Origin of the sequence: Lacibacter sp., assembly GCF_035299325.1 — a bacterium.
GTDB lineage: Bacteria > Bacteroidota > Bacteroidia > Chitinophagales > Chitinophagaceae > Lacibacter.
Window position 1 is genome coordinate 1 of the sequence record NZ_DATGWT010000006.1, and the last position, 115,343, is coordinate 115,343.

Sequence of the window (115,343 nt, forward strand, 5' to 3'; positions counted from 1 at the left end):
CCTTACTTAGCAAGTGGTCAGGATTTCAATGGTGATCAGAATATTTTCTATATTAAAGAAGGTGAAGTTTATGGTGCGATCTACGGTTATCGTATGGTTCGTACATTAGAAGAAATGTCTACACAACTGCCAGCAGGTAAAACTATTGCTGATTACATAGTTAACAGCGAGGGTTATGTAATTGCTGCAGGTACTGAAGGAAAGCCTAATGAATTGCCAATTAAGAAACTTAATGCAGATGGTACTTTATGGTATGGAAAAATTGGTAACGGCAACCCTGATTTTGTGGCAGGTATTACAAATACATTAACCTACAAAGGTTTCCAGCTCTACATTTTGTTAGATTGGAAACAAGGTGGTGATATTTACAATGGTAAAGAGCAACGTTTGGTGTTTAATTACATCAGCCAAAAACAGGATATGACCAATGTGCCTGCCGGTCAAAAGAAAGCCGCTGCATACTGGGGTACTGGAATGTATGATGCTAACTTTGCCAATGCGTACTGGGTTGAAGATGGTTCTTACTTGAAAGTGCGTGAACTGGCTTTAGGATATACGGTTCCAACTAAAGCTCTGAGTGGAATTTTTAATGGCTTTGTAAAAGGGATAAACGCAAAAGTGGTTGGTAGAAATCTGTTGACTTTTACCAAATATTCAGGTTATGATCCTGAAGTAGGTACAATCAGGTATCCGGTGGATGGCATTTATGCAAACCCGATTTACCGGAACTTTGCATTTTCGCTTTCACTTAATTTTTAAAACTCTAAACTTTTTTATATGAAAAAAATTAGCAGATACCTGTTTTTCATAGCCCTGCTGGCTGTGGGGCTTGCGGGTTGTAAAAAAAATCTGATGGATATCCCCAATGAAAATGACCCTGATCTTAAGAAGGTTTTAGGCAACTCTCAGGATGTTGAGAAAGTAGCTTCAAGTCTTTTTAATTCAATTTTTCATGGCGAACATGATTTTACAGGGGTACAAATGATGATGGCTGTAGCAGCCGATCATGCTACCTGTTCTTGGGGTAATGCCGGCATGCGTGATATGTCCTGGGAACCTCGTGATTTTGCCTGGAATAATTCACCGAGCTATGGTAATGGGGCCGTTTTAAAAGCGACATACGATAAAATGTATGCCGCCATTGTAAATGCCGGCCAGGTAATTACAAGGATCAATGATGGAATGCAAATTGGTACTAATGGTGCCGATAACGACAGGACACTTGCTATTGCACGCTTCGCTCAAGGTATGGCTTATGGTAATATGGCACTGTTATTTGATAAGGTGCATGTTGTAGACGAAACAAAAACTGTTGAACCTGTTCTTGCAACTGCGCTTCCTTATAAAGATGTTGCTGCAGCTGCAATTGCTTATCTTGATAAAGCGATTACATTGTCTAACTCATCATTTACTATTCCTGCAGCATGGTTAGGCACACCTGCGGATATCTCCAGTGCAGATTTTAAGAAAATCTGTAATACTGTTGCTGCACGTATACTTTCTTATACCCCAAGAAATGCAACTGATTTGGCAGCTGTTAATTGGGCTAAAGTAAAAACCTACGCTGATGCAGGTATTACTACTGATTGGAAAATATTAATGGATGGAACAAGTAAATGGTATTTTGAAGCTGGAGACTATCTGACCTATCCCGGTTGGGGCCGCACAGATATGTACGTGGTAAATTTGATGGATCCAACACAACCAAAACATTGGGACGATTCTCCAACCTTCCCTCATCCGCCGGCATCAACCAACCCGGTTGACCAACGTCTGAATACAGATTTTGAGTTTCTCGCATCAAATGATTTTCTTGCTGCAAGAGGTTACTACCATTTCTCTAACTACAGAAATAAGCGTTATGACGCTATTTATGTAGCTGCGATTGGTGAGAAAGCTGAAGTAATGAAAGCTGAAAATGATCTTCTCAGAGCTGAAGCAAGGGCTTATACCAACGATTTAGCTGGTGCAGCAGCAATCATCAATGCAGGTACCCGTGTTACAAGAGGTGGTATGGCTCCGGTAGCTCCTGTGCTTGCTGATATAGTAAAAGCTATTCACCACGAAAGACATGTAGAACTTTATACAACCGGTATGGGTATTCAGTTTTTCGAAATGCGCAAGTTGAACCTTTTACAAAAAGGTACTCCTCTGCATTTCCCTATTCCTGCCAAGATATTGGAGTTATTTAGGGCTCCCATCTATAGCTTCGGTACAACAGCAAAAGCTGACGGTACTGGCACGTCAAATGCAGGCTGGAGATAATAGAAATATTCAATCAGTTAATGAAATGCAAGGGCCACCTCTTTTGAGGTGGCCTTTTTGATTACTATTGCAACTTAATACCTTTCAGGAAATTTGTGGATGAGCCAAAGGGAATAGGCAACCTTTGAATAATGTTATTCATGTCAGTCAATGCCGTTTGCAGATAGTATTTTCACTTTATGTGATGTGCATCTTTGGCCAGCTCACGCATCACCATACCCACTACTTCCCGGTATTTTTCCCTGCATCGTTCTTCTTTTGGAACCGTCTGTCGATAAATAAGCGATGCTGTTTTCGATGCATTTCCCATCCGTTTCGAATGACGCCTCGTTTCAGCAAAAGCCGGGTCTTTCCTCACCCGTTCACCGGAAAGTGAACTTTTTTTCTTTGCGTAGTAAGCAGTACCAATGCGGTAAAAGCAAATACCGTCAACTGTTCCTGAAATGCGTAACAAACCAATTTGTGTAGCCATGAATGCAAGCTAAAAAGCCGTTATTCTTTTGGCAAATGAACCAGCCGTTTTTACCGCATTATGCCACATATGCCGTAAGTATTCAAAAATGAAGGAATCGAGGGTTTAGGATGAGGCATGTGTCATGGGACTGCTACCCAACAAAGACCACTTATATACATGTTCTTATGTTGAAATCGTTTACGAAAGCAACCAGGGATTAGACTTTATTATTTGTTACAAGAAGCTCACAAACTCCTACCTCCAAAACCACAGCAATATCAAAAAGCGTTTCTAGAGTGGGTTGCTGATCATTTGTGCACCATTTCGATACAGTTCCCTTGTCTTTATTTAGTTTCTCCGCTAACCACAGATTAGTCTTATTCTTATCTGCCAAGACGCTTTTAATGCGATTTAATATTCTTTTTTTGACCTCCATAGTAGTGTTTTACACCATTTTAATGTACAAATTAAGTAACATGCAGAAATTGGAATTACTCTATTGTTTCTGTTATAAAGAAATAAAATGTCGTAATTAAGAAATAAAATTCTGTATTTCGGAATTTTTAGTAATTTTATAAAAATAACTGTTATGAAAAAAAACATCACTCCCAAGCAACAACAAACTACCAAAAACACCCAAGCCCGAAAAAAAATGGCAAACCGGTGCTTATAGTCGCCATGCCGATTACCATTTCTGTTTACCCTATCCATTTTTACTGCTTTGCCGCCTCACCGATCAGCACCCGCAAAACATCCTTATCGATTTTATGGATAACCTTGCCTGCGCCGCCTGGAACCGGGGCGGGAGAGATGAGATCAAACAGCAACTTATCAACTATTTCATTACACATGGCTATGGCCAGCAGCATTATTCTGTCGAAGAGCTTAGACAAATGTTTAAAGAAATGGATGCCCTCGGCATGCTCTTTCCCAAACACGGCAAATCAAAAACCATCGATTCCTACGTCAGCTTTCGGGATAGATACTACAATCACTGGTTCAAAAAATGGTTCCGCACACCCCGCCGAAAACCATAGATCAGTTTTATCTGTGTCATTCTGTGTTTCTCTGTGGCCACCTTCAACACATAACCTTTAACCTTCAACCAACAAAATGCAAACCTTCAATGAAACAGAATGGTTGCGCCTCTTATTTCTTCTAAACGATACACAACAATGGTTAGAGGAAATGCAGAAAACATTACTACGCAGCCTTCCCTGCAAAACACCCGAAAAACTTTTTAAGAAAAACTGTTACCTGTCAGTGGCCGCCTTTGCGCATATACTCGAGCGGCACTACCATAAAATTCCACGCCATCCCGGCACTGGCAAATTCACCATCAGCATCCCGGAAATTTTGCAACTCATCAGGCAGGCAGCAGAACAATTACCCCTTCCGCAAAACGGCACAACAAACATACTTTATCAATACAACACTGGCATCGAGCTTGGCTACGATAAATCAGGCCAGCCATCCACTTGCATTACACTTATTGTCGATGAAAAAGGAAACAGCAAAACGGCCTTCCCAGGCTTACTTCACACCTAGATGTCTTTCCCCTCACCATTCACAATTCACGAATCGAGTACCGTGCAAAACAAATACTGGCCGGTTAAAGCCACTTTCAAGGCACTTTACGCCCTATTAAAAGCGCTCAAAATGTATCCGACAGCCAGATAGTAAGTCAGGCGGATTTATAGATAAAGCGGAAAGATGATGGCTAAAGTGGCTGCTTAATTTAGATAGTCTCTCAACTTTCCGATATGCTGATTTACTGGATATGTTGTAGGTTGTTTTTTGTTCTTCACGAAAGAGCTGTGCCCATTTTGAATATAGATAAAGATTCCACCTTGTTTTATATCGATTTGTCATTTAGTGGGAAACGTATTATTAGCTGTCTTTTTCATTAATATTGCAGCTCAATCTGTTAATTTTAGCACTCTAATATTCTTATATATTATGCCATCACTCGAAAACCGTCAGTTCATCGAAATCGAAAAGCCTATCAAGGAATTGGTGGATGAGCTAAAGGAAATTCGCCATAAGGCCGAAAAAAATACGAAGATCGACTACTCGGCAACTATCCAGCAACTTGAACAAAGCATTATTGATAAGCGAAATGAAATTACCCGGCACCTTACAAGCTGGCAAAAAGTACAGCTGAGCCGTCATCCCGACAGACCTTATACATTGAAGTACATCGATAAAATGTGTACCAATTTTGTGGAACTGTATGGCGACAGAGGTGTGAAGGATGATAAAGCCATGGTGGGCGGTTTTGCCCAGCTCGACGGAGAAACGGTGATGGTCATCGGCCAACAAAAAGGGATCAATACCAAAATGCGTCAGCTGAGGAACTTTGGTATGGCCAATCCTGAAGGTTACCGCAAAGCATTACGTTTAATGAAGCTTGCGGAGAAATTCAATAAACCTGTTATTACGTTGATTGATACACCGGGTGCGTTTCCCGGTCTTGAGGCCGAAGAACGTGGACAAGGTGAAGCCATCGCCCGGAATATTTATGAAATGATCCGCTTGAAAGTGCCGGTTATCTGTGTAATCATTGGCGAGGGAGCGAGTGGCGGTGCATTAGGAATTGGTGTGGGTGATAAAGTATTAATGCTTGAAAATACATGGTACACGGTAATCTCTCCTGAAAGTTGCAGTTCAATTTTATGGCGCAGCTGGGAAAAGAAGGAAGTTGCTGCAGAGCAATTGAAGCTTACACCTGAGCATATGTACAAATTTGGGATTGTTGATGGTATTGTACCTGAACCAGCTGGTGGTGCTCACTGGGATTATGATGCTGCTGCACAAATGCTGAAAAAGGAATTGATCCCAATCCTGCAACAATTAAAAACAATTGCTCCTGAAGATCGCATCAATCAACGGATTGAGCGTTACAGCAAGATGGGCTTCTGGGATGAGCTGTAACAAAACATTTTACTTAAACACAACTACTAATATTTCTTTTTATCAACTATGAGCTTTAGAGATCAACTGCGTGGAACCGGTGTGGCATTGGTTACTCCATTTAAAGACAATATGGAGATCGATTATCCAGCCCTAGAACGTGTTATTGATTTTGTGATCGGTAACGGTGTAGAATATGTTATTACTCTCGGAACAACCGGCGAAACGCCCACGCTGAGTAAAGACGAAAAGATCGAACTGATTCTTTTTACTTACGAAAAAGTGGCCGATCGTGTTCCTGTTGTAGTGGGCATTGGTGGTAACAACACATTGTCGTTGATCAAAGACCTCGAAACATTTCCCTTGCAAAAAGCGGCGGCGGTATTAAGTGCAAGCCCTTATTATAATAAACCATCGCAGGAAGGTATTTATCAGCATTATAAAGCATTAGCAGAGGTATCACCTAAGCCAATCATCTTGTACAATGTACCCGGTCGTACTGGTAGAAATATGACTGCTGCAACAACATTGCGGTTGGCACGTGATTTCAAAAACATCATTGGTATTAAAGAGGCGAGTGGTGATATGGCCCAGTCGATGCAAATACTCAAAGACAAGCCAGCCGATTTCCTGGTGGTAAGTGGTGATGATAATTTAGCGATGCCACAGATCGCTTGCGGAATGGATGGCGTCATCAGCGTTGCTGCCAACTGTTTGCCAAAACAATTCAGTGAAATGGTAAGACTTTCATTGAAAGGGAATTTCGCTGCTGCAAAATTGCTGAACGATCAGATGCTTGAAGCGTATGATCTTCTCTTTGCGGAGAATAATCCTGCCGGTGTTAAAGCATTCATGACTGAATTGAATTTGCTTGAAAACAACTTGCGGTTACCTGTTGTTCCATTAAGTGAAGGTTTACATACATCCGTAAAAAACTACCTGCAACGTTTGAGCTAAGAAAACCTTCTTCTCATATATGTATAGCTATTGCTGCCGCATGACTTGTTTATTGCTAACAGTTTCCTGTTGCCTGAACTTATGTTTTGCACAGTTTACTGTTAAGTTTGAAATTGTCAATCAGCCATTAGCTCATAAAGCAGACACTCTTTTTGTTGCAGGAAATTTTAACGGGTGGAATCCCGGCCTTCAATCGTTTAAGTTTTTTAAATCAGCCAACGGCAATTTGGTTTCTGAGATCAAAGCCGTATCAAAAGGCTTGCTTGAATACAAGATCACAAGAGGAAGCTGGACAAAAGTAGAATGCGCAGCAAGTGGTGCATCGATCAACAATCGTGTTGCACAGATCAATTCCGATACAACTTTACCAATTCAAATAGAAGGGTGGGCCGATGATGTGCCGGGCCGACCACCAGTTTCCACACGCACAAAGAATGTATTTGTAATGGATACGGCATTTTTCATTCCTCAACTAAACAGGAAAAGAAGAGTGTGGGTTTATTTACCGGCAGATTATGCATTCAACAAAAAGGAATACCCTGTTTTGTATATGCACGATGGTCAGAATCTTTTTGATGCATTAACTTCCTCATTTGGTGAGTGGGGAGTAGATGAAATGATGGACTCTGCAAGGCCAAGAAACCAATGTATTATTGTTGGTATTGATCACGGAGATAGTAAACGGCTTACAGAGTACAATCCTTACTCATCAAGGTTTGGAGATGGGGAAGGCGATGCCTATGTAGATTTTCTTGCACAAACATTAAAGCCTTATGTCGACAAACGTTTTCGCACAAAACCTGAATCCGCAAGCACATCAATCGCCGGAAGCTCTATGGGAGGACTGATCTCTTTTTATGCTGTATTGAAATATCCTGATGTATTTGGAAGAGCAGGTGTTTTTTCACCGGCATTCTGGATTGCACCTGACGTAATTACAAAGGTTGAAAAAACATCTTCCATCAAGTCGCCTTTTTATTTTGTATGTGGAGAATTGGAAGGGGAACAGATGACAAAAGACATGCAGCTGGTTTATCAGCAGGTGAAAAAGAAAGGATCAACTAAATCAGTATACAAAGTTGTTGCAAACGGTCAACACAACGAGCGTTTCTGGCAAAAGGAATTACCTGCCTTTTACGAATGGTTAAGTAATCAAACCAAATAAGTAACACCTTCAGTTGCCAGTTCTGTATTGGGGAAAACCTCTCTTGCTTCTGTTCCAAATTGTTCAATTACCTCAAATTTCGCTGAGAAATGACCGATTAACAATCTTCCCGCATTTGCTTTTAAAGCAATGGTAGCCGCCTGTTTGCTGGTAGAATGAAAGCGTTCAGTTGCCTTTTCAGTTAAAGCAGCAGGGTAAGTGCTTTCATGATAGATGAGATCTGCATTCTGAACAATTGGCACAAGAGCTTCATCATAGATGGTATCGGCACAAAACGCATAGCTTTTTGGTTTTACGTTTTCATCTGTCAATAGTTCATTTTTTATCATACCTCCAACATTCGTAACAAAATCCTCGCCTTCCTGCAGGCCGGGAAAAGCAGATGTTGGAATATCATAAAAAGATGTTTTTTCAACGTTGATCTTTCTTGGATGTCGTTTTTCTCTTACAAGAAAACCCCAGCACTCAATACGATGTTGAGTTGGGAAACATTCTACCCTATAACTTTTTGCATCAAGCAATAGCCCTGCTTTTTCAATTGCGTGAAAAGTAAATGAAAATGGTAATGATGTATTAGAAATGCGGAACTGTAAGTTGATCACCTCAATTAACGCTGCCGGTCCGTACACATGCAATGGTTGTATTCGACCAAGTAAGGCAAAGCTGTTGAGCAGGCCAATTAACCCGAAATAATGATCGCCATGCAAATGCGAAATGAAAATATGATTGATACGGCTGCGTTTGATACGATAGTTGAGGATCTGGATCTGGCTTCCCTCTCCACAATCAAACATCAGCAGATCGTCGGCAGTAGTAATAATTTGAGCGGTAGGGTGTCTGCCGAAAGCGGGTATAGCAGAGTTATTTCCAAGTATGGTTACAGCCAGCATGAAGGCAATTGGTTTTAGTTGTTGGTGATGTTTTGTTTAAGATAGGTTCTTTATTCATCTTCAAAAAGTTCACGTTCAATTTCTTCCATTTGCACAATATCCCATGCTTCACTTTCTGTTGCTGTATAATTGAGTAAGTCAAGAATCTCAACTTTTTCAAGGAACTCTTCCAGTTCAGGTTTCATTTCACAAATGACAAAGGATAATTCAAGATCATAGAATTCCTGTTGACTATTTAAAATAATTTTAGCCACCTGTTCGTCCATATTTGTCACATGGCTAAGGTTAAGGATCACATTTTTGACTTCCTTTTCTCGGCAGGTAAGCAACAATTGGCTGATTTCGGCTGTCATATTTTCCGAAAGTGTGGTTTCCATGGGTGTCAGCACATGAAATTTTTCCTTGGTATCAATTTTGACATTCATAGTATTATTAACAGATAGTGTGTAACTTATAGTAAACTTCAGTCAAAATTATTCGTTATAATTGTAAAAACCGAATATCCATCTATGGATCATAATTTTTCAACCCAAGTAAAAGAAATCATTTCGTTCAGCAGGGAAGAAGCGTTGAGGCTTGGAAATGATTTTATCGGAACTGAACATCTCGTATTAGGGATGATCAGGGAAGGAGAAAACACTGCCATCAAAGTATTAAAAAATCTGCATGTTGATCTTTACGAGCTGCGAAAGGAAATTGAATTGGCAGTAAAGGATAAAACCGGAAAGAATATTGCCAATATCAACAGCTTGCCTTTAACAAAACAGGCAGAAAAGGTAATACGTGTAACTGTGCTTGAAGCAAAAGCACTTAAAAGTCCGCAGGTGGAAACAGAGCACCTGATGTTATCAATATTAAAAAACAAAGAAAATATTGCTACTCAGATTTTAAACCAGTTTGAAATTGATTACGATATTTTCAGAAATGAATTAGGTATGGTAAAATCAAACGAACCCCGTGCCGAGTATGATGATCCCGGCGAAGAAGACTTTGATGATGAAAAATCGAAGTACTCACAATCACGTTCTAAACAACAGGCCGGTGCAAAAAGTAAAACACCCGTGCTTGATAATTTCGGAAGAGATATTACACGTTTAGCCGAGAACGGATCCTTAGATCCGATTGTTGGTCGTGAAAACGAAATTGAACGTGTATCACAAATCCTCTCCCGCAGGAAAAAGAACAATCCTATTTTAATTGGTGAACCTGGTGTTGGTAAAACCGCCATTGTTGAAGGTCTTGCACTTCGTATCGTACAGCGTAAGGTTTCACGTGTATTGTATGATAAGCGTGTTGTATCGCTTGATCTTGCTGCATTGGTCGCAGGTACAAAATATCGTGGCCAGTTCGAAGAGCGTATGAAAGCAATCATGAATGAATTGGAGAAGAACAGAGATGTTATTCTTTTCATTGATGAAATTCATACAATTGTTGGAGCGGGTGGTGCAAGTGGCTCACTGGATGCTTCAAACATTTTTAAACCGGCATTGTCAAGAGGCGAGCTGCAATGTATTGGAGCTTCTACACTTGATGAGTATAGAATGTACATTGAAAAAGATGGTGCATTAGATCGTCGTTTTCAGAAAGTAATTATCGATCCTCCAAGCATTGATGAAACAATTCAGATACTTCATAACATCAAATCGAAATATGAAGAGTTCCACAATGTTGCCTACAACGATGAAGCAATCAATGCATGTGTGAAACTGAGTGATCGTTACATGACAGATCGTTTATTGCCAGACAAAGCAATTGATGTACTTGATGAAGTTGGTGCAAGAGTGCATTTGAAGAATATCAATGTGCCACAGGAAATTCTTGATCTGGAGAAAAAGATCGAAGACATCAAACAAGAGAAGAATAAAGTGGTAAAGAGCCAACGTTTTGAAGAAGCAGCATCACTTCGTGATACTGAAAAGCGTTTGGGCGAAGAATTAGAAAAAGCAAAAGCCAAGTGGGAAGAAGAAAGTAAGCATAAACGTTACCCCATCGATGAAGAAGCTATTGCTGAGGTAGTGAGCATGATGACAGGCATTCCTGTGAAACGTATGGTGCAGGCTGAAACTGATAAGCTCCGCCGTATGGCAGATGATCTGCAAGGTGCAGTAATTGGCCAGGATGAAGCAATCAGCAAAGTTGTTAAAGCAATTCAACGTAACAGGGTAGGGTTAAAAGATCCTAAGAAGCCGATCGGTACATTTATCTTCCTAGGGCCTACAGGTGTTGGTAAAACTGAATTGGCCCGTGCTTTAGCACGTTACATGTTTGATAGTGATGATGCACTTATTCGCATTGATATGAGTGAGTACATGGAAAAATTCACTGTGAGCCGTTTAATTGGTGCGCCTCCCGGCTATGTTGGTTATGAAGAAGGTGGCCAGTTGACTGAGCGTGTACGTCGTAAGCCTTACTCAGTAGTGTTGTTAGATGAAATTGAAAAAGCGCACCCGGATATTTATAATATTCTGTTGCAGGTGCTGGATGATGGACAATTAACTGATGGCCTTGGTCGTAAAGTTGATTTCAAGAACACACTCATCATCATGACATCAAATATTGGTGTACGCCAGCTGAAAGATTTTGGTGAAGGTGTAGGTTTTGCAACAGCAACACGTATGCAGAATGCTGAGGAGAATAACAAGGCGGTGATTGAAAAAGCCCTGAAGAAAACATTCTCTCCTGAGTTCCTGAACAGGATCGATGATGTGATGATCTTCAATTCGCTCACCAGAGATCATATCTTCCGCATCATAGATATTCTGATGAAGGGAGTAAGTGCAAGGTTGAAAAATCTCGGATTTGCACTGGAGCTTACAGCAGAAGCGAAGGAATTCATCTCTGATAAAGGGTATGACTCACAGTTTGGTGCCCGTCCTCTACATCGTGCTATTCAAAAATATCTTGAAGATCCGTTAGCAGAAGAGATCTTGAATATGAATATCAAAGATGGCGATGTACTGATTGCTGATCTTGATAAAGAGAACCAGAAGATAAAATTCTCTTTTAAGGAAAAGGCAAAAAAACCTGCAAAATCATCAGAAGCATAAAGAAACAGAATGCTGAATATTTCAAACCCCGCTATTGCAGCGGGGTTTTTAATTAGTTTTGCCTCGTGGAAAAAAATAAGAAAATTACGATAGCTATCGATGGATGGTCGAGCTGTGGGAAAAGTACATTGGCAAAGCAATTGTCGAAAGAGTTGGGATATATATATATCGACAGCGGAGCCATGTATCGTGCCATTACACTTTATTTTCTGCGCAATCATATCGACTGGACAAATGAGCCGGAAGTAGATGAGGCGCTGTCCAATATTACCCTCGAGTTCAGGTCAAATAATAAAACAGGTGATTCAGAGATTTACCTCAATGAGGAAAATGTAGAGTATGTGATCCGTGATCTGGTTGTAGCTGAAAAGGTGAGTGAAGTTGCGGCTATAAAGGCAGTTCGTTCATTTGCCGTGGCCCAACAGCAGAAAATGGGAGCAGAAAAGGGTATTATCATGGATGGCCGGGATATTGGCACCACTGTTTTCCCGAATGCAGAATTGAAAATTTTTATGACAGCTGATAATGCCATCAGGGTTGAGCGACGTTTTAAAGAGCTTTACGAGAAGAATCCTAACATCACAATTGAAGAGGTAAAGGCAAATCTGGAGATGAGAGACTACATAGATTCACACAGAGAAGTAAGCCCGCTTCAAAAAGCAGCCGATGCTGTAGTTATTGACAACAGCGATCTTACGCAAGCTCAACAGCTGCAAATGGCGCTTAAGTATGTAAGGATGAAGCAGTAACAGATTGCATTCCAAAAAGTATTTTCAAATTTTTTTTAAAAAAGCTTTGCATTTTCAAAACCTACGTATATCTTCGCTCTATCATTAATCCTTCTATCCGAAGAACTCCCCTTAAATCCGTTCATCCGAACAATCCAATTTTTCTCTTTTAGAACTTAATTTCTGGTTATACTGTCCATCTTCCTGTGATGAGCTATGTCGTTTTACGACACAGTAATCACTATATCCTCCATTGAATTGCTTTTTCAAAAGGTGTCCTTTGAACCGCCAATCTATTTTTTTACCTCTAAACCTTTTTTATGAAAAAGTTTTTACTCTCTTCGGCTTTAATGATGTTAGTTATGGGTGCATTTGCCCAAACAGCTTGTCCTACAAATGCAAAACGAAACAACGGTAATGCTTGTCAAGGCGGCGGAACCGGTGGTGGTATAGAAGTTGAATTTCCTGTTGATCCTGACAATAAGTTGCAGATCGTGGCAATTCTTACGTCTCAAGGTTCTGCAACTGTTATTGAGGCTTCAAAAGTTGAGTCACAACGTGCCGGCAAGTGGTTTATTGATTGGTGTTTTGAAACTGATAATATTGGTGCCGTTGTACAAGGAAGTGTGCAATACCAATTTTACCTCGATCAAAATGGTAATGGCCAGCAAGATCTGTTGAATGGCGAGCCTGTAATTGGCGAAGAAACTTTCCTTTGCACTCAGTCAACTCTTCCAGTAACACTTGCAAATTTTAATGCAGTTCAACGTAGCAGCAAAGTAAACCTTACATGGGAAACTTTGTTTGAATTAAATAACGATGGTTTTGAAATTGAGCGTCGCATCGGTAGTGGTGCTTATCAAAAAATTGCTTTCGTTGATTCAAAAGCTCCAGGTGGTAATGGTGATGCATTCTCTTATAGCTTCGAAGATGCTACAAACCTTCCAAAGGGTGTAACATACTATCGTCTGCGCCAGGTTGACCTCGATGGTCGTGCAACTTACAGCGAAATCAAAGCAGTAAGAACTGGTAATGGCACAATCATTCTCTCAGTATATCCTAACCCAAGTCGTGGAACAACAAATGTTGCTCTTCCTTCAGGTGTTGGAACATATGACGTATCAGTTGATGACTTTACAGGAAAATCAGTTCAGCGTTTCAGCGGTCTTACTTCAAGTAATCTCCAGTTGAATAATCTGAAACCAGGTATGTACATGCTGCGTGTAAGCATTCGTGCAACTGGTGAAACCATCACAGAAAGAATTGCGGTGCAATAAAATACGGGACAGGAAAAACCAGATAAGATCAAGACAAATGAAAACCTCACGCAAGTGAGGTTTTCTTTTTTTATTTAAAAAAATAATACAGTTTGCTTGCATATATAAATTATCAACTTTATTTTTATACTCTAATCTATTCTCCATCCTACGAACACCTGGTTTCTTTAACTCCAAGTTTCCAATACGAATTTTATTTAATTGCTAACTCCAAGCTTCCTTTGAATTATCTGATTTTGTTCAGATAAATTTCTATTCACCTATATCCCATTGATCAACTTTTTCAACAGGTGTCCTTGTGAAACCCCTCTGATTTTTTAACCTCAAAAACCTTTGTATGAAAAAGTTTTTACTTCTCCCTTTTGTAATTTTTATTGGATTTGTTAATCACTTGTATGCCCAGTGTACAGTAAACCAGGTCTTTTTAAGCAACGTTGTGCAAACACAAAACGGGCTTAATGTAGATGTAACAATGGATATACAATTTACTGCTTCTACGAACGGCGGTAATAAGCAGGTTTTTTTCCATGTATGGAAAGAAAGCCAGTACCCGGCAGCAACAATGCACCCCAATCCTTTTAATTGTACAGGAAACCAAAGTGTAGCTCCTGCTCCTGCAAAAGTTAACAGTGGTCAAAACCTGATCGATATTCTTGACAATGCATTTTTGAATTTCGGGTTCAATGTAAATGCAATTTCAACTTTTCCTGCTTTCTCAAACGTTGGTATTACTGCAAATTATAGCGCTTATGATGCAAACGTTACGCTGAATTCGGCCGGAGCAACAATTTCAAAAGAAGCGGCAGGGACAGATGTAGATATTATAAGAATAAAAAACCTGACGTTTACAATTCCTAACTATACTGTTGGTGCTTTTTTACAGGTTCGTGCATTTAACTGGGCTACTAATGGCACAGGAGGCAAGCCACAGTGCTGGGGTTGTGGTCAGGCATTTACAATTGGCGATCCTGTTATTTCCGGTAGCATATCATGTGCTCAACCTGGTGGAGGAACACAGCCTACTTATAATTTATTTATCGATAGCAAGTATGACGATCCGGCTATTGCAGGAATCCAAACCATTACTGGTAAATATGTTTTATATTCTGATGTACTTGTTGATGGGTTAACAAACGATGATGTATTGATTAAGGATACTGTATATTTTTCAACATCAACAGTAGGGGTACCATTTGGGTTCAATAGCAGGTATGAAATACTTGGTGGAGCCTTTGATTTTACGTTTTTGCCTGGCGATCCCAAGTCTTCAAAACCAGTACTTGCAAAAGTAATTATTACAACAACAGGTTATTTAGGTGCGGGCTCTCTCGGATCGCTGACAAATCAATGCGGTGTACTTCCTGTTTCGTTTAAATCATTCAATGCCACACAAAGAAATAATAAAGCATTCCTGACATGGGAAACTGATCAGGAAAATAACAACGACGGATTTGAAGTTGAAAGACGTTCTGCTGGTAACAGTCAGTACCAAAAGATCGGGTTTGTTGATTCAAAAGCTCCTGGTGGAACAGGCGCTGCGTATTCATACAGTTTTGATGATAACCAATCGTTGGCAAAAGGTGTAACCTATTATCGTTTGCGCCAGGTTGATCTGGATGGTCGTGCTACTTACAGTGAAGTAAAAGCAGTGCGTACAGGAAATGGTGGGTTACTTACCATTTCTATCTATCCAAATCCAAACCGTGGTGCCGCTAATGTAACGATTCCTGAAAGTGCCGGAAAGATGGATGTATCATTAGATGATTACACAGGCAAATCAATTCAACGTTGGAGCGGTATAAGTGTCCGCAATCTTCAATTGAATAACATGCGACCAGGTATTTACATGCTTCGTATAAATTTCCGTGAAACAGGTGAAACCATAACTGAGCGGATTATTGTTCAATAAACTTTCTTTGGACAGGAAAAACCAGATAAAACCGAAGAGAAGAGGCCTCCGAAAGGAGGCTTCTTTATTTTATATAATCAGATGATCACAATCAGCCGGTTCTTATTTTCTTCCAATCCGTGTCATTGTTTTTATCTACCAGCTGTAAGTATCTTTCGCTAAATTAAACTACATGGAATATTTATCATTATTTGATGCTGCTCTTTAATCTTCAGCCAGCTCAACAATGAACGGCATCAACTGGCAGAGAGCCGGGCTGAAAATTGTTCATTTCTCAATTTGTATTTTATGAAAAAGTATTTACTCCTGTTATCAGTAGGGATATTTCTTTCAGCTTATAACATTCTACTTGCACAATGCAATGTTACAAACGTAATCGTAAGTAATATTCGAACTTCTCCATCTGGTCCTGATAGTTTGTTGTATACCATCGATCTTCAATTTAATGCTACTGTAAATGGCGGCAATAAAGATGTATGGCTTCATATGTGGAGGGAAGCTGATTATCCTGTTACAGCTATGCAACGATATAATTGCACAGGTCAGCAAAGTACCGGGCCGGCACCTTCTACTTTTACAGATGCGAATAACAACCTTGACGTATTAGATAAAGCATTTCTTACTTTCGGGTTTGATGATAACGCAATCAATACGAACGTTCCGGGAACAGCAGGAATTTTTACCAATTACCATTATGATCCTGCAGTTACACCTAACTATTCCGGAGCTACTATTTATAGAATTGCACATAGTACCGATCCTAATGTGGACCATGTTTATATTCAGGATCTGTCATTTAAAGTTAGTAACACTGCACTTGATTTTTTACAGGTTCGGGCATTCAGCTGGTCAACTGTAGGAGATCAACGTCCGCAATGTTGGGGTTGTGGTGAAACATTTGTTGTGGGTGACCCAACTGTATCAGGTTCTGTTAACTGCACAGCTACCAGAACATATAACTTAAATATCCAAAGTAAATTTGACGATGTAACTGTTCCTGGTATTGAAACTATTTCAGGCTACTATCGTTTGTATATTGATGTAGACAGAAGTGGAGCAATTAATGAAGGCATTGACATTCTTGCGCAAACAACCACAAATTTCAATACAGGGTTTGTTCCAGGTACAGTTCTTCCCGGATTCAAAAGTGCTTATGTAGGGTCAGTACTGGCGTTCAATAACTATACATTTCAAAATGGCGACACTAACTCGAATAAGCCGTTGATTGCATTGGTAAATATTACCACTCCGGGTTACCTTGGAGCCGGTGCAACAGGCATTCTGAATAATCCCTGTACAGTGTTGCCGGTTGAGATGTTGGATTTTAAAGCGCAGCGTGTGTTTAACAATGTAAACCTCACTTGGGAAACTGCTCAGGAATTTAATTTCAGCGGGTTTGATGTGCAACGAAAAATTGGTAAGGGTTCATATACAAGTATTGGATTTGTAACAGCTAAAGCAAATGAAGGTAATGGTGCTGTTTACAGTTTTACCGATGCTGATCTTGCTTCCGGAACGAATGTATTGTATCGCTTGCGCATTGTAGATAAAGATGGAGCTTACAGTTACAGCGATATCAGAGCTATTCGTAATAACGCTCAAAAAATTGATGTATCTGTTTATCCTAATCCATGCAACGGGTTCTTTGCCATTGCTGTTCCTGCAGATGCGGGATTGTATGATGTAATATTAACTGATGTAACAGGAAAGACTTTAAGATCAATGAACGGCTTGCGCAATCAGTCATTACAAATAAATAATCTTAATCCAGGGATATATATTATCAAGATATGGTTCCGTGAAACTGGCGAAACTATTACAGAAAGAATAGTTGTAAAATAAGAGAGGCGGGTATTGATAACAGCAGCGGGGCTCTAAGAGCCCCGCTTTTTATTGGTAAGTTTCTTTTAGCTGTTGAAATGAATCGGCCGCATTGCATATTACAGCAAGTTTATCCATCACCGCTTCCACCAATGAATCAGGACAGGACGCTCCGCTGCTGACAAGAATTTTAACCGGTCGTTTTGCAGGCAAAAAATCTTTCGTTACATATTCCTTCTTATCATGAAAATTGAAATGCATGATCTCGGTTTCAGAAAGAATCTTATCAGTACTGTTAATAAAATAAGTCGGAAGTTTTTCTTCGCATAACTCAACTAAATGAGTTGTGTTTGAACTGTTATATCCGCCAACAATCACCGCAATATCAGCGTCTGTTTCCAGCATACCTGTTATAGCAGTCTGGTTATCGTTGGTAGCATAACAAAGTGTATCTCTTGTATCAGCAAATCGTTCACCTATGTTTTGTGCATTTAAATTGTAATGCTTCATCACCAGCGATTTCAAATATTCTGCTATTGCCTGTGTATCGCTGGCAAGTTGTGTAGTTTGATTTACTACGCCAAACCGTTCAAGGTCTGTTGTAATATCAAACCCATTTGAATAAAGTCCTTTAAACTCTTCATAGAACTGTTCAGCTGGTTTTTCGCCAATGATATATTTTCCCAGCTCAATGGTTTCTTTCATATCATTCACGATCACAGTAGGCGTGTGCGAACTTGCATGCGAAAATGTTGCTCTTGTTTCTTCGTGTTTTGGTTTGCCGTGTACAACAATTGAATAACCTTTTGCAGCGATCTGTTCGCTTCGGTTCCATACTTTTTCTACAAACGGACAAGTAGTATTATATTTTTCTGTTGCAATACCTTTTGCGTTCAACATCTCTTCAATATCAAGCGTTGTACCAAATGCAGGAATGATCACAACATCATCACTCCTGATCTCATCGAAAGGAATAATTTGTTTACCATAAGTGTCTTGCAGAAACTGCACTCCACGTTCAATAAGTGTTGCATTCACCTGCGGATTGTGAATCATCTCACTCAAGAGGAAAATGCGTTTGCCTTTGTTTTCTTCAATTGTTTTAAAAGCAATTTCAATTGCATTTTCTACACCATAACAAAAACCGAAATGGCGGGCAAGATAAAACTGAATCGGACCCAGATCAAGCAGGGTAGGCGAGAAATCCTTTTTTAGTTTGTCTTGCTCTTTTCGTTTTGCCTTTATTGCTGTAATAAGATCGCTACGGTAGATATTTGGTACTTCAAACTTTTTCATGTCGTTTTATAACAGTTGCAAAGGTACAAGGTTTACCAGTGGATGACAGTATTTTGCCCAAGGTTTGATTTTCTATTGCTTACTAAAGGCTGTTTGCTGATTGGTTCGTATCATTGAGGCGAATTATAACTACTATGTCCACTGAATTCAGGCCCGCAGCTTGGGTAAGCTCCACGAATATTTATGAGGTGAATCTTCGTCAATACACGGCTGAAGGTACTTTTCTTGCATTTTCAAAACATCTTACGAGATTAAAAGATATGGGTGTTGAAGTGATCTGGTTCATGCCGGTAACACCAATATCTGTCAGGAACAGGAAGGGAACGCTTGGAAGCTACTATGCCTGCTCCAGTTACGTTGATACAAATCCTGAATTTGGAACGGTAGATGAATTTAAAGCATTGGTGAAATCGATTCATGCATTGGGAATGAAGGTGATCATTGATTGGGTGGCTAACCACACAGGATGGGATCATGAGTGGACAATTTCGCATCCGGATTATTATACACAGGATCATGAAGGCAACTTTAAACCACCTGTTGAGAATTGGGAAGATGTGATTCATCTCAACTTCTATAATGCTGCATTGCGCAGAGCCATGATCGACGCAATGAAGTTCTGGGTGAATGATTGCGGTATTGATGGTTTCCGTTGCGATATGGCCATGCTGGTTCCTGTTGATTTTTGGAAAGAAGCAAGAACCGAGTTAGATCAACTCCGCACCCTTTTCTGGTTAGGTGAATTTGATCAATGGAATGATGAAGCTTATGCGCATGTATTCGACATGAGTTACACCTGGCATTGGATGCATATATCAGAAGAATTTTACAAGAAACATCGGCGTATGGTTGAACTGGATAAAGCACTTACCGGTTATAAACAGAAACAACCTTCACATCACCTGCATTCTTTTTTCACCAGCAACCATGATGAGAACAGCTGGAATGGCTCTGAATATGAAAAGTATGGTGCAATGGCATTGCCCCTGGCCGTATTCAGTTGTACATGGAATGGCGTTCCGTTGTTATACAGCGGACAGGAATTACCCAACAATAAACGTCTTGCATTTTTCGATAAGGATGAAATTGAGTGGACTGATCAACCGGTGTTACATACATTCTATCGCAAATTGCTTGGACTGCGTAAAGACTATCCGTCTTTATTAGGTTATGATGAACATAATATCAGTTGGCGAATTGCTACCGATCATCCTGATGACGTGTTTTGTTTTGTAAGAAAGAATAAAGAAAAAGAATTATTGGTGTTGCTGAATTTTTCAGAGAAGCCTGTTAACCTCATTTTGCATGATCTGCGTGTACGAGGTGAATTCAGCGATATCTTTTCAACCGATAAAAAAGATGCAGCAGATACATTTACCCTTGAACCCTGGGGATATAAAGTAATGATCAAATAAAAAAATCCCTCGTTTTAAACGAGGGATTTTTTTTATGAGTTATCTGCGTTTTAATTATGGCTCATTACGCAGATCGTTAATTGCATATTGGTACACACCTTCATAGCCGGGATAAATACCTTCAATGATGATGCTGTTACCTGCGTTATCAATTGCTTTTTTGAGATCATCTACAGACTTGACAGCTTTGCCGCCTGCACGAACAATAATAAATCCTTTTTTGATCGTTGTTTGTTCTGCAATTAAACCATCACTTAAAGCCTGCACAACCACACCACCTTCAACACCATACTCTTTTGCTTTCTTAGCATCGAGTGTAGATAAATCTGCACCTAAACGATCAATTGCAGATGTTTTAACGATCTCTGTATTACCGCTGCTGTTCTTTAATGTAAGTACAGCTGTTCCTTCTTTACCATTTCTCAGGTAAGTAACATTTATTTTCTGACCAGGACGATAGCTCGCCACAGTACCGGTTAATTCATACCAAGTAGCAACTGTCTTGTTATCAAGTTTAATGATCTTATCACCTTTCTTTAAACCTGCATCTTCAGCTGCACTGTTGCTCATTACTTCACCTACAACAACACCATCGCCTTCCTTAATTTGTGAGTCAGTATTTTCATCAGCATTTGCTTCAGGACGTATACCAAGAAATGCACGTTGTACAGTACCGAACTTAATTAAGTCATCAACAACTTTCTTTACAATGTTTACAGGAATTGCGTATGAATAACCTGCGTATGTTCCGGTTGGTGAAGCAATGGCTGCGTTAATACCGATCAATTGACCGCTTGTATTTACCAATGCACCACCACTGTTTCCCTGGTTTACTGCAGCATCGGTTTGAATAAAGCTTTCAACCACATTTGCATTACGTCCTGCTTTACGTTGATTGATACCAAGGAAACGATATTTGGCACTAACGATACCTGCAGTAACAGTAGTTTCCAATGTCAATGGATAACCAACTGCTAATACCCATTGACCAAGCTTCACTTCATCAGAATTTCCATACAACAAGTAAGGGAAACCTGAGCCTTCAATTTTTACAACAGCAAGATCAGTGTTTGCATCTGTTGCTATTACTTTTGCTTTGTATTGTTTTTTGTTATGTAGTGTAACAGTTACTTCATCGGCACCGTCAACTACGTGGTTGTTGGTAACAATATATCCATCTGCAGAAATAAACACACCACTGCCACTTGCCATTTGCGGACGGTTGCTTTGAGGACCTCCGAAGAAATCATCAAAAAATTCATCGCCGAAAATATCTCCAAACGGACTGCGGCGTTTTGTGTTGTTTGTTTGTGTAGGATTAGTTTTTGTTTTGATATGCACTACTCCTGCAACAGTAGAGTTTGCTGCCGCTTCAAAATCAACAGGGCCAGGTGTACCGCCACCATCAAACAAACCTGCATAGTTAACAGGTAACTGGCCTTGACTTTGGGCAACAGAGTTACTCTTGTTGAGTTTTGCATAGAGGAAAACACTTGAGAGAGCTGTAACGGCACTCACAAGTACGGTTACCAGAATGTGTTTTGCTTTCATGTTTATACTTCGTTTTTGTTTTTAATTATCAAAGGATGTGCCTTTCGGTTTGTAAAATAACAAAGCTGACATCATTTCAGATCTACCAAGAAGCCACATTTAACAAACAGTTATGAAGACCTTCGTAGTTATGCTAAAGTTACAGATTTCTTACCTCTGTGTTGTATTAGAAACGTGAAACCTGCTCTCATTTAACGTTACGTTCTGTCATTTGGTATTATTGTAATGACGAAGGCGGACACAAAAAATCCCGTTGGAAAACCAACGGGATATGGAATAAGCAATTAGGTTATTAATTATGGGAAAATGCCAAGCTCAGCATAGCTGGTGGCTACTTTATTGATGGCAACCACATAGGCAGCAGTACGCATGTCAGGAATTGAAGGGTTTTGTTTCCAGCAATCCATCACTTCATTTACAGCTGTGATCATGGTTTCTTCCAATCCGCTATAAACAAGATCCACTTCATCAGGACCATGTGTGATAATATCTCTATGTTCTTTCTTAACTTTTTTGCCACTCAGGAATTCCATCTGACCAAGAATATTGGTGTTCAGGTTTTCAGTGAAACGTTTTTCCAAACGGCCATAGCGAACATGGCTCAGGTTTTTCAACCATTCGAAATAAGACACTGTCACACCGCCGGCATTCAGGAACATATCGGGTACAACCAACACTCCTTTGGTTGCAAAAATTTCATCGGCTTCAGGAGTCAAAGGTCCGTTGGCTGCCTCGCCAATGATCTTTGCTTTAACACGTGGAGCATTTTCACCATTGATTACATTTTCCAAAGCCGCAGGAATCAGGATATCACATTCCAATTCCAAAGCATCAGTTGTATTTGTAATGGTAGTAGCACCGGGGAAATTAACGATCGATCCAGTCTTTTTTCTAAACTCAATCAATTCATCTTCATGCAAACCTTCAGGATTAAATACAGCACCATCATGTTCTGAAATAGCGATGATCTTTGCGCCATTCTCCCTGAAAAATTTAGCTGTGTGATAGCCTACGTTTCCAATACCTTGTACAACTACACGCTTGCCTTCAACACCTGTTGTTAAGCCAAGTTTGCTCATCACTTCAGGCATGTTGCAAACTTCACGTATGCCGTAAAAAACTCCAAGACCGGTTGCTTCACGACGGCCTCTTACACCACCTTGTGTAACAGGCTTACCTGTAACACAACCGGCAGCATCAATTTCTCCGGGGCGAAGCGATGCATAGGTATCAACGATCCAGGCCATTTCACGTTCTCCTGTACCATAGTCAGGAGCAGGAACATCGATACCGGGGCCAATGAAATTTTTCTTTACCAGTTCAGATGTATAACGGCGTGTGATCTTTTCGAGTTCATAAGGAGTGTGGTTGCGTGGATTGATCTTGATACCACCTTTTGCACCACCGAACGGAACGTTTACAATGGCACACTTGTAGGTCATTAAAGATGCAAGCGCCATAACCTCATCCTGGTTCACTTCTTCACTAAAACGGATACCACCTTTACAAGGTGATTTGTGTTGAGAGTGTTGCACACGGTAAGCTTCAATTACCTCAATGCTTCCATCGTCCATTTTAACGGGGAAACGCATTTGGTAAACACTGTTACATTGTTTGATCTGTTCCAGGATACCCTTATCCCATTTTGTAAAAGCTGCAGCTTTATCAAAGCTCTGTTCTACTGCACCGAAGAAACTGTAATTCGTAGTTGACATACAATCGTTTTTTTAATTTAATATATAGCAAGCGTTAATCTTTCTGTTGCTTTTCAAGTTTGCTGAGTTTCCTGTCGATACGAAACACATAACCAATAAGACCAAATAAGATGATGAGACAAACCACCACCACTACATAAATCTTTCCATTACTGCGCATGGAATCAGCCATTTCGGGTTGCTCGGTTTGAGCAGCTGCAGTAAATAAGATCAACAGGAGGTTGATGGTAAGAAAAAGAATAGTTGCGAAAACTTTGTTCATTACAAAAGTGATTTATCGGCCAATAACCGGGTTCTGATTTTGAGTGTAGTGATCCAGACAGCTAACAATGTCCAACCAATAACCGCAGGATAGAATACAATTCGTAAGCGGCTATCAATATCATTAAAGTTGAGTGCAGGGTTACCGCTGTCGCTGCCGGGAGCGCCTGGGTGTAAACTACCTACTAATCTTGGAATGATCCATATAGTAGGGAAGAGCATAACAAAAGCAAAGACATTATACACCGCCGTTACCCTTGCTTTCTTATCCATATCAGTAAAGCTTCCACGCAATACAAAATAAGCACAGTAGATAAGAATAGCGATACCCGCACCTAAGAGCTTTGGCTCTTTGAGAATATTACTGAGCGATTGACCCTGGTCTGTTACCCAGGTATAATTTGCCCAAACCGCACCTGTGGCATAACCCAGCAAACCAAGGAACGTACCTGTGCCTGCAAAAGCAGAGGCATAAATGTCGTGCTTGTATTGTTGCTTACTGAGGTATTTTATGCTGTACACGAGGCTTACTCCAAATAAAATCATCATAGCAAACCACATACTTACATGAAAGTAGAGGTTGCGTATTGATTCATTTAAAATAAAAAGACGGGGTACATCCATCAAGAAACCACCAACAATGGTGTAAACGAGTAAAATAACTGACGCTATCTTCCACCAGGATTTATGCATATAATCAGCTTTACAAAACAAACACAAACATTTGTTTTGCTTGTTTAAAGTGCGGCAAAGTTAGTGGTTGAATATTAATCTTTCCACAAAAAGGGAAACAAAATCATGCACAGCGCCAATACCAGTACATCGAGCCCACCCAACAATAAAACCATTTGAAAAACAGCACCTTCTTTAAAAATTTCACCGAAAGCCGACTTGGAAATACGAATCAGTAACAACAGTTGTGGGATAATAACCGGGAAGCCCATAATGACCATGATCGCAGCATTTTGATTCGCCCTTGAAGCAATTGCAGCCATTAATGTAAACACAAGACTCATGCTGATGCCACCAAGTATAGTCATGCCGATGAACTCAACGGCATGTAAAAAAGGGGCACCGAGGAAAAAACTGAATGTGATGAGGCTGAGTACACTCATCACCAGCATCAACAATATATTGTATAACAGCTTGGCAAGAATAAATTCCTGCGCACTGGTAAGTGAATAGTAATAGAGCATGCGGCCACGGCTTTCCTGCAGAAAACTTTTCGCTACTGCATTGATGCTGATGAACAACATATTCACCCAAAACAAAGCATTCCAGGTGCTTCCATCGGGTTCGTTGATGGCCAGGAATAACACATACACCGTGCAGGCGATATATAATACAATGCCATAAAAAGTGTACTGTTGTCTTATTTCAAGCAACAGGTCTTTCTTAAACAGAGCAAGTATTTTTTTGGAAGATGCCAATGTGAACAGGATGGTTTATGAGTTGAAAATTATGATTCTTAGCTTTATTTTTTTCGACTAACTGCTTTTCAAATGGTAGCAATGCCTGCATCTTGGTTCGTACTTGTCTTTTTCGCCCAGAACCACCTGTCCGCCCTCGCTTGAAGTGCGGTAAGAGTAATTCGCAATATTGCCACATACAACGCAGATCGCATGAAGTTTGGTAATATAATCTGCAACAGCAAGCAGGTTGGGCATTTGTCCAAACGGTTGTGCTTTATAATCCATATCAAGACCTGCAACAATTACCCTCGTTCCGCTAAGTGCTAATTTTTCGCACACATTAGTGATCTCCGGATCGAAAAATTGCGCTTCATCAATACCTACTACTTCCACGCCCTGCGCCAGCAATAGTATTTTTTGTGAATTATCGATAGGGGTTGATTGAATGGCGTTCTCATCATGCGATACAATTTTTACATCATCATACCGGACATCAACAGCCGGTTTAAATATTTCCACTTTCAGGTTGGCAATTCGTGCCCGTTTTAAACGGCGGATAAGTTCCTCTGTTTTCCCACTGAACATGGAGCCACAGATCACTTCTATCCAGCCTCTCCGGTCGCCTTTTATATTCGGTTCAATAAACATTATCAATATTTTATGCCAAACTGTTTGTAACTTAACGGCAAATTTCCAATACCGCCAAAAGTAAGCACTATTCATGGAACGAATTGCTTCTCTTATCGAACAATTGCAACAGGCACTTCAACGAAACGCCGATACAGCTCAAATGCTGATACTCACCAATATGCTTCGTGCAGAATTGGAACAGCAATCTCAACAAAAACAAGAAACAGTAGGAAGTAAACGTGTAGCAGTTGTGTTGCCTGCATCACGAGTAACCTCGCCTGCACAGGCTTCCCTCGAACCTGTTATAGCGACAAGACTTGTTCCACCGTCAGTAGTTAAAGATGAAGAGAAACCGGTAGAAAAAATTCTGGAAGTATTACAAATCGATGAAAGCGAAGTAGAAGCTGAACTCGAAGAAATACGTCAGAAGGCAGAGTTTGCAAAAAAGGTAGAAGCGCAGCAACATCAACATAAGCCGGTTTTATTGTTTGATGAAGAACCGGAGATTCCCACACTTATTCATCAACCCAACTACATTGAGCCTAAGAAACCTGCAGTCGCTTCAAAAGAAGTGAATGAGATGAACAACGGCAAACAGTTGTCGCTTAACGAACAACTGGGTGAACATAAAACGGAAGTAGCACACAAACTCAACGAAGGATCATCTATTAAAGATTTGAAAAAAGCAATCGGCATAAATGATCGTTTTGTATTCATCAACGAACTCTTCCGTGGTGATGAAGTGATGTACGAACGTAGCATTAAAACCATCAATAATTTTTCTATTTATCCCGAAGCTCAATACTGGATGGAGCGTGAATTGAAAATTAAACTGGGTTGGGATAATGATCGTCCTGCAACACAGGAGTTTTATGCGTTGGTTAAAAGACGTTTTTCCTGAAGCCAGTTGAGTATGACTGTGGTTGCTCCCGCATTTTCTTTCACATAGTTTTTTGCAATTGTTCCTGCTGCCGAAATATCAATTTGCAACATAATTTCTTTTAAATCTTCAGCATTATTGACTGTAAAACTTCCGCCGATTTTTTTCAAGTCCATACTTTCTTTGAACTTTTCGAAATTTGGTCCGGTAATAACAGGGTTGCCGTACACAGCAGCTTCTAAAATATTATGATGGCCACTTTTATTGAAACCGCCGCCAACATAACAAACCGATCCGTATTTGTACAAACGGGATAGGTAGCCGATGTTATCGATGATTAATGCTCGGTGAGTAGTGAGTGGTGAATCGTTAGTGGTGAGATCGGAAAAGGTTACAGCGTTTGCAAATAACTCTTTTAGTCGATTGATATTTTCTGTTTTGATTTCATGTGGTGCAATGATGAGTTTATACTTATTATTCGCTTTCATCCAATCAGCAATAATGTTTTCATCCTCGGCCCATGTACTTCCTGCCACCATAACAAAATCAGTTCCGCAAAACGCATCAGCAATTTCTATGGGTTTCCATTGTTCAGCCGCAGTTATTACACGATCGAAACGGGTATCACCGGCCACGGTTGTTTTATTGCCCAACCCAATTCCATCTAACAATTCTTTTGAAGCCGCATTTTGTACAAACAAGTGCGAAAACTGTTGAAGCATGTTTCTGTTAAAACCTCCCCACCATTGAAAAAATGCCTGCGAAGGACGAAAGATTCCCGACACCAGAATGGTTTCGATCTTTCTATTGTTCAACTCAGAAAGGTAGTAATGCCAAAACTCATACTTCACAAAAATGGCCAGCTTCGGATTAACAATATCAAGAAAGTCATTTGCATTCCCAGCTGAATCGAACGGCAGGTACATTACATGATCCGCACCCATGTAATTCTTCCTTATTTCATACCCTGAAGGAGAGAAGAACGTAAGAAGGATCTTGGAATTTGGATATTGGCTTTTGATCACCTCAATGATTGGTCTTCCCTGCTCAAATTCGCCCAACGAAGCACAATGCATCCAAACAACAAAATCACCCGGCTTTTTTGTCCAGTTAGTAGTTAATTCCTGCTGCCAGTTTTTCCGGCCATCAACCCATTTCCTGGCTTTTGGGTTCCAGTTGGCGGCAAATCCTATTGCTGTTTTATAAACAACCCGAAATATGTTGTAAAAGAAGATCATGCGCCACAAATCTAAGAGGAAAGGAATGGATCGTAAAAACTTAACGCTTTCCTCCTGTGTTTCAGAGGCTAAACGCCTTTTTTGCCGTACTTTCGCCACCGTTTAAACAAGCTTATTTATGCGACCTATACAGATGGTTGATCTTAAGCAGCAATACCTTGCAATTAAGCAGGAGGTTGACGCTGCCGTTCTCGATGTACTTGACAGTTCAGCTTTTATTAATGGTAAACCCGTGCAGGAGCTGGCCAGCGATCTGAGCCAATACCTCGGATCAAAACACACCATTCCATGTGCCAACGGAACCGATGCATTGCAGATTGCCATGATGGCGCTCAACCTGCAACCGGGTGATGAAGTGATTACTGCTTCATTTACGTACATCGCAACTGTTGAAGTGGTAGCTCTGCTGCGTTTGAAGCCAGTGTTTGTAGAAGTTGATCCGAAAACCTTCTGTATCGATCCGGAAGCGATCCGCAAAGCCATTACACCAAAAACAAAAGCGATTGTTCCGGTTCACTTGTATGGTCACGCTGCCAATATGGATGAGATCATGAAGATTGCTGCAGAACATAACCTGTATGTAATTGAGGATAATGCGCAGGCCATTGGTGCAGATTATATTTATCCCGATGGCACAAAAAAGAAAACAGGTTCAATTGGTACCATTGGTTGCACATCATTCTTCCCATCTAAAAATTTAGGTTGTTATGGTGATGGTGGTGCGATGTTTACCAACGATGATGCTTTGGCTGATCAGTTGAAGATGGTTGCGAATCACGGGCAAAAAGTGCGGTACTACCATGAAGTAGTTGGTTGTAACTCCCGACTTGATACAGTGCAGGCAGCTGTGTTAAAGATCAAACTGAAAAAGCTCGACGAATATATTGCTGCACGTCGGAAGGCTGCGGATTATTATGATGCGGCATTTGCAGGCCATAAAAACATCACTACACCTTATCGTGCGCCGTACAGTAATCATGTGTTTCATCAATACACATTGACGCTCGATGGATTTGATAACGTTGCTGAAGTACGGAACGGATTGAATGCGTATTTAGCCGAACAGAAAATTCCATCTATGATTTATTATCCTGTGCCTGCTCATCGTCAGCAAATGTTTGCTGCGTTTGGTGGTGCCGATTACAATTTACCAATTACTGATTGGTTAACTGATCGTGTAATTTCTTTGCCCATGCATACCGAATTGGAAGAAGAGCAATTGCAATTGATCACAAGCAACGTGTTAGAATACCTTAATACAAAATCATAAACAGAAATTAACAGATGAAAATCGCAGTAGTAGGAACAGGTTATGTAGGTCTCGTAACAGGAACATGTTTTGCAGAAACAGGCAACCAGGTTACCTGTGTTGATATTGATAAATCAAAAGTTGATAAACTTTCAAACGGGCAGATCACTATTTACGAACCCGGACTTGAAAAAATATTTCTCCGTAACCTCAAAGAAGGTCGTTTGCATTTCACCACTAATCTTGCAGAAGGTGTGAAAGATGCTACGATTGTGTTTTTGGCTTTGCCAACACCTCCCGGTGAAGATGGCAGTGCCGATTTGAAATACATTTTAGGTGTGGCCGATGATCTCGGAAAAATTCTGACGGATTACAAAGTAATTGTTGATAAGAGTACCGTGCCTGTTGGTACAGCCGATAAAGTACAGGCAGCAATTGCGAAAAACTTCAAAGGAGCCTTTGCGGTGGTAAGTAACCCAGAGTTTTTGCGTGAAGGTGTGGCGGTAGAAGATTTTATGAAACCTGATCGTGTAGTTGTTGGTACAAGCGATGAGCGTGCAAAAAAGATCATGACAGAATTATATGCACCGTTTGTACGTAGTGGTAATCCAGTAATTTTTATGGACGAGAAAAGTGCGGAGTTGACGAAGTATGCAGCCAACTCTTTTCTTGCTGTCAAGATTTCGTTCATGAATGAAGTAGCAAGGTTGTGTGAATTGCTGGGTGCCGATGTGGATATGGTACGTAAAGGCATTGGCAGTGATGAACGAATTGGTAAACGCTTCCTGTTTCCCGGCATTGGATATGGTGGAAGTTGTTTTCCGAAAGATGTACAGGCATTGGTGAGATCATCCAGCGAAGTGAATTATGATTTTGAAATATTGAATGCCGTGATGAAGGTGAATGAAGAACAGAAATTGTTCCTCATGCCAAAGATCAACTCGTATTTCAATGGTGATTTGAAAGGAAAACGTTTTGCATTGTGGGGCTTGGCCTTTAAACCAAACACCGATGATATCCGTGAAGCACCGGCTTTATACATGATTGATGCATTAACAGAAGCAGGTGCAACAGTACATGCGTACGATCCGGAAGCTATGCCAAATGTAAAACAGGTGGTGGGTGATAAAATTGATTTTGCAGAGAGCCAGTATGATGCATTGGTAAATGCAGATGCATTGATCATCGCAACAGAGTGGAGCGAATTCCGGACCCCTGAGTTTGAAAAAATTTCTTCCATGCTGAAGAACAAAGTGATTTTCGATGGACGTAATGTGTACGACAGAGAGCAAATGAAACAACTTGGTTTCTTCTACGAAAGTGTGGGAAGAGAAGCCGTGAAGTAATTCTGATTAACGAATAGCATAATAACAACATAATGGATCGCAAACGAATTTTAATTACAGGTGCTGCAGGTTTTCTCGGTTCGCATTTATGCGACCGTGCAATCAAAGAAGGTTATCATGTAATTGCAATGGATAATCTCATTACCGGTGATTTGAAAAATATTGAACACCTGTTCAAGCTGGAGCAATTTGAGTTCTATCATCACGATATTACCAAGTTCATTCACATTCCCGGCAAGCTGGATTATATCCTGCACTTTGCATCGCCTGCAAGCCCGATCGATTATTTAAAAATTCCTATCCAGACATTGAAAGTTGGTGCACATGGTACGCACAACTGTTTAGGTTTGGCAAAAGCAAAAGGTGCACGCATTCTTGTTGCTTCAACTTCTGAAGTATATGGTGATCCATTGGTGCATCCTCAAACAGAAGAGTATTGGGGTAATGTAAATCCGGTTGGTCCACGTGGGGTGTACGATGAAGCAAAACGTTTCATGGAAAGTATTACGATGGCGTATAACCGCTTTCATGGTGTTGAGACAAGGATCATCCGCATCTTTAATACCTACGGTCCACGTATGCGACTCAATGATGGTCGTGCATTACCTGCATTTATCGGACAAGCTTTACGTGGTGAAGATTTGACTGTGTTTGGTGATGGTAGTCAAACAAGAAGTTTTTGTTATGTAGATGATTTAGTTGACGGTATTTATCGGTTGCTTATGAGCGATTATGATATGCCTGTGAATATTGGTAACCCAACTGAAATTACATTGAAAGAATTTGCAGAGGAAGTAATCAAGTTGACAGGCACATCACAAAAAATTGTTTACAAAGATTTGCCCGTTGATGATCCGAAACAACGCAAGCCGGATATTACAAAAGCAAAGGCATTGCTTGGTTGGGAGCCAAAAGTAAGTCGTGCAGAAGGATTGAAGATCACCTACGAGTATTTCAAAAATCTTCCGCAAGAAGAGTGGAGCAAATTGCCGAAAGAGTTTGTAAGCATGAAATGATGAGTAATGAGTAATCAGTGATGAGTTTAAATCAGAAATCGAAAATGTATCAATCATTAATTAATAAAGAAAAGAAAGTAGCAGTCGTTGGATTGGGCTATGTGGGATTGCCATTGGCATTGGAACTGGCTGTGCACATGCAGGTGATCGGTTTCGATATCAACAAGAAGCGCATTGAAATGATGCAACGGAATGAAGATCCGAGCAAGGAAGTTGAGGCTGATCGGTTTGCAGGAAAGGATATTGTATTTACAGATGATAGTAATGTATTGAAAGAAGCTTCTTTCTTTATTGTGACTGTGCCAACACCTGTAGATGATCATAAAGTTCCTGATCTTACGCCATTGGAAAAAGCAAGTGAAACGGTGGGTAAGGTGTTGAAGAAAGGTGATTATGTGATTTATGAAAGCACAACCTATCCCGGTTGCACAGAGGAAGATTGTATGCCGATCCTGGAACAGTTTTCCGGTTTAAAAGGAAAAGTTGATTTTAAAATTGGCTACTCACCTGAGCGTATAAATCCGGGAGATAAACATCATACATTAAGTAATACTATCAAGATCGTTTCCGGTTGCGATGATGAATCGTTACAGGAGATTGCTGCGGTGTATGAAAGTGTTGTGACCGTTGGTGTACACCGTGCACCAAACATTAAAGTAGCAGAAGCAGGAAAGATCATTGAAAATGCACAGCGTGATCTGAACATTTCACTAATGAATGAACTCTCGATCATCTTTGATCGTATTGGCATCAACACATTTGATGTGGTGGAAGCGGCAGGAACAAAGTGGAATTTTCATAAATACACTCCGGGCTTAGTTGGTGGGCATTGCATCGGTGTTGATCCGTACTACTTAACCTACAAGGCACAGCAGCTTGGTTATAATTCAAAAGTAATTGCAAGTGGACGTTTTGTAAATGATGAGATGCCACGTTATGTAGCAAAGAAAATTATTCAGCATATTATTAAACATGCGCCGAACCCTGCTACTGCAAAAGTGTTGGTGTTAGGGGCAACGTTTAAAGAAAACGTTTCTGATATCCGTAATTCGAAAGTGGCGGATATGGTAAAAGAGTTATTGGAGTATCATGTGGCAGTTGATTTTGTTGACCCGCATGCAGATGCTGCTGAAGTACATCATGAATATGGCTTAACACTTGCAGCTGAAATTGGAAAAGGATATGATGCAATTGTGTTAGCCGTTGCACATCATCCCTACACAGCATTTACAGAAGAATATTTGTTATCTATTGCGAATGACAAAGCAATGTTTGCTGATCTCAAAGGTATCTACCGTAATAAAATTTCAAAACTCAAATACTGGAGTTTATAATGAGCGCATTCGACAAAACAATATTGGTAACAGGTGGTGCCGGTTTTATCGGCAGTCATGTAATTCGCCTGTTTGTAAACAAGTATCCCAATTACAAAATTGTAAATGGTGATGCGTTAACCTACGCAGGTAACCTGGAGAATCTGAAAGATGTACAGGATCAGCCAAACTATGCGTTTGCAAAAATTGATATTACAGATGAAGCAGCTGTAGAACAGCTCTTCAATCAATATCATTTTGATGCGGTAATACATTTGGCCGCAGAAAGTCATGTTGATCGCAGTATCCTTGATCCATTAGCATTTGTAAAAACAAATGTATTGGGTACTGCCATATTACTGAATGCATGTCGCAAGCATTGGGCGGGTAATCATGAAGGCAAGCTGTTCTATCATGTATCAACCGATGAAGTGTATGGTTCATTAGGTGAAACAGGTTTCTTCACTGAAGAAACTCCCTACGATCCACATTCTCCTTACTCTGCATCAAAAGCCGCTTCTGATCATTTTGTAATGGCTTATCATGATACTTATAGTTTGCCGGTGATAATGAGTAACTGTAGCAACAATTATGGTTCGCATCATTTTCCGGAAAAACTGATTCCGTTAATGATCAACAATATCAAAAACAACAAACCATTGCCTGTTTACGGTAAAGGTGAGAATGTGCGTGACTGGTTATTTGTAGAAGATCATGCAAGAGCTATTGATACCATTTTCCATAACGGGAAACTCGGCCAAAGCTATAACGTAGGTGGTTTTAACGAATGGAAAAATATTGATCTCGTTCATTTGCTCTGCAGCATCATGGATAAAAAACTTGGTCGTGCAGAAGGAGAGAGTGCCAAACTCATCACTTATGTGAAGGACCGTGCCGGTCACGATCTGCGTTATGCAATTGATGCAACCAAGCTCAACAAAGAATTGGGCTGGAGTCCTTCGCTTCAGTTTGAAGAAGGATTGGAAAAAACAGTAGAGTGGTATTTGAGTAATGAAGAATGGATCAATCATGTAACAAGTGGCGATTACCAGAAGTACTATGATGTGCAATATGAGAAGAGGTAACTAAAAATGTCTGATGTCTGATGTAGGATTTATGATTTGAAGCCTTATATCAGACATCATAAATCATACATCCTACATAATTTATGGCTTTTTTACAAACAGGTTTCCCGGGCTTAGTGGTGTTTGAGCCAAATGTATTTGGCGACGAGCGGGGTTATTTCTTTGAATCATACAATCAGCAGTCTTTTGAAAAAGAAGGACTGCATTATAACTGGGTGCAGGATAATCAATCCAGTTCAACTTATGGTGTAATCCGTGGTTTGCATTTTCAAAAAGGCGAACATGCCCAGGCAAAACTGGTTCGTTGTTTAAGCGGAAAAATTTTGGACGTAGTTGTTGATCTGCGTAAAGATTCACCCACTTTCAAGCAGGTTTATGCCGTTGAGTTAAACTCAGAGAAAAAGAATGCATTGTTAGTGCCACGTGGTTTTGCACATGGTTTTTCGGTGTTAAGCGAAACGGCCGAGGTATTATATAAGTGCGATAACTTCTATAATAAACAAAGCGAAGGCGGCTTGTTGTACAACGATCCAACTTTAAAAATTGATTGGAAAATTGAAGGCGGTAAGGAGATTGTTTCAGGAAAAGATTTGGTCAATTCAGCAATGGCCGATTTACAGGAAGATAGTTTCTTTTAACTCATACATATGGAGAAGCCGGTTATACTTGTTACAGGTAGCAATGGTCAGCTCGGAAAAGAGTTGAAACAAATAGCTGATAACTATTCTCAATTCAATTTCGTGTTTGCTTCTCGGGAAGATCTGAAGCTTCATCATTTTGGTTTGGTAGAAAATTTCTTCATCGCTGCAAAACCGCTATACTGCATCAACTGTGCTGCATATACGGCTGTTGATAAAGCAGAAGCAGAGCAGGATATGGCGATGCTTGTAAATGGCGAAGCTGTTGGTCATCTTGCCGCCATCTGCAAAAAGTATCATGCCAAATTCCTTCATATTTCCACTGATTACGTATTTGATGGCGAAAGTGAAACGCCTTACAAAGAAGAGGATGCAACCGGTCCCATCAACACATATGGTAAATCAAAGCTTTTAGGTGAGCAGTTGTGCATGAAAGAAGATGCAGATGCAATCATCATCCGCACTTCATGGGTGTATTCATCGTTCGGTCACAACTTTGTGAAAACGATGATGCGGCTAATGAATGAACGCAATGAACTGAATGTAGTGAGTGATCAGATTGGTTCTCCAACATATGCTGCTGATCTGGCAAAAGCAATTCTGGATATCATTTCTTCCGGCAAATGGGAGAGTGGTATTTATCATTACAGCAATGAAGGAAAGATCAGTTGGTTTGAATTTGCGCAGGCGATTAAAGAATTAACCGGCAGTAAAGCCATTGTACATCCTATTTTAACAGCCGAGTATCCAACGCCGGCAAGGCGACCAAAATTCTCCTTACTAAATAAAGACAAGATAAAGTCAACATACGCCGTGGCTGTTCCTGAGTGGAAAGAAAGTTTGCAGAAATGCATCAGCATCTTACAAAATGCCTGATATCACTTCCTGAAAAGTGAGTAAAATCAAAAACCCTCCACATTGTGGAGGGTTTTTGTTGGCCTACCTGGATTCGAACCAAGACAAACAGAACCAAAATCTGTCGTACTACCATTATACTATAGGCCAATCTCCCTTTCGGGGTTGCAAAAATAAGGCGCTACACAAGATCAACCAAAAATTTTATCAATTTGGTGAACTATTGTCTTCCCGATCTTTCAATTCCCTGATTTTATCCAATGCTCCGGCCACCACGTCGCACATGATCGTATACAAAGCACCCGGAACCGGATTGGCGTAAATATATTCCAACGCTTCGTTCTCATTCGCAATCACCTTTGTTGGAACAGTTGGGTTCACGTTTTCGATCCCTTCTTTCAGCAGTGCAATAATTTCATCTGCTGTTCTGCCACGCAGGTTTTTATCGCAACGGATAATGATCTCATCAAAATGGCGGGCACTGATCTCACCCAATTCACGGATATCCTCATCTCTTCTATCACCTGTGCCACTGATTACACCCACCTTGTGTTTATAATCGAGTTTGCTCACAAAATCGCACAGCAATTGTAAGCCGTGTGGGTTATGTGCAAAGTCAGCAAGGAACGTGTAATTTTTAAAGTGGAAAAAATTCAAACGTCCCGGAGTTAAACTTTCTCCCGGTATGAACGTAAGCAATCCCTGGCGGATATCATCAATGCTGATGTCACGATAAAGATAGGTGGCAAGCACAGCAGGTAAACAGTTAGCGATATTATGTACTGCTTTGCCTTCATACGTAAGTGGAATATCTTTTGCAGCCATCACACGAATTTTCCATGTGCCTTTCATGATACTGATAAAACCATTTTCATATACCGTTGCTAAACCGCCGCCAGCACAATGTTCTTTTATGCGTGGATTGTTTTCATCCATGCTGAACAACGCAACATTACATCTCAGGTCATTTTTCATTTTATACACCAGATCATCTTCTGCATTCAGAATCGCATATCCATGCGGAAAAACAGTTTCTGGAACAACTGCTTTTACTTTTGCCATTTGTTCAACCGTATAGATTCCTCCAAGACCAATATGATCCGCAGCCACGTTTGTAACAATGGCTACATCGCAATTTTGAAATGCAAGACCTGATTTGAGTATGCCGCCTCTTGCACATTCCAATACTGCAAAATCAACTGTTGGATCTTTTAATACAAAAGTTGACGAGATTGGACCAGTACAATCACCCTTCATCATTAAATGATTCTGGATGTAAACACCATCACTGGTAGTGTAACCAACTTTCTTACCTGCGCTTTTCGCAATATGTGCAGTTAAACGAGTGGTAGTTGTTTTTCCGTTTGTTCCTGTAACAGCGATGATAGGAATGCGTCCTTCTGTTCCTTTCGGGAATAACATATCGATCACAGGTTCTGCTACGTTGCGTGGCAAACCTTCTGCAGGATCGATATGCATACGGAAACCCGGTGCTGCATTTACTTCAAGTATTGCACCGCCATTTTCGTTTACAGGAGTGCGCAAGTCTGTTGCCATTATATCAATACCGCAAATGTCAAGACCAATGATTTTACTGATACGTTCGCACATAAAAATATTGGCGGGATGTACTTCATCAGTTACATCGGTTGATGTGCCTCCTGTTGAAAGATTGGCAGTCGTTTTTAACAGCACTAATTCTCCTTTTGGTGGAACTGTTTCTAAGCTGTAACCTTTTTCTTCCAGCATCTTCATGGTGCTGCCATCAACAGTTATTTGTGTTAATACTTTTTCATGCCCATAACCACGACGTGGATCTTTGTTGGTTTCATCGATCAACCATTGAATCGTATGTTCGCCATCACCAATTACACTTGCAGGTGTGCGCAACGCAGCACAAATAAATTTATGGTTGATGACGAGAATACGAAAATCAAAGCCTGTAATAAAACGTTCTACAATTACACTTCTGCTATAAGCTTTTGCAGCTTCAAATGCTTTCAGTGCTTGTTCTCTATTGGTAATGTTGGTGGTATTTCCTTTACCGTGATTACCATCAATGGGTTTGATCACTAATGGATAGCCAAACTTTTCAATGGCTTCATCTAAACCCACTTCAGTGCGCACCACTGTTCCTCTTGGTACAGGAATTTCAGCAGCTTCCAGTAACATTTTTGTTTCTTCTTTATCGCAGGCAATATCAACTGCAATATTTGAAGTAGTTGATGCAATGGTTGCACGGATACGTTTTTGATGAACCCCATAACCTAACTGAACCAAACTTTGTTTATTCAATCGTATGTAGGGGATGTTGCGTTTAGCAGCTTCATCAACAATACATCCGGTTGAAGGGCCAAGTCTTGTATCTTCTCTTATCTCTCTCAGTTTTTGAATATCGTCGTCCAGGTTATATTCTTCCCCTGCAACTAAAGCTTCTGCTATACGCACTGCTGCTTTGGCTGCATACACACCTGCATCTTCTTCCAGGTAGGTGAAGACAACATAGTAAATACCTTCTTTTTCATTGGCACCCCGGGTTCTTCCAAATCCGGTATCCATGCCTGCCAATGTTTGAAGTTCTAATGCTACATGCTCTATCACATGGCCCATCCATGTGCCTTCATCAACCCGTTGAAAAAATCCACCCGGCTTACCAACACTGCAACGATGCCCATACATGCTGGGGAATAATTTTTCCAGTCGTTCACGAAAACCGGGAATGTGGTTGGTGGGGCGTTGTTCCAGTTCTTCGAGGTCGAGTTTCATCTGGATGAGTTTTGTCCTGCGTACACTCCAATAATTAGGACCACGAAGAATTTTGATTTCAAGAACTTTCATAAATGAGCTTATTGATGTTGTTTCCGAATATATCAAAATTTATCCGATGCTGTTGATAAAAGCAAGACAACGCAGGAAATATTTTCCCCTTAATTTTGTTTGTAACTAAAAATCACAATCATTGCAGTATCCAAAAGGAAAGCTGATCGCTATTGGCGGTGCAGAAGATAAAGGAACCAATCTTGAAGCGGGTGAAATTTATCGCAATAATCTTAACTTTTTTGAGCTGGGTATTCTAAGGCGTGTGGTGGAAGAAGCCGGAGGTGTTGATGCCCGTATTGAAGTAATTACAACTGCTTCAACCATTCCTTACGAAGTAGGTGATAATTATATGAATGCGTTTGGAAAAATTGGTTGTACAAATATTGGTGTGCTGCACATCCGTAACCGGCAGGATACAGCCAACCCTGAATTCCTTGACCGTATTAAAAACTGCAATGCTGTTATGTTTTCCGGAGGTAATCAATTGCGTTTGAGTGTAACCGATGGAGGAACCGAATTTTTAGCTGTTCTGAAAAAACGTTACCAGGAAGAAAAAGGCTTTGTGGTTGCGGGTACATCTGCCGGTGCTATGGCCATGAGCAAGACAATGATCTATGAAGGCAACGCAGCACGTGCTTATTTAAAAGGTGAAGTGAAAATGACAACCGGTTTAGGGTTTATTGATAATGTTATCATTGATAGTCATTTTGAAAAGCGTGGGCGTTTTGTTCGTTTAACGCAAGCTGTTGCAACAAACCCATCCTGTATTGGTATTGGCCTGGGAGAGGATACAGGTATGCTGATCACTGAAGGAAATAAGATGGAAGCAATTGGAAGCGGCCTGGTGATCATTATTGATGGACATGATATGATGCATTCTAATATTGCTGATATTCCTGATGGCAACCCAATCAGTATCGAAAACCTGCGGGTGCATTTCTGTGAAAAGGGGAATGGCTATTTGGTAAAAGAAAGGCAGTTTCTAATGGAAGCGAAAGATGGAGCTCTGATTAAAAAACAAGTACATGTAGAATAAATTTTGAATTGTTTCTTTTTAACTCATCGATTCAACCAGCTTTATGAAAAAAGTAAGTTTATTGTTTGTTACTGTTCTTATGCTTATGGCATTCTCCCGTCAGGATAAAATCAAAGTCATCTTTTTTGGTGATTCCATAACGCAGGCAGGTGTTAACCCAGGTGGATATGTTAAACGCATCGACAGTATGGCACGTGCGCAAGGGAAGATGAATTATGATTTTATTGGCGCAGGAATCGGTGGTAATAAGATCTACGATTTGTATTTAAGAATGGAGGATGATGTACTTGCAAAAAATCCAAATGTAGTTGTGCTGTATATTGGCGTGAATGATGTTTGGCACAAAGCATCTTCGGGCACAGGAACTGATGCTGATAAGTTTGCAAAGTTTTACCAGGCAGTAATTGATAAGATCAAAGCAAAAAATGCAAAGATCATTTTATGTACACCTGCAGTAATAGGAGAGAAGACTGATGGTAGTAATCAACAAGATGGTGATCTGACAGAATACAGCAAGATCATTCGTGGTCTTGCACAAAAGAACTCATTGCCATTGGTTGATTTGCGTAAAGCATTTATCGACTACAATAACAAGAACAACAAAGAGAATAAAGATCGTGGCATTTTAACCACCGACCGTGTTCATCTAAATGCAATCGGCAACCAATTGGTCGCCGATGAAATATGGAAAGCTATTCAGGCGCTTTAAACAGCCGATACTAAATAATAATTCTTCTTTCCTTTTTGTACCAGCAAATATTTATCATGCAGGAGTAAAGAAGCATCGATCTTCATATCAATAGCTTCTACTTTTTTGCGGTTGATACTTACGCCGCCACCTTGCACTGTTTTGCGTGCTTCGCCTTTGCTTGGGAAGATGGTTGTTTCTGCTAAGAACGAAACAACATCAATTCCATCCTGTAATTTATCGGCAGCAAAATCAAACTTCACCACGCCTTCCATTCCTTCAAGATCTTCTACACTCAGGCTTTCCGCTGATGCTGTTTGATTGGCAAATAACTTTGCTGTTGTTTCAACGGCATTCTTCAGTTCTTCTTCACCATGCACAAATTTTGTTACTTCTTCAGCCAAACGTTTTTGTAAGATGCGTTTGCCGGGGTCGCTTTGATGTTCGCTGATCAATCCATCAACTTCTTCTTTTGTAAGAAAGGTGAAAATTTTGATCCAGCCTTCCGCATCAGCATCACTTGCGTTTAACCAGAACTGGTAGAATTGGTAAGGCGTTGTTTTGGTTGAATCTAACCACACATTACCCTGCTCGGTTTTGCCAAACTTAGTGCCATCTGCTTTTTTGATCAAGGGACAAGTAAAAGCAAATGCTTCACCATTTACTTTTCTGCGGATGAGTTCAGTACCGGTAGTGATGTTGCCCCACTGGTCGCTGCCACCCATCTGGAGCTTGCAGTTTTTATTTTCATACAACCAATAGAAATCGTAACCCTGCATTAACTGGTATGCAAATTCAGTGTAACTCAAACCCACTTCACTTTCAATCCGCTTCTTCACACTATCCTTCGCCATCATATAGTTGATGGTGATATGTTTGCCGGTATCACGCAGAAAATCAATGAAGGAAATGCTTTTGAACCAATCGTAGTTATTGGCCATTTCTGCTGCATTGGCTTTCGAAGTATCAAAATCAAGGAATTTCTCCAACTGTGCTTTTACACCAGCTATGTTTTTGTTGAGGGTTTCTTCATTCAGCAAATTTCTTTCCTGGCTTTTACCGCTTGGGTCGCCAATCATGCCGGTAGCACCGCCCACCAAAGCAATTGGTTTGTGGCCTGCCTTCTGGAAATGAACCAGCAATAAGATCGGTACCAGGCTACCAATATGCAGGCTATCGGCCGTAGGGTCGAAGCCGATATAAGCGGTGGTCATCTCTTTTTTCAATTGTTCCTCCGTTCCGGGCATGATATCCTGTATCATCCCTCTCCATCTTAATTCGTCGATCAATTGCATGATTTTTAGCGATATTTTTCGCAAAAGTAGGGCAGTGGAGGGCATTTTACTAAAAAGGAGCAATAAACACTGAAAATCAGCGTTTCGAGAAGCTGGTACTTTCTTAAACAGAGTTTGCTTTCGGCAATAGAATGTTTACTTTTGTCAATGCCTTGAGCAGCTTTCGAAAGAGAGTATGTCTCTTTAATAAGAAACTAATTGTTTATCTGAATACTGACCAGATGATAACCCGAACAACCCTGATCCTATCTGTTACCCTGTTGTATTGCGTAAACTCCTTTGCGCAAATCCGTATTTATTCCAACGAATTTTTAAATATCGGTGCCGGATCCCGTGCTTTTGGTATGGGAGGTGCACAAGTGGCATCTGTAAGCGATGCTACTGCTGGATATTGGAATCCTGCCGGATTAACGGCGGTAAAAAATGATCCTTCTCTTTCCTTAATGCATGCTGAGTATTTTGCGGGTATCGGTAAATACGATTTTGGCGCTTTGGCTATTCCCGTTGCAAATAACAAGCGTACGATCGGTCTTTCTTTTTTGCGTTTTGCTGTTGATGATATCCCGAATACACTTTATTTGATCGAACCTGATGGAAGTGTGAACTACGCCAACCTTCGTTCTTTTTCATCTGCAGATTATGCAGTGATTTTATCTGTTGCTCAAAAAATCAAAGAGACAGAAAATAAATCGATGAGCGTGGGTGTAAATGCAAAAGTGATCCATCGTAAAGTGGGAAGTTTTGCAACTGCCTGGGGTTTTGGTTTGGATGTTGGTTTCCAGATGAAAGGAAAGAACTGGTCAGTAGGTGCTGCTGCAAGAGATATTACCACAACATTCAACGCATGGTCTTTTAGTTTTACTGAAAGAGAGAAGGAAGTTCTTTTTCTAACCAACAATGAAATCCCTGTTAAATCAACAGAGTTAACAGCACCTCGCTTAGTGATTGGTGGTGCTTATGATTTTCGATTCAGAAAAAATCTTTCACTGAAAGCAGAAGTAAATCTTGATCTCACGTTTGATGGCCAACGTAATACTGTGATCAGTTCAGATGTAATCAATGCCGATCCAAGAATTGGAGCTGAGTTAAATATCAAAGATGTGTTCTTCCTGCGTGGAGGAATTTTTAATTTTCAGAAAACACTCGCCGATGGTGATACGCTTAACCAAAAGAAAGTGTGGATCTACCAACCTGGCGCAGGCGCCGGTTTCAAACTCGGCAATTCTTTTTATGTAGATTATGCATTTACAAATCTGGCTAACCAGTCAAATCCGTTATATACACATATCGTATCTCTTCGTCTCGACCTTATGAAGCCTAAAAACCAAAAGAAAAAATAACTAGCAATGAAACGCTTTTTACTCTCCGTTACCATATTCCTTTGTGCTGTTGCAAGCACTTCCGCTCAGTCGTATATGAATGAGTGGATCGATTTTAGTAAAACCTATTATAAATTCAAAGTTGGCGCAACCGGTGTTTACCGCATATCACAGGCTCAATTAAATGTAATGGGCATAGCTAATGCCGATGCATCGCATTTCCAGCTGTGGCGTAATGGCCAGCAAGTGCCGGTTTATACATCAGTTCCAAACGGCACATTGCCTTCAAATGGTTTCATTGAGTTTTGGGGACAAGTGAATGATGGAAAGTGGGAGAAAAGAATGTATCTCGATCCGGGATACCAGATCAACGATAACTGGAGTTTGTACACGGATACGTCTTCGTATTTCCTTACAGTAAATCCAAATGTTGCGCAGAACAGACGCTTTGTTGAAACAACTAATGATCTTTCATCTGGTTTGCCTGCCGAGTCTTACTTCACCCACAAAGCAGCACTTTATTATCGTAATGTGATTAATCAAGGTTTTGCTGCTGTAGTTGGTAGTTATGTTTATTCTTCTTCTTTCGATAGAGGTGAAGGATTTACAAGTTCTGAATTCCGGGCGGCTAATCCATTGATTTCATCGCAAAGAAATTTATATGTTGCAACATCAGGGCCCAATGCAAAACTGAAGTTCTCGGCAGTTGGCAGAGCATTGAATATTCGCACAGTTCAGGCTTATATTAACGGAACAATGGTTACAGATCGTGATATGAACTATTTTAATTCAATCATTGATGAGACTGCGAATAGTATTCCACTTTCACTTCTTTCAGGCGATACCGCAAAGGTTGAATTTAGAGTTAATGTACTTGACCCGGCTGCAGTTCCAACAGATCGGATTGTTGTTGGGATGTACGAGTTAAGCTATCCCAGACAATTTAATTTTGGTGGTCAAACAAACTTTGAGTTTGAATTACCTGCCAGCGCAACTGGCAATAATTTGGTTATTGATAATTTTAATTTTGGTGGATCTGTTGCTCCTGTGTTATATGATCTTACAAATGGGCTTCGTATTACCGCAAGTATTGTTTCACCAACGCAGGTAAGAGTTGTATTGCCAGCGTCTGCAGCTGATCGCAAACTTGTTCTTGTAAGCCAGGACGGAGGAAATATCCGTAACGTATCAAATTTCATTACACGCAATTTTACCAATTACGCATTAGCGGCTAACCAAGGTAATTATATCATTATTTCAAACCCACGTTTGTATTCAGATGCGGGCGGTATTAACCAGGTTGAGCAATATCGTTTATACCGTAGCAGTACAGTGGGAGGCGGTTACAATGCAAAAATTTATGATGTTCAGGATATCCTTGATCAGTTTGGCTATGGTGTAAAAAACAATGGGTATGCGATCAAAAATTTTCTACGCTTCGCCTATGCCGGGTTTGCAGAAAGACCCTCGTACTGTTTAATAATTGGTAAAGGCGTTGTTTACACTAACTACCGGACAGGAGAATCTAACCCCATCATAGAGCAGCTTAATTTGGTGCCTACATTTGGTAACCCTGCATCAGATATGTCTCTTGCTTCAGATGAGGGAAGTATTGTTCCCAAAATTCCGATAGGTCGTTTGACCGTTGTAAATGGCAATGAGGTGAAGGCTTATCTTGATAAAGTAAAAACCTACGAAACATTTTATAACAGTAACTCCTGCGTTATTAATGATGAATTATGGAAGAAAAATGTAATTCATGTGGCTGGTGCTAATGATTATTTAGGTGAGCAGATAAAATTTTATCTTAATCAATATGGAAACGTATTAAAAGATACTTCTTTTGGTGCGAGTATTTATTCACTCCAGAAAACGGGAGTGGCAGCAATTCAAACGATAGCCAGTGCAAATATATCAAGGCTGTTTGAAGAGGGTTTTTCTCTTCTTACATATTTTGGACACTCTTCTCCGTCTACTCTTGAGTATAATTTATCTGACCCTACAAGTTATCCTTCTATTGGTAAATATCCAATCCTTTTAGTAAATGGATGTCAGGCAGGTAACATGTTTTTATCTGATGCGTCGAGGCTTACCGGCAACATGATCATTACCGAGAAATGGGTGTTAACTCCTAACAGAGGTTCAGTTGCGTTTATAGCATCTACCCACTTAGGTATTGTTAATTATTTGCACATATATACTGAAGAGTTTTACAATCAGCTTTCAAAAACTGAAGGATATGGCGAGTCAATAGGAAGGATCATGGCTAACGTGAACGATACATTGTCACGTGTTTATTCTTTCAATGACTTTTATGTGCGAATGCATATGGAAGAGATTACACTGCATGGTGATCCGGCAGTTCGATTCTTTAGCCAGAAAAAGGCAGATTATGCCATTGAAGCACCAATGGTAAAAATTGCTCCTGAATTTATTTCAATTGCCGAAACAAAGTTTGATGCGAATATTAAAATTGTAAACATTGGTAAGGCTACTGCCGATTCAGTGCGTATCAGAATAACAAGGATTTTTCCGAACGGCACATCAACTGTAGCTTACGACCAGAAAAATAAAAGAGTTCCTTATGCCGATTCAATAATTCTGCAACTGCCCATAGATCCGTTCAGGGATAAGGGAACAAATAAGCTGAAAGTAGAAATTGATCCGGACAACCTGGTAGACGAAACCTGTGAAACGAACAATACAGTTACGAAAGAATTCTTCATTTTCGAAGACGAATTAAGACCCGTATACCCGTATAATTATTCGATCATCAACAAGCAGAATATTACGTATTATGCCTCAACAGCCAATCCGTTAGGCACTTCCAGAAAATATTATTTCGAATTGGATACCACGCAGAAGTTCAATTCAAGTCTACGTAAAGCTGACTCGGTACTTTCAATTGGTGGATCAATTTCGTTCAAGCCAACTGGTATAACCTTTACCGATAGTACCGTTTATTACTGGCGTGTAGGCATGCGGCCGGAAGCAAATTCAAGCATACTATGGAATGACTTTAGTTTTGTGTACATCCCCGGTTCTGAAACAGGATATAATCAATCGCATTTCTTCCAGCATAAGCAAAGCACTTATAAGTATATGGTACTTGATTCTGCCACACGTTTGATGAGTTTTGATTCAACAATCAGGCGCATCCAGATCAGGACAGGTATTTATCCGTATCACGTTGAAGGTAGTATTGATGTGGCGGTAGACTTTACGAATATTGAACGTTATGGTTGCCGCTATGGTTCGTTCCAGTTTTATGTTTTTGATGGCAAAACACTGGAACCAATGAGAAATACGTTTGGGGGACAGGCTGGCTTGTATAACAGTTTGACTACATGTGGTGAAGCTCCACGTATTTTCTTCGAGTATTCATATATGCAACAGGCCTCAAGAATTAATGCAATAAACTTCCTTAACAATATCGTAAAAGATGGCGATTATGTGGTTGTAACAAACCTCGGTGGCGACCATTTGGCGCTTACAGATACAGCAGCACTTAAATCTGATCAGTCAGTTTTGGGTGCAGGGAATTCCCTTTACCATACATTAAAAAATGCCGGGTTTACAGAAATTGATAATTTCAAGAGTAACCTCCCAATGATATTTGCTTACAGGAAAAATAACTCGACGTTTACCCCACAGCAAAAGTCTGGCCTTTTTAACGAAGCAATAAACGATGTAATTGAGGTGCCGGCTTATTTCACAGCAGGTGCTGTTGAATCGCCTTGGTTTGGCCCGGTTAAAACATGGAAAGATCTTAAATGGAGTGGATACCCACTTGAAACATCACCTGTTACTGATACAACAAGCCTTGATATTATTGGCCGTACAAGTACAGGAATTGAAGTGTTGTTGTCAACCCTTACAGAAGCAAGGGATACAAGTCTTTCATTTATAAATCCGGCAGCCTTCCCTTATCTTAAACTTCGTTTAAACAATAAGGATGAAAAGAAAATCACCCCTTATCAGCTAAGCAAATGGAAATTATATGCTGATTATGTACCGGAGGGAGCCATTGCACCAAACGTAGCATTCAGCTTTAAAGATACACTTGAGTTAGGTGAGCCACTTGATTTTGCCATAGCCTTCAGAAATGTGAGTGAAACGGCATTTGATAGTCTTAAGCTTAAACTTGTTGTAACAAATCAAAATAACGTGCCGATTACAATTGATCTGCCTAGAAAAAAACCGTTGGTATCAGGCGATTCAATTTTAGTTTCATATCGGTTTGACAGTAAAGATTTTGTTGGGTTGAATACATTGTATCTGATGGTAAATCCTGATGAGGACCAGCCGGAACAATTCCTGTTTAATAACTTCATCTTTAAGAATTTTTACGTTAAGCCTGATAATTACAAACCATGGCTTGATGTAACTTTTGACGGTACACATATTCTTAACAGGGATATCGTTTCTTCGAAACCGCATATTTTCGTTCAGCTGAAAGATGACAGTCGTTTTCTTGCTTTAGATGATACAACAGGTATGAAAATACAGATACGTTATCCCGACAATACTTTGCGTGATTATAAACCACAATCAGATTCTGTAAAGTTTACGCCTGCAAATCTTGCAACCGGAAATAATTCAGCAACAATTGATCTGTACCCCCAATTTATGCAGGATGGAGAATACGAACTGATTGTAACAGGAACAGATAAGAGTGGAAATAAAGCCGGTGAATTGGAATATAAAGTTTCATTCCAGGTGATCAACAAGCCAATGATTTCAAACCTGTTGAACTATCCAAATCCGTTTACCACGTCAACAGCTTTTGTGTTTACCATTACTGGTTCGGAGATTCCTCAGAATATGCGTATCCAGATTCTTACTATCACAGGTAAGGTTGTAAGAGAAATTACAAAGGCTGAACTCGGCACTTTAAGGGTGGGAAGAAATATAACTGACTTTAAATGGGATGGTACCGACCAGTTTGGGAATAAACTTGCAAACGGTATTTATCTATACAGGGTTATTACTAATCACAATGGCAAGGCGTTGGATAAATACAAGGCCGAAGGCGATAATACTGATCAATATTTTAATAAAGGTTATGGTAAAATGTATCTGATGAGATAGTTATTCAGACACAAAAAATATTTGCACATCAATAAATGTTATTATTTGATGTTTTTATTACCGGGGATCGATAGATGAAAAAAATAACAAAGCACCATTTGGGATGGTTGTTATTGCCTGTTTATTTTATTTTACACGGCTGGCAGTATTATGCTGAAATTTTATCTCTGTCTGATGTTGCTGAAGCAAGTGCAATTGTTATTCTGGTAATGTGCTTTGTGCGTTTATTTTTCTATTTCATAGTTAAGACAAAAGAAAAGAGTTCATTACTTACTTTTATTACAGGTTGCTTTCTCTTGTTTACTACAGCATTTATGAATGCCGTAGGCGGTCGAAAATTTTTGCCAAAACTTGAACAACAGGTCATCATTATTTTAGTTCTCTTACTTTTAATTGTGCTGTTGTTACGCTTTGTTAAATATTTAAATCCCCGGATCAACCAGTTTATAAATACATTTCTTTCAATACTGATTCTGATATCGATAGTTCAGTTGCTGTTTAACCTGTCAACTGAATCAAATGAAAGTCAGGAGAGAGCTGACGGCTTTCCGGAAAAGGATCAATTAATTCAAAAGAAACCATCTGTTTATTTAGTCGTATTAGATGAGTACGCCGGAAGTGAAACGCTTGCATCGAATTTTGAAAATCCGAATCAATCATTTTTAGATTTCTTGCAAAGTCGGAAGTTTAAAATAGTCAGGTCTGCTACAAGTAATTATAATTATACGCTGCTATCGATTCCTTCTATGTTTGATGGCTCCTATATAAAAACAGACTTATCCACATCTGTCTATGGCAAAGATGGAAGCAAGAATGGATTGCTCAAGATGTATCACAACCGTACTTTCCGTCTGTTTCAAGAATATGGGTATGTTGTTAAAAATTATTCTCCGTTTGTAAGTAAAGGGTATCCCGCAGCATATAATAACCGGTTTCTTCCCGGAGGAAGATTATTATTATTATATCCTTCATTATTGGATGATCTTTATGAGCAGGTGCCTGATTATGTTCTCTCTAAAACCGGAAGTAAAAAATTAATTGAAAGCTATCACTATCAGAAGAGTGTTTCTCAGCTGCAATTAATGGATAATGTTTTAAAGGACGCAAGCACAGTTGTTGAAAAACCATTATTTTGTTATTTGCATCTGATGCTCCCGCATGCACCCTATGTGTGGGATAGCACCGGGAAAATAAATACGAATTATTTATCTGTCAGACAGCCTTCCCCCAAATTGGAACAACAGGCGTACCTGGGGCAGTTAATCCACACGAACAAAATAATCAGTGCGTTTACAGATTCATTGTTTAAAATCACAAACAACGAAGCTGTAATAATGATCATTAGTGACCATGGATATAAGGGGGTGCTTTCCGGAAATGTAAAAGATAAATTCAATTCATTTAATGCTATCTATTTGCCTGCAGGTATGCAAAACAATTGGTATAATGGGATGAGTAATATTAATCAATTCAGGTTATTATTCTCTTCTCTTACCCAAAAACCGGTAATACTTCAAAAGGATTCAATTATATTTTAATCAGCGTTTATTATAATGGGAATGGAGAATAAAAACAAGTTGAGTTCACTGCAAAGCTTTTTGAAGACTGCATTCAACTATTTTTTTCTTTTTACTGTTCCACTATATTTTGTGTTGGATGCATCAAATCAATTTTGGGGGTGGGTTCCGTTGAATTCATCACTGCAGGTTTTTGCTTTCGTCATTATATCGATGATAATTATTTTATTAGGCTTAAGGTCCTTTTTAAAAAAAGATATCGCCCAGGTCCTTTTAATTTGGGTTGTAATATTTTATCTGTTTTTTAAAACTATCAAAGACTGGTTTGTCATAACAGCCGGTTTACACTTGCTTTCTTCTTATGCTTTTTATATTGCCTTCCTGTTGTTATTAACTATTGTGTTTTTTTTCATTGTTAAAAGACTTTCGGTTGAGACCGTTCAAAGGTTGAGCAGTTATTTGAATGTAGTATTCATTGTGCTGGTATTCGTGGAAATTGGTAAATCTGCCCATAATTACATGAATAGAGATACAGTATCTTTAAATACTGAGGAGGTGAAATTTGCGGATCTTACAAATGAAAAGTTTCCGGACGTTTATATTCTGCAGTTTGATGAGTACGCCGGGATTCACACTTTAAAGAACGGGTATGGATTCAATAACGGCAGATTTATTGATGAATTGGAAAAGAGATCATTTCAGGTAGTTCAACACTCAAACAGCAATTATAACGGCACCTCATTTTCTGTTCTTTCTTTATTGAACATGGGTTATATTGAAGAGATAACAAAGACGGAAGTATCCTCGGCAATTGCATATAGTAAAAGTGTTGAAGCAATTAAAACAAATTATTTGATGCAATTTTTCAACAGCAATAATTACAATGTATTCAACCATAGTTTTTTTGAAGTTGAGCAAACGAGACACCTTGATTATCTCTTTCTTCCCATTAAGGAACGATTAATGCTTGACAAAACATTTGGCAGTGTTTTAGTAAACGATCTTTTATGTTCTGTTAATTCAAATTCATTTCATTTTTTCATCAATGATTTACCTGCCCGTATTGATAGTTATAATCAGGAAGTAATTAAGCGATCTTATGAAACAATAATATCTGAGAAAAAGCCTTTGTTCATGTTCTCGCATTTTATGATGCCACACAGCCCTTTTCTTCGTGACAGCAGCGGTAAGCTTAAAAATATTGGAGCGGCTTATCGGGAATCTAATAAGGGACTGAATATTGACTCTTATCTCAATTATCTGAAGTATTGTAACGCTGTTTCGTTGGGAATGATTGATTCAATACAAAAATTAAAACCAAATTCTGTTATCGTTTTACTCAGCGATCATGGTCTGCGAAATGCACGACAGGGGGATAGGAAGTATAGTGAGTTTAATAATTTTATCGCCATTTATTCCCCACAAAATGCTATTTCCATTGTTCCTGATTCACTGTGTGTGGTTAACGTGTTCAGGTTGATTATGAATAAACATTTTGGCCAAAGCTTTCCAATGCTTGAAAACAGGATGGTCAATGTGAATATGGGTTTGGTTGAGTAGTTCAAAGGATTATTTCTTTCTAAGCTTCTCCGAAAAGGCTGACTTTATATAGTGAACCGAAATAACTGATAAAACAATAATGAAAGGAAAAATTGCTAATGTAAATCTGTAGTGCCATTCATTATAAGTCAATGCAGTGAGATTGCTGATCAGAATCATGTTGGAGAGGAACAGAAAAAATAGTGCTCTTTTTTTTCTGATAATGAACATGCCTGCAATTGCAAGGACGTAGAGTAAATAATGCACAGCCAGTATACTGTTATTAAGAGGGGAATAGTAAGGCCTTGTCAGTGTAAAAAATGAACCTAGCTTACTGAAGTATAAATGAATTGTATATGATACACCGTTTTGTTCAATTAAATATGCATAGGCTTCACTGATTGAACTTTTTTCCAGCCCATTAAACTTCGGAATATCATAATCTGGCTTATCAACAATAATACAGCCGGCGGCAATAGGTTTAATGTATCCCTTTGTTTCAACGGGGATGTAGAAAAGAAATCCTATCAAGGTTGTCATACTGATAGCTGCAAGTATTGCTACTTTGGTGGCAGAAAGTATTTTACTTGTATATAGATAATAACATCCGAATACAGCAGTTAGAAACACGCCTGGTGGTCTTGCAAATACCTGAATAACCAGCAGGAAAATCCAAAGAATAAATTCCGGTTTTGTTTTTTTCTTTAGAGTATAGTAAAGCGTTATGCAGATAATTGCTACAAAAAAGTTATCGCTAAAGAGGGTCATTGTCCAGTATTGAACAGGGTAGCTGAACAAAAAAATAAGGGCGCCAAGAAAAGATACTTTGTTATCAGGCAAAATAATATCAATGCACCTTTTTATACAAAATGAAGCAACTACATTTAACAATGCCTGTGCAATAACGGTTGCTATTATTCCTGTAGTTGAAAGAAATGGGGTGATAAAAAATATATAACTACTGTAAAAAAGGTGATGTTTAAAAGTATATGCAAGATTTCCTTTTGCTAACTCTTGCGACGCTGCTATATACTTTTCTGCTTCGTTAACGGTTATTATACCTGAATTCCGAAAAATCAAGTAAAGAAAAAGGCCATAAGCAGTAGCTGTGAAAATATATTTTATCCTGACTATGTGCAATAGCTTACTCATTGTTGTAATCCTTTAAATGTAAAACTGTTTAAACGAGGCAACAACAATATGCAGATAAATAGCAGTAAAAGAAATGCAGAAACAGCCAAAGCGGTTTTTATCCTTATTGGGTTAAAAAATATAACAATATCATTTTCTCCTTTCTCAATTGGAACTCCAATGAAATTAATACCGGCTTGTTGAACAGGAAACGTTTGTCCTTTTGTTTTATAATACCAGTGAGGATAAAAATTCTGCAGCATTACCACAAAGCTCGAAGTGTCAGATGTTATTTTTAAATGTAGCTCACCGGTTTTGTAGGAAACGATATTTTTCACTTCAAGGTCTCTTGCTTTCTCTGGTTTTATTACGGAAATTGAATTTGTAATATACACGAAAGGCATGTCAGTAATTCTTAATGTTGTATCTATTGCTGCTTTTCTATAGTAATCATAGTTATTTATAAGTTTAATTGGGTAAAGAGCTGGTTTGGCTGAACCGGGCTGTTTGTTGTAAAGACTCCATTCGCCGATTAGTTTTACTTCATTGTCGGGAATAGTGTCGTTGTTTTTTACCGGGCGTAAAGGCGGAACAGGAATTCCTGTAGGTGATTTTTTCTGTATTGCAGCAATAGCTGACACCGGTACTTTTCCAACTCCTGTAAAGGGCAAGTTTAAAAGCGTAGCAAGAACAATGTCAATAGCTGTAATTATACAAACCCTCCTCAGGCTATTTTTTTTGAACGCTTTTATCAACAAAAAAAGAATCAGTATTTGTAAAATGCATTGAATTAAAATTGTATCGTAAATACTTAGTTTATCTATAATCAATTTAGCAGTATCCCTTGTGAGAAGATTTCCTTTGATATTTACAAGGTGCTGAACAACACTCTCTTTTCCTGATAAAAGATTTATAGCGCCGAATGCCAGAAGGCCCGACAGCGCAATAATAAGCCCAATCAGATAGGGTTTTATTTTCTTCAATTTCTTTTCGGTTTCTGTAGTTAACCGATCAAAGAAAATAACAACAGCAACAATAAAGCAGAGCAATGTAAATATTCTAAACTCAGCATTTACTCTTACATGTCCCATAAGAGGCAAAATTTTTACTGCAAACTGTTTAAATACACCTCCCGATGAAAGAAGTAAAAAAAAGCTACCTGATACAAGGAAGAAGAGTTGTTGTTTGGATTTTAACTTGAACAGCGAATAAAAAAAAAGTATGAATACGGGCAAGCCCATATAAAGATTACGGAATGCGGGATCGTTTTTAAAGAAATCATCTCCGCTTGTTGTTGCAAAAGGTAATATGAAGCTGATCCAGTTTTTAAAGTCCGTATTTTGATTTAGCGTAAGCGACACATCAACCGCCTGGTTCCTGTCAAAATAGGGCATGATGTCGCTATAGCCTGCAATCATTCCCAAAGAGAGTAATAGGAGTGACGCAATAAATAAAAAGTAAAGTTTTGTTGTTTTTAGAAAACCTGCTTTTCCGTTTTGTTTATAATCAGAAATAAGCTTTCCAATTGCATAAGCAGCAAAAAAATAGATGGCAGCAATGCTAATTCCGGGATGTGCAGACGAAATGAGTAAATAAAAAAATAACGTTGACAGTGCAAGTGATTTCAAATTACGCTCCCGTTGAAGTTTCTCTAATGCCCATAAGCACCAGGGAAGAAAAGCAGCGCCGCTTAACCAATTAAGATGCTGAAGATGCCCTATCATGTAGCCATTACACATATAGGATATGGCTGCAATAAAACGGATGTATTTATTCTTTGAAAATAAACCACTCAGATAATACATCCCTGCACCACTCAGCATGATGTATATAAGTACTTCAATCGTTAAGCTGTATGGATTGTAACCTGTGGTTGAAGCGATGAGCCATGTAAGCGGACTCCAGTACGATGAGCTCATGTCTCCGTAAAATGGCAAGCCAAATGATATGTAAGGATTCCATAGAGGAAGTTGATGGCTGTGAATTGCCTCACCCATTATAAATTTTGGAGCAAGGTATCCCGTGAACATATCGTTCTTCAAAGCAAACAGAAAGCTGTTCAATGGCAAATAAGCTAAAACAAAGACAACAAATATGCCCAGCAGATAAAACTTATTTGATGATGTTGATTCTTTCAAATTCACTTTGATTAAAACTGGCAATTCGGGTTACATGTTGATTTTAATGAACTCTAAAATGGCTACTTTCGCAGCAACAACGTTATGAGCATCATTCATCTGTTGTAAAAAATCAGGATGGCAGATGCAGTTGAAATAAAAAATGAAAATACGCAGTCTTAATCTATGGAGCAAAACTTTGATCAATTTGCCAAAGACTATCGGAGTACACATACGAAAAGTATAAAGGCGGTTTCAGGAGCTGACAGTTTTTATTTTGCTCAACATAAAATAAATGAGCTTGCACGATTTGAAAAAAACAGTCCCCAGAAATTATTGGATTTGGGCTGTGGCGATGGAGCAACCGAATCTTATATCTCCATACAATTCCCATCTTTTTCTGTTACTGGAATTGACATATCAAAGGAAAGTATTGCTATTGCGAACAAAAAGGAAATACCCGGCTGTAATTTTTTATGGTTCGATGGTGTAAGCATCCCTTTTGCTGAAAACACTTTTCAAATTGTATTTGTCGCAGGTGTCTTGCACCATGTACCTTTAAGTCAACGGCAAAATTTGGTGAATGAAATTGCACGTGTGCTGCAACCAGGTGGTCGGTTGTATTTGTTTGAGCATAACCCGTATAATCCATTAACAAGGTATCTGGTAAATACCTGTGTATTTGATGAAGGTGTTCAGTTGCTTAAAGCCAAAGAAGCTGCAATGTTGTTAAAAAATGCCGGACTGAAAATTAGTGACAACAGGTATGTGATTTTTTTTCCGAGAGGGCGTTTTTTTAAGTGGCTGCATAAAACCGAGTCAATGCTGGCACACATTCCATTTGGGGGGCAATATTATATTCGTGCAAGTAAGCTTTAATCAACATTGATCATCTCATCAATGATATAAAGCGGCCTTCGTTTACTTTCTCTGAACAGGCTGGCAATGTATTCACCCATCAATCCGATGACTAAAAGTTGAATGCCTCCCATAAATGTTACCACTGTCATTAACGAAGCCCAACCCGGAACTGTTTTGCCCTGGAAATAACTAATAACAGTCATGGTAAGTAATCCAAATGAAATAAGAGAAACAATTGTGCCGATCAGCAATGAAATGCGCAAAGGTTTAAAGCTGAATGATGTTGTTCCTCTCAACGCCAATTTCATCATGGCAGCAAACCCGTATTTACTTGCTCCGTGTAAACGGGAAGGAGCATCAAAAGGTATCGTCACTTTTTTAAAGCCCACCCAACTGAAAATACCTCTCAGGAACAAATCTCTTTCCTCAAATTTGCGGATGGCGATCAACACTTTTCGGTTAAACCCTCTGAAATCAGAAACGTTTTCTTCAATCGGAATATCGGACAGGAAATTAATGAAACGATAAAATAAACGGGTGAATACTTTCTTGAAAAAACCGAGATCTTCCGTTTTCATTCTTTTGGTGAGGACAATATCATGGCCTTTTCCTAAATGCTCAAGAATTAAAGGCAGGCAGGAGGGTGGGTGTTGTAAATCACCATCCATTGTAACAATATAATCACCATTTGCATAGTCCATTCCTGCCATCAAAGCATGTTGATGACCAAAATTCCGTGAGAAGGAAATGCATTTTACCCGGTCATCACGTAAAGCTAATTGCTGTATCTCTGTGAACGTGGTGTCTGTACTTCCATCATCAATGAACAGCAGTTCAAAATCTTCAGGCACGTGTTTTTTTACTTCATAAAACAGCGGAAGAATATTTTCAGCTTCGTTCAGTACAGGTATAAGAATGGAAACTTGCGGCATTCGCAAACAATAGTTTTGGTTTAAGTGTGGTTAAAGAGCAAGTTGTATGCCCCGTTTTGGAACTACAATAATAACGTAAGAAAAAGCATCATCATGCTTTTCGTATGATTGTTTTTTGGGTATTAGTCATTTTAGCTCTTTGTATGAAGCTGGGCATTTCTCAGAACATATTTACCAATAATGTCGAATTCGAGGTTTACAGTTGTGCCTTCTTTTACCGCCTGCATGTTGGTATGTTCATATGTGTAGGGAATAATCGCCACACTAAAATGATCGATGCCAACATCAAACACAGTGAGACTGATGCCATTTACAGCTACTGAACCTTTTTCAACAAGTAATCCTGCAAATTGTGGAGGGAATTGAAAGGTATACTCCCAACTGCCGTCAAGTTCGGCTAATTTGGAACAAACACCGGTTGTATCTACGTGACCCTGTACCATGTGTCCGTCTAACCGGGCATTCATCAACAGGCAACGTTCAATATTGATGATATGATCATTTTGCCAGCTTCCCAGATTGGTCTTTTCCAGCGTTTCAGCAATTGCTGTAACTCTGTGAGCCCCGTTTTTTACCTCTTCAACGGTAAGGCAAACTCCATTATGGGCAACACTTTGGTCAATCTTCAGTTCCTGCGAAACCGGTGAACTTATCCAAAAGGTTTTATTACTTCCGTTTGTTTCAATGCCGGTAATTGTACCGGTAGCTTCAATAATTCCTGTAAACATGACTGCAAATTAGATGGTTTTTTGTCTATTGCAAGTTTTGAGGACCTGACCGGCACGTAGAAAACATTCAATTATCCAGTAGTTTTGGGATGAAGAAAAACTCAAAGAAAAATTACAATGAATTGCATGAATAAATAAGGATTCCCCTATCTTTGCGCCTCAAAATTCCTTAAAGGAGGTATCAAATTATGCTGATTATCGATTCAAAAGATTGCGAAAACATTGACAAGGCACTGAAAAAGTACAAGAAGAAGTTCGAAAAGAGCAAGGTATTACTTCAGTTGCGTGAGCGCCAGTCTTACACAAAACCATCTGTACGTCGTAGAGGTGATGTGTTAAAAGCAATCTATAAGCAACAGATCGCAAGCGGTAAGATCGAATTATAAGATTCTCTTTTGCCAGAATATAGCTAATAGCCGTAAGGTTTCATAACTTTACGGCTATTCGTATTTATGCCTGTCAATGATTATCCACATATCCTTTCTTTCCTGGAGTATCTCAAATTTGAGAAACGCTATTCTCCCCATACCATCCGTTCTTACCAGGATGATCTGGCATTTTTCTTCGATTTTCTTTCTGCAACATTTGGTGAGGTTCAATTACAAGACATCAAATCTACATTTATACGCAGCTGGCTTGCCAAACAAAAAGAGGAGGGGGCATCGTCAAAAACGCTTAACAGGAGAATTTCTTCTCTACGTTCCTTTTTCAAATATCAATTAAGGCAGGAGCAGATTGTCGTATCGCCAATGACAACGATTGTGACACCCAAACAAAGCAAGCGATTACCTGTTTTTGTTGAGCAGAAAGATACTGAAGTGCTGTTTCAACATGTAGAATTTCCCGATAACTGGGAAGGATTGATGAACAGAATGATCATGGAACTGCTTTATTGTTCAGGTATGCGGTTAAGCGAACTTATTTCTTTGAAGCATACACAGGTTGATACAGCACGAGGCCAGTTGAAAATATTAGGGAAAGGGAATAAGGAGCGGATTGTTCCTTTGTCTGATGAGATGAAAATGCACATAAACGACTATCTCAAACAGAAAAAAGAGCAATTCACAGGTGAGATTGTGTTTGAGTATTTGTTAGTGAATGAAAAAGGGAAAAAACTTTATCCCAAATACGTGCAGGCAGTTGTTAAAAGATACCTGTCGCTTATTACTACCATTGAGAAAAAGAGCCCTCACGTGTTAAGGCACACATTTGCCACACATTTAATGAACAATGGTGCAGAACTGAATGCAGTAAAGGAATTGCTGGGTCATAGCAGTTTAGCTGCAACACAGATCTACACGCATAACACCATTGAAAAGCTTAAGGATATTCATAAGAAAGCCCACCCGAAAGCTTAGTTCTGTACCTACATCGGTTGACATTTATACTACTACAATTTGGCGAGGATTCAGTGTTAAAAAATCCCCTTATTTACTCAAGAAATATTTTGATAAGTCGACCTCCTGATGTAACTTGTTAGCACTGGAAATACCTGTACCCAAAATCAGAAAAACCAGTTCTTTCACATTTATTATTCACTAGCTAAAATTTGGAATGCTATGACCGTTAAGATCCAAACCGTACGTTTTGACGCAGATGCGAAATTAATTGAGTACGTAAAACAGAGAGTAGAGAAACTTTACAACTTTCACGACAGGATCACGAAAGTTGACGTGTTTTTGAAACTCGATAATGTGGTACACAACATCAAAGACAAAGTAGCCGAGATTAAAGTACACGTACCAAAGCAGCACTTATTCGTAAAACAAACATCCAAATCATTTGAGCAGAGTTTTGACGAAGCATTAGATTCACTCATCACCCAACTAAAACGAAAAAAAGAAAAGCAATACGACTTGTAAACACACTTTAAATCCCCCGAAATATCGGGGGATTTTTTTTTGCCCTTGACTTATTGATATTTTCTTTAGAAAAATTTTTACAAAAATTTTTCGATTTCGTGTTTTCCGTTACCTTTGCCTTCCCAAAAAACGGGGTGTAACATTGTGTACATCAAAAAGTTCTTTACAGTATTGACTTTTAGCTGATAATGCAGTAGTTGCTTTTTGCAATGCTGATTGGTTCATTTTTAGTGAAAGTGTATAATTGCCACTTTAGCTCAGTTGGTAGAGCAGCTGATTTGTAATCAGCAGGTCGTTGGTTCGAGTCCGACAAGTGGCTCTTGGTTTTTAAGGGCAGGTTCCAGAGCGGCCAAATGGGGCGGACTGTAAATCCGCTGTCTTTCGACTTCAGAGGTTCGAATCCTCTCCTGCCCACGAATACAATTTGAGAATTATTCAATTTGATAATTGTAGGTGTTCTTTGAGTTTGAAACATGAGAGCGAGGTAATTTTCAAATTATCTCATTTTCAAATTATCAAATTTCCTTGCGGGAGTAGCTCATTTGGTAGAGCGATAGCCTTCCAAGCTATAGGTGGCGAGTTCGAGCCTCGTCTCCCGCTCAGAGAGAAAAGTTCTTTAACCGGTTGATGTGAGAAAATCTCATTGATACTCTGCCAGCCGTTGTAGCTCAGTGGTAGAGCACTTCCTTGGTAGGGAAGAGGTCGTGAGTTCGATTCTCACTAACGGCTCAGATTGTTTAAACACGGCTTTAAACAGGTGAGTAAAGAAAAAACGATGAAGTGTGCGACGCAACAAAAGATCAACAGAGTTTTGTTGCCGACAACATAAAAGAGTTTAACAGTTTTTGTAAACACAATTAAAACAAAATAAGATGTCTAAAGAGACCTTTAAGCGGGAAAAACCCCACGTAAACGTTGGAACTATTGGTCACGTTGATCATGGTAAAACAACTTTGACTGCAGCCATTACAGACATCCTTTCTAAGAAAGGTCTGGCGCAGGCAAAAAAATATGATGAAATTGATGGTGCACCTGAGGAGAAAGAGCGTGGTATCACTATCAATACTGCACACGTAGAATATCAAACAGCTAACCGTCACTACGCACACGTAGATTGTCCGGGTCACGCTGACTACGTAAAGAACATGATCACTGGTGCTGCTCAGATGGATGGTGCTATCCTCGTAGTAGCTGCAACTGATGGTCCTATGCCACAAACAAAAGAACACATTCTTTTGGCACGCCAGGTAGGTGTACCTAAGATCGTTGTGTTTATGAATAAAGTTGACTTGGTAGAAGATGCTGAGTTGTTAGAACTGGTTGAAATGGAAATTCGTGAACTGTTGAGCTCTTATGGCTTTGATGGTGACAATACTCCAATCATCCAAGGTTCTGCTACCGGTGCTTTGGCTGGTGAACCACAATGGGTTGCTAAAGTTGAAGAATTGATGGAAGCTGTAGATACTTTCATTCCTCTTCCTCCACGTCCGGTTGATATGCCATTCCTGATGAGTGTTGAGGACGTATTCTCAATCACTGGTCGTGGTACTGTAGCAACTGGTCGTATTGAGCGTGGTATCGTTAAAGTAGGTGAAGCTGTTGAGATCGTAGGTTTGATGGATGCTCCAATGAGCTCTACTGTAACTGGTGTTGAAATGTTCAAAAAACTTCTTGATCAAGGTCAGGCTGGTGATAACGCAGGTTTACTCCTCCGTGGTATTGAGAAAAAAGATATCCGTCGTGGTATGGTTATCTGTGCTCCAAAATCAATCACTCCTCACACTGAGTTCAAAGGTGAAGTTTACGTATTGAGCAAAGAAGAAGGTGGACGTCACACTCCATTCTTTAATAAATATCGTCCACAGTTCTATTTCAGAACTACAGACGTAACTGGTGAAGTTGAATTACCTGCAGGAACTGAAATGGTTATGCCTGGTGATAATACTAACCTTACTGTAAAACTGATCCAGCCGATTGCGATGGAGAAAGGTTTGAAGTTTGCGATCCGTGAAGGTGGTCGTACAGTAGGTGCCGGTCAGGTAACTGAAATCTTAAAATAAGCTAAGGCAAGGCTTTTAGCTTACGCAAATGTTTTACATTTGCAATACATAAAACTAAAAGCTGTCCACCACTTGGCGGATAGCTTTTAGCTTTCTACGGGCATGGTGCAACGGTAGCATACGGGTCTCCAAAACCTTTGATCTGGGTTCGAATCCTAGTGCCCGTGCTGATTAATCTGAAATTAAATCAGAACGAAACAATGAACAAAGTATCCGCTTATTTCAGAGACTCTTACAGAGAACTCCTCGAAAAAGTAACCTGGCCAACCTGGCAACAGCTTCAGCAATCAACTATGATCGTGCTGATAGCTACGATCATTATTACCGCCATTGTTTGGGTAATGGATCTGGGAATTGCCAGTGGTCTCCAAGCTTTTTATTCATTCTTCAAAAAGTAACATATGTCTGAAACTGCCAATGTGGAAACCAGTAAGTGGTATGTGCTTCGTGTCGTGAGCGGCAAAGAGAAGAAAGTGAAGGAATATCTTGATAAAGAAATTTCACGTAACGGTTGGGATAACATCGTTAAACAGGTATTTCTTCCTGTTGAAAAAGTGTACAAGGTAGCTAATGGTAAGAAAGTAGTACGTGAGCGCAACTTCTATCCCGGTTATGTAATGATTGAAGTTGAAAACGGAAAGATGGGTGATGATATTCGTGAAACGATTGCAAACACCAGCAACGTTATTCACTTCCTTGGTAAAGAAAACCCGATCGCTTTACGTAAAGCAGAAGTAAATAAAATGCTTGGTAAGGTAGATGAAATGGCTGATGCAAGTGGTATGACAATGAGTGAGCCGTTTATTGTGGGTGAAACCATCAAGATCATTGACGGACCTTTCAACGACTTTAACGGGGTGATTGAAGAAGTAAATGATGAGAAGAAGAAACTGAAAGTAGCCGTAAAAGTATTCGGTCGTGCTACACCGGTTGAATTGAATTACATGCAGGTTGAAAAGCTTTCATAAGCTTACTAAAGGATAAAAGAAAGTCCCCATCTCAAATGAGTGGGGACTTTTTATTTCATGTAACATCATCAGCTTATGATTGTGCTTCATCAGTTGTTGAAACTTCAACTACCGGTGCTGCTTCAGCTAAAGGAAGTTCGGCCTGAACGGGAGCAGGTGCCGGAGCTTCAACCGGAGCTGGTGCTGCCTTTGGTTTAGGCGTTGCCTTTTTCTTTGGAGCAGCTTTCTTCGCTACTTTCTTGGGTGCTGCCTTTTTAGGAGCCGGCTTTTTTGCCGCTGGTTTTTTAGCAGCAACTTTTTTCTTGGCTGGAGCTTTTTTAGCAACCTTTTTCTTGGCAGCTTTTTTCACCACTTTTTTGATGGCTTTTTTTGCAGCTTTTTTAACGGCTTTCTTAGCAGCCTTCTTTTTAGGGGCAGCTTTCTTTGCCTTTTTTGCTACTTTTTTCTTTGGAGCAGCTTTCTTCGCTACTTTCTTTTTTGCCACCTTTTTTACTGGTTTCTTGGCAGCCTTGGCAGCTTTCTTTTTTGCTTTTGCCATGTGATTGATTTTTAAAGTTGTTTTTGGAGTTTTTTAGAATTGAATTGAAAAATTAAATCAAATTATGCAGTCAATAAAAAATAAAATCTCTTTTTTTTAAATGAAAACATTAAGCATGTATTTAAAGCAGAACGAAACGCATCAAAACAATCGTTTTTGATTGGTGTTTCGGAAGGCAAAATACTTGCTGAAAACCTTTGCCGGTAAGGAAATGAGCCTTACCTTTGCAATCCCAAAAAGTTCTTTACAGGAATTTATTTGTTTGGGAGTTGTTCACAAAAGTGAGTGACGCTATCACCAAAAAAACTTTTACAATGGCAAAAGAAATCACAGGATTTGTGAAGCTGCAGGTAAAAGGCGGACAGGCAAACCCTGCGCCTCCTGTAGGTCCGGCCCTCGGTTCAAAGGGTCTTAACATCATGGAGTTCTGCAAGCAGTTCAATGCAAGAACTCAAGACAAAATGGGTAAAGTAGTACCTGTTTTGATCACCGTTTACTCCGACAAGTCGTTCGACTTCGTTATTAAAACTGCACCAGCATCTGTTCAATTATTAGAAGCAGCAAAACTTCAAAAAGGTTCTAAAGAACCAAACCGTGCTAAAGTTGGTAAAGTAACATGGGCACAGGTGGAAGAAATTGCTAAAGACAAAATGCCCGACCTCAACTGCTTTACACTGAATAGTGCAATGAGCATGGTTGCAGGTACAGCACGCAGTCTTGGGCTTACTGTTGATGGTAAAGCTCCTTGGGAAAATTAATTATTCACCTCAAATTTTTGAAACATGTCTTTGACTAAGAAAAGAAAAGTAGCAGAAGCCAAGGTGGATAATAACAAAATTTATTCCCTGAAAGAAGCTTCTACACTTGTAAAAGAAATTAACTGTACAAAATTCGATAGCTCTGTTGATGTTCACGTTCGCTTAGGTGTTGATCCTAAGAAAGCTGACCAGGCTATTCGTGGTACTGTAACCTTACCACACGGTACGGGTAAAACAAAAAGAGTTCTCGTTCTCTGTACGCCTGATAAAGAAGCCGATGCAAAAGCTGCTGGTGCTGATTTTGTTGGTTTAGATGAATTTATTGCTAAGATCGAAGGTGGCTGGACTGATGTTGACGTTATCGTTGCAACTCCTGCTGTAATGCCTAAGATCGGTAAGTTAGGTAAAGTGTTAGGTCCTCGTAACCTGATGCCAAACCCGAAAACAGGAACAGTAACAAATGATGTTGCTGCTGCTGTAAATGAAGTAAAAGGTGGTAAAATCGCTTTCAAAGTTGATAAAGCAGGTATCGTTCATGCTTCAGTTGGACGTATCAGTTTTGCTCCTGAGAAAATTGCAGAAAATATCACTGAGTTCTTAAATGCAATTGTAAAGGCAAAACCTTCTACTGCAAAAGGAACTTATCTGAAAAGCATTTACATGGCAAGCACCATGAGCCCTGGTGTTGCTGTTGACACAAAATCATTCATGAACTAATCCTTTCAGGGTTAAAAAACTAAAATCATGACAAAAGAACAAAAGAATGAAGTGATTGAAGTGCTGAAAGGCAAGTTCAGTCAATACAATAACTTCTACATTACAAATACAGAATCTTTGAGTGTAGAGCAGGTTGGCAAATTGCGCCGTGCGTGTTTCGACAAGAATGTTGAAATGAAGGTTGCAAAAAACACCCTCATTAAAAAAGCATTGGAATCAATTGATGCAGAACGTTACACAGGTGTGTTTGATGCATTGAATAATGTAACAGCCCTGTTGTTTTCTGAGAATCCAAAAGAGCCGGCTTTAATTATCAGCTCATTCCGCAAAGCTAGCAATGGTGAAAAACCAGAGTTGAAAGCAGCTTTCATTAACGGTGATGTTTACAGTGGCGATAATCAATTGAAAGCGTTGACTCAGATCAAGACAAAGAACGAGCTTATCGGCGAAGTTATTGGCTTGTTACAGTCTCCTGCTAAACGTGTTATTGCTGCCTTGCTGCATAACGCAGAAACAAAAGGAGAAGCTACTGTTGAAGCAGCTCCTGCAGAGTAATTTGGTGTAAGTGAAAGATCAATGATCTTTCATCAAACATAAAAAGCCCAGGCCTGAGGGTATTAAATTAAAGGCGAATTTTTTTAAACCGCCGTCGGAGCAAACGAAAAGCAGTGAAGACGGTAAAAATTAAAACAAAATGGCAGACATTAAAGTATTAGCTGAATCATTAGTAAGCTTAACAGTTAAAGAAGTTCAGGAATTAGCAGACGTTCTGAAAGCAGAATACGGTATTGAACCAGCTGCTGCTGCAGTTGTAGTTGCTGCAGGTGGTGGCGAAGGTGCTGCTGCTGTAGAAGAAAAAACTGCATTCAATGTAATCCTGAAGAGCGGTGGTGCTTCTAAACTGAACGTAGTTAAGATCGTTAAAGACTTAACTGGTCTTGGTTTGAAAGAAGCGAAAGACTTAGTTGACGGTGCTCCTAAGCCTGTTAAAGAAGGTGTATCTAAAGCAGAAGCTGATGAAATTGCAGCTAAACTGAAAGATGCAGGTGCTGATGTTGAGATAGCTTAATGCATTCTTTATAGAATTTCAGAACCCCGGCTATTATGCCGGGGTTTTTTATGCGCAACGTTTTACAGACGGTGGTTGTCTAGTGGTTATTAGATTTAAATTGCATTCGTAAGTAAAAATCTGTTAGTTGAAAAAGCACTTATCATTTATCGTTAGTAAATATCTCGCTGTTGTTATTCTATTCATAACAAGTGCAGGCAATGTACAGGCACAGTGCACTACACTTGGTCAAACGCCTGCAACTGCATTTCCTGTTTGTGGAACCAGTGTTTTTTCACAGGCAAACGTTCCCAGTTGTGTAAACAGGCAAATTATTGTACCGGGTTGCGGCACAGAAAATACTTATTACGATGTAAATCCTTTTTGGTACAGGTTTACCTGTTTTACTTCAGGCACATTAGGTTTCTTGATTGATCCAATTAGTGCCAATGATGATTACGATTGGCAGATATGGGATATCACTGGAATTGATCCATCAACAGTTTACAACAATACATCAGCAGCAATTGCAGCTAACTGGTCGGGGTTAAAAGGACAAACAGGAACGAATTCAGGTGCGGCAAAGTTGTTTGAATGTGGATCGTATGGTAATAATAATCCCCCTAAGTTCAGCAAATTGCCAAACCTTGTTGCAGGTCATACCTACATTTTGATGATCAGCAATTTTTCTAATTCTCAACAAGGCTATAAATTATCATTTGGTGGAGGCACCGCAGTTATTACAGATCCGAAAGCGCCATTGATGCAGGAAGTAAGAACGAATTGTGGAGGTGATGAATTACGATTGAAGTTGAATAAGAAAATGAAGTGTTCAAGTATTGCAGCTAATGGCAGCGACGTTCTTGCATTTCCCGGAAATATTACGGCAACCAATATGCGGCCGATTGGTTGTAACAGCAGTTTCGAAACTGATTCTGTTGTGATCACATTATCACAACCATTGCCTCCCGGCAATTATTCATTGCAATTAAAAAACGGTACTGATGGAAATACGATTCTTGATTTGTGCGACCGGGCTATTCCAACTACAGATGCAGTAACCTTCACGGTGCTTCCGCTACAGCCAACTCCATTCGATAGCATCGTGCCATTAACCTGTTCACCCAACAGTGTTCGATTTGTTTTTAAGAAATTGATCCGTTGTAATTCAATTGAACCTTCAGGATCTGATTTCGCAATTAACGGTACATATCCGGTAGCAATTACGAATGCAAGAGGCAACTGTAATGCTAATGGTTTAACATCCGATATCATTGTTACGTTCTCTCAACCTTTACAACAGGAAGGTACATTCACCATCAATTTAAAACAAGGTCTTGATGGCAATACCATTCTTGATGAATGTAATCAGCAAACGCCTCCGTCGCAATTGGTATTTACAGTAAAGGATACTGTGAATGCAGACTTCACATACAACATCAGCTATGGTTGTACAGCAGATACCGTTAATTATATTCATCCGGGAGGTAATGGAATCAATAGTTGGTTATGGAACTTTGGAACGAACGGAACAGGTACAGATCAATCAGAAGAAGTGATCTACAATTCATTTGGTAATAAAACCACAACACTCATTGTATCGAATGGCTTTTGTTCAGATACATCAACCAATAATATTCGTTTAAATAATTTCCTGAAAGCTGATTTTATCGTCAATCCATTTCTTTGCCCTGATAGTTTATTATATGTTGATCCTACGCCAACAACAGAACGACCTTTGACTTTCTTATGGGAATTTGGCGATGGCGCTACAAGCAACGATTCAATTCCGGCCCCACATTTATATGCATCATCATCAAATGAAACAAAGTACACAGTAGCATATACTGTAACAAATGATTTGGGATGTACTGATAGAATTGAAAAGACAGTAACGCAATTGAGCACCTGTCGTATTGATGTGCCAACCGCATTTACACCTAATGGGGATGGGTTGAACGATTTCTTTGGTCCTTTGAATGCTTTGGTTGCAGAAAACTTTCTCTTCAGAATTTATAACCGTTGGGGTGGACTGGTATACGAATCAAAAGACTGGACAAAACCATGGGATGGAACAATTAAGGGGGCACAGCAACCCGCTGCCAATTATGTATGGACATTGAGCTATCGTGACCTCGTTACAGGTAGAGATGTAAACAGAAAAGGAAGTTTTGTGTTGATTAGGTAGTTACTGTATGGATAAACCCATGATAAAGCCTACTTAAAGCCACTTAAAAGCGCTCAACCTGCCGGTTAACCCAGTGTTGTCAGCTACCAACTCTAATCTATTTCTGCCAACTTTTCCCAATCCTGACAAAACGGGGACAAAAGCCGGCAATCAAATTTTGTTCCAACACACAATATCACTAACTTTGCCTCCCTAAATTTAGGCTGAATAGCAAGTTGGCGCCCAATTACAGTCATAAATAACTGAAAATCAATTTACTTGTCTTTGCATAAAGACGGTGAGCTATTCGTGTGCACAAACTTAAAAACCGGTAAGAACATATGTCTTCATCAAGAGTTGCAGCAAACAAGAGAATTAATTTCGGAAAAGTAAAACACCTTGCAGAAATTCCAGACCTGTTAGGTATCCAGATTCAATCTTTTAAAGAGTACTTCCAGTTAGAAACTACTCCTGACAAACGTAACATTGAAGGGTTATTCCGTGTATTCAAGGAAAACTTTCCTATCACTGATACACGTAACATTTTCGTTCTGGAGTTCCTTGATTACTTTATTGATCCACCCCGTTACTCTATCGACGAGTGTATGGAGCGTGGATTAACATATGCGGTTCCCCTCAAAGCCAAACTCCGTTTGAGCTGTAATGATGAGGAACACGTAGATTTCCAAACCATCGTTCAGGATGTGTTCTTAGGAAACATTCCTTACATGACTCCCCGTGGTACATTCGTGATCAACGGTGCTGAGCGTGTAGTGGTATCTCAGTTACACCGTTCACCTGGTGTATTCTTCGGTCAATCAATTCACCCCAACGGAACCAAGATTTACTCTGCAAGGGTAATTCCTTTCAAAGGTGCGTGGATGGAATTTGCAACAGACATCAACAATGTGATGTATGCTTACATCGACCGTAAGAAAAAATTCCCTGTAACAACACTCTTACGTTCTATCGGCTTCGAAACAGATAAGGATATCCTTGAACTGTTTGGTATGGCCGATGAAGTAAAAGCAGATAAGAAAGCGTTGGAGAAATACGAAGGCAAGCGTTTAGCTGCACGTGTACTCCGTAGCTGGGTTGAAGATTTCGTAGATGAAGATACCGGTGAAGTTGTGAGCATTGAGCGTAACGAAGTGGTATTAGAGCGTGATTCAATTCTTGATGCTGAAGCAATCGAAATGATCAGCGAAATGGAAGTGAAGAGTGTATTCGTTCAGAAAGAAGAAGTGAGTGGTGACTTCGCTATCATTTACAACACATTAAATAAAGATACTTCTAACAGTGAGTTGGAAGCGGTACAGCACATCTATCGCCAATTGCGTGGTGCTGATGCTCCTGATAACGAAACTGCACGTGGTATTATTGATAAATTATTCTTCAGCGATAAGCGTTATGATCTCGGTGAAGTTGGTCGTTACAAGATCAACCGCAAACTTGGATTAAACTTCCCGATTGAGAAGAAGGTATTAACGAAAGATGACATCATTGCCATCATCAAATACCTGGTGAAGTTAACAAACGCAAAAGCTGAGATCGATGATATCGATCACCTCAGTAACCGTCGTGTACGTACAGTGGGCGAGCAGTTATATGCTCAGTTCGGTGTAGGTCTTGCACGTATGGCCCGTACAATTCGTGAAAGAATGAACGTACGTGATAACGAGGTGTTTACTCCTGTTGATCTGATCAACGCAAGAACACTTTCTTCTGTGATCAATTCATTCTTTGGAACATCACAGTTATCTCAGTTCTTAGATCAAACAAACCCGCTGAGTGAGATCACGCACAAGCGTCGTATCTCCGCACTCGGACCCGGTGGTTTGAGTCGTGAAAGAGCTGGTTTCGAGGTACGTGACGTACACTACTCACACTATGGTCGTCTTTGTACAATTGAAACTCCTGAAGGTCCAAACATTGGTTTGATCTCTACTCTTTGCGTTCACGCAACTGTAAATGATATGGGCTTTATTGAAACGCCTTATCGTAAAGTAGAAAATGGTAAAGCTGATGTAAAACATCTTACTTACCTGAGTGCAGAAGAAGAGGATACAGCGAAGATCGCACAGGTAAATATCGCTATTGACGATAAAGGAAACATTACTGAAGATAAAGTCCGCTCACGTGAAAGTGGCGACTTCCCGATTCTTGAAAGAGCAGAGGTGGAATACATGGACGTTGCGCCAAACCAGATCGTTGGTTTAAGTGCGTCGCTGATTCCGTTCCTTGAGCATGATGATGCCAACCGTGCATTGATGGGATCGAACATGCAACGTCAGGCGGTTCCGCTTGTACGTCCGCAGGCTCCGATCGTAGGTACTGGTTTGGAAGCAATGGCAGCTCGTGACAGCCGTATTCAGTTGAATGCTGAAGGAAAGGGTGTTGTTGAGTATGTTGATGCGAATGAAATTCATGTTCGTTACGATAGAAATGAAGAACAACGTTTGGTAAGTTTTGAAGAAGATCTGAAGATCTACAAACTCACCAAGTTCATCAAAACAAACCAAAGCACTTGTATTAACCTGAAGCCTGCTGTTAAGAAAGGTCAGGCAGTAAAAGAAGGTGACTTCCTTACTGAAGGTTATGCAGTGAAAGATGGTGAGTTGGCATTGGGCCGTAACCTGAAAGTGGCATTCATGCCTTGGAAAGGTTACAACTTTGAGGATGCTATCGTGATCAACGAGAAAGTGGTGAAAGAAGATCTTTTCACTTCTGTACACGTTGAAGAGTACGAACTTGAAGTGCGTGATACAAAATTGGGTGAAGAAGAATTAACGCCGGATATTCCAAACGTAAGTGAGGAAGCAACAAAAGACCTGGATCAAAACGGTATCATCCGTATTGGTGCAGCAATTAAAGAAGGCGATATCCTCATTGGTAAAATCACTCCTAAAGGTGAAAGCGATCCAACTCCTGAAGAGAAGTTGTTACGTGCCATCTTTGGTGATAAAGCCGGTGATGCAAAAGATGCTTCATTGAAAGCTCCAAGTGGAACTGAAGGTGTTGTTATCGATAAAAAACTTTTCCAGCGTGCTAAGAAAGATAAGAATGGTAAGATCCGTGAGAAAGCATTGTTAGAAAAAGTTGAGAAGATACACGAAAAGAATACAGCTGATCTGTTGGATGTATTGCTCAGCAAATTATTATCACTGCTGCAAACAAAAACTTCAGCAGGTGTTAATAACAACTTCGGTGAATCATTGATTGGTAAAGGTGCTAAGTTCAATCAGAAAAATCTTGCAACAATTGACTATGCTAACGTTAACCCGTTAGGCTGGACAGGTGATGCAACAACTGATGAGTGGATCAACCAATTGTTACATAACTACAACATCAAGTATAACGAAGAACTCGGCCGTTACAAGCGTGAGAAATTCAACATCTCTATTGGTGATGAATTACCGGCTGGTGTATTGAAACTTGCGAAGGTTTATTTAGCTGTGAAGCGTAAACTGAAAGTGGGTGATAAAATGGCGGGTCGTCATGGTAACAAGGGTATCGTTGCCAAGATCGTTCGCCAGGAAGATATGCCGTTCCTCGAAGACGGAACTCCTGTTGATATTGTATTGAACCCATTGGGTGTACCTAGTCGTATGAACCTTGGACAGATCTATGAAACTGTTCTTGGCTGGGCTGGTGAAAAACTCGGTGTGAAGTTCGCAACACCAATTTTCGATGGTGCTACAGTAGAAGAAATTGCAGGACATATTGCTGAAGCAGGTTTACCATTGTTTGGTCATACATTCCTTTATGATGGTGAAACAGGTGAGCGCTTCCACCAGAAGGCTACAGTTGGTATCATTTACATGATCAAACTGCACCACATGGTTGATGATAAGATGCACGCCCGTTCGATCGGACCATACAGCTTAATTACACAACAGCCGTTGGGTGGTAAAGCACAGTTCGGTGGTCAGCGTTTCGGTGAAATGGAGGTGTGGGCATTGGAAGCATACGGTGCATCCAACATCCTGCAGGAATTACTTACACTCAAATCAGATGACATCATGGGTCGTGCAAAAACCTATGAAGCCATTGTAAAAGGTGATAACATTCCTCGCCCTGGTATTCCTGAATCATTCAACGTATTGGTTCATGAATTAAGAGGCTTGGGCTTAGACCTTAAGTTTGAAGAATAATTCTGTTACCGGTTGCCAGTAAAATGGTTACCGGTTTCCTGTTTAACCGGTGAACAATTGAAGTACAATAGCCGGGATGTAGCAAATCGTACTTCGTAAATCTAAAATCGAAAATTAAAATATGGCATTCAGAAAAGACAACCGTCAGAGGCCTACGTTTTCAAAGATCACCATTGGTCTGGCTTCTCCCGATACAATCCTGGAGCGTAGCTTTGGTGAAGTATTAAAGCCGGAAACAATTAACTATCGTACTTATAAACCTGAACGTGATGGTTTGTTTTGCGAAAGAATTTTCGGACCAGTAAAAGATTTCGAATGTGCCTGCGGTAAGTACAAGCGTATCCGTTACAAGGGTATTGTGTGCGACCGTTGTGGTGTTGAAGTAACAGAAAAGAAAGTGCGTCGTGAGCGTATGGGTCACATCAAATTGGTGGTGCCTGTTGTACACATCTGGTATTTCAAATCATTACCTAATAAAATTGGTTACCTGTTAGGTGTTAGCTCTAAGAAATTAGAGACAATTGTTTACTACGAGCGCTATGTGGTTATTCAACCCGGCGTAAAAGAAAATATGGCGATGGGCGATCTTCTTACTGAAGAAGAGTACCTCGATCTGTTAGATACATTGCCAAAAGATAACCAGTACCTTCCTGATGAAGATCCTCAGAAATTCATTGCAAAGATGGGTGCTGAAGCAGTGCATGATATGTTGCAGCGTATTGATCTCGATCAATTAAGCTACGACTTACGTAATGCAGCTGCAACTGAAACTTCACAACAACGTAAAGCAGATGCGTTAAAGCGTTTGAGCGTTGTAGAAGCTTTCCGTGATGCAAACCTCCGCATTACAAACCGTCCTGAATGGATGGTTATGCAATACATTCCTGTTATTCCACCGGAACTGCGTCCGCTTGTTCCTTTGGATGGTGGTCGTTTTGCATCATCTGATCTGAATGATCTCTATCGTCGTGTAATTATCCGTAACAATCGTTTGAAAAGATTATTGGAGATCAAAGCTCCAGAAGTAATCCTTCGTAACGAAAAACGTATGTTACAGGAAGCGATCGATTCATTATTCGATAACTCAAGAAAATCAAATGCAGTGAAAGCCGAAGGCGGTCGTGCATTGAAATCATTGAGTGATGTATTGAAAGGTAAACAAGGTCGTTTCCGTCAGAACTTGCTTGGTAAACGTGTTGACTATTCTGGTCGTTCGGTTATCGTGGTAGGTCCTGAAATGAAATTGCACGAATGTGGTTTGCCAAAAGACATGGCTGCTGAATTGTTTAAACCATTCATCATCCGTAAACTGATTGAAAGAGGTATCGTTAAAACAGTGAAGTCTGCACGTAAACTCGTGGATAAGAAAGAAGCCATTGTTTGGGATATTCTTGAAAATATATTGAAAGGTCACCCGATCATGTTGAACCGTGCCCCCACGCTTCACCGTTTGTCAATCCAGGCCTTCCAACCTAAATTGATTGAAGGTAAAGCCATTCAACTTCACCCGCTCGTGTGTTCTGCGTTCAACGCCGATTTCGATGGTGATCAGATGGCGGTACACGTTCCGTTGAGCAATGCTGCTGTATTGGAAGCTCAGTTATTGATGCTTGCATCACACAACATTCTTAACCCGCAGAACGGTCAACCAATTACCCTTCCTTCTCAGGACATGGTACTCGGTTTGTACTATATCTCTAAAGGAAAGAAAACAACGGATACTGAAATTGTAAAAGGTCAGGGTAAAGCATTCTATTCTGCAGAAGAAGTGATCATTGCTTACAATGAAAAGCAGGTTGATCTTCATGCTTGGATCAGAGTAAGAGCAAATGTTCGTGATGCAGAAACAGGACAGTTAACATACAAGTTGATTGAAACAACTGTAGGTCGTGTGATCTTTAACCAGTTTGTACCGAAAGAAGTTGGTTTCGTAAATGCATTATTAACGAAGAAAAACCTTCGTGAAATCATTGGCGATATTATTGAAATTACCAACGTTCCGAAAACGGCTAAGTTCCTTGATGATATCAAGACACTTGGTTTCCGTACAGCCTTCCAGGGTGGTTTGTCGTTCAACATCAACGATCTGATCATTCCTGAAGTGAAAGAACAATTGGTTGAAAATGCACAAGGTGAAGTAAACGAAGTTTGGGATAGCTATAACATGGGTCTTATCACCAACAACGAACGTTACAACCAGATCATTGATATCTGGAGCCGTGTTGATACACGTGTAACAGAAACGTTGATCCGTGAAATGGCTGCTGATAAGCAAGGTTTCAACTCTGTGTACATGATGCTTGATTCAGGTGCCCGTGGTAGTAAGCAACAGGTAAAACAGTTGGCTGGTATCAGGGGTCTGATGGCCAAGCCTCGTAAGAGTGGTTCTACAGGAAGCGAGATCATCGAGAATCCTGTATTGAGCAATTTTAAAGATGGCTTGAGTGTATTGGATTACTTTATCTCTACGCACGGTGCCCGTAAAGGTCTTGCCGATACTGCCTTGAAAACAGCGGATGCGGGTTACTTAACCCGTCGTTTGGTTGACGTTGCGCAGGATGTTGTTATTAAGGATGAAGATTGCGGAACATTACGTGGTATTGCAACAAGTGCATTAAAAGATAACGAAGATATTATTGAACCATTGAGCGATCGTATTGAAGGACGTACATCATTACATGATGTGTATGATCCGATTTCCGACGAACTCATTGTTGCAGCAGGTCAGGAAATTTCTCCTGCTATTGCTAAGAAGATTGAAGACAGAGGTATTGAAACAGTTGATATCCGTTCAGTACTTACCTGCGAAAGCAAACGTGGTGTGTGTGTGAAGTGTTATGGTAAAAACCTGGCTACAGGTGTGGTTGCACAAAAAGGTGATGCTGTAGGTATCATCGCTGCGCAATCGATTGGTGAGCCTGGTACACAGCTTACACTGCGTACCTTCCACGTGGGTGGTGTTGCGGGTTCTGCATCAGTAGAATCAACATTGCCGGCTAAGTTTGACGGAACAATCCAGTTCGATGGTTTACGTACTGTAACAACTACTAATAATGAAGGTGAGAAAGTACAGTTAGTAATCGGTCGTACTGGTGAGGTGCGTATCATGGATGTGAAGAATGATCGTTTATTGATCACCAACAACGTTCCTTACGGTTCAACATTGGCGGTTAAAGATGGTCAGCAAGTGAAGAAAGGTGATGTGCTTTGTACATGGGATCCGTTCAACAACGTGGTAGTTGCTGAAATTGCCGGTACAATTAAGTTTGAAAACATTCTTGATGGTATCACATTCCGTGAAGAGGCTGATGAACAAACTGGTCACCGTGAGAAAGTGGTTATCGAAACAAAAGATAAAACCAAGATTCCTGCATTGCTGGTTGAAGGCAAAGAGATCAAATCTTATAACTTGCCTGTTGGTTCACACATCGTGATCGAAGAAGGTGAAGAAGTAATTGCCGGTCAGGTGTTGGTGAAAATCCCACGTGTACTTGGTAAGCTTCGTGATATCACCGGTGGTCTTCCACGTGTAACTGAATTGTTTGAAGCACGTAACCCTGGTAACCCTGCTATCGTTTCTGAAATTGATGGCGTGGTAACCTTCGGAAACATCAAGCGTGGTAACCGTGAGATCATTGTAACAAGTAAGGATGATGTTGTGAAGAAGTACTTAGTGCCTCTTACACGCCAGATCCTTGCACAGGAAGGTGATTTCATTAAAGCCGGTGTTCCGTTAAGTGATGGACAAATTGCTCCTGCAGATATCCTCACCATCAAAGGTCCGTTTGCAGTACAGGAGTATGTTGTGAATGAGATCCAGGAAGTATATCGTTTACAAGGTGTAAGAATTAACGATAAGCATATTGAAACCATCGTTCGTCAAATGATGAAGAAAGTGGAGATCATTGATGCAGGTGATACGAAGTTCCTTGAAGAGGACCTGGTTGATCGCTTTGAATTCAATGAAGAAAACGATCGCATCTTCGATAAGAAAGTGGTTACTGAACCTGGCGACAGTCATAAGTTCCGTCCGGGTCAGATCGTTACACTCCGTGAGTTCCGTGAAGAGAACAGCGTACTCCGCCGTGCTGATAAGAAGCTGGTGGAAGTAAGAGATGCACATCCTGCAACAGCACAACCGGTATTGCTTGGTATTACCAAAGCATCATTGGGTGTACAAAGCTGGATATCTGCTGCATCGTTCCAGGAAACAACGAAAGTGTTGAGTACTGCTGCAATTGAAGGAAAAACTGATGATTTATTAGGCTTGAAAGAGAACGTAATCACAGGTCACCCGATCCCTGCAGGTACAGGCTTACGTGAATTCGAAAACATGATTGTAGGTAGCAAAGAAGAATATGAATTGCTCCTTACAACCAAAGAAGCTATGAGCTTCGACGAAGAAGAATAAGCATTAGCTGAATGATAAAAGCAAAGTCTCTCCGCCCCGGCGGAGAGACTTTTTTGTTGATGTCTGTTCTTATGCAAGGTGACTGGGCATCATGTTAAGTACAAAGTAAGAAGTACGAGGTGAGAAAGGAAAATATGAGGTAAGAAGTACTGCAAGGACACTGTTATTAATTGAGTGGTTTACTTGGATTTTGTTTTTTGGATTTTCTTGTTCTTTTAGCCTTCGCTTGTTAACGCTTTCTTAAAAAGCATTTCGTTTTTTTACACTCACCCGAAATCCTTTACTTTGCCCACCTAGATTATGAAAAGTATACAAAGCATTTTATTGTGGATAGTGGCAGCTGCGGTAGCTGTACTTTATGTGTTGCATTTCAGTGGTAAAAAGCCAAAGGAAACAACGAGTGGTATAGTAAAAAGAGATAGTGCTGATGCAAAGGAGCAACATATCAGGGTTGCATATATCGATCTTGATACTATTCAGAAATATTATGAATTCTTCAAATTGAAGAATGATGATATTGAGCGTGAAAAAACACGTTACGATAACCAGATACAAAGTGAGTTGAATAAACTTGAACGTGACCGTATCGAGTTCCTTAAGAAGGGACAAGCCATTACGCAAGTGGAAGCAGAAAAGTTTCAACAGGAGTACCAGACACGCTATCAGCAGATCGGTCAGCGTCAGCAAACATTGCAAGGCCAACATCTCGAAAACCAGGCAAAAGCAATTGATGATATCCAGAAACGCATCAACGAATACCTGAAAATTTATAACCAGGAAGGCAAGTACAACTTCATCTTTTCTACACAGGAGGGTAACCCAACTCTCTATTTTAAGGATACAGCTTTCAACATTACCAACGAAGTGCTGAAAGGTCTTAACGACACTTACAAGCAATCTAAGAAGCAATAGCGTTTTCGAATTAATCCTTATCTTCCGTTTCATTATTTTGAAACGAAACCAATGCTATGTCTTCAACTCAACAGGAATTTAAACCATCTTTAAGTTTACTGGATGCAACAATGGTTGTTGCAGGCTCCATGATCGGCTCAGGTATTTTTATTGTAAGTGCCGACATTACACGTAACGTGGGCAGTGCAGGTTGGTTATTAGTAGTGTGGCTCGTTACAGGTTTTATGACCTTAACTGCAGCACTTAGTTATGGAGAGTTGAGTGCCATGTTTCCAAAAGCAGGTGGCCAATATGTTTACCTGAAAGAAGCATTTAATAAACTTGCTGGTTTCCTCTACGGATGGAGTTTCTTCACGGTTATTCAAACAGCAACTATTGCAGCAGTAGGTGTTGCGTTCTCAAAATTCACCGGTTATTTTATTCCTGCATTGGATATTAACGATGAGAACATCCTGTTCCAGATTGGTGTGTTTAAATTATATCCTGCACAGATCGTCTCAATAGTTATCATCGCATTACTTACCTATATCAACACAAGAGGTGTGAATGGTGGTAAAGCCATTCAAACTGTATTTACAATCACAAAGCTTCTCTCACTTTTTGGATTGATCGTTTTCGGATTGATGATGGCTGCAAAAGCAGATGTGTGGAATGCTAACTGGAGTAATGCATGGGAGATGAATAAACTTTCTGAAGGTGGAATGATCGCAGGAGTTGCAGGCAGTGCGGTGTTAGGTGCAATTGCTGCATCAATGGTTGGTTCAATTTTCAGCAGCGATGCGTGGAACAACGTTACATTCATTGCAGGGGAAATAAAAAATCCAAAACGAAATATTGGGTTAAGTCTTTTCCTGGGAACATTGATCGTTACACTTATTTATGTTGCAGCGAATGTGATGTACATAAGTGTATTGCCGATGAATGAAATTGCATTTGCAAAACAAGATAGGGTAGCAGTTGCTGCTGCCAATGAAATTTTTGGCAACGTCGGCACTTATGTAATTGCAGCTATGATCATGATCTCAACATTTGGTTGTATCAATGGTTTGGTATTGGCAGGTGCAAGGGTGTATTATACTATGGCGCAGGATGGCTTGTTTTTTAAACAGGCCGGAACGTTAAATAAAAATGCTGTACCACAATGGGCTTTATGGGCACAATGTGTGTGGGCATCCTTACTTTGTTTGAGCGGACAGTATGGCGACCTGCTAGACATGATCTCTTTTGTAGTGGTGCTCTTTTATGTGCTTACCATCATCGGTATATTTGTACTGCGTGCAAAGCGCCCGGATATCGAACGTCCTTATAAAGCATTTGCTTATCCAATATTGCCGATCATTTATATTATTCTTGGATTGACGTTTTGTTTCTTCCTGATCACCATGAAGCCGTTATATGCAGGTATTGGATTTGGAATTGTTTTATTAGGCATACCTGTTTATTATATTGCAGTCGCAAATCAAAAGAAGTAGGTCTATTATGAGCGTTTCGAAGTTTGATCAGTTGTTTCAGCAATTCTCACAACTAAAAGCGGGTGTGATTGGTGATGTTATGCTTGATACGTATATGTGGGGACATGTTGAACGTATTTCACCGGAAGCCCCTGTTCCCATTGTAGCATTAGATAAAACCGAATACCGTGTTGGTGGCGCATCAAATGTTGCATTGAATATTGCTTCGTTAGGTGCTTCAGTTTCTATCCTGAGTGTAATCGGCAATGATGATGATGGTAAACAGTTGCGTCAGTTACTGGAACATCAACAGATCAAGACAGATTTTTTACTTGGCAGCGATAAGCGTGCAACCACAAGTAAAACAAGGATCATCAGCCGCAACCAGCAAATGATGCGGCTAGATAAAGAAATTGCAACCGATCTTGGTTATGAAGATGAAAACAGGTTGATCCTTGCATTGCAGACATTCATTGCACAGGAAAAACCCGATGTGATCATCTTTGAAGATTACAATAAAGGTGTGTTGACTGAACTGGTGATACAAAAGGCAATCGCACTTTGCAAGCATCATGGAATTCTCACAACGGTCGATCCAAAGCGTAAGAATTTCTTTTCTTATAAATCAGTAGATGTATTTAAGCCGAATCTGAAAGAAGTAAAAGATGCATTGAATCTTCTAGTTGAGAACGTGAATGAAGAATCACTTCGTCATATTCATACAGAATTAAAAGCTCAATTGCAACATCATATTTCATTCATCACTCTCTCTGAGAAAGGTGTGTTCTATCAGAATGAAGAACAAGCGGCTGTTATTCCATCGCACCTGCGCAGTATAGCAGATGTAAGTGGTGCAGGCGATACTGTGATTGCTGTTGCTTCATTGGTATATGCTGCTACGAAAGATGTTGAACTGATGGCTGAAGTTGCAAATATTGCCGGTGGATTGGTTTGTGAAGAAGTAGGTACGGCTGCCATCAACCGAGAGCGATTGATCCAGGAGTGTAAATTATTATTGAATTAAACATGGCTGATTTTTCCATTGCTATACATGGTGGTGCAGGTACGATCCTTAAAAAAGATCTGACTCCCGAACTGGAAGAAGCTTACACAAAAGGTCTTGCTGATGCAGTAGCAAGTGGCTACGAAGTATTGGCCAATGGTGGCAGTGCTGTTGATGCAGTTACAGCCGCAGTTATTTCCCTCGAAGATTGTATTCTCTTTAATGCAGGCAGAGGTTCTGTATTTACAAAAACAGGCGGGCATGAAATGGATGCAGCCATCATGAATGGTATTTCGTTAGAAGCAGGTGCAGTTGCCGGTGTGAGTAGTGTAAAGAATCCTGTAGTTCTGGCAAAAGCGATTATGGAAAAAAGTGAACATGTAATGTTGAGTGGGGAAGGTGCTTTGCTGTTCGCTAAGCAACAACAATTGCAACTGGAGCAAGAAGATTATTTCTTTTCAAAATTCCGTTACGATCAATGGCAATTAGTAAAGAATGAAGATGTAATTGCATTGGATCATAATATTCAAACAGAAAAGAAATTTGGAACAGTAGGTGCTGTTGCCTGCGATGCTAATGGAAACGTAGCGGCTGCAACAAGCACAGGTGGCATGACGAATAAAAATTTTAATCGTATTGGGGATACTCCGGTGATAGGTGCTGGCACGTACGCCAATAATCAAACATGCGCTATCTCATGCACAGGCCATGGTGAATTATTTCTGCGTGCTGTTGCAGCCTATGATGTGAGTTGCCTGATGGAATACAAGGGCATGAACCTTCAGCAAGCAATGGAAATTGTTACACTTGATAAATTAGTTAAGATCAATGGTGAAGGTGGTATGATCGGGGTGGATGCACATGCAAACACTGCCATGGTCTTTAACAGCGAAGGCATGTACCGTGCCATGCAAAATAGTAAAGGCGAAAAACAGATCGCTATTTACAAGTAAAAACTCTCTCTTATCTTTGAAGCTATGCAAACATATGTTGTAATTGTGGCCGGCGGTGCCGGTAAACGAATGGGTTCTGTACTTCCAAAGCAATTTTTACTCTTAAAGAATAAGCCTGTCTTATACTATACGATCGATGTTTTTTTAAAAGCATTGCCCGATTGTAAAGTAATTGTAGTGTTGCCGGAAGAGCATCTCGAGTTAGGTAAAGAGATCATTGATGGTTTTTTTGATGCAGAACGTATACAGTTGACCGTTGGTGGTGAAACACGTTTTCATTCTGTGCAAAATGGGTTGAAGCTGGTAGAAGAAGAGTCGATCATTTTTGTGCATGATGGTGTACGTTGTTTGGTGAGTGAAGAGTTGATTCAACGTTGTTATGCGGCCGCATTGGAAACAGGCAGTGCCATTCCTGCTATAGAATGTCGTGACAGTGTACGTATGGTCACTGAAGAAGGGAATGATCCTGTTGACAGAAGTAAACTACGTTTGGTACAAACGCCACAAACTTTTCATAGTAAAATATTACTTCCTGCTTTTGCGATTGATTACAAAGCATGGTTTACCGATGAAGCAAATGTTGTGGAAGCATTTGGTTTGAAAGTAACGCTAGTACAGGGCGAGGATACAAACATTAAGATTACAAACCCGATAGATTTGGTAATTGCCGAGAAGATACTTGAGGGATAATAACTCATCATTCATTACTCATCACTCATTCCTTCAGCCACTTCAGTAATTTCGGTAAACGGTTCATGCGTAAGGCAGGGTATCGTTCTTCAGTAGCTCCGTAACTACTGTAGAAGAAAGCAAGATTGCGGATATCACTTCCTTCAAAATCAAGTATTGTATTTGTTCCTGCGTGTGTAGCAATAAACCGGTCGATCAAATAATGCGAAGCGCCCAATGTTTTTCCGTTAGGATGATTACCCACCAGAATATAATACCAACGGTTATGCGAAAAAAGAAAAACCGCAGATGCAAGTAATTGACCATTGTGGTTGTAAATCCCAAGCGATTCTGCAAGTTGTTTCTCCTTTGCAATAGAAAATAATTTCTTGAATCGATCCATTTGTTCATCTCTAATAGCTGAAACACGTTGCATGGTTTCTTTGGCTAACCCAATGATGTCTTCTACAGCAATATTCTGTTTTGCTGTTAATCCACTTTGCTCTGCTTTCCTGATGTTTCGTTTCAGGTTAGTACGATATTGCTCTGCTATTTCAGTATATGGGTTATTTAAGGCAAGTATATAGTTTACCCGTTCAGTTAATGCGAATCCATCAACAGGAAACAAGTTATTGTGATTGAGATAAATATCGATGTAACGGAATCGTTTGGGTATCTTTTTCAGGAATGCTTCTGTAACTACGGCATTGATTTGTTTTATTGAAAAGATACCAAGGCTGGCACAGAAATAAGGTTGAAAAAGATAGTGAATACCATATTTTTTATTCCATGTGAGTGGCATGATGGCTTCATAGTCGTTCAGCACCAACGCATCCCAATGATCTGTTATTGCATCAAGATACCAGGAGTAAGCGTAAATCAAACCATTGCTTGCGTGTTGCACACAGTTATCCCATTTTTGCTTATCAATTTCAGCATGTGATATGTATTTGATCTGTAGCATCAGAAAGGCATGCGACGGTCAATCTTTTTCAAACTGAAGTTCTGAATATCGATCGTAAATGAAATATTTTTCAGGAAACGTTTTTCAGTGATCGTTGATAAGAAATAATCTTTATATGGCTTGCTGTAAAACAGCGGCGCATAAATATTAATCGTATTCTTGAATAATGACAATTGCAAACCTGCATTATATAATACTTTGCTACCTTCTGCATTGGCTTTCCATGCATCGGCATACGTGCCAATATCCATGTACACTTTCAGCGGAACTTTAAAAGGCAGTATGTTCAGGATATTGATCTGATCAGGAATGTCGGTTGAAAAATTAAGTGCCATCAGCCAATCATCTGTCTTACCAATTTTATTCGCCAACAGATCAGTTCGAACTTTAAAGCCGCCATCACGCATCATCATTTGTTGACTGGCAAAACCTTCAAATTCATTTCGTCCAACAAAATAATTGCTGTATGTATAATCTTCATATCCCTTTGGAGCTGATAAGTTCAGATGATAAGGATCGGTTCCAAATCGTTTGCTGATCGTACGTTCGCCGAGATAAATAAATTTACCTGCAAACACCCTGATGTCGGCACCAAGTTTTTCATTGTAGTTGAAATAGTAATTACCTGTAAATGCAAGCCGTACAAAATCTCTTGCCTGTTCAGCCATTAACTCACCACGATAGGGATAAAGTACCCTGTTATCCTGAATAACAAAACGCAGTTGGTTCAAATACCTGCTTGCACTCGTTGTTGTAATTTTTGTAAAACGATCTCCGTTGGGAAAAGTATCGCTTCTGAAACGAAGATCATCTTCATCCAGTAAAAATGTTTTCCATTGTATAAAACGTTCCCTGGTACTTCTTGGATTTTTTTCTGCAAACACAAACTTGAGCGATGGTGCAATTTTCCTGAAGCCGGTTATATATTTTTGATTTGCTGTATCAACAAAATCATTCGTGCTGAACTTTAATGCATTTACTGCAAGCGTTATCCGCTGAAAGGTTTTTGACGGATACATCGTATAGCTTGCACGTGCAACTCCGTTTAATTGTTTACTTCTGGTGCCGTACATGGGAGCCACAATAAACTGGAACTTTGTGGGAGGAAGCGTATAATTTGTGAGTGCAGCTCCAATCATAAAGCCATCATACATATTGATGCCGGCAACGGGTGTAATGATCAAAGCGTTTGTTGTATTGCTGTTGTTGGCGGCAAACGGAGCAATACGTAACTTCTTTTTAGCCGGTGGCTGCAAAGAATTTTCCTGGTGTAATAAAGCAAAAGCAGAGTCAAGATTTTTTCCACTGCTTTTTTCAAGTGAAGCTTTCAGATCAGAAGGATAGGGGTGTTTGTGTTTCCACTCCTCGAAATATTGTTGCATCCCTTTGAGGAATACGTCACGCCCCAACTCATTTTCCAGCATCTGCATAAACTGTGCACCTTTCTCATAAGCGATCAATGAATAATTCGCTTCTGTTAAACTGTCTGCAGTTGTACTTAATGGTTGAGCGAGATGCAAGCGTTCAAACGTTTCAAGGAATACTGCATCGTTTGCATTCAATAGAAGTGGCTTTTTCTTTTTAGCAGTTGGCTTATATCGGCTCAATTCTTTTTCAAACCACTTATCGTAGTAACTGTTAATGCCTTCATCAAACCAGGGATAAACCTGTTCGTTATTGGCAATCATTCCCTGAAACCAGTTATGACCAACTTCATGCTCAAGTACACTCTCCAGGTTTTTTTCTGTTGACATTGGAGTTATGGCAGTGATACAAGGATATTCCATGCCTCCTTCAAAGCCCATCTTTGCTTCAACTGCTGCTATTGTATTGTAAGGATATTCACCAATAACGTTACTTCTGAAACGAACCGCATCTTTTACCATGTGTGTACTGTTCTTCCAAACAGATTTACTTTCTGCTGAAAAGGCGGTGAACACATCAACTACCCTGTTATTGTTTAGCTGAATGGTATCATAGCGAACAAGATATTTTTTATCAGCAAACCATGCAAAGTCGTGGACATTGTTTTGTGTATAGAAAAGTGTTTTCGTTTCTTCTTTGTTTGCAATAACAGGTAAAGGCTTGGTTGTTTTTTTTGTTGTCGGCGCAGGCTTTTTTGTTTTAATGACTTGTTTGGGTTCATCAATTCTTGCTTTATCTTTCAGCCATTGGAGTTCTTCACTGTTTTGCAAGTTCCCTGTGCTGAGTACCACATAACTTTTCGGCAAGGTGATCTTCACTTCATAATTACCAAACTCACTGTAAAATTCTCCTTGGTCTAAATAAGGCATAGGGTGCCAGCCATAACGGTCATACACAGCCGGTTTTGGATACCACTGTGTTACCTGGTAAGTTTTGCCAATGTGCCCGCCTCTTGAGAAATTCTTCGGCAGCTTTACATGAAAAGGAGTTGTGAGCTCAATGGATGCGCCGGGTGCCAACGGTTGTGGCAACAGTACTTTAATGATATCGATATGTTGTGGATGATCTTCTGTTTTTGCAAGCACGGAGTTTACACGAAAATCTAGACGGTTTATATAGCCGCGGTCTTCACTATTGGAGAAATAAAAATCTGTACGACCGTTTTCAAGCAACTGATCACTGAAAGCCGTTCTGTCGGTGCGATACGCATTGGGCCATAAATGAAACCAGATGAACCGTAAGGTATCAGGCGAGTTATTGATGTATTCAATTTTTGCAAAACCATCTAGACTATGGTCTGCATCGTTGAGCGTAACATCAAGTTTAAAATTAACCTGCTGTTGCCAGTATGTTTGCTGGGCATGCAGAGAATTGGTGGCGATTAGCAGCAGGAGGGAAAGGATATATTTCACTCAATGGGTTTTTTCAAAAATAACATCTTCTTTCCGTTACACCTATAGTTTGCGGGGCTGTTTTAGCAGGGCGAATATTTTGTTTAGTTTTTTACCGCTTACCTGTTCCATCACCTGTTGAAAATCTTCAGGGTAAGGGTGTTTGAATTTCCAAAGCTGGAAGTATTTTTTCATTCCTTCGTTGAATTTGTCTGCTCCTGTTTCGTTTCGCAATAACCGGATCCATTTATTTGCCTTGCCATAAACTGCAGCAAAATAAGCTTCTGTACTTCCGAAACGTTCAGCAGGTTGGTCAATAGGGTCATAAAAATCCTCCCAATCAACCGGGCTTGATTTTTCGAAAAGATGACTGTACCAATCAGTAAACCCTTCATCCATCCATGCATGGTTCCGCTCATTTGTGCCAACAACGCCATAGAACCAGTTATGAATGATCTCATGTGTAAGTACGTAGTCAGCCGACTGGTTTAGTAAACTGATCATGGGATATTCCATACCTGCACTGAACCTGTTGCCATTACCTTCCACTGCTGAAATAGTTCCGTATGGATATTCACCAACTACATCTTTCATGAAGAACAGCGTTCTGGCAATTTCATCATTCGCTTTATCCCAAAACGAAAACCTCTTTGTTTTTGAAAAAGTGAAAACATCCACAATGCGTTGGTTACTGAGCAAGGTTTGGTTATAGCGGATAATAAAATTTTCAGAAGCAAACCATGCAAAGTCGTGGATGTTGTTTTGAACAAAACGTACTGTTTTATGTGATGAATCCGTAACCGGTTGATATTTTATGCCGGCTTTGTTCCTGTTTTTTGTGCCAATGATTTTGTACAATTCCAATTCGCTTTCGGTTGCAAGTTCGCCTGTGGCCGCCACTACATAAGTTGATGGCAGTGTAATTGACACATCAAAGCTGCCAAACTCACTGTAAAATTCACCTCTGTCGAGGTAAGGCATCGGGTGCCATCCTTTGCGATCATATACGGCCGGTTTAGGATACCATTGTGTGATGTAAAAATCATTTCCTGCATAACCCAGCCTTGATTTGTATTCCGGAATAAACACACGAAATGGAGTTCTGATGATCATCTTTTCGCCGGGCAACAAAGGGTTGTTGAGCAAAAGTTTTACAATATCAATATGTTCAGGGTGAGGTTCAATTGTAAGCGTATCGATGCCAATAGTAAAACGAAGACTGTCGATATAGCCGATATTATTACTTACATAAGTACTCCCCGTTTGTTTTGCATATGCTGTTTGATCGTTCCTGTATGCGTTGGGCCAAAGGTGAAACCAGATATAGGTTAATGTATCAGGTGAATGATTAGTGTAGTGTATCTCTTCTGAACCATGCAGGATATTGCGTTTTGTTTCAAGCGAAACATCGATCCTGTAATTTACTTCCTGTTGCCAGTAACATGTTTTTTGTGCAAAGCTGAAATGAAAGAGGAACAGCAACAGAAAAGAAAATAAGGATTTCATATGCAGCGTTTAAATATAATATTGCTGTTATCTGCCCTTGCCTAAAAAGATCAACCTGATTGTATGGATGATGATCTTTATATCAAGGGCAAGTGAAATATTTTCAATATAGATGAGGTCGTATTTACTGCGTTCGATCATTTGTTCTACGTTTTCAGCATAACCAAACTTGACCATACCCCATGAAGTGATACCGGGTTTTACTTTCAGGAGGTAACGATAATAAGGGGCACTCGCAACGATTTGATCAATATAAAATCTGCGTTCGGGTCGTGGACCCACCAAACTCATTTCTCCTTTGAGAATATTCCAGAACTGTGGCAATTCATCGAGCCGCCATTTGCGCATTACTTTACCCCAAGGAGTAATGCGTTGATCTGTTTCAGAAGATAATGCAGGACCATTTTGCTCTGCATCCACAATCATGGAACGGAATTTATGAATGTAGAAGGGCTTACCTTTTAAACCTATCCTTTCCTGCGAATAAAATACCGGTCCTTTTGACGACAACTTTACTCTAATGGCAACAAATAATAACAGTGGCAACAACAATATGAGCGATAACAGAGATGCAATGATGTCCATCAATCGTTTTATGTTTTGCTGCCACTCGCTCATCATGCCTGTGTGCAGATCTATGAGCATTGCACCAAATACATTACTGGTTCGAACAGAACCGGAGAGAATATCTACTGTGTTTGGCAATAGTTTAATACTTACATCATGCTCACTCAATATACTAAGTGATTGTTCAAGTGCCTGCCGCTCTTTTTCTTCAGTTGCAATAATCACCTGCTCTATTTTATGCGTTCTGATTACATTCGACAGATCAGGCAACTTTCCCAAGGCAGGCAAATATTTACTAAGGCCGTTGGAGCTGCTTTCTTCCGGATAAAGAAATCCTGAGAAATGAAAGCCTTGTGTTTCGCTGCTTTCTTTAATGTCTTTATAAAGTTTGATGGCGCTCTGCTTCGCACCAATAATGAGTGTGTTGATCTTTACATTGCCTGCAAGAAACTGGCGTTTAATATTGGTTAGTATGATCCAACGCAATAACCATGTAAAGCTGAATTGCAGAGCAAAAAGTAAGATTGATTCTTTATAGTAAAAGGTGTAGGAACCAATACGATCATCAAGCAGCAAGGCAAAGAAAAGTATAAGACAACCGAGCAGGCAACAGAAGAAAGTTGTAGTGAGTTCCTGCAATCTTGATTTGCTATAAAGGTTTTTATAACTGCCAAAAAGGTGATAGAGTATCAGCCAAAATATCGGGATGAGAAAAATGCCGGCAAAAAAACTACTGTCTAACGCCTGATTAAATAATGTGGATGCTTCGCCAAGTAAAATTCTCCGAAGCAGGTAAAACAATCCCCATGCAAAAGTTGCAGAAAGCCAATCGGCAGCAACATACCAGCCAATATGTATCCGTGGTGTTTGATTCATGCATTATACAGCGGTGGTGCGCTGAATTTTTTGAAGTATCTGGTGAGCGACATCCATTGCTCTTAATCCATCCACTTCACTTACGGGTATAGGGTTATCATGTAAGATCGCATCTCTGAAATGTTCCAGTTCCATTTTTATGGCATTCACATCTTTCACAAACGGGTTAGAAATGGCTATGGTCTTCTTTCCATTGTTTGTTTCAATGTCGAACGTAAATGCTTCTTTATCGTCGGGATTTTTCATTCGTATAATCTCTGATTTCTTTTCAAGAAAATCAATACCGATATAAGCATCACGTTGAAACAACCGGATCTTTCGCATTTTTTTCATGCTGATGCGACTGCTGGTGAGATTAGCCACACAGCCATTATCAAATTCAATACGAACGTTGGCGATATCAGGGGTGTCGGTCATTACTGCAACGCCGTTTGCATATACATTCTTTACATCGCTTTTTACGAGACTCATGATAATATCAATATCATGGATCATCAGATCAAGTATCACACTCACTTCCGTTCCCCGGGGATTAAATTGTGAAAGACGATGTACTTCAATAAACATCGGGTTCAGCTTCAGGTCTTTCACAGCCAGGAAAGCGGGATTAAACCGCTCTACATGACCTACCTGAAGTTTAATATTGGCCTCACGTACCAGTTTCACCAGTTCATTGGCTTCATCCATGGTGTTGCACATGGGCTTTTCCACAAAAACATGCTTGCCTTTACGCACTGCCAGCTGGCAAAGTTCAAAATGGTAATTGGTTGGAGCTACAATATCGGCCGCATCACAGAGCGACATCAGCTCTTCAGGATCGGTAAAACGTTGAAGCTGGTATTTCTCCGACACGGCTTTTGCGGCTTTGTCGTTTGGATCGTAAAAGCCTACCAATTCAACGCCCTCTATTTCCTTCCAGTTGTTGAGATGAAATTTACCAAGATGACCGGTACCAAATACAGCTATTTTGAGCATTTAATTCAATTAAGTAGAGACAAATATAAACTATGGTTGTTATGGGGTTATCCTGTATTGTTCTTTTCCTGAAAAAAGATGAAAAACATTTTTTACGAAATATTCAAAACCCCTATCTTTGCCGTCCCGAAAAATGAATGATAATTGGTTCTTGATCAGGCATTCATGCATAGGGTAGTTGGATCGGTAGTTCAGTTGGTTAGAATGCCGCCCTGTCACGGCGGAGGTCGCGGGTTCGAGTCCCGTCCGGTCCGCAAAAAGCCACTCAAATTTGAGTGGCTTTTTTGTGTTTAAAGAGGTATGTGAGCCACTGATAAACCAGATGAAAGAACCCGGCAGGCAGGGTTTATCCGGTACGAATCTTCATTACGAGTTAACTGCATTTTCCGGCGCAGAGAAAAAAGAAGCAGAGAGTTTCGCAGAGACTTCCTTAGTCCGGTCGAATGCAAAGCATTTGGGGTGCTGTTGATGGGAATGAAAGCTGTCGGATTTATACGTCGTGAGCGCTTTAAGTAGGGAGTATCATGGGAGTAAGGTGGGAGTAAAGTGGTTTAAAGAGCGAAGGATGAGCGAAGGATGAAGGCAATGAGCAAGGGGCAAAGGGATTAGGAATAGGGAATTAGGGATTGGGAATTTGGAATGGTGTGCTGCATTGAGATGTTGGGGGCCGGGAAGGGAACAATGGCAGCGGCGGGGAGGCCCTGCAGACGGCTTTGCTTTAGAATTATGATTTCGTTTTTTCTTTTTCTTTTCCTGTTGCTGGTATAACCGGTTTACGGCATTGATGAACAGGGAGCTGTGTTCGTAAAAGAAAATACGGTTGTGACGGCCGATGCCTTTATCTACTTCCATCACCTGGTTGCTGGAAAGGGTGCCGATGGGGAGAAACCAGAGTTCTTCTTTGATGCTTTCGGTGGAAAAGAAACTGATAAAGTCATTGATGATTTTCCACAGCTGTTGTTTTGTTGGTTTATCACTTAACTGTTGTTTGAATGTGTGATGTTGTTCGGGGAGTGTGCTCATGTGCTGAACGTTTTGACCTCACCCCTGCCTCCCATGAAGCGGGACACAGGCTCTCCCGGTGGAGAGGGAGGAACGAGGTGATGTTTTAAAAGTGAAGAAGACGGAAAGAAAAGAGCCCAGGTGTTTACCCTTGATAAGAAATGCCTGTAAGTAAAGTTGTGCGTTGTTAGCACAATGATGAATAATTAAACCAAGATGCGGGACGGACAGAAAAGAAAATACTCCTTTTTAGGTATTGGCTTATTGTGTTTGGGGGGTTACATTGCCTGCTCATTTACTGCCAATCAATTAAGTTTATTTTATGCTGTTCATTCCTGTCTTTTTCCGCTCTTTATGCAGGCGGGTCCGGAGCGACCGATTTGCTGTAATGGTAACAGGTAAACAAACAAAGGCGGGTCTCTTTCAGGAGAATCACTTGCTAATAAAGCTGAACAATTGTACGAAAGCGAGCTATGTAGGGTTTATTGTAACAGCGATGCGGTTGAAGTTTCCAATAGAAACGGAACAATTATATTCAGTAGTGATTGATCCTGCGGAACAGTTGCGACAGTAAAGGTTCAAATGATACAGTGGGAATATGTTTTTCGTTAAACAGGTTATTGGTTTTTGGGTTTGTAAAAAAGTGCGTTTAGCTGTAACAGTGAGTTGGAAAGACGTTTTTGTTTCAGACAATTTTTCAGATATTTTTATACCATGCACAAATTTATTCGTTGGGCAGCAATGTTTGTATTGTTACCAATCAGCAGTACCATTCATGCACAACAGAACGAGGAACACGGTACCGGCCTTTTATTTGAGAGCATCAGTACGAGATCTATCCCACAACAGGCAACATTAACCACAGATAGTTATCGGGGATTGCCCACTTCGGTTTCGCTGGAAGCATATTGTCCGACGGCGGGAGACCAAGGTGAGTTGGGTACCTGTGTAGGATTTGCAACTGCCTATTCTTTACGTACAATTTTATATGTAAAAGCAAGGCGGGAGGCCGGATATACGGCAGACCCGAATGCGCATATCTTTTCACCAAGTTTTGTATATGAGCAAATTAAATCCAGCGATGATGTAATATGCAAAAAAGGAAGTTATATAGCCGATGCGTTGGAACTTTTGCAGTATGCCGGCGTGGCCACGCTTAAAACCTTGCCTTATCAGTGTGGAGCAACAATCTCGAATGAGGCTCTTAATGAAGGTGCCGCCTTTAAAATACTTTCTTACCAAAAACTTTTTAGTTCAGAAGAGCTGGACCTGAGTTATAAAATCTTGCTTACCAAAAAAGCGTTGTCTGAAGGAAACCCATGCTTACTGGGATTCAAGACGGCGAAAAGTTTTAAAGGAAAAGTCACAGATGTGTGGAAACAACAGCCAAACGATGCCGAACCTACATCAATCAATATAGGTCATGCGATGTGTGTGGTAGGGTATAACGATAATAAATACGGAGGTGCATTCCGGGTATTAAATTCGTGGGGCACAGGTTGGGGCGATAAAGGATTTATCTGGATTCCGTATAGTGATTTTGCAAAGTATGCTTATCAATGTTACCAGGTACAGGGCGAAAAAATAAAGCCTCAAAAAACAAATGATCCTGTTGCACTAAAACCGGATATCAAAGGCACAATACGTTTTCAGCAAAATACAGGAGAAGCTATGAATGTTTCTCTGCAACCTTCAACTTTTGCAACGGGTTTGCCTGCGTATAAAATGAATACAGAGTATGCAAGCGGAACACGTTTCAGGTTTTATATGAATACTTCAACTGATGCTTATGTATATGCTTTCGCTTCTGATCTTTCCGGAACCGTCAATCAGATTTTTCCTTTTGAAGAGACTATATCTCCTTTTCTTGGAAAGAACAGTACGGTAGCTTTTCCGTCTGAAACGAAAGTGATCAGGATGGATGAAAATAAAGGCACCGATTATTTATTGATTTTGTATTCGAAGAAACCACTGGATATGAAAGTGCTTTTGCAAGAAATGAAACAACAGCAGGGTAACTTATTGGTGAAAGCAAAGGCTGCTTTGCAAAGTAAATTAATGAGCCCTGCTCTTATTAGCTATTCAGCGGATCGTGTTGCATTTGAACAGAAGGCTTACACAGATGCAGATATACTCCCTGTACTTATTGAAATACCACATAATTAATATGATGCTTGCACACACATTAGAAGCAGTTAAGAAAATTATTTTACTGCTGTTTGCATTACTGGTTTTTGATTCCCTTTTCGCACAGTTTCAGATACTAAAAAAAGAGGGTTTGAAATCCGGAATAGATGGATTGGAAATTGCTCCGAATAGTAAATATTTTTTGGGATGGTATGAGTTTAATGGAACATGTGTGATATGGGACATCCAATCGGGGCAGGAAATACAAAGGTTTAAAGATGTAAAGAGTGCCAGGTTTGCTTCCAATGGCGAAGCCATTTATTTAATCACAAAATCAGGTGATATTAAATTGGTGGATTTGCTTGGAAGAACGATGCGGCAAGTATCACGAATACCAATTAAAATAGGCGATTATAAAAAATATCATTTCCATCCCGAACAAAGCGTGTTGATTGTTGAAAATTACTACTATGATGTAAACTATGGGTTTGCCAATTTGTTGAATTATGAAGGCGACAGAAGATCTCAGTGGTATAATCAGCAAAAAAACATATTGGCAGTGCCGGATAATTTGAATAAGCGAATCAACGTCATTCAAATTCCGGGCGGACAGAAGAAATCTTTCAATTTACCTTTCAAGCCATCTTATGTTAGTGTATCAGCTTCAGGAAATCGCATGCTGGTTTTTGGAGGAGATACATTGCAGATTATGAATACTGTCGACGGAGGGTTAATGGGTCAACGAAAAACTCCCAAACAGTTTTCCAGATTGGCTGAATTAGATAGCACTGGTGAAAATCTCATCTATATGGCCACAATGGATGATGGATCACAATCGCTCATTTGCGAAAATGCCCTATCAGGAAAGCAAATCTGGAAAAGAGATTTTCAACGAAAACTTCCACCGTATGGCGAGTATATCAGGTATAGAAATTTTCAGCTTTCTTCAAACGGTAAATTAATTCTGTTGGCAAATGGCGAACAAGGAGCTTACGAGTTATTTGATGCAAGTACAGGTGCAACCATTAAGGAGTTCAACAGCTCAAAAAATGATCTGATCAAGCGTCTGGGAAAAATCGTTTCCAATCAATTGCCCATTTATTACGACGGTTACCGAATGATGCTGAATCTTGAAACAGGGATTGTTAGTGGAAAAATAAAAGATGATGAACAATATACACGCCATTTAACCGATCAAGAATACTACGAGAGTCCGATTGAGGAGCAAAAAAAATCATTTGATAAAAAATATGATTTTGTTGTTACACCTTTGTTAATGAGCGAGGCAATAAGCTGTCCGAACGGCAGTGTACGCTCTAAATTGACAATTCGGTCTACTCAGACTAAACGAACAGTTTTCACACGCAGGTGTAATTGGATTACCTATGCTGCTGCAAATGCACAAAATGTAATAGCCATACAAGAACTGCCTGTTAACGATCGGATTAATTTTTACAATTATACTACGGGGCAAAAATTATATACGATTCCGTTTAAGATAAGAATGAAAGGGGGGCATCGCCCGATGATTTTCTCACCTGATGATGCGTACCTCACTGTTCAACATGATGATGGCATTTTGTTATTTGATTTGAAAAAGAAAGCTGCTTATCCTGCAAATCTTGGCGCCAGTCCGGTTGATGCAATCGCAGGTTTTACTCCTGATAATAAATATGCGGTTGTAAGGCCCTGGAAACAATTGAAATTTCTCGATTTAGCTACCGGAGAGTACAATGAACAGTTAACGATTAATAATGTGCAGACTGGTTTTGGTGCTAATAGTGTTTCATTTACACCGGATGGCCGTTATATGTTTTACGTTGATGGTAACAGTAATCATATTCTTCAGATGTATGATGTGGGTGCCAAAAAAGAAGTTGCCGCAGTGTATGCGTTTTTAACTACCAACGACTGGGCCGTGGTTTCGCCTACAGGATTATTCGAGGCCAATGAAGGTGCGCAGAATAATGTGTACTATGCAACGTCCAATTCAATTGCGCCGTTAGGAACTGTATTCGATCAGTTCTTCACCCCTAAATTACTGCCACGTATTATAAGCGGTGAAAATTTTAAAGTACCGGATATAAATAAGTTGAAAGCAATTCCTACAGTATCCATTCTCTACAGCGAGGGTACCCGAAATCTTGTAGTGGAAAATGAGTTTGAACAGGTGGTAACAACCGGTAAAAGCACCGGGTTAATAACGGTGAAAGCGGACTGTGCGGTGGATAAAATAACAGAAATTCGTTTGTACCAAAACGGTAAACTAACAGGAACTACAAGGAATTTGATTGTTGAAGATGACATTGGGCAAAAATCAATTACACGCACTTTTAATGTAACACTTTCACCGGGCGATAATGTGTTTAGTGCTGTAGCCGTAAACTCACAACGTTCAGAGAGCAAACAGGTGTTTATTAATGCAAAGTATAAACCTGAAAATGCAGAGCCGAGGGAAAAGGTTAATCCGAAGAGTGCCCGCTTACATTTGGTTGTAATTGGTATTAATGCATATAAAAACCCGAAGTATAATTTAAACTATGCGAAAGCAGATGCCACTGCATTCAAAACAGCGATAGAAAACGGGGGCAAAGATATTTTCAGTTCAATCATCACTTATTTTATTGCAGATAACGAGGCAACGAAAGAGGGGATAAAAAATGTATTGGAAAAAGTAAAGGCAAATGCCGCTGCTGATGATCTGTTTATATTTTATTATGCCGGTCACGGAGTGTTGGATAATAAAAATGAATATTTTTTAGTACCCCATGATGTAACACAGTTATATGGAAACGACCAGATGATGACTCAGCTTGCAGTAAGTTCTACTCTCATTCAACTTTATTCAAAAGATATAAAGGCACAGAAGCAATTGTTTATACTTGATGCATGCCAATCTGCAGGAGCATTGGGAAATGCCTTTGCAATGAGGGGCGTTGCTGAAGAAAAAGCAATAGCCCAACTTGCACGTGCTACAGGAACACATTGGTTAGTGGCGTCAGGAAGTGATCAGTACGCAACAGAGTTTACTCAACTGGGGCATGGCTCTTTTACCTACTGTTTACTGGAGGCCATGAAAGGAAATGCAGATAACGGCGATAAAAAACTTACGGTAAAAGAGATCGATGCCTACCTGCAAAATATTGTACCTGAGATAACCAAGAAATACAAAGGTACGGCACAGTACCCGGCAAGCTTTGGCAGTGGTAATGATTTTCCGGTTATTATCGTTAAGTAAACAGAAGACCGGGAGAGTGAGTGCTCATAAATTTCGAAGGTTAAAGACTAAAACGAAGGGCACACGGTTTTTCAATTGCAAAAAGCCATTAATGAATCAAATCTTAAACTCAATCTATCTTAAAATGTGCAATACCAATTTTGTGGTTACTGTTTTGATCGCCAGCGCTGCTATATTTTGTATGCGGGCCTAACTGTTGTTGCCAGGCTTGTGATGTGTTCGTTTAGATTCGATCAATGCTTTTACTTCTTCATAGCGTTGCCCGAAATGAGCAGGATTTAATAATATATCGCCCACACCATCTGTTTGAAAATTGTTGAGTTGTCCTCCGAGTAAAACCAGTTTTTGCAGTGCAGGGTTATAATTGGCTGCATATTTCTCCGGGTAGCGAAGTTTAATACCCAGTACGGGTACAGTTGTGGGGCCACCGATGTTATTGCCGGACAGTACTGAACTTTCACGTATCTCCTCAATATCTTCCCATAAAACCAACCCGCTGCTGATGCCGGCAGGTGTGTAATGAAAGCCTTTTGTTGTGGCAATAAAAAGATAGTTGGTTGTAAAAAGTTGACGGCCAAACGCAAGTAACAGGAAATGACATATGACATAAAAGAAACCGAAGATCAATTTTTCAGCAATTGTAAATTCTCCCAGCTGTTCAGGCTCAAAAATAGTTTCAGGAGAAAATAAAAGCAGATTAACCAACACCACAAATCCTAAAACAACGAGCAGGGTAATTGCCATGCCGAGCTTGTTGTGCGGTGCTTCAATCCTGATCAACGCACCAGCCAATACTTCCTTTGTGTCAATCGTTTTTCGTTTTCTGAAAAATTCACGCATTAAGGCATATACTACAAAGGCAAAAACAATCAACGGAATAATCATGAGGAGTTCTGTTAATCGAAAAAAATGCCGGGACGTTTCAGCGGCTTCCTCTTTATTGCCGGAGGTTATATACGGCCATAATGAAAATCCCACGATCAAAAGGAAAGAGGGGATGGTAAACCATTGTAATTTTTTCAGGAGCCGACGTTGATTTTCATTCATAGACATCTGTTATAAAGTGTTAAGATAAATGTTTCTTTTCATTTACGTTTTACCGAAGATGCGATGCTTAGAGTGTCAGGATATTTTTACAGGGAACAACAAACACGAACCCTGAAACATTACCGGCGTTGGTGCTGGTAAACGAAATTTTAAACCCAGGATCGTTGCTAAGTGTCATCAGTGTAACTGCAGCAAACTAATGCAAAGCAGGCAAGGGCTATGTACAGAACCCAATGGCCCGGGTGATTTAAATAATCTACCCGATTCTGATACATTAGCAGACGAGATCGTTGAAAATTCAGAAAACGGGTTGGAAAGTTTTAAAGCGATTATTGCGGGTTGAACAGGAAGTAGATTATATTTTGAGATTAGTGCCAACTTGTTTATTTATTCATGAACCTGCTGTAAATAAATTCCAGGTAATAGTTACGATACTCATGGAACAAGTTATGGGATCATTGAATTATTGCTTTATTAAAAAAAGCATCGTCCGGAATATTCTGAAACAATAAGTAATATTTCGAAAGCTGGAATAATCTGATTTACGTAAGTGATTTTTTTCAGGAATATTCCGGAAAACTGCTATATATCTGGTGAAACAAACTTTAGGATTTCGAGCATTCAATTACTAAGGTTTCATTATAAGATCGCACTGCCCAAGAGGCCGCAGTGCGCCGAACTGAATCTCGGTCAACTGTTGGTATAAATAGATGTAACAAAATTGCTGACTGTGTGTTATTTCCTGAATAAAAGGTCTTAACATTGATCAACTCATCGAATTAAAAATGTTCTTCGATTTCAGTTTTAAAAGTTCCCTGCTGTTTTTCTTCTTTTTGCATGGTTTGGTGTTTTCGGCTTTGCTATTGATCAAAGGCATACAGAATGAAAACAGGGCTGCCCGATGGTTGGGTTGTTTTACAATTTTATCTTCTTTATACATTGCCCCTTTTATGCTGGGGTATGCAGGTTGGTACTCAAAAGCACCTTACAGAGATATCTTGTTTTATGTTCCGTTTCAGCAACTTTTTTTATTGCCTCCGGTACTCTATTTCTACATTCGGAGTTTGCTGGACAAATCATTTCTGTTTTCTAAGAAGGAGCTTGTTCATTTTATTCCTGCAGGTTTCTATTTTCTATACAGCTTGATTGTTTTCATGGTTGATAAAGTAGTTCCCGGTGAAATTTTTTTCTATAAAGATGGCAAAGACAAGGACTTTTCAACCGGGTACCAGGTTGCGGGTTTCATTCTTTTTGGTTTTTATTTAATCATGAGCCTTTCAACTTACAGAAAATATAAACGAATCACCTACGATGCAGTCAGTTTTGCTGATTCGGTGATGTTTAAATGGGCACAACGGTTTTTGATTGCTTTCCTGTTGCTGCTTACGATAAGAGGCTTGTTCTTTATTCTAAATCCGGAGTGGGACGAATTCGGAAAAAAGTTCTGGTATTACATATGCTTTTCGATATTGTTTTATTACATTTCTGTTAGTGGTTATGCAAACACCGTACGCTCTGTGATTTCATTTAAAGACTCACCGTTCATTCCCGTGGGTGATATTGTTCCGGATGAGGGGCCGCCAGTTCACAAGAGTCCACTTTCAATAGTTACAAATGAACAGGATGCCGCTCCCGATCAAAAAGAAATGCTACCTGATTTGACAGACTGGAAAAAAGCTATTGAACAACTCATGCTGGTTGACAAGCTTTACGAGAATCCAGAATTAACGCTTGCTGATATGTCGGCCCAACTGGGTACCCATCCCAAAAAAGTTTCGCAGGTAATTAACCAGGGCTTTCACATGAATTTTAATGACTTTGTAAATCATTACAGAGCGAAAGCTGTGATACAAAAAATAGAGGAGGGGGAGCATACGGTACAAACATTGCTGAGCATTGGTTTTGAATGTGGGTTTAACTCCAAATCAACATTTAACCGGGCCTTTAAGCGTTATACTTCATTAACTCCTAAAGAATACATTGAAAAACACCACAGTTAATTGGTGTCAAATCATGATTTAGAGCGAACGAACCTTTGCAATAAAGCAGTTTTGTAAAAAACAGGCACAACAATGAATCAGCGTTTCTTGTCTTCCTTTTGTATTTTATTGGTATCATGCAAACTTACCCTTGCACAAATTAAAACAGGCTTTTCGGCAGATCAGGTAAAACGACTTGACTCTATTGCGACACAGGATGTTCCGAAAGGCGCCCCCGGAATTGCAACAGGGGTTGTTCGTAACGGGAAGATTGTGTATGAAAAAGTGGCAGGCTATGCGGACCTCACCGACAGTACATTGATAACGAAACAAACGAGGTTCAATATTGCATCCAACGGTAAACAATTTACGGCATTAGCTATTCTTCTTCTACTGGACGAAAAAAAGATAGGCCTAGGTGATGATATCAGACAATATCTGCCAAACCTATACAGGAATTTTAACGGGAAGATCACGATTGAAAACCTGCTGAATCATACAAGCGGAATTCGGGATGTGTATGACTTATGGTCGTTGCAGGAGCTGACATGGTGGAAGAATTCATTTTCGAATAAGGATGTGTTGATGTTGCTCGAAAAACAGACGGAATTAAATTTTACACCGGGATCAAAGTATTTGTACAGCAACAGCAATTATATATTGCTCACAGCAATTGCAGAGAAAGTGACCGGTGTTTCGTTTGTTAGCTACACAAACACGATGTTTAAGAAATTAAACATGCCCAATACATCTTTTGAAGAAGACTTTACAAAAATCCGGGGATCCATTGCGAAAGCTTATTTTAATTTTAATACATGGACAACCTATAATTGGATTTGGAATGTATATGGCGATGGGAATATTTTTTCAACACTGGAAGATCAGCTTCGTTGGGAGCAGATTTTGCAAGGTGCAATCAAATCAAACATTAAGAAACACATATTGGAACAAAGTCAACAACTTACCCAACACTCAACTATCAAAAACTATGGGTACGGACTTGAGTTTGGAACCTACAAAGGTTTGCACTATGCGTTTCACGAAGGTGCAACAGGGGCATGGAAAGCAACCGTTACAAGGTTTCCGGATAAGAAAATATCGGTAGTTACATTGACAAACACAGGAAAAGCAACACCAGACTATCAGACCAGGCAAATGGTCGATGTATTGTTGAACCTCAAGAGTAATGCAAACTATTTTATTACGAAACCAGCAAGTGCGGGTAGTTACATTAGCGAAGACGAAATGGCAGGAACTTATTTAACGGAGAATGATTTTATGTTTCAATTTGAAAAAAGAGATAGCAGTTTGTTTTTGAAAAGGCAGGGGCGTAATGATGTGCAATTAGAACGGGAAGCCGCAAATATTTTGCATCAAACATTTGATCCCGATTTTAAACAGGAGTTCAAACGAAATGAAAAAGGTGAAATGGAAGTAACAGCCTACTATACGTCACACGCACCTTACACGCTAACGAAGGTGAATCGTAACTGGACGGGGTTTGATTTCAATACACTGAATGGAAAATATTTAAACAGCGAAACGAATGTAACGATTGAAATCAGATTTCTAGATGCCATGAATTATGAAGTTAACATTGGAGAGAGAAATCGTTCAAACGGCACTTTGATTTCCCCTGTTAAATTACTGGTGAACAATTATGTCATCGAAATTGAACAGTCTGTCGGATTACCTGCTACACTTTACTTAAGAGGGGGGAGGCTGGAAAAAGTAAAGTTTATTCATGTAAAGTAAGAGCAATCAAAATCTGCATTTCATTTTGTTTTTATTCATATTTCCCTTCGGCATTTGGTATCGTGTAACTTACGGGATTATAGTACTAAAGTCTAATCGCCTGCAGATTTTTATTAACTCCTTTAATTTCAAGAACAATAAAAGGCAAATAAAACATATACTGATTCTGATCCCAAAGGATACCGGCGCAAATTCAAGTATGATGAAATTCTTGCACGAGATAAAACATCACTCGATATTAACTTGCTGAAAGATCAATCATTAGCGGGGTTAGATAACTTGCCCGATTCAGAAATATTAGCCCAAGAGATCGTTGAAAATTCAGAAGCCGGGTTGGAAAATTTTAAAGCGAATATAGCGTGGTTGAATAGAAAGTTGAGTTTATATTTTATGATCAGCGTCCGGAGTTGATTTTTTCACAAACCTGCCATAGATTGATTCCTGTTTCCTACTACGTTATTCATGGGCCAAGTTACGTGTTCATGTCTTTATTGCTTTATTAAGAAATCATTTTCCGGAATATTATGAAACAGTAAGCAATATTTCGGAATACGGAATAATCAGAACTACGTAAGTGTAGTTTTTTGCGGAATATTCCGGAAAATGCTTTAATAATTCTATCAATGAAACGGAAAGACTGTAATAGTTATATTCTATTGCAATATCATGCGGATTATTTCAGATTATTACATCAGTTAAGCCAGCCAATTCTTTTCTTGATTATCGAACATCATGTTACTTGGCTTTCTTTTTTAAAGAACTTTCTTTAACTATAAGTTTTGCCTGTAACGTCACTGTTTTCGGTTCATATTTTTCAGTCTTACAGTTTATTTGCTCTAAAAATAATTTAGTAGCTTCTTGCCCCATTTCGTAAGCAGGTAGTAATACGGTTGTCAGTTGCGGTTCAATGTAAGATATTACCGGCTCGTTAGCAAAACCAATAAAACAAATGTCAGAAGGTATTTTATAACCTTTACGCTTTACCAATAACATACTTTCAAAAGCAATAAAACTATTATAGGTAAATATTGCATCTGGTTTATTTTTCAGCGATAATAATTTTTCAATACAGTCGGCTACGCCTTCTTTAGTAAGGTTACAATGGGCAATCAGGTCTTTATCTATTTTTATTCTGCTGTTTTTTAATGCGTCTTTATAGCCATGCAGGCGTTGAATGCTATTCGATAATTTTTTTGGACCGGCAATGTGTGCAATTCTTTTACAACCATTTTCTAATAAATGATTGGTTGCCTGCATAGCTCCTTCATAATCATTTACTAAAACTTTCGACACCCGTAAATCAGCACTATGCCTGTCAAAAAAAATCAAAGGCATTCCCTTGTTTACAATATTCTGTAAATGGGTATAGTTTATTGTTTCTTTAGATGGTGCAATCAGTAAACCGTCTATACGGCTTTGTAACAAGGCATTCACTACATCTTCTTCTTTTTCACTTGATTCTTTTGATGCGCAAAACATAACATTATAACCTGCTGCTACTGCTGTTTCTTCTATGCCTTCCATGACCATCGAATAAAAGTGATGAGCTATTTCCGGTACTATAACGCCGATTGTAAAACTTCTGCTCTTTAATAAATTCAGGGCCATTGGGTTAGGATGAAAATCTAACTGCTTTGCTAATTCCAACACTTTTGTACGCATACTTTCACTGATACTGTAATGCCCTTTTAATGCCCGTGATACAGTTGTTATAGATGTATTAAGTTGCTTTGCAAGATCCTTTAAGGTAAGTTGTTTATAGCTCATAGACAGTTGAAAATAGTGTTGTAAATGTAATAGAAAATATATTTAGATCTGTCGCATCTAATGGCTGTTGGATACCTGTAAGATATTAAATCGACATGTAATTGATTGGTTGAATCAAACCGTTTTCTTTTTCTCAGTTGGTTGTATGCACAAACCTTTGTGTTTTGTTTGCACAAAGGTTTGCGTAAAAAAATACGCTCAAAAAAGTATTAAGCTGTAATTTTTCTTCAATTGCTGTGTAACATTGTTGAGTAATAAATGTAAACGTAGCCTGGTATGTTTACCATAGTTTTTGCCTTAAGATTTTTAATGCATGCTTATATGAAAAAAAGATTGTTTACTGTTATCGTTATTTTATTGTTTTCATGTGGAGCGCTTTGGTCTCAAAAATTTGAAGCTTCATGGACATCTTTGTCTGCATATAAAACGCCTGCCTGGTTTAGAGATGCAAAATTTGGCATTTTTATGCATTGGGGAATCCAGTCTGCCATGCAGGAAGATAGGCCCTATGGTGGTTCTCACTACGGACGATATATGTATGGCCAAGGTGAATACCCTCCCGAACATGAACGTTCAGTGATGGCGGAAAAGCTATTGACATGGCATACAACCACATTTGGAAATCCTTCAACTTTTGGGTATAAAGATTTTATTCCTGCTTTTAAAGCAGAAAAATGGAATCCTGATTCTTTAGTTGCATTCTTTAAACTTATTGGTGCTAAATACATTGTTCCTGTTGCTGTGCATCATGACAATTTTGACATGTATGAGTCTTTCCATCGTTGGAATGCAGTGAAAATGGGACCTAAAAAGGATATTATTAAAGGATGGAAAGAGGCTACAGAAAAACACGGATTACGTTTTGGTGTAAGTACTCATATAGACCGTGTACCATCTTTTTTCCAAACGGCCAGGAAATATGATGCTGCTAATCCTGCATATAAAGATTTCTATGCCAGCAATTATTTGATTGATTATGCTAAAGATACTGCCTGGAATAGAGTTGTATACAACCGAACAACGGAATTGATTTCAAAGTACAAGCCTGATTTATTGTATTTCGATGGCGCATTGCCCGGCATTCAGCATGGAATGAATTACGGTTTAGAAATAGCTGCGCAGTTTTATAATAATAATATCAAACAACACAACGGAAAATTAGAAGCCGTAATAAATTTAAAACACGGAGCTGATAAAAGAGCTTTTGTTTGGGATATAGAACGTGGACAGGCAGATGCTTTGCAGCAATTGCCCTGGCAAACCGATACCGACCTGTCCGGCGGGTGGTTTTATCGAAAAACAAATACACAGTTTACACCCGACGTATTAATCGGTAACCTCATTGATATTGTAAGTAAGAACGGGAATTTATTATTAAATGTTGGCTTAAAGGGTGATGGTACTTTGCCCGAAAATCAAATTGCTGTTTTAAAGGAGTTAGGTAATTGGCTTTCAATTAACGGTGAAGCAATTTATGGTACAAGACCCTGGCTTGTTTATGGTGAGGGCCCCACTAAAACTACCTCGGGGGCATTTCAGGAACAAAAAAAGCCATACACAGAAGAAGACATCCGCTTTACTGTAAAAAATAATTTCCTGTATGCATTTGTATTAAAAACTCCAGGTAAAAATATTGAAATTAAATCGCTGTCGTCCACGCTTACATTAGCTAATAAAATAGAAGCAGTTAGCTTATTAGGCAGTAATGAGATTGTGCAATGGAAACAAACACCCACAGCCTTAGAAATAAAACTGCCTTCTTCTTTACCTTCTAAATATGCCGTAGCTTTTAAGATACAGTTAGACGACAAAAGCAGGCAAACATGGGAGCTGATAATTGAATAACGATGCACACTATCTAAATATGAAAAGAAATAGTTTTCATTTGTTGCTATTGGTGAGTTTGCTGCTAATGTGTTATGGCTGTTCTGTTGCAAAGCCTGATACACAATCTATAGCTATTAAAAGGCAGCTTTTACTCAATGAAGATTTTTCAACACCTGCTGTTTACACAAAAGAATATCAAACAGTAAATGCAGGATGGAAAGTAAAACTCAGCCATGCTGAATTTATAAAAACCAGCGATGGGTTAGAAAGTAAATACAGCAGTGGCCATATGCCAGTTATTACGTATGAGGGGCAATTTGCCGATGTTGTTATTGAATTGGAATTTAGATTTTTTGAAGAGGACGGAAAGTGGGCAGCCTGCAGAGTATCGGCCACTAATCCACAATTAAATCCAAGAGCTTATGCAGTTTCTGTTTGGGCCAACCAGAATAACAAAGCCAGAAACAAAGGCATGGTTTTAGAACATGATGAATGGAAGCCAGGTATAATTACCGAGGTAAACAATAAAACCGGAAACTGGCAATCTGGTAAATGGTATAAGCTCAGGCTTGAGATAATTGGTAACTATGTGCGGGCAACTTGTAACGGCATAACTGTAAGTGGTAGTCATGAAAAATTTGGTATTCCAAAAACTAACATTTACCTGGGAGTAGGCACCTGTAAACACCAGATAAAAAATTTTAAGGTGTACGCCGCTGAAAAAAATCCTGCTAAAAAAATATAAGCTGTTTATGTTTAATAAAATTTCTGCATACAGGTGGTTGTTATTACTTTTTATGCTGATGCCAGGCGTGTATGTTGTTGCTCAAAAAAATAAAGTATGCAACGTTTTGGAATACGGCATTGTTGGAGATAGCATTGTAAACAACACAACAGCCATACAAAAATTAATAGATGATTGCAGCGCAAAAGGGGGTGCCACGATTTTATTTCCAAAGGGGCAATATATTGCCGGTACCATTTTACTTAAGAATAATATTACGCTGTTAATAGAAGAAGGCGCCAGTTTAATTGGCAGTACTGATATTAATGATTATCAGTTGGTAGATCCATTTAAAACAGGTAACGGTGCAAGCATGGGTTATTGTTTTATTGGAGCTGTTGATGCAGTAAATGTTAGTGTTACCGGCAAAGGGCGCATCAATGGTATGGGGAAAACATTACTTGATATCGCTGGCAAAAGCAAGCGTCCTTTCCTGATGCGCTTTGTAAGAACAACAGGTATTACGGTAAAAGATGTTTTTTTAACCAATTCTGCAGCCTGGACATGTCATTTTTTTGCCAGCAAGAATATTCAAATCTCAGGGGTAAGTATTTATTGTAAGGGGCTTGGTAATAATGACGGGTTTGATATAGACTGTTCTCAAAATGTAACGATCAGCAACTGCGATGTGAATACGGGAGACGATGCTTTGTGTTTTAAAACCACATGGAGTAAAATGCCTTGTAAAAATATTGTTGTCAGAAACATGCGTTTATCCAGTAATCATGCAGGCATTAAATGGGGTACCGAATCTATGGCGGCTTTTGAAAATATAAAAATATCCAACGTATATATTTATGACACCAGGAACGGCGGTATTAAAATGAATAGTGTAGATGGTGCTCAAATCAGGAATGTAGAAATTACTGATGTTGAAATGAGTAATGTACGAACACCTGTCTTAATTCGCCTGGGAGCAAGATTAACAGTATTTCGAAAAGAACAAGACAGCCGGCAACCTGTTGGCACTATTGAAAATATTGTGTTTCGAAACATAAAAATGAAGGCTGCTGCTGACGCACAATTAAAACCACCCACCGGTATTTTAATAACCGGTATTCCTGATCACTATATTAAAAATATAACGCTGCAAAATATACAGCTTTCGATTGTTGGTGGCGGAAATGCGGAACTTGTTACACAAATTGTTCCTGAAGCTGAAAAAGAATATCCAGAGGTTCGTCTTTTTGCTCCGGCCGTACCGGCAGTTGGAATTTGGGCCCGACATGTAAAAGGGTTAACGATTTCCGGGTTCTCACTTCAAACCGAATACCCGGATTTTCGTCCGGCAATTTTTGGTGAAGATGTTGCCAATACTTCAATTACCAATAGTGACTTGCCTGTTGCTGATAGCGCTTTGGCAGTAGTAGTTTTAAAAGATGCGGTACAGGCGTTGATAGAAAATAACAAAGGGAAAGGAAATAGTAAAGCCATCGTACATATCGCTGGAACGGTAAATGATCGTATAACTATTGGAAGAAATACTTTCAATGCTGTTAAGAAATACAGTCTTGAGGGAACGGTAGAAAAAAACAGTATCATAATAAAAAATTGATCAAAACAATGGGTGAGTATAAAAAAAGTGTACTGGTGATTGGTGTTTGGTTTACAATGGCTATGCAAACAGTACAAGCACAGGAAGCTTCGTTTGCCAGTATAAAAAACTATATACAGCCTGCTGTAAGAGAGGGAGGTTTTAAAATGGACAATTATTTTTTATGGTGCCCATCTGTTATTAAAGTAGGTGACACATATCACATGTTTGCTTCAGCTTGGCCAATCGATTTGGGAATGGCCGGATGGACAAAGGAGTCGCTTTGTATTCGGGCTACGTCAAAAAAATTACTTGGACCTTATACATTTCAGGAGGTGGTTTTACAAAAGCGGGAAGGCGAATGGGATAATGACCGGGTGCATAATCCTAAAATTGTAAAGGCCGGTAATAAATATATCTTGTATTACATTTCATCTGCTAATGAAACTGGCTATGCAGAAGCTGATAATATTACTGGTCCATGGACCCGTTCTGACAAAATAATTTCCTGGAGTAACCCTGCACCATTCATTCACAAAGATGGTAGTGTTTACGTGTTTGGCAGGTTATCGACAAATATTAAAGGCCAGCAAATACGAACTGCCAGAGCTGTTAAGTCAACTTCATATAAAGGGCCTTATAAAAATGTAACAAGTGATACAGTAACTAATTTATTACCTGATAATTACGAATTGGAAGACCCGACAATTTGGTGGGCAAACAATATGTATCATGTTATTTGCACCGACTTTAATGCCAAAGCAACCGGACAGAATAAAGCTGGTATTCAATATTACTCAACAGATGGCATTCGGTTTCATTTACTAACCAAGATGCCTGTAAGCTCAAAAACCATTTCTTACGACGATGGGGTTGAAGAAACGTTTAAGCGGGTGGAACGGCCTTTTGTTTACGTAGATGAAAAGGGGATAGTGAAGGCTTATTTTTTGGCTTGCATGACTACAGATAACAAAGGCATAATAGTAGCACACCCGGTAAACGATTATAACGCAGGAAAGAGTAAGTAAAACAAATTAAACGTTTGGTTATGAAACGAAGACGATTTATTGAACAAATGAGTTTAACTATAGCGGCTGTAACGTTTTCTCGGGATATTTCTGCTTCAAACAGCCAAAAGAAAAATTTGCAAACAAGCAAGCGTTTGAAGACCTCCAAATTTTCTCACCGTTTGCCTAAAAGCGATCAAAATTATAAACGTTCTAAAAACTACATAGAAGATATTCCAATTCCTGAATACACCTGGGCCAGTGATGAAGCTTACGAAAATTTTAATGACCTGAAATATGGTATACGTATTCACTGGGGTATCTACTCTATCTGGAATTTAAATGGCGAATCATGGTCGTTTCTGGGTAACAGGGTACCTGATATAAACTTTGCGAAAAAGGCTGAATATAATAATCTGTATAAAACCTGGAACCCTGTTGGTTTTAATGCTGATGAATGGATGGCTTTTTTTAAAGATGCAGGTATGAAAATGTTTGCTTTTACAACCAAGCATCACGAAGGCTTTTCAATGTTCGACACTAAAACAACGATTAAAAAACGAGTAAACTGGATTGCACCAGGTGGGCCTGAAATTGAAGACTGTAATTTGGCTTATAGTATTATGGAAACTCCTTTTAAAAGGGATATCGTAAAGGAGTTATGCGATTCTGCAAGAAAACACGATTTAAAAATAGATTTATACTTTTCGCATTCAGATTTTTACGATGCCGATTTCAGACCCTATGGTTATCATCCCTTACAAATTCCGTCCAGTGAAGAGTGGTGTAAAGCAAAAGCAGATGATGAGCCTGAAACAGAATTTACCAGAACAAAAGCTCGCCAAAAAGCATATCTAACAATTGTGCCTGATCCAACACCTGAAGAAGAAGCAAGAATGATAGCAAGGCACAGGGATCAGCTAAAAGAATTATTAACTAATTACGGAACGATAGATATGCTGTGCCTTGATATTTGGCTGGGCCCAAGAGTTTGGCCACAAGTAAGGCAAACTTTATTAGAGCTCCGCAAAATTCAACCTAATGTAATGTTCAGAGCAAGAGGTATTGGTAATTATGGAGATTATTACACACCTGAACGTTTTATACCAGGCGGTAAAGAAAATTCTGATACACCCTGGTTTGTAATAGACCCGTTGGCCAGTTCTTTTTCTTACGATGCAAAACCTCAAAATTATAAAAGTGCCAAATGGGTGGTGAATAGTTTGGTTGATGCTGTTTCAAAAGGTGGAAACTTTATGGTGGGTATTGGGCCTGATGAAAAAGGTAAATTTTCACCTGCTGCTATTGCTCAATTAATACAAGCGGGTAAATGGCTAAAAAATAATGGCTCTGCAATATATGCCACACGGGCACGGGAAGGCGAATTGTGGAAAGAAGGCGATAATATAAGGTTCACCAGATCAAAAGATAATACGATTATTCATGCTATATGCTTTGAATGGCCCCAAAACGAATTGGTTATTACAAGTGTTGAACCAAAAACAGATGCTTTTATTTACCTGCAGGCAAAGGTGCCCCAAAAATTAAGTTGGGAGTATCAAAGAGGCAGGGGCTTGGTTATTAAAACACCAGATAATTTAAAAGATTCTATTCCTGCCGAAGAACAACTGGCTTTTACATTTTCAATTCCTGTTTAAATCATTTTTCCAATAGCGATAATAACAATGCTTTACTTAAAAAAATATCAACTATTATTTCTGCTCAGTTTTTTCGTTGTAGCTAAAAGTGTTGGACAGCCGGTAAAAGATAGTGCAGTATTGCAAAAACATGCGCTGCCTAAAACAGACAGGCAATACAGATATACCAGCGGCTATATTGAAGAAGTTCCGGTGAAAGAATATCAATGGGCATCCGACAAAGCGTATGAAGATTTTAATGATATAAAGTTTGGTGTTCGGATACATTGGGGTTTATATTCTGTTATTCAGCAAGAAAAAGAGTCGTGGCCTTTGTTGAAAAAAACCAATGCAGAAAAACAGGCATATTTCGATTTGTATAAAACATGGAACCCGGTAGGTTTTAATGCTACTGAATGGATGGATTTATTTGCCGCAAGTGGTATGAAAATGTTTGCCTTTACCACTAAGCATCATGAAGGTTTTTCTATGTTTGATACAAAGACTAGAGTTAAGCAAAGGGTAAATTATCTGGCACCTAATGGTCCGGCATTAGAAGATTGTGATGTGGCCTACAGCATTATGGAAACTCCTTTTAAGCGGGACGTTGTAAAAGAGTTGTGCGATGCGGCCCATAAAAAGAATATTAAGATTGATTTATATTATTCTAACCCCGATTGGTATGATGCTGATTTCAGACCCTATGTATGGCATCCTCTGCAGGTGCCGTCTTCGGGGAAGTTGGCGGTTAGAAATGCAAATCTTGAACCCGAAGGTGCAATTGAATCACATTTTGGAAAAAACGGACCTCTCATAGTGCCAGATCCAACGCCTGAACAAGTAAACAGAATGATGCTGAGGCACAGAGCGCAACTAAAAGAATTGCTAAGCAATTATGGCAAGATAGATATGGTTTGTTTAGACATGTGGCTCGGCCCAAGTGTATGGCCACAATTAAGACAAACTATGATAGAGCTTCGTAAAATTCAACCGGATGTAATGTTCAGAGCCAGAGGGATTGGTAATTATGGTGATTACTATACGCCGGAAGGTTTTGTGCCAGGCAGTAAAGAAAATACGCAAGTGCCATGGTTTGTTATTTATCCTTTAGGCAGAACTTTTTCTTACGAGATTGAAGCAGATCAACATAAAGGTGCGAAATGGATTGTACACAATATAATCGATTGTGCTGCTAAAGGTGGCAATTTTATGTTGGGTGTTGGCCCGGATGGGAATGGTAAATTTCACCCTACCGCTGTAGAACAAATGAAACAAGCCGGTGAATGGCTGGCCATTAATGGCGAAACCATTTATGCCACCAGGGCAAGAGCGGGAGATAATTGGAAAGAAGGCGATAGTATTCGGTTTACAAGAAGTAAAGATAACAGTGTAGTATATGTTCATGCATTGGCTTGGCCGGCAACAAGAAAACTAACCCTTAAAAGCGTTGTGCCCCAAAAAGGAAGTAAAATCTATTTAGTTGGTTATAAGCAGCCTCTTACATATAGTTATTCAAAACAAAAAGGATTAATCATACAAACTCCTGCAAGCATAAAAAAAGCATTAGCTAAAAATTCAGGTTTTGCTTATGTATTTAAAATTGTTCAACAACCTTAAACTATCACTTCATCCATAAAAAAACAGAGGCAGTCTAAATAAGACATACTCAACAAAAAATATCATGCAAAAATTATTGTATTTATATAAACAAAAACTGGCGCTCACAACACTGATTGTTGTATTTTTTTTATTGATGGTATCGTTTGGCAAAATAAATAGTAACAATACAATTAATTCAGATTACAGTAAGGGGCATAAGTTAATACTGCCTCAGGGTTTTTCTGCTTTAGTTATTGCGGAAGTAAAAGGCAGACCAAGGCATATCGCTGCTACGGTAAAAGGAGAGTTATATGTTAAGCTAAAAAATCTTGTGAATGGAAAAGGAATTGTATTACTCAATGATGAAAATAAAGATGGCGATTATGAAGAAGTTATGGCATTTGGTAATTTTCCCGGTACAGGAATTACCTTAAAAAATGGTTATTTGTATGCTTCGTCAAGTACCGAAGTTTACCGATATAAATTAGATGCTGATGACAGGGTGATAGATACTGCTAAACCTGAATTGATAATAACAGGATTAAAAGCGGGAAGACAGCATGAAACAAAATCGATCGTTCTAGATAACGAGAATAATATTTATGTAAATATCGGGGCCTATTCAAACTCATGTCAGGAAAAAGATAGAGGACTGGAATCAAAAGGTATGATGCCATGCCCGATTTTAGACAGTGCCGGAGGCATCTGGAAGTTTAAAGCTGACAAATTAAATCAAACTTATGCCGATGGTATCCGCTATGCAACCGGATTACGAAACGTTATGGGTTTAGATTGGTACACCCAAACTAACAGCCTGTATGCAGCGCAACATGGCAGAGATAATTTAAACTCATCGTGGCCGCAATTTTTCGATACAAAGAAATCAGCTGAATTGCCTTCGGAAGTAATGTATCAGTTAAAACAAGGTGATAATGCCGGGTGGCCTTATGTTTATTACAATCACCTTGAAAAAAAATATATACAGGCCCCGGAGTACGGAGGCAACGGGAAAATTGAAAGTAAAGAGAAGTATGCAGAACCTGTTGTTGCTTTTCCGGGGCATCTAGCTCCCAATGCGTTATTATTTTATAAAGGCAGTCATTTTCCTTTACGGTACAGGCAAGGTGCGTTTATAGCGTTTCATGGTTCATGGAACCGGGCACCCGAAAAACAGTTAGGGTATTTTGTTGCGTTTGTACCATTTCAAAACGGAAAACCAAGCGGAGATTGGGAAATTTTTGCGGATAATTTTTCTGAAACAGCAACAGTAATGGCACCACGGGAAGCTGCACACCGGCCATGCGGTTTGGCAGAAACATCCGATGGCAGTTTAATTGTAACAGACGATACCAAGGGAACTATTTATAAGATTACATATACCGGTAAATAGTTTTCCGTATAAATCATTAACAACAACTGTATCACCCTTTTTTTATGAAATATATCGTAACAGCAAGCATGTTTTTTTTATTCAGCTCATTTAATCTGAAAGCGCAGCAAAATGGAGCTATAGTAAAAAAAATGTCTTTAAAACGAGGTCAGATAGTATATAATAAATATTGCATGGTTTGTCATCAAAAAGACGGAGGTGGTGTGCAAAATCTTAACCCGCCGCTTATAAACAGTAAGTATGTTTCTGGCAATAAAATGCAACTAATCAATATAGTCCTTAAAGGTATGAATGAGCCGGTAGAAATTGATGGAGATACTTATTCAAACCCTATGCCGGCACAGGCTTTCTTAACCAATGAGCAAATAGCAGATGTGCTCACTTTTATCCGTAATAATTTTGAAAATAAAGCCAGTGTTGTTACAGTACAAGAAGTAAAAATGCAACGATCTAAAAAATAAATTTTCAATTAGTTAAGGGTACAAATATGAACATTAAAGACAAGGTAGTACTTATAACCGGTGGCACACATGGCATTGGTGCAGTTACAGCGTTGCAATTAGCAAACGAAGGTGCAGTAGTGAGTTTAGTAGCACGTAATGTGCATGATACAGATATTGTAAGCCAAATAGAAGCTATAGGCGGCAAATGTATTATTGTGCAGGCTGATTTAAGTAATCCGGACGATTGTGCCCGAGCAGTGCAGGAAACAGTGGAGAAATTAGGTGGTATAGACGTATTGGTACATAGTGCGGGCTCGGCTGCACCAGGCAGTTTATTAAATGGTGCTAAAGAAGTTTGGTACCAGGCATTTGACATTCATATACATGCTGCATTTCATTTATGTACCAATGCGGTTCCTTTTATGAAAAACAGAGGTGAAGGGGCTATTATTTTAATTTCTTCGGCAGCCGGATTAAGAGGTGTAAAAGGAGCTTTAGCTTATGCCGTGGTTAAAGGAGCCCTACCTCAATTTACCAGAGCCCTGGCTTATGAAGTTTCCGATGCTAATATCAGGGTCAACTGTGTTTCCCCTGGTGTAATCCGCACCCGTTTTCAGGATTATCTTACACCCGAACAAGTAAAAAATAATGTAAGTAACAGAATACCTCTGCAACGGGAAGGTAAACCTGAAGATGTAGCGGAAGCAATATGTATGCTTATCAAAAATGAATTTATTACTGGTGAAAATGTAGTGATTGATGGTGGAATGACGATGCGGATTGTATAATTATCTTCAAAAAGTATGATGCTAAAATTCAATTTACTCATTGTTATTTTTTTAATGCAATTGCCATTGCTGGCACAGCAGTCTACACAAACAAAACCTGCCGGCAAAGCCGCAATGTGTTGGTGGTATAATAAGCCAGCAGAAAAATATTGGGAAGGAGTGCCAATTGCCACTGGCCGTTTTGCTGCAATGATTGGGGGTAAAACCGTTCATGAAGACATTGTTTTTAATGATGAAACATTGTGGTCTGGCTCGCCTTATAATCCAAATAATCCGGAAGGCCCCAAAATTTTAGAAACAACCAGAAAGTATGTGAGAGAGAAAGATTATGTAAAAGCTACAGCCGAAGCATTAAAATTAAACAGTACGCCTATGAGTGTACAGCATTATCAGCCAATGGGTATTTTGAATATTGCTTTTGGCGGCTATAATGAAACTGATGTAAAACAATATACAAGAAGGCTAAGCATGGATAGTGCTATTGCCGCCGTTGAATACACAGCTAAAGGAATTACTTACAGAAGAGAAATTTTTGCAAGTTATCCTGATCAGGTAATAGCTATAAAGCTTACAGCAAATAAAAAAGGTAGTATAAATATTACTGCTGCCTTAAGTAGTTTACAGGCTTCAGCTTTTACCACAATAGAGAATGGTGATATTATAATGCAAGGAGGAACAACAGAATTGTCAACAGGGCGGTATGTTGGTACAGTTATTCCAAGCATAATGAAATGGCAGGCACGTTTAAAAGTAATTATCAAAAGCGGAACAGCCTCGTTGCAAAAAAATGGTGGAACTACCGGGCATTCTATTGTAGTTACTAATGCAGACAATGTAACCTTATTATTATCCGGTGCTACTAACTGGCAAAATTGGAGTAGTGTAAATGCCGATGAAAAAAAACGCTGCAACAACTATTTGCTAAAAGCATCAAGATATTCATACGCTCAGCTTAGGTCAAGACATTTAGCTGACTATGTTCCATTATTTGCAGCCTGTACGCTGGAACTTGGTGCAAACGAAATGAATAGTTTTTCTACCACCGACCGAATTGAAAAATTAAGAGGTGGTACGTCTGATAATTTATTTGTTGCACAGTATTTTCAGTATGGCAGATATTTAATGTTGGCAGGTTCAAGAGAGGGTACACTTGCGTTTAATAACCATAACATTTGGTTGAATAATATGGAGGGAAGATGGCAGGGGCGGTGGACATTAAATATTAATATCCAGGAATGCTTTTGGCCGGTTGAAAGTACCAATATGTCAAAACTGAATGAGTCATTAGTTTATTTTACTGAACAATTAGCTGCAGCGGGAAAACGTACTGCTAAAGAATTGTACGGGTGCAGGGGTTGGGTGGCTCATCATGGTACTGATATTTGGTTTAATACTGCTCCTACCGATAAAAATCCTAAAGCAACAGTTTGGCCGTTAGGTGGAGCATGGATATTACAGCAGTTGTTTGACCATTATCAATATAATCCCGGCAATAAAGTTTATTTGAATAAAATTTATCCGCTTTTAAAAGGCTCGGTAGACTTTTTTTTAGATTTTCTTGTAACAGATTCCCTAACGGGCTATTTAGTTACTTGCCCCTCAACCACTCCTGAAAATAACTTTTATACTGATAATGGAGAAATAGCCACGACAACAATGGCTACATCAATGGATAATCAAATTCTACGGAACCTGTTTCGGAATTATGTTAAAGCCGCAGCGGTACTAAATAAAGATGCAGATGTAAAAAAGAAGGTTGAAAAAGCTTTACAAAAATTACCTCCTCATCAAATCGGAAAGTATGGTCAGTTGCAAGAATGGCTTTATGATTTTAAAGAAGTAGAACAAGGACACCGGCATATATCTCATTTGTTTGCTGCCTTTCCTGATGATGATATAACCTTACGCAAAACACCTGAATTAGCCCAGGCTGTAAGAGTTGTTTTACAACGAAGGGGAAATATTAATAAAGGTTGGTCAGGTGCCTGGAAAATAAATCAGCATGCAAGATTAGAAGAACCTGAACCAGCTTACAACATATTAACCTCCATGTTAACTGAGATAAGTTTACACCCCCGTGAAGAAGATAGTAAAATAACTCCGTCTTTTGAAGGTAATCAGGGTATTCAGGGTATTACAGCAGGTATCACAGAAATGTTGATGCAAAGTCATTCTAATGAAATCTATTTATTACCGGCATTGCCAAAAGCATGGCCAACGGGCAGTATTAAAGGCTTGCGTGCAAGGGGGGGATACGGTATTGATATATTCTGGAGTGATGGAAAACTAACTGCTGCAACTTTAAAAGTCTCTTTACCGGGTAAGTGTAATCTCAGAAGTAAAACCCCTTTAAAAATCATGCTTAAAGGAAAAGAAATAAAAGCTGAGAAGTTGGATAACGACACATATACTTTCAATGTAACCTCAGGCAATATATATCAACTAGCCGCTTTGTAAATTATTTAGCAATACCTCAATGATAAATGCAACTATCAACTTACAGTCCTCCAGAATGAGATGGGTAATGATTGTATTTGCCTTACTGGCAACTATCTTAAATTATGTTGACAGGTTAGCTTTTAACTATTTAAGCGCAGAAGGGGCATTGCGAAACTTAATTCCCAATGATTCGTTTGGATATATTACTACTGCGTTTTTTATTGCGTATATGATTTCTAATGCATTTTCCGGTTTTGTAATTGATAGATTAGGAACAAGATTAGGCTATGCTCTTTGCATGACTTTTTGGACTACAGCTTCTTTAGTGCATGCATTCGCCAGAACGCCTGTGCAATTTGGTATCGCCAGATTTTTTTTGGGCATAGGCGAAGCAGGTAACTGGCCTGCGGCTATTAAGTTAACTAATGAATGGTTTACACCTGCCGAACGTTCCACAGCTACAGGGCTTTTTAACAGTGGCGCTGCATTAGGTGCTATAATAGCTCCTCCATTAATTTCTTACTTAGGTATTACGTATGGATGGAAGGCAACTTTCATTGTAATCGGCATCATAGGATATTTATGGGTAGCAGCTTTCTGGTTTATTTATTATACACCAAAAAATATTTTAAAAGAAGCTGCTGCAAAACCCATTCCTGCAAAGCAGTTAATAAAAAATAAGTTTGTCTTACAGCTTACACTTACTAAATTTTTAATGGATCCGGTTTGGTATTTTATTACGTTTTGGATTGGTCGTTATCTAGTAGATGTACATCATTGGAGCCTTTTAAAAATTGGTATTTATGCAATGATACCTTTTATAGCAGCTGATGCAGGAAATATTTTAGGTGGTTTATTTACACAAATGCTAATTAAGAAAGGCATAGATGTTTCTAAAGCACGAAAAATAAGCATCGGATTATTTGGCGGTTTAACAGCTTTATCATTAATTCTTGGGCCATTAGTTATAACTACACCTGCCACTGCGTTGGTCGTATTGGCATTAGCTGGTTTTGGTCATGCTGCTTACACTGGCAATACAATGGCTGTTCCTGGTGATGTGGTCCCTAAAAATAGTATTGCTACTGTTTGGGGTTTAGTAAGCGTTGGAGCTGGGTTAGGGGGCGCTGTATTTCAATTTTTATCTGGCATATCGGTCACCTACTTATCAATTAAATTTAATTATTCTGTTGCTTATAATACCG

General features: G+C 39.5%; 87 protein-coding genes, 7 tRNA genes and 1 pseudogene (1 of these 95 running past the window's edge). 67 read left to right on the forward strand and 28 right to left on the reverse strand.

All coding sequences use genetic code 11. The annotated features are described in order from the left end of the window. Together VK159_RS05275 and VK159_RS05280 are read left to right on the forward strand one after the other, a co-directional pair. Positions 1-759: pseudogene (locus VK159_RS05275) on the forward strand (hypothetical protein); the annotation flags it as partial. 18 nt (positions 760-777) lie between these two features. Further along, complete coding sequence (locus tag VK159_RS05280) at positions 778-2,265, forward strand: hypothetical protein (protein ID WP_324229096.1); 1,488 nt, start codon at positions 778-780, stop codon at positions 2,263-2,265. 172 nt (positions 2,266-2,437) lie between these two features. Here VK159_RS05280 and VK159_RS05285 read toward each other — a convergent pair whose 3' ends face one another. Together VK159_RS05285 and VK159_RS05290 are read right to left on the reverse strand one after the other, a co-directional pair. After that, positions 2,438-2,737, reverse strand: coding sequence for a hypothetical protein (locus tag VK159_RS05285; protein WP_324229097.1), 300 nt, complete (start codon positions 2,735-2,737; stop codon positions 2,438-2,440). A gap of 199 nt (positions 2,738-2,936) precedes the next feature. Next, complete coding sequence (locus VK159_RS05290; RefSeq protein ID WP_324229098.1) at positions 2,937-3,155, reverse strand: helix-turn-helix transcriptional regulator; 219 nt, start codon at positions 3,153-3,155, stop codon at positions 2,937-2,939. Between the two features lie 331 nt (positions 3,156-3,486). On the opposite strand from VK159_RS05290, the gene VK159_RS05295 reads away from it, so the two are divergent. The 5 genes from VK159_RS05295 (at position 3,487) to VK159_RS05315 (ending at position 7,754) form a co-directional block, all read left to right on the forward strand. Further along, on the forward strand, positions 3,487-3,756 hold the full coding sequence (locus VK159_RS05295; protein WP_324229099.1) for a hypothetical protein: 270 nt from the start codon (positions 3,487-3,489) through the stop codon (positions 3,754-3,756). A gap of 76 nt (positions 3,757-3,832) precedes the next feature. After that, positions 3,833-4,267, forward strand: coding sequence for a hypothetical protein (locus tag VK159_RS05300; RefSeq protein WP_324229100.1), 435 nt, complete (start codon positions 3,833-3,835; stop codon positions 4,265-4,267). 411 nt (positions 4,268-4,678) lie between these two features. Further along, the gene (locus VK159_RS05305) at positions 4,679-5,653 is read left to right on the forward strand and encodes an acetyl-CoA carboxylase carboxyltransferase subunit alpha (RefSeq protein ID WP_324229101.1); all 975 of its coding nucleotides are present in this window, start codon (positions 4,679-4,681) and stop codon (positions 5,651-5,653) included. Between the two features lie 48 nt (positions 5,654-5,701). Beyond that, the gene (gene dapA / locus VK159_RS05310) at positions 5,702-6,589 is read left to right on the forward strand and encodes a 4-hydroxy-tetrahydrodipicolinate synthase (RefSeq protein ID WP_324229102.1); all 888 of its coding nucleotides are present in this window, start codon (positions 5,702-5,704) and stop codon (positions 6,587-6,589) included. Between the two features lie 40 nt (positions 6,590-6,629). After that, on the forward strand, positions 6,630-7,754 hold the full coding sequence (locus VK159_RS05315; RefSeq protein ID WP_324229103.1) for an alpha/beta hydrolase: 1,125 nt from the start codon (positions 6,630-6,632) through the stop codon (positions 7,752-7,754). Here the strand turns inward: VK159_RS05315 and VK159_RS05320 are convergent. Further along, complete coding sequence (locus VK159_RS05320; protein ID WP_324229104.1) at positions 7,742-8,644, reverse strand: ribonuclease Z; 903 nt, start codon at positions 8,642-8,644, stop codon at positions 7,742-7,744. The genes VK159_RS05315 and VK159_RS05320 overlap by 13 nt on opposite strands. 50 nt (positions 8,645-8,694) lie before the next feature. Then, positions 8,695-9,069 carry an STAS domain-containing protein gene (locus tag VK159_RS05325; protein WP_324229105.1) on the reverse strand — a complete coding sequence of 125 codons (375 nt, stop codon included), beginning with the start codon at positions 9,067-9,069 and terminating at the stop codon, positions 8,695-8,697. An 84-nt stretch (positions 9,070-9,153) separates the two neighbouring features. Here VK159_RS05325 and VK159_RS05330 point away from each other — a divergent pair, with 84 nt between their 5' ends. The 5 genes from VK159_RS05330 (at position 9,154) to VK159_RS05350 (ending at position 17,447) form a co-directional block, all read left to right on the forward strand. Further along, positions 9,154-11,691 carry an ATP-dependent Clp protease ATP-binding subunit gene (locus VK159_RS05330; protein ID WP_324229106.1) on the forward strand — a complete coding sequence of 846 codons (2,538 nt, stop codon included), beginning with the start codon at positions 9,154-9,156 and terminating at the stop codon, positions 11,689-11,691. A gap of 65 nt (positions 11,692-11,756) precedes the next feature. After that, a complete protein-coding gene (gene cmk, locus VK159_RS05335) occupies positions 11,757-12,440 on the forward strand; it encodes a (d)CMP kinase (protein ID WP_324229107.1) in 684 nt (227 codons plus the stop codon). 299 nt (positions 12,441-12,739) lie between these two features. Then, the gene (locus VK159_RS05340; protein WP_324229108.1) at positions 12,740-13,696 is read left to right on the forward strand and encodes a T9SS type A sorting domain-containing protein; all 957 of its coding nucleotides are present in this window, start codon (positions 12,740-12,742) and stop codon (positions 13,694-13,696) included. Positions 13,697-14,033: 337 nt separating this feature from the next. After that, complete coding sequence (locus VK159_RS05345; protein ID WP_324229109.1) at positions 14,034-15,605, forward strand: T9SS type A sorting domain-containing protein; 1,572 nt, start codon at positions 14,034-14,036, stop codon at positions 15,603-15,605. Between the two features lie 288 nt (positions 15,606-15,893). Next, positions 15,894-17,447 carry a T9SS type A sorting domain-containing protein gene (locus VK159_RS05350; RefSeq protein WP_324229110.1) on the forward strand — a complete coding sequence of 518 codons (1,554 nt, stop codon included), beginning with the start codon at positions 15,894-15,896 and terminating at the stop codon, positions 17,445-17,447. A 48-nt stretch (positions 17,448-17,495) separates the two neighbouring features. Here the strand turns inward: VK159_RS05350 and VK159_RS05355 are convergent, their stop codons facing one another. After that, on the reverse strand, positions 17,496-18,722 hold the full coding sequence (locus VK159_RS05355; protein ID WP_324229111.1) for a 4-hydroxy-3-methylbut-2-enyl diphosphate reductase: 1,227 nt from the start codon (positions 18,720-18,722) through the stop codon (positions 17,496-17,498). Positions 18,723-18,856: 134 nt separating this feature from the next. Between VK159_RS05355 and VK159_RS05360 the strand changes: the two genes are divergently transcribed. Further along, the gene (locus tag VK159_RS05360; protein ID WP_324229112.1) at positions 18,857-20,137 is read left to right on the forward strand and encodes an alpha-amylase family glycosyl hydrolase; all 1,281 of its coding nucleotides are present in this window, start codon (positions 18,857-18,859) and stop codon (positions 20,135-20,137) included. Between the two features lie 54 nt (positions 20,138-20,191). On the opposite strand, the gene VK159_RS05365 is transcribed toward VK159_RS05360, so the two are convergent. The 6 genes from VK159_RS05365 to VK159_RS05390 all read right to left on the reverse strand — a co-directional run bounded on the left by VK159_RS05365 (position 20,192) and on the right by VK159_RS05390 (position 25,724). Next, a complete protein-coding gene (locus VK159_RS05365) occupies positions 20,192-21,688 on the reverse strand; it encodes a trypsin-like peptidase domain-containing protein (protein ID WP_324229113.1) in 1,497 nt (498 codons plus the stop codon). Positions 21,689-21,984: 296 nt separating this feature from the next. Beyond that, entirely contained in the window at positions 21,985-23,403 is a 1,419-nt protein-coding gene (locus tag VK159_RS05370; protein ID WP_324229114.1) for a Glu/Leu/Phe/Val dehydrogenase, read from the reverse strand. 34 nt (positions 23,404-23,437) lie between these two features. Continuing rightward, positions 23,438-23,665, reverse strand: a complete 228-nt coding sequence (locus VK159_RS05375; RefSeq protein ID WP_324229115.1) for a CcmD family protein — start codon at positions 23,663-23,665, stop codon at positions 23,438-23,440. Beyond that, the gene (gene ccsA, locus VK159_RS05380) at positions 23,665-24,357 is read right to left on the reverse strand and encodes a cytochrome c biogenesis protein CcsA (RefSeq protein ID WP_182805163.1); all 693 of its coding nucleotides are present in this window, start codon (positions 24,355-24,357) and stop codon (positions 23,665-23,667) included. Before ccsA ends, VK159_RS05375 begins: the two co-directional genes overlap by 1 nt. A gap of 74 nt (positions 24,358-24,431) precedes the next feature. Next, on the reverse strand, positions 24,432-25,094 hold the full coding sequence (locus VK159_RS05385; protein ID WP_324229116.1) for a heme exporter protein CcmB: 663 nt from the start codon (positions 25,092-25,094) through the stop codon (positions 24,432-24,434). Positions 25,095-25,151: 57 nt separating this feature from the next. Beyond that, positions 25,152-25,724: a thymidine kinase gene (locus VK159_RS05390; RefSeq protein ID WP_324229117.1), complete on the reverse strand. Its 573-nt coding sequence runs from the start codon at positions 25,722-25,724 to the stop codon at positions 25,152-25,154. A gap of 73 nt (positions 25,725-25,797) precedes the next feature. Here VK159_RS05390 and VK159_RS05395 point away from each other — a divergent pair, with 73 nt between their 5' ends. Then, positions 25,798-26,607 carry a hypothetical protein gene (locus VK159_RS05395; RefSeq protein ID WP_324229118.1) on the forward strand — a complete coding sequence of 270 codons (810 nt, stop codon included), beginning with the start codon at positions 25,798-25,800 and terminating at the stop codon, positions 26,605-26,607. Here the strand turns inward: VK159_RS05395 and VK159_RS05400 are convergent. Then, complete coding sequence (locus VK159_RS05400; protein WP_324229119.1) at positions 26,577-27,824, reverse strand: 3-deoxy-D-manno-octulosonic acid transferase; 1,248 nt, start codon at positions 27,822-27,824, stop codon at positions 26,577-26,579. The genes VK159_RS05395 and VK159_RS05400 overlap by 31 nt on opposite strands. 118 nt (positions 27,825-27,942) lie before the next feature. Here VK159_RS05400 and VK159_RS05405 point away from each other — a divergent pair, with 118 nt between their 5' ends. From VK159_RS05405 to rfbD, 7 genes are all read left to right on the forward strand, one after another. After that, complete coding sequence (locus VK159_RS05405; protein ID WP_324229120.1) at positions 27,943-29,094, forward strand: DegT/DnrJ/EryC1/StrS family aminotransferase; 1,152 nt, start codon at positions 27,943-27,945, stop codon at positions 29,092-29,094. A 14-nt stretch (positions 29,095-29,108) separates the two neighbouring features. Then, positions 29,109-30,419 (forward strand): UDP-glucose/GDP-mannose dehydrogenase family protein, encoded by a 1,311-nt coding sequence (locus VK159_RS05410; RefSeq protein WP_324229121.1) that lies wholly within the window; start codon positions 29,109-29,111, stop codon positions 30,417-30,419. Positions 30,420-30,451: 32 nt separating this feature from the next. Then, positions 30,452-31,435 carry a UDP-glucuronic acid decarboxylase family protein gene (locus tag VK159_RS05415; RefSeq protein WP_324229122.1) on the forward strand — a complete coding sequence of 328 codons (984 nt, stop codon included), beginning with the start codon at positions 30,452-30,454 and terminating at the stop codon, positions 31,433-31,435. Between the two features lie 44 nt (positions 31,436-31,479). After that, positions 31,480-32,769, forward strand: coding sequence for a nucleotide sugar dehydrogenase (locus tag VK159_RS05420; protein WP_324229123.1), 1,290 nt, complete (start codon positions 31,480-31,482; stop codon positions 32,767-32,769). After that, entirely contained in the window at positions 32,769-33,833 is a 1,065-nt protein-coding gene (gene rfbB, locus VK159_RS05425) for a dTDP-glucose 4,6-dehydratase (RefSeq protein ID WP_324229124.1), read from the forward strand. The genes VK159_RS05420 and rfbB overlap by 1 nt, the downstream gene beginning before the upstream one ends. An 83-nt stretch (positions 33,834-33,916) precedes the next feature. Next, entirely contained in the window at positions 33,917-34,471 is a 555-nt protein-coding gene (gene rfbC / locus VK159_RS05430; RefSeq protein ID WP_324229125.1) for a dTDP-4-dehydrorhamnose 3,5-epimerase, read from the forward strand. 9 nt (positions 34,472-34,480) lie between these two features. Continuing rightward, positions 34,481-35,347 carry a dTDP-4-dehydrorhamnose reductase gene (gene rfbD / locus VK159_RS05435; protein ID WP_324229126.1) on the forward strand — a complete coding sequence of 289 codons (867 nt, stop codon included), beginning with the start codon at positions 34,481-34,483 and terminating at the stop codon, positions 35,345-35,347. A 58-nt stretch (positions 35,348-35,405) separates the two neighbouring features. Here the strand turns inward: rfbD and VK159_RS05440 are convergent. After that, a tRNA-Gln gene (locus VK159_RS05440) sits at positions 35,406-35,476 on the reverse strand. 57 nt (positions 35,477-35,533) lie between these two features. Then, positions 35,534-38,164, reverse strand: a complete 2,631-nt coding sequence (gene cphA, locus VK159_RS05445) for a cyanophycin synthetase (RefSeq protein WP_324229127.1) — start codon at positions 38,162-38,164, stop codon at positions 35,534-35,536. A 121-nt stretch (positions 38,165-38,285) separates the two neighbouring features. Between cphA and VK159_RS05450 the strand changes: the two genes are divergently transcribed. Then, complete coding sequence (locus VK159_RS05450) at positions 38,286-39,182, forward strand: cyanophycinase (RefSeq protein WP_324229128.1); 897 nt, start codon at positions 38,286-38,288, stop codon at positions 39,180-39,182. 43 nt (positions 39,183-39,225) lie between these two features. Then, on the forward strand, positions 39,226-39,891 hold the full coding sequence (locus VK159_RS05455; protein WP_324229129.1) for an SGNH/GDSL hydrolase family protein: 666 nt from the start codon (positions 39,226-39,228) through the stop codon (positions 39,889-39,891). Here the strand turns inward: VK159_RS05455 and tyrS are convergent. Then, positions 39,888-41,165, reverse strand: coding sequence for a tyrosine--tRNA ligase (gene tyrS, locus VK159_RS05460; RefSeq protein ID WP_324229130.1), 1,278 nt, complete (start codon positions 41,163-41,165; stop codon positions 39,888-39,890). The genes VK159_RS05455 and tyrS overlap by 4 nt on opposite strands. Before the next feature lie 221 nt (positions 41,166-41,386). Between tyrS and VK159_RS05465 the strand changes: the two genes are divergently transcribed. The 4 genes from VK159_RS05465 to VK159_RS05480 all read left to right on the forward strand — a co-directional run bounded on the left by VK159_RS05465 (position 41,387) and on the right by VK159_RS05480 (position 50,652). Further along, positions 41,387-42,505: a PorV/PorQ family protein gene (locus tag VK159_RS05465; protein WP_324229131.1), complete on the forward strand. Its 1,119-nt coding sequence runs from the start codon at positions 41,387-41,389 to the stop codon at positions 42,503-42,505. 6 nt (positions 42,506-42,511) lie between these two features. Further along, positions 42,512-47,575: a C25 family cysteine peptidase gene (locus VK159_RS05470; protein ID WP_324229132.1), complete on the forward strand. Its 5,064-nt coding sequence runs from the start codon at positions 42,512-42,514 to the stop codon at positions 47,573-47,575. Positions 47,576-47,649: 74 nt separating this feature from the next. Next, positions 47,650-49,113, forward strand: a complete 1,464-nt coding sequence (locus VK159_RS05475) for a sulfatase-like hydrolase/transferase (protein WP_324229133.1) — start codon at positions 47,650-47,652, stop codon at positions 49,111-49,113. Positions 49,114-49,224: 111 nt separating this feature from the next. After that, positions 49,225-50,652, forward strand: a complete 1,428-nt coding sequence (locus VK159_RS05480) for a sulfatase-like hydrolase/transferase (RefSeq protein ID WP_324229134.1) — start codon at positions 49,225-49,227, stop codon at positions 50,650-50,652. A gap of 9 nt (positions 50,653-50,661) precedes the next feature. Here the strand turns inward: VK159_RS05480 and VK159_RS05485 are convergent, their stop codons facing one another. Beyond that, positions 50,662-51,399: a hypothetical protein gene (locus VK159_RS05485; RefSeq protein WP_324229135.1), complete on the reverse strand. Its 738-nt coding sequence runs from the start codon at positions 51,397-51,399 to the stop codon at positions 50,662-50,664. Between the two features lie 380 nt (positions 51,400-51,779). After that, positions 51,780-53,759, reverse strand: a complete 1,980-nt coding sequence (locus VK159_RS05490; RefSeq protein WP_324229136.1) for a hypothetical protein — start codon at positions 53,757-53,759, stop codon at positions 51,780-51,782. Between the two features lie 306 nt (positions 53,760-54,065). On the opposite strand from VK159_RS05490, the gene VK159_RS05495 reads away from it, so the two are divergent. Then, on the forward strand, positions 54,066-54,758 hold the full coding sequence (locus tag VK159_RS05495; protein WP_324229137.1) for a class I SAM-dependent methyltransferase: 693 nt from the start codon (positions 54,066-54,068) through the stop codon (positions 54,756-54,758). Here the strand turns inward: VK159_RS05495 and VK159_RS05500 are convergent. Continuing rightward, positions 54,755-55,672 carry a glycosyltransferase family 2 protein gene (locus VK159_RS05500; protein ID WP_324229138.1) on the reverse strand — a complete coding sequence of 306 codons (918 nt, stop codon included), beginning with the start codon at positions 55,670-55,672 and terminating at the stop codon, positions 54,755-54,757. The two genes, VK159_RS05495 and VK159_RS05500, sit on opposite strands and share 4 nt — an antisense overlap. Before the next feature lie 131 nt (positions 55,673-55,803). Further along, the gene (locus VK159_RS05505) at positions 55,804-56,400 is read right to left on the reverse strand and encodes a riboflavin synthase (RefSeq protein ID WP_324229139.1); all 597 of its coding nucleotides are present in this window, start codon (positions 56,398-56,400) and stop codon (positions 55,804-55,806) included. 188 nt (positions 56,401-56,588) lie between these two features. Between VK159_RS05505 and rpsU the strand changes: the two genes are divergently transcribed. From rpsU to nusG, 11 genes are all read left to right on the forward strand, one after another. Then, complete coding sequence (gene rpsU, locus VK159_RS05510) at positions 56,589-56,786, forward strand: 30S ribosomal protein S21 (RefSeq protein WP_182805210.1); 198 nt, start codon at positions 56,589-56,591, stop codon at positions 56,784-56,786. A gap of 66 nt (positions 56,787-56,852) precedes the next feature. After that, a complete protein-coding gene (locus VK159_RS05515) occupies positions 56,853-57,758 on the forward strand; it encodes a tyrosine-type recombinase/integrase (RefSeq protein WP_324229140.1) in 906 nt (301 codons plus the stop codon). A gap of 201 nt (positions 57,759-57,959) precedes the next feature. Continuing rightward, on the forward strand, positions 57,960-58,262 hold the full coding sequence (locus VK159_RS05520; protein ID WP_324229141.1) for an HPF/RaiA family ribosome-associated protein: 303 nt from the start codon (positions 57,960-57,962) through the stop codon (positions 58,260-58,262). A 246-nt stretch (positions 58,263-58,508) separates the two neighbouring features. Then, a tRNA-Thr gene (locus VK159_RS05525) sits at positions 58,509-58,581 on the forward strand. Between the two features lie 12 nt (positions 58,582-58,593). Continuing rightward, positions 58,594-58,676 (forward strand) — tRNA-Tyr (locus VK159_RS05530). 113 nt (positions 58,677-58,789) lie between these two features. After that, positions 58,790-58,862 (forward strand) — tRNA-Gly (locus tag VK159_RS05535). 57 nt (positions 58,863-58,919) lie between these two features. Further along, positions 58,920-58,991: transfer RNA gene (locus VK159_RS05540), tRNA-Thr, on the forward strand. 143 nt (positions 58,992-59,134) lie between these two features. Beyond that, positions 59,135-60,322 (forward strand): elongation factor Tu, encoded by a 1,188-nt coding sequence (gene tuf / locus VK159_RS05545; RefSeq protein ID WP_324229142.1) that lies wholly within the window; start codon positions 59,135-59,137, stop codon positions 60,320-60,322. A gap of 96 nt (positions 60,323-60,418) precedes the next feature. Further along, a tRNA-Trp gene (locus tag VK159_RS05550) sits at positions 60,419-60,489 on the forward strand. Positions 60,490-60,522: 33 nt separating this feature from the next. Beyond that, complete coding sequence (gene secE, locus VK159_RS05555) at positions 60,523-60,720, forward strand: preprotein translocase subunit SecE (RefSeq protein WP_324229143.1); 198 nt, start codon at positions 60,523-60,525, stop codon at positions 60,718-60,720. Positions 60,721-60,723: 3 nt separating this feature from the next. Further along, complete coding sequence (nusG, locus tag VK159_RS05560; RefSeq protein WP_182805220.1) at positions 60,724-61,290, forward strand: transcription termination/antitermination protein NusG; 567 nt, start codon at positions 60,724-60,726, stop codon at positions 61,288-61,290. A gap of 73 nt (positions 61,291-61,363) precedes the next feature. Here the strand turns inward: nusG and VK159_RS05565 are convergent, their stop codons facing one another. Beyond that, positions 61,364-61,828, reverse strand: coding sequence for a hypothetical protein (locus tag VK159_RS05565; RefSeq protein WP_324229144.1), 465 nt, complete (start codon positions 61,826-61,828; stop codon positions 61,364-61,366). A gap of 314 nt (positions 61,829-62,142) precedes the next feature. Here VK159_RS05565 and rplK point away from each other — a divergent pair, with 314 nt between their 5' ends. The 12 genes from rplK to VK159_RS05625 all read left to right on the forward strand — a co-directional run bounded on the left by rplK (position 62,143) and on the right by VK159_RS05625 (position 80,092). Then, a complete protein-coding gene (rplK, locus tag VK159_RS05570) occupies positions 62,143-62,586 on the forward strand; it encodes a 50S ribosomal protein L11 (RefSeq protein WP_182805224.1) in 444 nt (147 codons plus the stop codon). Between the two features lie 30 nt (positions 62,587-62,616). Next, positions 62,617-63,303 (forward strand): 50S ribosomal protein L1, encoded by a 687-nt coding sequence (rplA, locus tag VK159_RS05575; protein WP_340438913.1) that lies wholly within the window; start codon positions 62,617-62,619, stop codon positions 63,301-63,303. A gap of 27 nt (positions 63,304-63,330) precedes the next feature. After that, entirely contained in the window at positions 63,331-63,858 is a 528-nt protein-coding gene (gene rplJ, locus VK159_RS05580; RefSeq protein WP_324229146.1) for a 50S ribosomal protein L10, read from the forward strand. 139 nt (positions 63,859-63,997) lie between these two features. Beyond that, entirely contained in the window at positions 63,998-64,372 is a 375-nt protein-coding gene (gene rplL, locus VK159_RS05585) for a 50S ribosomal protein L7/L12 (RefSeq protein ID WP_324229147.1), read from the forward strand. 127 nt (positions 64,373-64,499) lie between these two features. Beyond that, positions 64,500-66,539, forward strand: coding sequence for a gliding motility-associated C-terminal domain-containing protein (locus VK159_RS05590; protein ID WP_324229148.1), 2,040 nt, complete (start codon positions 64,500-64,502; stop codon positions 66,537-66,539). 320 nt (positions 66,540-66,859) lie between these two features. Then, positions 66,860-70,672, forward strand: a complete 3,813-nt coding sequence (gene rpoB / locus VK159_RS05595; RefSeq protein WP_324229149.1) for a DNA-directed RNA polymerase subunit beta — start codon at positions 66,860-66,862, stop codon at positions 70,670-70,672. 121 nt (positions 70,673-70,793) lie between these two features. Then, the gene (gene rpoC, locus VK159_RS05600) at positions 70,794-75,083 is read left to right on the forward strand and encodes a DNA-directed RNA polymerase subunit beta' (protein WP_324229150.1); all 4,290 of its coding nucleotides are present in this window, start codon (positions 70,794-70,796) and stop codon (positions 75,081-75,083) included. 300 nt (positions 75,084-75,383) lie between these two features. Then, entirely contained in the window at positions 75,384-75,995 is a 612-nt protein-coding gene (locus VK159_RS05605) for an OmpH family outer membrane protein (RefSeq protein ID WP_324229151.1), read from the forward strand. A 56-nt stretch (positions 75,996-76,051) separates the two neighbouring features. Continuing rightward, positions 76,052-77,467, forward strand: a complete 1,416-nt coding sequence (locus VK159_RS05610; protein WP_324229152.1) for an APC family permease — start codon at positions 76,052-76,054, stop codon at positions 77,465-77,467. Positions 77,468-77,474: 7 nt separating this feature from the next. Further along, positions 77,475-78,470: a bifunctional heptose 7-phosphate kinase/heptose 1-phosphate adenyltransferase gene (locus VK159_RS05615; protein WP_324229153.1), complete on the forward strand. Its 996-nt coding sequence runs from the start codon at positions 77,475-77,477 to the stop codon at positions 78,468-78,470. Positions 78,471-78,472: 2 nt separating this feature from the next. After that, on the forward strand, positions 78,473-79,402 hold the full coding sequence (locus VK159_RS05620; RefSeq protein WP_324229154.1) for an isoaspartyl peptidase/L-asparaginase: 930 nt from the start codon (positions 78,473-78,475) through the stop codon (positions 79,400-79,402). 24 nt (positions 79,403-79,426) lie between these two features. Further along, the gene (locus tag VK159_RS05625; RefSeq protein ID WP_324229155.1) at positions 79,427-80,092 is read left to right on the forward strand and encodes a 2-C-methyl-D-erythritol 4-phosphate cytidylyltransferase; all 666 of its coding nucleotides are present in this window, start codon (positions 79,427-79,429) and stop codon (positions 80,090-80,092) included. A gap of 25 nt (positions 80,093-80,117) precedes the next feature. On the opposite strand, the gene VK159_RS05630 is transcribed toward VK159_RS05625, so the two are convergent. From VK159_RS05630 to VK159_RS05650, 5 genes are read right to left on the reverse strand one after another with little or no spacing between them, the layout of a single operon-like run. Next, positions 80,118-81,035 carry a GNAT family N-acetyltransferase gene (locus VK159_RS05630; RefSeq protein ID WP_324229156.1) on the reverse strand — a complete coding sequence of 306 codons (918 nt, stop codon included), beginning with the start codon at positions 81,033-81,035 and terminating at the stop codon, positions 80,118-80,120. After that, a complete protein-coding gene (locus tag VK159_RS05635; RefSeq protein WP_324229157.1) occupies positions 81,035-83,872 on the reverse strand; it encodes a M1 family metallopeptidase in 2,838 nt (945 codons plus the stop codon). Before VK159_RS05635 ends, VK159_RS05630 begins: the two co-directional genes overlap by 1 nt. Positions 83,873-83,914: 42 nt before the next feature. Further along, positions 83,915-85,357, reverse strand: a complete 1,443-nt coding sequence (locus VK159_RS05640) for a M1 family metallopeptidase (RefSeq protein WP_324229158.1) — start codon at positions 85,355-85,357, stop codon at positions 83,915-83,917. A gap of 27 nt (positions 85,358-85,384) precedes the next feature. Beyond that, on the reverse strand, positions 85,385-86,800 hold the full coding sequence (locus tag VK159_RS05645; protein WP_324229159.1) for a sugar transferase: 1,416 nt from the start codon (positions 86,798-86,800) through the stop codon (positions 85,385-85,387). A gap of 3 nt (positions 86,801-86,803) precedes the next feature. After that, a complete protein-coding gene (locus VK159_RS05650) occupies positions 86,804-87,775 on the reverse strand; it encodes a Gfo/Idh/MocA family oxidoreductase (protein ID WP_324229160.1) in 972 nt (323 codons plus the stop codon). A gap of 180 nt (positions 87,776-87,955) precedes the next feature. Between VK159_RS05650 and VK159_RS05655 the strand changes: the two genes are divergently transcribed. Next, a tRNA-Asp gene (locus tag VK159_RS05655) sits at positions 87,956-88,029 on the forward strand. Positions 88,030-88,297: 268 nt separating this feature from the next. Here the strand turns inward: VK159_RS05655 and VK159_RS05660 are convergent. Beyond that, entirely contained in the window at positions 88,298-88,798 is a 501-nt protein-coding gene (locus VK159_RS05660; protein WP_324229161.1) for a hypothetical protein, read from the reverse strand. A gap of 693 nt (positions 88,799-89,491) precedes the next feature. Between VK159_RS05660 and VK159_RS05665 the strand changes: the two genes are divergently transcribed. Together VK159_RS05665 and VK159_RS05670 are read left to right on the forward strand one after the other, a co-directional pair. After that, complete coding sequence (locus VK159_RS05665; protein WP_324229162.1) at positions 89,492-90,943, forward strand: C1 family peptidase; 1,452 nt, start codon at positions 89,492-89,494, stop codon at positions 90,941-90,943. Positions 90,944-91,055: 112 nt separating this feature from the next. Beyond that, on the forward strand, positions 91,056-94,142 hold the full coding sequence (locus VK159_RS05670) for a caspase family protein (protein ID WP_324229163.1): 3,087 nt from the start codon (positions 91,056-91,058) through the stop codon (positions 94,140-94,142). A 189-nt stretch (positions 94,143-94,331) separates the two neighbouring features. On the opposite strand, the gene VK159_RS05675 is transcribed toward VK159_RS05670, so the two are convergent. Further along, positions 94,332-95,189 carry a hypothetical protein gene (locus VK159_RS05675; RefSeq protein WP_324229164.1) on the reverse strand — a complete coding sequence of 286 codons (858 nt, stop codon included), beginning with the start codon at positions 95,187-95,189 and terminating at the stop codon, positions 94,332-94,334. A 785-nt stretch (positions 95,190-95,974) separates the two neighbouring features. Here VK159_RS05675 and VK159_RS05680 point away from each other — a divergent pair. Continuing rightward, on the forward strand, positions 95,975-97,189 hold the full coding sequence (locus VK159_RS05680) for an AraC family transcriptional regulator (RefSeq protein ID WP_324229165.1): 1,215 nt from the start codon (positions 95,975-95,977) through the stop codon (positions 97,187-97,189). Positions 97,190-97,261: 72 nt separating this feature from the next. After that, positions 97,262-98,923 (forward strand): serine hydrolase domain-containing protein, encoded by a 1,662-nt coding sequence (locus VK159_RS05685; protein ID WP_324229166.1) that lies wholly within the window; start codon positions 97,262-97,264, stop codon positions 98,921-98,923. Positions 98,924-99,658: 735 nt separating this feature from the next. Here the strand turns inward: VK159_RS05685 and VK159_RS05690 are convergent. Then, positions 99,659-100,690 (reverse strand): LacI family DNA-binding transcriptional regulator, encoded by a 1,032-nt coding sequence (locus VK159_RS05690; RefSeq protein ID WP_324229167.1) that lies wholly within the window; start codon positions 100,688-100,690, stop codon positions 99,659-99,661. 321 nt (positions 100,691-101,011) lie between these two features. Between VK159_RS05690 and VK159_RS05695 the strand changes: the two genes are divergently transcribed. From VK159_RS05695 to VK159_RS05745, 11 genes are all read left to right on the forward strand, one after another. Continuing rightward, a complete protein-coding gene (locus VK159_RS05695; RefSeq protein WP_324229168.1) occupies positions 101,012-102,535 on the forward strand; it encodes an alpha-L-fucosidase in 1,524 nt (507 codons plus the stop codon). 19 nt (positions 102,536-102,554) lie between these two features. Continuing rightward, on the forward strand, positions 102,555-103,262 hold the full coding sequence (locus tag VK159_RS05700) for a family 16 glycoside hydrolase (protein ID WP_324229169.1): 708 nt from the start codon (positions 102,555-102,557) through the stop codon (positions 103,260-103,262). A gap of 7 nt (positions 103,263-103,269) precedes the next feature. Continuing rightward, complete coding sequence (locus tag VK159_RS05705) at positions 103,270-104,856, forward strand: glycoside hydrolase family 28 protein (RefSeq protein ID WP_324229170.1); 1,587 nt, start codon at positions 103,270-103,272, stop codon at positions 104,854-104,856. Between the two features lie 8 nt (positions 104,857-104,864). Then, positions 104,865-105,863 carry a glycoside hydrolase family protein gene (locus VK159_RS05710; RefSeq protein ID WP_324229171.1) on the forward strand — a complete coding sequence of 333 codons (999 nt, stop codon included), beginning with the start codon at positions 104,865-104,867 and terminating at the stop codon, positions 105,861-105,863. Between the two features lie 20 nt (positions 105,864-105,883). Further along, positions 105,884-107,500, forward strand: a complete 1,617-nt coding sequence (locus VK159_RS05715) for an alpha-L-fucosidase (protein WP_324229172.1) — start codon at positions 105,884-105,886, stop codon at positions 107,498-107,500. A 27-nt stretch (positions 107,501-107,527) separates the two neighbouring features. Next, the gene (locus VK159_RS05720; protein ID WP_324229173.1) at positions 107,528-109,096 is read left to right on the forward strand and encodes an alpha-L-fucosidase; all 1,569 of its coding nucleotides are present in this window, start codon (positions 107,528-107,530) and stop codon (positions 109,094-109,096) included. A 64-nt stretch (positions 109,097-109,160) separates the two neighbouring features. Continuing rightward, positions 109,161-110,468 carry a PQQ-dependent sugar dehydrogenase gene (locus VK159_RS05725; protein WP_324229174.1) on the forward strand — a complete coding sequence of 436 codons (1,308 nt, stop codon included), beginning with the start codon at positions 109,161-109,163 and terminating at the stop codon, positions 110,466-110,468. Positions 110,469-110,512: 44 nt separating this feature from the next. Beyond that, a complete protein-coding gene (locus VK159_RS05730) occupies positions 110,513-110,929 on the forward strand; it encodes a cytochrome c (protein WP_324229175.1) in 417 nt (138 codons plus the stop codon). Between the two features lie 26 nt (positions 110,930-110,955). Continuing rightward, a complete protein-coding gene (locus VK159_RS05735) occupies positions 110,956-111,699 on the forward strand; it encodes an SDR family oxidoreductase (protein ID WP_324229176.1) in 744 nt (247 codons plus the stop codon). A 15-nt stretch (positions 111,700-111,714) separates the two neighbouring features. Continuing rightward, positions 111,715-114,156, forward strand: coding sequence for a glycoside hydrolase family 95 protein (locus VK159_RS05740; RefSeq protein WP_324229177.1), 2,442 nt, complete (start codon positions 111,715-111,717; stop codon positions 114,154-114,156). Positions 114,157-114,211: 55 nt separating this feature from the next. After that, positions 114,212-115,343 carry the 5' portion of an MFS transporter gene (locus VK159_RS05745; protein ID WP_324229178.1) on the forward strand. It continues 131 nt past the right edge of the window, so only the first 1,132 of its 1,263 coding nucleotides appear in the window; its start codon is at positions 114,212-114,214; its stop codon lies off the right edge, out of view.

Excerpts from the sequence above, each read along its gene's own strand:
- VK159_RS05395 (WP_324229118.1), top strand. The coding sequence starts at position 25,798 with ATGGAACGAATTGCTTCTCTTATCGAACAATTGCAACAGGCACTTCAA.
- VK159_RS05355 (WP_324229111.1), bottom strand. The coding sequence starts at position 18,722 with ATGAAAAAGTTTGAAGTACCAAATATCTACCGTAGCGATCTTATTACA.
- VK159_RS05645 (WP_324229159.1), bottom strand. The coding sequence starts at position 86,800 with ATGAATCAAACACCACGGATACATATTGGCTGGTATGTTGCTGCCGAT.
- VK159_RS05370 (WP_324229114.1), bottom strand. The coding sequence starts at position 23,403 with ATGTCAACTACGAATTACAGTTTCTTCGGTGCAGTAGAACAGAGCTTT.
- rpsU (WP_182805210.1), top strand. The coding sequence starts at position 56,589 with ATGCTGATTATCGATTCAAAAGATTGCGAAAACATTGACAAGGCACTG.
- VK159_RS05290 (WP_324229098.1), bottom strand. The coding sequence starts at position 3,155 with ATGGAGGTCAAAAAAAGAATATTAAATCGCATTAAAAGCGTCTTGGCA.
- VK159_RS05520 (WP_324229141.1), top strand. The coding sequence starts at position 57,960 with ATGACCGTTAAGATCCAAACCGTACGTTTTGACGCAGATGCGAAATTA.
- VK159_RS05360 (WP_324229112.1), top strand. The coding sequence starts at position 18,857 with ATGTCCACTGAATTCAGGCCCGCAGCTTGGGTAAGCTCCACGAATATT.
- VK159_RS05705 (WP_324229170.1), top strand. The coding sequence starts at position 103,270 with ATGTTTAATAAAATTTCTGCATACAGGTGGTTGTTATTACTTTTTATG.
- VK159_RS05500 (WP_324229138.1), bottom strand. The coding sequence starts at position 55,672 with ATGCCGCAAGTTTCCATTCTTATACCTGTACTGAACGAAGCTGAAAAT.
- VK159_RS05660 (WP_324229161.1), bottom strand. The coding sequence starts at position 88,798 with ATGAGCACACTCCCCGAACAACATCACACATTCAAACAACAGTTAAGT.
- VK159_RS05390 (WP_324229117.1), bottom strand. The coding sequence starts at position 25,724 with ATGTTTATTGAACCGAATATAAAAGGCGACCGGAGAGGCTGGATAGAA.
- cphA (WP_324229127.1), bottom strand. The coding sequence starts at position 38,164 with ATGAAAGTTCTTGAAATCAAAATTCTTCGTGGTCCTAATTATTGGAGT.
- VK159_RS05405 (WP_324229120.1), top strand. The coding sequence starts at position 27,943 with ATGCGACCTATACAGATGGTTGATCTTAAGCAGCAATACCTTGCAATT.
- VK159_RS05485 (WP_324229135.1), bottom strand. The coding sequence starts at position 51,399 with ATGACCCTCTTTAGCGATAACTTTTTTGTAGCAATTATCTGCATAACG.
- VK159_RS05420 (WP_324229123.1), top strand. The coding sequence starts at position 31,480 with ATGTATCAATCATTAATTAATAAAGAAAAGAAAGTAGCAGTCGTTGGA.
- VK159_RS05615 (WP_324229153.1), top strand. The coding sequence starts at position 77,475 with ATGAGCGTTTCGAAGTTTGATCAGTTGTTTCAGCAATTCTCACAACTA.
- VK159_RS05300 (WP_324229100.1), top strand. The coding sequence starts at position 3,833 with ATGCAAACCTTCAATGAAACAGAATGGTTGCGCCTCTTATTTCTTCTA.
- VK159_RS05375 (WP_324229115.1), bottom strand. The coding sequence starts at position 23,665 with ATGAACAAAGTTTTCGCAACTATTCTTTTTCTTACCATCAACCTCCTG.
- VK159_RS05325 (WP_324229105.1), bottom strand. The coding sequence starts at position 9,069 with ATGAATGTCAAAATTGATACCAAGGAAAAATTTCATGTGCTGACACCC.
- VK159_RS05625 (WP_324229155.1), top strand. The coding sequence starts at position 79,427 with ATGCAAACATATGTTGTAATTGTGGCCGGCGGTGCCGGTAAACGAATG.
- VK159_RS05630 (WP_324229156.1), bottom strand. The coding sequence starts at position 81,035 with ATGCTACAGATCAAATACATATCACATGCTGAAATTGATAAGCAAAAA.
- VK159_RS05285 (WP_324229097.1), bottom strand. The coding sequence starts at position 2,737 with ATGGCTACACAAATTGGTTTGTTACGCATTTCAGGAACAGTTGACGGT.
- VK159_RS05465 (WP_324229131.1), top strand. The coding sequence starts at position 41,387 with ATGATAACCCGAACAACCCTGATCCTATCTGTTACCCTGTTGTATTGC.
- VK159_RS05730 (WP_324229175.1), top strand. The coding sequence starts at position 110,513 with ATGAAATATATCGTAACAGCAAGCATGTTTTTTTTATTCAGCTCATTT.
- rplL (WP_324229147.1), top strand. The coding sequence starts at position 63,998 with ATGGCAGACATTAAAGTATTAGCTGAATCATTAGTAAGCTTAACAGTT.
- rplJ (WP_324229146.1), top strand. The coding sequence starts at position 63,331 with ATGACAAAAGAACAAAAGAATGAAGTGATTGAAGTGCTGAAAGGCAAG.
- VK159_RS05650 (WP_324229160.1), bottom strand. The coding sequence starts at position 87,775 with ATGCTCAAAATAGCTGTATTTGGTACCGGTCATCTTGGTAAATTTCAT.
- VK159_RS05475 (WP_324229133.1), top strand. The coding sequence starts at position 47,650 with ATGAAAAAAATAACAAAGCACCATTTGGGATGGTTGTTATTGCCTGTT.
- VK159_RS05350 (WP_324229110.1), top strand. The coding sequence starts at position 15,894 with ATGAAAAAGTATTTACTCCTGTTATCAGTAGGGATATTTCTTTCAGCT.
- ccsA (WP_182805163.1), bottom strand. The coding sequence starts at position 24,357 with ATGCATAAATCCTGGTGGAAGATAGCGTCAGTTATTTTACTCGTTTAC.
- VK159_RS05505 (WP_324229139.1), bottom strand. The coding sequence starts at position 56,400 with ATGTTTACAGGAATTATTGAAGCTACCGGTACAATTACCGGCATTGAA.
- VK159_RS05340 (WP_324229108.1), top strand. The coding sequence starts at position 12,740 with ATGAAAAAGTTTTTACTCTCTTCGGCTTTAATGATGTTAGTTATGGGT.
- VK159_RS05700 (WP_324229169.1), top strand. The coding sequence starts at position 102,555 with ATGAAAAGAAATAGTTTTCATTTGTTGCTATTGGTGAGTTTGCTGCTA.
- VK159_RS05365 (WP_324229113.1), bottom strand. The coding sequence starts at position 21,688 with ATGAAAGCAAAACACATTCTGGTAACCGTACTTGTGAGTGCCGTTACA.
- rpoB (WP_324229149.1), top strand. The coding sequence starts at position 66,860 with ATGTCTTCATCAAGAGTTGCAGCAAACAAGAGAATTAATTTCGGAAAA.
- VK159_RS05495 (WP_324229137.1), top strand. The coding sequence starts at position 54,066 with ATGGAGCAAAACTTTGATCAATTTGCCAAAGACTATCGGAGTACACAT.
- rfbD (WP_324229126.1), top strand. The coding sequence starts at position 34,481 with ATGGAGAAGCCGGTTATACTTGTTACAGGTAGCAATGGTCAGCTCGGA.
- VK159_RS05685 (WP_324229166.1), top strand. The coding sequence starts at position 97,262 with ATGAATCAGCGTTTCTTGTCTTCCTTTTGTATTTTATTGGTATCATGC.
- rplK (WP_182805224.1), top strand. The coding sequence starts at position 62,143 with ATGGCAAAAGAAATCACAGGATTTGTGAAGCTGCAGGTAAAAGGCGGA.
- VK159_RS05605 (WP_324229151.1), top strand. The coding sequence starts at position 75,384 with ATGAAAAGTATACAAAGCATTTTATTGTGGATAGTGGCAGCTGCGGTA.
- VK159_RS05515 (WP_324229140.1), top strand. The coding sequence starts at position 56,853 with ATGCCTGTCAATGATTATCCACATATCCTTTCTTTCCTGGAGTATCTC.
- VK159_RS05470 (WP_324229132.1), top strand. The coding sequence starts at position 42,512 with ATGAAACGCTTTTTACTCTCCGTTACCATATTCCTTTGTGCTGTTGCA.
- VK159_RS05280 (WP_324229096.1), top strand. The coding sequence starts at position 778 with ATGAAAAAAATTAGCAGATACCTGTTTTTCATAGCCCTGCTGGCTGTG.
- tyrS (WP_324229130.1), bottom strand. The coding sequence starts at position 41,165 with ATGCAATTGATCGACGAATTAAGATGGAGAGGGATGATACAGGATATC.
- VK159_RS05720 (WP_324229173.1), top strand. The coding sequence starts at position 107,528 with ATGCTTTACTTAAAAAAATATCAACTATTATTTCTGCTCAGTTTTTTC.
- VK159_RS05725 (WP_324229174.1), top strand. The coding sequence starts at position 109,161 with ATGCAAAAATTATTGTATTTATATAAACAAAAACTGGCGCTCACAACA.
- VK159_RS05620 (WP_324229154.1), top strand. The coding sequence starts at position 78,473 with ATGGCTGATTTTTCCATTGCTATACATGGTGGTGCAGGTACGATCCTT.
- VK159_RS05710 (WP_324229171.1), top strand. The coding sequence starts at position 104,865 with ATGGGTGAGTATAAAAAAAGTGTACTGGTGATTGGTGTTTGGTTTACA.
- VK159_RS05315 (WP_324229103.1), top strand. The coding sequence starts at position 6,630 with ATGACTTGTTTATTGCTAACAGTTTCCTGTTGCCTGAACTTATGTTTT.
- VK159_RS05740 (WP_324229177.1), top strand. The coding sequence starts at position 111,715 with ATGATGCTAAAATTCAATTTACTCATTGTTATTTTTTTAATGCAATTG.
- VK159_RS05455 (WP_324229129.1), top strand. The coding sequence starts at position 39,226 with ATGAAAAAAGTAAGTTTATTGTTTGTTACTGTTCTTATGCTTATGGCA.
- rpoC (WP_324229150.1), top strand. The coding sequence starts at position 70,794 with ATGGCATTCAGAAAAGACAACCGTCAGAGGCCTACGTTTTCAAAGATC.
- VK159_RS05610 (WP_324229152.1), top strand. The coding sequence starts at position 76,052 with ATGTCTTCAACTCAACAGGAATTTAAACCATCTTTAAGTTTACTGGAT.
- secE (WP_324229143.1), top strand. The coding sequence starts at position 60,523 with ATGAACAAAGTATCCGCTTATTTCAGAGACTCTTACAGAGAACTCCTC.
- VK159_RS05665 (WP_324229162.1), top strand. The coding sequence starts at position 89,492 with ATGCACAAATTTATTCGTTGGGCAGCAATGTTTGTATTGTTACCAATC.
- tuf (WP_324229142.1), top strand. The coding sequence starts at position 59,135 with ATGTCTAAAGAGACCTTTAAGCGGGAAAAACCCCACGTAAACGTTGGA.
- VK159_RS05305 (WP_324229101.1), top strand. The coding sequence starts at position 4,679 with ATGCCATCACTCGAAAACCGTCAGTTCATCGAAATCGAAAAGCCTATC.
- VK159_RS05400 (WP_324229119.1), bottom strand. The coding sequence starts at position 27,824 with ATGATCTTCTTTTACAACATATTTCGGGTTGTTTATAAAACAGCAATA.
- VK159_RS05415 (WP_324229122.1), top strand. The coding sequence starts at position 30,452 with ATGGATCGCAAACGAATTTTAATTACAGGTGCTGCAGGTTTTCTCGGT.
- VK159_RS05675 (WP_324229164.1), bottom strand. The coding sequence starts at position 95,189 with ATGAATGAAAATCAACGTCGGCTCCTGAAAAAATTACAATGGTTTACC.
- VK159_RS05680 (WP_324229165.1), top strand. The coding sequence starts at position 95,975 with ATGTTCTTCGATTTCAGTTTTAAAAGTTCCCTGCTGTTTTTCTTCTTT.
- VK159_RS05695 (WP_324229168.1), top strand. The coding sequence starts at position 101,012 with ATGAAAAAAAGATTGTTTACTGTTATCGTTATTTTATTGTTTTCATGT.
- VK159_RS05565 (WP_324229144.1), bottom strand. The coding sequence starts at position 61,828 with ATGGCAAAAGCAAAAAAGAAAGCTGCCAAGGCTGCCAAGAAACCAGTA.
- VK159_RS05330 (WP_324229106.1), top strand. The coding sequence starts at position 9,154 with ATGGATCATAATTTTTCAACCCAAGTAAAAGAAATCATTTCGTTCAGC.
- VK159_RS05410 (WP_324229121.1), top strand. The coding sequence starts at position 29,109 with ATGAAAATCGCAGTAGTAGGAACAGGTTATGTAGGTCTCGTAACAGGA.
- VK159_RS05735 (WP_324229176.1), top strand. The coding sequence starts at position 110,956 with ATGAACATTAAAGACAAGGTAGTACTTATAACCGGTGGCACACATGGC.
- VK159_RS05295 (WP_324229099.1), top strand. The coding sequence starts at position 3,487 with ATGGATAACCTTGCCTGCGCCGCCTGGAACCGGGGCGGGAGAGATGAG.
- dapA (WP_324229102.1), top strand. The coding sequence starts at position 5,702 with ATGAGCTTTAGAGATCAACTGCGTGGAACCGGTGTGGCATTGGTTACT.
- VK159_RS05715 (WP_324229172.1), top strand. The coding sequence starts at position 105,884 with ATGAAACGAAGACGATTTATTGAACAAATGAGTTTAACTATAGCGGCT.
- VK159_RS05690 (WP_324229167.1), bottom strand. The coding sequence starts at position 100,690 with ATGAGCTATAAACAACTTACCTTAAAGGATCTTGCAAAGCAACTTAAT.
- VK159_RS05345 (WP_324229109.1), top strand. The coding sequence starts at position 14,034 with ATGAAAAAGTTTTTACTTCTCCCTTTTGTAATTTTTATTGGATTTGTT.
- VK159_RS05320 (WP_324229104.1), bottom strand. The coding sequence starts at position 8,644 with ATGCTGGCTGTAACCATACTTGGAAATAACTCTGCTATACCCGCTTTC.
- nusG (WP_182805220.1), top strand. The coding sequence starts at position 60,724 with ATGTCTGAAACTGCCAATGTGGAAACCAGTAAGTGGTATGTGCTTCGT.
- rfbB (WP_324229124.1), top strand. The coding sequence starts at position 32,769 with ATGAGCGCATTCGACAAAACAATATTGGTAACAGGTGGTGCCGGTTTT.
- VK159_RS05640 (WP_324229158.1), bottom strand. The coding sequence starts at position 85,357 with ATGAAATCCTTATTTTCTTTTCTGTTGCTGTTCCTCTTTCATTTCAGC.
- rfbC (WP_324229125.1), top strand. The coding sequence starts at position 33,917 with ATGGCTTTTTTACAAACAGGTTTCCCGGGCTTAGTGGTGTTTGAGCCA.
- VK159_RS05490 (WP_324229136.1), bottom strand. The coding sequence starts at position 53,759 with ATGGGTGAGGCAATTCACAGCCATCAACTTCCTCTATGGAATCCTTAC.